The sequence below is a fragment of the Streptomyces sp. NRRL S-118 genome, assembly GCF_000716335.1.
In the GTDB taxonomy this organism is placed as follows: domain Bacteria; phylum Actinomycetota; class Actinomycetes; order Streptomycetales; family Streptomycetaceae; genus Streptomyces.
In genome coordinates, this window is record NZ_KL591002.1 from 355,020 (window position 1) to 470,362 (window position 115,343).

Here is a 115,343-nt window from a genome sequence, read left to right on the forward strand (position 1 = left end):
CGGACGTCGTGAGCATGGCGGCGGGCATCCGCCCGGCACGGTCCGCGGAAGCCTCCTCAAACACACCACCAGAGGAACCAGTCGCAGGTCTCGGTGGGCGTGGGCGTGGGCTCCGACGGGGGGCCCGGGTCCGGATCGGGGTCCGAAGGAGGCTGCTGACCGCCGCCCGGCTCGCCGCCGTTACCCGGGTCCGGGTCACCCGGCGCGGGCTTCCCGGGGGCGGGGTCGCCCGGTTCGCCGGGGCTGTCGGGGCCGCCGGAGGCACCGGGTTCGCCCGGGACGCCCGGCTCGCCGTCCGCTCCCGGCGCGGAGGCGCCCGGGGACGGGGTGCCCGGGGAACCGGACGCGCTCGGCCCGCCCGACGGCCGGCCGGTGCCGGCCGACGCGTCGTCGGAGGGGTCCGGGGAGGCGGAGGTCGCCGCGACCGGTTCGTTCACCGGACTCGGGCCGTCCGGCAGCTCGTCGTCACCCGAAGGCCGGTCCGGGGCCGGCTGAGCGGTCTCCACCGTGTCGTCCTGCTGCACGGCGGTGGCGGCGCCGTCCTCGCCCGGGTGCTCCATGGCCAGCTCCGCCAGGCTCAGCGCCCCCGCGGCCAGCACCAGGGCGGACAGGCCGATGACCAGCTTGCGGCCGCGGCGCCTGCGGGCACGGCGGCCGGCCGGGCGTCCCCGGCGGCGGGCGCCCGCCCGCGGGCCGTCACCGTCCTCGGACCGGCTGGTCCCGGAGCGGGCGGCTGCCTGGGAGCGGGCACGGCGAGGCGCCGCGGGCGGCATCTCCTCGTCCCGGCGCAGCTCGATGACGAGGTCGTCCGCCGCGGACAGGTGCGGGTCTACGTGCCGGAGCTCCTCGGCGGGCGTTCCGCAGCCGGCACAGGCCAGGGCGCCGTTGAGATGCCGCTGACACTGGTGGCAGAAATCCATGGCGCCCGCAGAGTATGCAGGTGTTCGACACCTGAGATAGCCGGTGCTGTGAGGATCCTGTGTGGAAACGGCTGCTGCCCGGCGTGTCCGCTCCGTTCATCCGATACAGCCGGAACAGGCAGGATGTCCGCATGATGGACAAGGAACCCCCCGACTCCGTACCCTCCGCGCCCATCCCATCGGGCCCCTCTCCCTTCGGGCCGCGCGCCTTCCAGCTCGTCCTGCTGCGCCGGATGGCCGACTTCCAGCCGAGCCTGGTCGAGGACGCCCGCCGCGAGCTCGGGGCGTCGATCGCCGACATGCGGGAGGCGAACCGCCGCTGGCAGGCCATGGTGCGCGCGCCCCGCGGCCGGGGGGCGGCGGCCCGCTACCGGTCCGTGCTCGGCGAGCCCGAATCGCGGACCCGGCGCAGGATCGGCGACCTGGAGTGCGACGCCCTGCTGTGGCCCGTACCGCTCTGGCCCGACCTGCGGTTCGAGGTGCTCACGGCGCCCGGTCGCGGAGGCGCCGTGTGGAACGAGTGGCTCGTCCGGGCACCCGGCGCGCCGGGCCCTGAGCTGCGGACGGCCGCAGACCTGCGTCCCTGGAGCTGCACGGTCGACGAGGTGGCACGCGCCTTCCCCCCGGCCCGGCCGCTGGAGGGCAGCGCGCCCACGCGGTGGCGCCTGGCCTTCACGCTGCCGGACGGACAGCCGTGCGTCGCCGAGTTCACGTGGGGGCTGCTCCAGCGGCTCGTGTGAGGAGCGCGGCCTCGGCGGGGAGCCAGCCTCGTGGACAGCGGCCTTCGTGACGAGCGGCGGCTCGCCGGGAGCGGCCGCCTCCGTGGCGAGCGGCTTCTACGAGGAGTGCGCACCGCCCGCCTGTCACCCCGTCAGCTCCCCCAGCGCGCGCCGCGCGCCCCGTGACCGGACGATGCGAAGACGTACCGCTCTCGGGAGGATCCTCACCGTGACCGTCAGTCTTGAGCAGTTGCGCCGCTGCCATGTGGGAGTCGACCTGGGTGCAGCCAGGACCCGGGTCTTCGTCAAGGGCGTCGGACTCGTCGTGGACGAGCCGAGCGTGGCCGCCGTCAACACCCGTACGGGTGCGCTGATCGCCGTCGGTGAGTTCGCGGAGAAGATGACCGGGCGCACCCCCGACTACATCCGCGTCGCACGCCCTGTCTCCGGCGGCACCGTCGTGGACATCGAGATGGCCCAGCGCATGCTGCGCCACCTCCTGGGCGAGAAGCTCCGCCGCCAGTTGCGCCGCAAGCCGCTGCTGCGCGCCGCCGCGTGCACCCCGCACGGCAGCGATCCGCTCGCCCAGCGCGCCACCGTCGAGACGCTCGTCGGCCTCGGCGCCCGGCGTGTCGAGCTGGTGGACACACTCATCGCGGCGGCCGTCGGCTGCGGCCTGCCGGTGGAGCAGCCGACCGCCACCATGATCCTGGTGTGCGGCGCGGCCACCACCCAGGTGGCGGTCCTCTCGCTCGGCGCGATCGTCACCGCGGAGCGCATCCCGATCGGCGGCAACGCCATCGACCACGCGGTCATCCAGTACCTGCGCCACCAGCACGAGCTGATGCTGCCCAGCCAGTCGGTACGCCCCCTCCAGCTGGCCCTGCACGGCAACGGTCTCACCCCGGCCGGCCCCGCCTCCACCGAGATCCACGGGCGGGACGTGGCCACGGGCCTGGCGCGTTCGGTGCTCGTCGACACCGCCGCGGTACGCCAGGCGCTGCACACCCCGCTGACGGCCGTCCTCGACGGCATCGGCAAGATCCTGCGCGACTGCCCGCCGGACCTGGTGGCGGACCTGGTCGACCGCGGCGTCATGATGGTCGGCGGCAGCGCGCTGCTGCCGGGCCTGGACCAGATGCTGCGCGACGCGACCGGGATGCCGGTGCACATCGCCGAGCGGCCGGACATCTGCGCCGTCCTCGGGCTGGGGGCGATGCTGGAAGGCCGTATCCAGCCGCTGACGCTGAATCCGCTCGCCGAAGCGGAGTGACCGAGCCCGCACGCGGGCTGCCGCTTCTCCTCGAAGCGGTCCTGAGCGTCGGCACCGCCATCGAACTGCGCGGTACGCTCCAGCACCTCGTGGATCGGCCGCGGAGCTGACCGGCGCGCGGTACGGCGCGCCCGGCGTGGTCGACCCCGGGCACGGCCGGCTCGCCGAGCTGTACACGGCCGGCATGACCGCTGCCGAGCGGCAGCGCATCGGCCGGCTGCCCGACGGCGCAGCGGAGTGCTGGGCGCACTCGTCCGGGATCCGCGACCGCTGTGCCGGGACGACCTGACGGCCGGTCCGCGACCGCTGTCCCTGGACGACCTGACGGCCGATCCGCGGTCGTGCGGCGTACCGCCCGCCCACCCCCGATGCGCTCCGGGCGGACCTCGCAGGACGGCAGCCGCAGCACCGTGTTCATCTGGCGGTCGCACCTCTGAGACGGCCTTGCGGTGCGGGGCCCGGCCCTCGGCCGGGCATGGCGAAATTCGCTCGCGCGGGCCGCACCCGCCCCGCCATCGTGACCCGGTGAGCGACATGTGGACGACCGCCCTCGCCGGTGCGGCCGCCGGGCTCGGGGTGGCCATGCCCCTGGGCGCCGTCGGCGTGCTGCTGGTGCAGGAGGGCATGCGCGACCGGCGCGGAGCCGTGGCCGCCGCGTCGGCCGTGGCCGTCGTGGACCTCGGGTACGCGGCGCTGGCCACCGCGCTGGGACCGCTGGTCTCGGCCGCCCTCTCCGGCGTCGAAGCCTGGGTACGGCTGGTGTCCGCCGCCGTCCTGCTCGCCATCGCGATGCACGGGCTGTGGACGTCGCGCCGCGCCGGTGAACCCGGCGCGGCGGAGCGGCCGCGCCCCGGACCGGCCACCGCGCCGGCCCCCGCACCGAGCGGCACCGCGGGCCATGCGGGCGGTGCGGCGGTGAGCCGGAGGGCCCCCCGGAAAGCCGGCACCACGGCAGGCCCCGCAGGTCCGGCGGACACCACAGGTCCGGCGGCCGGGCGGCACACCCCCACCGCCGCCCGCACCTTCGCGCGGTTCGCGGGACTGACGCTCGTCAACCCCACCACCGCGCTCTACTTCGCCGCGCTCACCACCGCGCAGGGCGCCGCCCTCACCGGCGGGGCGGCCGGAGCGGTGTTCGTGGCGGGCGTCTTCGTCGCCTCCCTCGCCTGGCAGCAGCTCCTCGTCGCGGCGAGTTCCTTCGCCGGGGCGCGGATCTCCGGCACCGTACGGAAGTGGACCTTCCGGGCCGGGTACGGGCTGGTGGCCGTGTACGCGGTGAAGGTGGCGCTGCCCCTCCCGTGAGCCGCGTGGACGCTCGTACACCGTCCGGCGCAGCACCGCGCGGCGGTCGGGCGGCCCCCAACCGCGGCCTCCCTGCCCCCGGTCTCCCTGAGCACGCGCCCGCGCGGGGCGGGCCGGCTGCGGGTGACCGGGGAGCTGTCGCGCCTGGCGCCGGCGGGCTGCGTGTACACGTACCGGTGCATGCGCACCATCCGGCCCACGTCCTGGTGCGGGTGCGGGCACCGGAGCGGACGGGACCGGCCGGGCCGCCGGGGCCGCTCCTGACCGCCGGCGCGGGCCCTGGACAGCGGCGAAGAGCACACCCGGCATCGCTTTCCCCCTCGGCCCGGGTGGGGAGAATGGTGGGACCCGCGCCCCGGGATGACCAGCCTGTGCAGCAACGCGAGGAGGACCACCTGTGAGCTCCCTGTTCCCGGCCCTGTCCGAGCGGCCGGACCGGCCCGCGCTGCGCTTCGGTGAGCCGGGCCGGTCCGGTGCGCCGGACCCTTCCGCCGAGCGGGACCGCGCGCTCACGTACGGCGAACTCGGCGCCGCGGCGGGTGCCGTGGCCACGCGGCTCGCCGGAGCGGACCGCGTCGCCGTGTGGGCCACGCCCACGCTGGAGACCGCCGTCGCGGTGGTCGCCGCGCTGCTCGCCGGCGTCCCCGCCGTACCGCTCAACCCCAAGACCGGCGAGCGCGAGTTGACGCACATCGTCACCGACAGCCGACCCTCCCTGGTGCTCGCCGCACCGGGCGACGAACTGCCCGCCCCGCTCGCCGGCGTACCGCGCCTGGACCTCGCCCCCGACGGCCCGGCAGGACGGCTCCCGGGCCACGGGCAGGAGGCCACGGACAGGCAGGACGCGCCGCAGCGGGCCGAGGACGCCCAGGACCCCGAAGCGCCCGCGCTCATCGTCTACACCTCCGGCACGACAGGCCCGCCCAAGGGCGTGGTCCTCTCCCGCCGCGCCATCGCCGCGAGCCTCGACGCGCTGGAGGACGCCTGGGCCTGGACGTCCGACGACGTCCTGGTGCACGCCCTGCCCCTGTTCCACGTCCACGGGCTGATCCTGGGCGTCCTCGGCCCGCTGCGGCGCGGCGGATCGGTGCGCCACCTGGGCAGGTTCGGCGCGGAAGGCGTGACGCGGGAGCTGGCGTCCGGCGGGACCATGCTGTTCGGCGTACCGACGATGTACCACCGCCTGGCCGAGGCCCTGCCCGAGGACGCCGAGCTGGCCAAGGCGCTCTCCGGCGCACGGCTGCTGGTCTCCGGCTCGGCGGCGCTGCCGCTCCACGACCACGAGCGGATCTCCGCCGCGACCGGGCGGCGTGTGATCGAGCGGTACGGCATGACCGAGACCCTCATGAACACCTCCGTCCGTGTGGACGCGGAGCCGCGCCCCGGCTCCGTCGGCGTGCCCCTGCGCGGCGTCGACCTGCGCCTGGTGGAGGAGGACGGCACGGAGATCACCGCGTACGACGGGGAGACGGTCGGCGAGATCCAGGTGCGCGGCCCGAACCTGTTCACGGAGTACCTGAACCGGCCCGACGCCACGGCCGCGGCGTTCGACGGCACCTGGTTCCGCACGGGCGACATGGCGGTGCGGGACGCGGACGGTTCGGTACGGATCGTGGGGCGCAAGGCGACCGACCTGATCAAGAGCGGCGGCTACAAGATCGGGGCCGGGGAGATCGAGAACGCGCTCCTGGACCACCCGGGCGTGCGCGAGGCCGCCGTCACCGGCGAGCCGGACCCGGACCTGGGGGAACGGATCGTCGCCTGGGTCGTCCCCGCGGACCCCGGCAACCCGCCCGGCGCGGAGGAACTGGCCGACCACGTGGCGGCCCAGCTCGCCCCGCACAAGCGCCCGCGCGTGGTACGCCACCTCGACGCGCTGCCCCGCAACGACATGGGCAAGATCATGAAGCGGGCCCTCGATGCCTGAGGTCCCCCGGCCCGAGGGCTCCCGGCCGGAAGCCTCCCGCCACGGAAGTTCCCGGCCCGCGGCCTCCGGGCCCGAGGGCTCACGGCCCGCGGACTCCCGGCTGTCCGCCCGGGAGGCCGTCGCGCTCCTCACCGACGACTTCACCGAACACCTGCTCCCCGCCCGGGCCACCGCGCCCGACGGGCCCTTGTCCTGGGAGGGTTACGGCGCTTCACGCGCGCGTGCCGCGGCCCGTACGGGCGAGGAGGAGTCCGTCCTCCACGGCACGGCCACCGTCGGCGGCCGGCCCTGCGTCGTCCTCGCCTTCGAGTTCGGGTTCCTCGGCGGCTCGCTGGGCGAACGGGCCGGCGACCGCCTGGAGGACGCCTACTGCCTGGCGCGCGAGCGGCGCGTCCCGCTGGTCTCGCTCGTCGCCACGGGCGGCAGCCGCATGCAGGAGGGCATGGTCGCGCTGACCCAGCTCCAGCGGGTGGCCCGGGCGACGGTGCTGCTGCGGGAGGCGGGCGTGCCGTACATCGCCGTGCTGCGCGATCCCGCGACCGGCGGTGGCTGGGCGACGGTCGGCGCGGGCGCCGATGTCGTGCTGGCGCTGCCCGGCGCGCAGATCGGGTTCGCCGGCTCGCGGGTGCGGCCGCCGGACGCGGACCCGGCGGCGTACACGGCCGAGGGCCAGCTGGCGGCGGGACACATCGACGCCGTCGTACACCCCGAGGAGCTGCGGAGGACGGTCACGGACTGGCTGGCCGCGCTGACGAGCCCCGCGCCGGGTCCCGTGGAGCCGCCCTCCGCCCTCGGCGCACGGCCGCTCCCCGCCACCGGCTGGGCCGCGGTGGGCCTGGCCCGCGACGCCGCACGCCCCCGCGCCGAGGCATACCTGGACCGGTACTTCTCGCACCGTCTGCCGCTCGCCGGCGACCGCTGCGGCGGTACGGACCCGGGGGTGCTGTGCGGGGTGGGAGTGCGCGCCGACGGGCGTGCGGTCGCGTACGTCGCGCAGTGCGGCACCGCGACCCGCCCGGCCGGTTACCGGACGGCTGCGCGGGTGATCCGGCTCGCGGACCGGCTGGGCGTGCCGGTGCTCACGCTCGTCGACACTCCGGGCGCGGCCAACGATGACGAGGCCGAGCGGGCGGGCGCGGGCGCGGCGATCGCGGACGCCTTCGCGGCCGTCGCCGGCGCCCGCGTACCGGTGACCACGCTGCTGATCGGCGAGGGCGGATCGGGCGGGGCACTGGCGCTGGCCGCGCCGGACAACACCTGGGCCACGCCCGACAGCTACTTCTCGGTGATCGCCCCGGAGCTGGCGGCGGCGATACTCAAACGCCCGCCCGAGGACGCCCCGCACACGGCCGAGCAACTGCGTCTGCGCCCGCAGGACCTGGTGGAGCTGGGGGTGGTCCGGGGCATCGTGTGACGATCCCCCGCGCGCGGCGGTACGCGGCGGGCGGGGCCGGACAGGCGGACCCCGGCCAGCGCGGGCCGCCTCCGCCACCAGAGCGGCTTCCCCCGCCTCCGGCACGTCCACGTCCGAGGCTTCCCCCGCCTCCAGGCCCGCCTCCGGCACGCCCGCGTCCGCGCCTTTCCCTGCCTCCAGGTCCGCGTCTTCCGCCGTCGCGGCGGTCGCCGCCTCGGCCACCCCTGTCTCGACCACCGCCACCTCGGCCACTTACGCCTCCGGTGACAGGACCGCGCCGCGTGCGAACAGCGCCCCGTACCCCTCCCCCAGTGCCGTCCGCGCCCGGACCGCCGTTCGTTCCACGTCGCCGCGTTCCGCCGGAGGCAGCGGGCGCCCACCGCCCTGCGGGACGCGGACGCCGCGCCCAGCGGCAGGCGGCCGCGCCGTGGGCGTCCGCTGAGGCGGCCCTGGACGCGCACCTGGACTGACGCTCCGGCCTGCCCGCACCCCGGCCGAGCGTTACGGAGCCTCCTCCATGCACGCCCCCTCGCGCAGGTCGCCTTCGGTGAGGTCGCTGTCGGCCAGGTCGCTGTCGGCCAGGTCCAGCGCGGCGGTCAGCTCGTCGAGGCGGGCGCGCAGCTCGCGGACCTCGTCGAGCGACATCCCGGTCGCGGCGGCGATCCGCCGCGGGACGCCGACGGCCCGCTCGCGCAGCCCGGCCCCTGCCGGAGTGGTGCGGACGGTGACGGACCGCTCGTCCTCGGGACTGCGCCGGCGCTCCACGTAGCCGGCGCCCTCCAGGCGCTTGAGCAGCGGGGAGAGGGTGCCGGAGTCGAGGCGCAGGTGTGCGCCGATGCGCTTGACGGGCAGCTCGCCGTGCTCCCAGAGGACCAGCATGACCAGGTACTGGGGGTACGTGAGGCCGAGGTCCTTGAGGACGGTGCGGTAGACGCCGTTGAAGGCGCGCGTGGCGGCGTGCAGCGAGAAGCAGATCTGGTGGTCGAGGCGGAGGAAGTCCTCGTCCCGCGCGCCCCCGGGGCCGGTCGTGTGCATGCGTCCAGGATACGTGGGTCACACAGCGCGCGATTTAGTTGCGCACAACTTAATCGACCGCTATTAATTACCTCAAGCACTCATCACGCGAGAGGACAGACCCCATGGACGCCCTGTACACCGCTGTCGCGACCGCCAACGGCCGGGAGGGCCGCGCCGTCAGCTCCGACGGCCAGATCGATCTTCCGCTCGGCTTCCCCAAGGCCCTGGGCGGCAACGACCAGGGCACCAACCCCGAGCAGCTCTTCGCCGCCGGTTACGCGGCCTGCTTCGCCAGCGCGATGGGGGCGATAGGCCGGCAGGAGAAGATCGACGTCAAGGACGCCTCGGTCACGGCCGAGGTCAGCATCGGCAAGGACACCGACGGCGGGTTCGGCCTGGCGGTCGTGATGCGCGTCGAGCTCCCGGACCACCTCCAGGGCGAGGCGGGCCGCGAGCTGCTGGAGAAGACCCACGCGTACTGCCCGTACTCCAAGGCCACGCGCGGCAACATCCCGGTCGAGATCGTCATCGAGTAGGGCGCACCGCACGGCGTGAGGGGCCCGGACGGTCGTCCGGGCCCCTCACGCCGTCTCGTCCGCCGGGTCAGTAGCCCGGCTTTCCCCAGCCCGCGACGGCCGTCCCGTCCAGCCTGCGCGAGCGGTAGCTCTCGCCCTCGAGGGTGAGCACCTCCGCGTGGTGGACGAGACGGTCGACGGTCGCCGAGGCGATGCCGCCGTCACCGAAGACCTCGTCCCAGCGGGCGAACGGCCGGTCGCTGGTCACGATCACCGACGCGCGCTCGTACCGGTGGGAGACGAGCCGGAAGAAGAGCTGGGCGGTGTCGTCGTCGAAGGGAACGTACCCGACCTCGTCGACGATCAGCAGCGGGTACGCGTCCAGCTCGGCGAGCAGCTTGCCGAAGCGCCCGGCGGCCTTGGCCTCCCGGAGCCGGTCGGCCCATTCGGCCGCGGTGGCGAACAGCACGCGGTGGCCCGCCTGGCAGGCCCGTACGCCGAGCGCGATGGCCAGGTGCGTCTTGCCGGTGCCGGGCGCGCCGAGGAACACCACGTTCAGCTTGCGCGGGACGAAGTCGACCTTCCCCAGCCGGGCGATCGCCTGCGGCTCGGGCGCCCGCAGGTGCCCGTCGTCGAACATCTCCAGCAGCTTGCGCGCCGGGAAGCCGGCCGCCTGGATCCGCTCCTCCGCGGCGGACCCACGGCCGTCCGGCTCCTCGGCCCCGCCCGCTTCCTGCACGGGCTCGGCCTTCCGCCTGTCGCGCTGCCTCGGCAGCATCAGGTGATGCGGCTCCCGATCGCCGTGGCCCTTGTGCTCCTGCGCGGCCATCGGCCCGGACATGTACGCGAGGATCGCCGCGGAGGCGATGAACGCCATGTGGATGACCGTCCCCCAGAGCAGGTCGTGCCGGGGCGTGTGGTGCACGTCCACGAACATCTGCAGCAGGTGCACCGAGGAGATCCCGACGATGGCGGTGGCCAGCTTCACCTTCAGCACGTTGGAGTTCACGTGCGACAGCCACTCGGGCTGGTCCCGGTGCCCCTGCAGCCCGATGCGCGAGACGAACGTCTCGTAGCCGCCCACGATCACCATGATCAGCAGATTGGCGATCATCACGACGTCGACGAGCTTGAGGACCGCGAGCATGACGTAGGTCTCGTCCGCCTGCCCGCTGACGACGTGGTCGACGAGGTGCCAGAGCTCGTTGAAGAACTTGTAGACGTACACCCCCTGCGCGGCCACGAGCCCGAAGTACAGGGGAGCTTGGAGCCAGCGGGTGGCGAACAGGGCGAGTCCGATGGTCGTGATGGTCGACGGCGACGAGGCTGAGCGGGACAACGGGACCTCCAGCGGCGGGGGGTTCCGCCATTCTGGTGGGCCACCGCCGTAAATCTGAATTCGGGCCACCCGTAGGGATTAATAGAATTCCAGTAGCACCGGGTCGCCTTCACGACCGCCGGCACCTGTCGGCTAACGCCTTCGGCAGACATGTCGATATACCGAGGAACTGGGGGCCGCCGACACGCCCTCCCCACTCACCGCACGAGCGGCACCTGGGCCGCAGCGCTGCTCAGCGGTGCCCGGTGAAGTACGACATCGCGGCTTCACAGCCGCGGCAATTCTCGAATCCACTCGGTGGTGTCCACCAGCTCCGGGAACTTCGCGACATCTTCGAGCGTCGGGCCGCGATTTTCCCTGGACGAATCGGTTCTCCGGGCCCGGAGGGGGCATGGCGCGCATCGGCGGGGAATGACTGAGAGGCCTTTCCGGTCCGGTGGCTTTCTCCTCCGGCCTCCGGAGGGGCACCACGCCCTTCGGGCGGCGAGGCCACTCCACCCCGGACCTCCGGATGCGGCGCGCCTGCCCGAGCGGAACACTGCCGCCGGTTCGGACTCGTCCGCTGTGTGGCGGCTCCTCCCTCCTCAGGACCGGGTTGCGGCAGGCCCGTCACCCGCCCCACCGGCGCCGGGCGAGCCCGACGGCCGGCACGGCACCGGCACCGGCACCGGCACCGGCCCATAGTGAGGAGCCCCCGTCGGCCCGGGCCGGCGAGGGTGAAGCGCTTCGGCGGTCCGGCCGGCGGTGCCCGCCCCGCGTGCGCCGGCTGAACGCGGTCGGACCGTCCGGTGGTCCGGACGGAGCCGGACGGGGCCGCCTAGCTCAGCGTCTTGAGCGCCGCCACGTCGTAGGGCTTCAGCTCGTCGAGCCGGTTCGCCAGGATCTTGGCCGCCCACTCCGGGTCCTGGAGCAGGGCGCGGCCGACGGCGACCAGGTCGAACTCGTCACGCTCCAGGCGGTCGAGCAGGTTGTCGATGCCCTGGACCGGGGCGCCCTCGCCCATGAAGGCCCGGATGAAGTCGCCGTCGAGGCCGACGGAGCCGACGGTGATGGTGGGCCGGCCGGTGAGCTTCTTCGTCCAGCCCGCGAGGTTCAGGTCCGACCCGTCGAACTCCGGGACCCAGTAGCGGCGGGTGGAGGCGTGGAAGACGTCGACGCCGGCCGCGGCGAGCGGGGCCAGGATCGCCTCCAGCTCCTCGGGGGTCTCGGCCAGCTTGGCGTCGTAGGCCTCCTGCTTCCACTGCGAGTAACGGAAGAGCACCGGGAAACCGGGCGAGACGGCCTCGCGGACGGCGGCCACGATCTCGGCCGCGAACTTCGTACGGGCCACGGGGTCGCCGCCGTAGGCGTCGGTACGGCGGTTCGTCCCCGACCACAGGAACTGGTCCAGGAGGTAGCCGTGGGCGCCGTGCAGTTCGACGCCGTCGAAGCCGATGCGCTCGGCGGCCGCGGCGGCCGCGGCGAAGGCTCCGATGACGTCGTCCAGGTCGCGCCGGGTCATCGCCTTGCCGGCACCCTCGGTGCCGTCGAGGCGAATGCCGGAGGGACCGACCGCGGGGGCGTCGGCGTAGGGCGGGTCGCCCTGCTTGCGCACCATGCCGATGTGCCACAGCTGCGGCACGATCGTGCCGCCCGCCGCGTGCACGGCTTCGGCGACACCCGCCCACCCCGCGAGCTGCTCCTCACCGTGGAAGCGCGGCACCCGGTCGCTCTGCCCGGCCGACTCGTGGCCGACGTAGGTCCCCTCCGTGACGATCAGGCCCACGCCCGCTGCGGCGCGACGGGCGTAGTACGAGCGCACGTCCTCACCGGGGACACCACCAGGGGAGAACTGGCGCGTCATCGGCGCCATCACGATGCGGTTCGGAACGGTCAGGCCGTTCAGCGAGACGGGGCGGGAGAGGATCTCGGACGCGCGGGAGGCAGCGGACTCGGTGACGGTCACAGGGGTGCTCCTCGGGGGGTACCGGGCGGTATGTGCGCATGCATTGAATGCGGGTGCAGGCGTCAACCGCTCCGACGACGGCCCGATTCCCGCACACGGGCCGAACCACCCTGTGATCCCGGCCACTTCGACTCCGCACGACGCGCGATGACGGCGCGTGCTCCGGCGACGGACGGGAGGCGCCGCGCGACAGAGGCGGGGCGGGGCTCGGGCCGCCGGGAGCCATCACGGCGGAGGTCGAACCTCTGATGACCTCCCCTGCTTGACGTTCGACATCTCAAGCCGAAACAGCGGCCGGAGAGCGGTGCCCGGCAGGCTGGGGCGGGGTGGACCGTGACGGCGACGACGGTCGGGCTGCCCGGCTTCCTGCGGGTCCTCTCCATTTCCTCGCGTCCCTTGCGCGTCCCCTGGATCTTGCTTTCGGCTTCACTGCGTAGCCCCCAGCAGCCGAGCTTGCTTCCAAATCACCACAGGTCAGGGCCTTGACAATGGCGCCCGGCACCCGCCGCGACACCTCAGGCAGTACGCGTGAGCAGCGGATTCTCTCCAGTGGGGCCCGAGTAGGTGACTCAGAGGCACTGAAGAGACGTTTCCGCAGGTCAGGGCACGTTACTGGTGGGGCGGGTGGGACTCGAACCCACGGCCGACGGATTATGAGTCCTTTTCTGATCTTCCGATCCGTCCCGGCTCTTACCCCGTCTTTCCTATAACCGCAGGTCAGATGCCCATCGCCGTTCTGGCTCCGCGCCGGCCTTCCTGATCCTTCCGGGTCCTTCCGTCCACTGCGCGTCCACTGGGAGTCTCCCGAGAGCCTTCCCGGAGGAGTCGCTTGGGGACGTCTGCTGGATCGATGCAGGTTGAGCGCGGGGGAAGTCGAGGTCTCGAACTCTCACGCAGCGGAGTGTCTTACAGACGGAAAGGACACCGCCCCCTTCGCCCGGGGTGGAGCCATACGGCGTTTCTACTGGTCAGTCGTCTGCGGACAAGAGTACCGAAGTCGGACCCGAGCGGGGCCAGCATGTTCGCCCCGCTGCGTCCTGACAACCCTGGTCGCGGGCATTACGACGGCCACTCTTGTGACCCACGTTGATTCCTTGTGCACTTGTCGCATGTACCGCTGGAAAGCGTTAAACGATCGACAACTCACGCTCCTCAGGAACATCGCTGCCAGCGAGGATCCCGGCGCCCAGGACCCGGGCATGCGGCGGTCGACCTATGCGCTGCGCGATCGTGGTCTCGTGACGGTGAGCCGCCGGGGTGGCGGCTGGCAGGCGGAAGTTACTGAGGCAGGGCGGTTCTACCTGGAGCACGGTCATCACCCGGAGCATCCGGCGCGCGGGCGCGCTGCTGTTGGAGAGTCGAAGGCACCGGTGGCCGCAGCGAAGGGCAAGGTCCGCGGCTCCACGATGACGAAGACAACTCATACGAGCAAGCAGACGACCCCCCACAAGAAGCCGCCAGCGCCATACAGCGAAAGGCCTATCCCGGTAGCACGCCGTGCTAAGGCGACCAAGCTCGTCGAGCGGTTGGTCGCCGAGCACCACGTGGTCATCTCAGAGCCTGACGAGGATGAGATCACCGAGTGGCGACGTGTCATCGACTTCGCGAAGCGGCACGGACTCGCGCCTGAGGGCAAGCGCATCGAGAAGCAGCGGTTGTGGAACGCGGGCCGTGACCTGCAAATTTCGTTGGTAGACGGCCCACACGCCAACTCGGGGCGGAGGTCCCTGGAGGACAATCCGCGGGTTCCAGTCCCTGCGCAGTTGCGCTCGCCGCACCGCGTCGTGGCGGCGTTGCGAGACAGCGAGCGCCGGCTCCTTATGCCGCCCTCCCTACGTCGCCGTGCTTTGCTGCTGCTACAAGGACTCGCAGCAGAGGCGGAACGCCGGGGATACAAGGTACGCGAGCAGTCGGTCCCTGAGCGTGACCATCGTTCAGCGCACTTTTACAACGGCCGTTACTTCCCGGCGAGTTGTCGGGAAGGGGTGCTGGAGATCGTCATCGAAGGCTTCTCCGGCTGCGTCACTATCAAGAAGGAGTTTCCCCAGTCTGCTGATCCAGACCGCTCGCAGCAGCTCGCCCTGGACATCGGGTACAGCCGATCTAAGAGGCAGCACCACTGGGGTGACCGCAAGCGGTCAAAACTCGAGGACGTGCTCGGGATCGTGCTCAGGGAACTGGAGACTCGCGCGGTCGAGGAGAAGCAGAGGAAGCTGGATGAGAAACGCGCGAAGGAAGAGCGCCGCATCCGCTGGGAAGCGGCCATGGCTGCCGCCAAAGAGAAGGCTGCTCAGGCTCACTTCGCAACGATTCTCCGTGAGCAGGCAGGGCAGTGGCAGGGTGCGCACGCGCTCCGCCAGTACTGCGACGCTCTGGAGCGCAGGATCGATGTAGCGGCGGAAGGGGACATCGACGTCGAATCCGCTCGTGCCTGGTTGCGGTGGGCACGCGACTACGCGGAGACCCTCGACCCGCTTACACAACTACCGACTATGCCGTTCGGGCTGGCTTTCGAGCCGGAAGACCTCAAGCCGCACCTCAACGGGTGGAGTCCCTATGGTCCGGAGGCGCACACATCGGCTTGGAGCACTTTCTGAGGGGAGACGTGCCTCGCCTCTGCGTAGGGCGAGGCATCGTCAGCCGAACTCCTGACCGATGCGACAGGGCCCGCCGTCTTGACCGGAGAACCGCGGCCCTTCCTGCGGTGAGCAGCCGTCTTGCGAGGTCGTTCCGGGATGCTTCCGTTTCGTCATGGCTCTGGTTCCTGGGTGGCGCGGCCGCGGCGTGGGGCCGGGGCCGCGGTGGTGGTCAGTGGTTGCGGAGGGCGGCTTCGTCGTCGGCTTCTTGTTCGCGTCCGGAGGTGCGGCAGACGTCGAGGAAACCTTCTGCAGGGATGCCCTGGTTGATCGCCATGTAAAGGTGCTGGGCGAGCCTGTAGGTGCTGTCGGTGTCCAGGGCCTCGCGCAGGGCGTGGCGCGCGGTGACCGTGTCGCCCTGCCGCCAGGCCACCCATGCGCCGCAGCCCGCGACCTGCTCGACGCCCGCGTCGCCCAGATCGACGCCACCGGCCGCCGAGCGCCTCGCGAGGAAGACCCTCACCAACACCGCGAGCGGGCCGACGACTGCACCGACCAGGCGGCTGTCACCGTCTGCACAATCTCCGATGAGCTGCGATACGCCTAGTCGAGCAGCTTTTCGCTGTGCGCTGGGGCGAGCCGCTCTACAGCTCGCCGCAGCGCCCCTCGGTCCCGCAAGCGCGAAATGGTCCGAGTGCTCGACCTGCTCTGTCAGCCAGTTACCTGGATACCGAACCACTGCCGCGACGCAGGCCCCTGACGCCCTCGTCCGCCCAGCACTGTGCCCAACCACCTACAAAGGAGGCTTACAAGCCACCGCCACGCGAGCGGATAGCAGTCCAGGCCCGAAACCCACACTGCCATATCAAGTGATGGTGAATGAATATCGGATAATGGCCAAAAGTAAAGAGTTCGCTGTCGCGTATGATGCGGAATCCGGTAGACGCCTCACGCGCTATCGACACTCTGGCCAGCGGGATGCTACTACAGAATTAGGAATACCCAGGTTGATTAAGATCCTCTCTTATGATTCTCCAGACCTGGAGCAGTACGCGCGCTCACCCGGGTATCAATCCGATCTCGCGGCAGTCCGCGCGGTCTACTCTGGTCAGGGTCTGCTGGAGACCGCTGGCGCTTTCGTATTCCTTACCTATTTGACGTTGCCTGCCTTGACGGCCGTCCGGCCACCGTACGCACGCGATTCTCTGGCCCGTTCCACACTCGATGGGGCGGCGGAGCGTGTGTTCTTGCTTCGCCTGCTCGGGCTGACCGCTGAACCCGCATGGTCAAAGGGCATCGGGAACGCCAAGGTCCGGAAACAAGCAGAGATGCTCGCGCGGCGCCACGCCGAGTTCCCGGGGATGAGGCAGGACTACATCGACTTCCTTGCGGCACTCATCGCACTCGCGCCGCTGCTTGTCCGATTGGAGGCTGGACAACCGCCGAGTTCCACCCACTTTCGGGGGTACTGGCGCTACATGAGTGCCGCCATGTCGCTGATAACAGCCAAGTTGAGCGGCGAATGGGAGGAGGAGCAAAAGTGCCGTGTGTTCTCCGAAAGGAACGCCGGGCTCTCGTCGGACGGGGAAGCGATGCTCACTGCGTTCGCCGCGCGACATCCCGAGCACGTCGCAGCGGCCCTGCCAGTGCTCTTTCCGAGACCACGATCTGTCGTCCGTACCCTCCTGGGAGGATTCGATGCTTGAGGCCCTGAGTGACTATTACGCCAAGCATCTCGCTGAGATCGATCAGCTCGTCAATGAAGAGCTGGCGCGGTGGCCCTGGCAAGACGTGCCCGAGATGGAGAAGCTGATCCGAGCACAGTTGCGCCGGAAAGGTAAACGTCTCCGGCCGCTACTCATGTTCACATTGGCTGACCTCGTGGGTGGCGATCCCTGGCGGGTGGTTCCTGGGGCCACTGGAGTAGAGCTCTATCACTTGGCCTCTCTTGTCCTTGACGACATCCAGGACAACTCCGCCTATCGGCGGGGAGTGCCGGCCGTACACACCACGTCAGGGGTCAGCACGGCACTCAATCTCGCCGGGGTGATTCGGGCCCTTTCTTTCCAGCCGCTGCATCGCTCGCCAGGCTTGGATCCCGCAGAAAAACGTCGCGTCGATGGGCGTGTAGGGACGGCAACGATGCACCTGTACCTGGGGCAGAGCATCGACATCGGCTGGCACGACGGGTGGTATCCCGGTATTGGCGATTACCCCTACAAACAGATGGCTGAATGGAAGACGGGTGCCATGTTCGGCTGCGCCGCCTGGATCGCGACCTTCGTTTCCGGTGCACCTGAGGCTGTCGTGGAGTCGGCGGACCGTTTCGGGACCAAGGCGGGAGTGCTCTACCAGCTTGTGGACGACTATCTGGACATCTTCGGCTCTGACGGCGTGCTGCGCCGCCCAGCCCTGGAGGACTTGCGCGGGGGGAAGCCAAGCTGGCCGCTGATCGCCTTGTGCCGTGTGCTAAGGACTCAGGGCGAGCAGGGAATGGCCGACTTGGTCGTGCAGCGGCTGCGCCAGCCGGATGCTCGGGATGCGGATTGGGGCTGGCTTCTGGCATTGACCGAGAAGCTCGATGTCGCGGAGATTCTTCGGCAGGATCTAGAGAGGCAGGCTCGCGAGCTGACTTTCCAAGCCAGGGAGCTTGCTTCGAGCGGTGGTTCCACTGCGAGGGTCGAGTTGTTTATCCAAGTTCTTCTGCGGTCGGCTGCGGTGATGTCGCCGGCGTTGCGGGGGTGATGAGGAGTGCTCGTTGCCTCACCTCTGCGACTCGCCGCAAGGTCATTCCCTTTCCTGGTGCACTTTGTTTGCCATCTTGCGGCGGGGCCATACCGCCGGGACCTCGCTAGTGGTAGGCGGCCCCAGACGCGTCTGCGCGTGGCGTTGTATGACTCTGTAATGAACCTGCTATTGGATGGCTACGCCGAGCTGGCTGGCTATCCGGTACGGGCGGAGACAGGACAGCTGATCATCCGCCTTAACCGGCTCATCGGCGCGTTCGACGATGAATATGAGGAGCGACTTGGCGACGGACGATCGCTTGACCTAGGGGATGTCTTCGCAGGGGAACTCGTGCAAGAGCGGCTCTTCGCCCTGGGTGACTTCTTGCAGGCTTATCCGGAGCGCCGCGCAATCCAGGAGTTCCTGACGGATCGGCTTTCAGGCTCCTACGGCCGCTATGTGGCACTGACACAGAGTAAGCCGGATTTTGACCGACTCTACGAAAGCGTGGTCCTGGACTCTGGCGGTCTCGGCGAATGCCTTGCCCACGTAATCGGCCTCTTCAATGGGGCTGCGCCTGATCCTGAGACGGTAGAGCAGTTCTCCAGCTTCGGCATCGTAGGAAAGCTTGCCGACGACGTGATCGACTTCTGGACCGATCTGGCGCAGGGGCGAACCAATGTGTTGATCGGGCTCGTTCAGGGACACCCGGAGGAGCATGAAAGGGTCCTGCAGACGGCCAGCCGGACGGCCCGCGGGCGACTAAAGTGGTGGCGGCTGAACTGCCCTGACTCCTTTGTGCAGTTGATGGATCTCATCGAAGAGCATCGTGCCCGGCTGAAGGCCCCGAGCCTCCGTCTGGCCGGCGATTTGACGCTCCTTCCCGCTTGCCGAGGTGGCCTCGAACTGCGCTCAGCCCCCGTCGGCCTGAGGATTTGACATGCTCCTGTACTGGACACTGCGCTACGTCTTTCCCGGACCGTTTCTGTGGCTTCTATTCAGGTTGCGTGTTGAGGGTGCCGAACACGTTCCGGCACAGGGGCCCCTGGTTCTCGCGTGTGATCACCTGTCGTTCCTGGACCCGATTTTGGTGCAGCTAGGGGTACGGCGGCGCGTCGTGTTCGCAGCCAAGCAGGAGTACTTCACCGGACGCGGCTTGCTTGGACTCGCCGTACGGCTGTTCTTCAAGGCGACAGGCATGATCCCGATGGATCGCTCAGGAGGACCTGCTGCTGAGGAGGCGATTGCTGTAGCCGTGGCTGCGCTGGAGGATGGCAAAGTCGTCGGGATCTTCCCCGAGGGCACGCGCTCGCCAGACGGGCGCCTCTACCGGGGGCGGACAGGGGTGGGCAGGCTCGTTGTGGCAAGCCGAGCCCCGGTGGTGCCGGTAGCGGTGATCGGCACAGACCGGATCCTGCCTCCGGGGAAGTGGCTGCCAAGGGTTGGGCAGGCGACGATCCGATTTGGAAGGCCGATGGAGTTCACCGAGTCCTCCAGCCGGGCCATCACCGACGAGGTCATGGGCGCTGTACAGCAGTTGTCTGGCCGACCCTACGTGGATGCGTATGCCCCGATTCCCGCCCGGGGCCGCTGGGGTAGACGCTTGGAGGGTGGATCATGCTAAGGGCCCTGCTGCGAAGCGGTCTCCTGAGACCGGGCCGACCGTGGCGGTTGGCCCGACAGTTGCTCGCGCTTTGGAAGTGGGGGCTGGGGCCGGCAGGGCAGGTGTACACGGCAGCCGCCCGCTCACCTGACATGGTGGCGATTGTGGACGAGGATGGACAAGTCACCTACGGGGAGCTGCTGCGCCGGGTGAAGGAGCTATCGCAGACACTGCAGGAGTTTCCCGCACGGCGGGTTGGGGTGCTGTCTCGCAACCACCGAGGGGCCGTGGAGGGAATGGCTGCGGCACTGGTGGCTGGGGCCGATGCGGTGCTGCTGAACACCCAGCTCAAGAGTCCCCAGCTGGTGCAGGTGGTGCAAGAGCAGGGCCTCGACCTCCTATACCACGAGGCTGAGTTCGCCAGCTCGGCGAGCGCCATCCCGGGGGTCGAAGTGCCGTGGAAGAGACTGGCCCGGATTCATGTGCCTGAACTCTGGGCTCCACGTATGTCCCCTGCCGAGCAGCCAACTCCGCGTCGGCGGGTATCCCCACGGACGTCACGGCGTTCCGCGCGAGTCATCATGCTTACGGCGGGTACGACCGGCGTGCCGAAGGGTGCGGCGCTGTCTCGACCTCCTGGTCTTGCGCCGCTTCTGTCGATCCTCTCGCGTATTCCCCTGCGGGTCGGCGATCGGATTTTCATTGCTGTGCCGCTTTTCGGAATGTGGGGGCATGGTGCGCTTCAGGCGGCGTTGTCGCTGCGAGCTACGGTCGTGTTGCGGCGACGGTTCAACCCTGTCGAGACGCTGCGCATGGTAGAGAAAGAGGGCTGCACCGTCCTGATTGCGGCACCGGTCATGCTGGAAAGGATTTTGGAACTGCCGCATCAACCACCAGCCTCCCTGCGGCTGGTGGTTGTGGGGGGCTCAGCGTTGAGCGGTCAGCTCGCCACCCGCTTCATGGACGCCTACGGGGATGTGCTCTACAACGTGTACGGCTCGACGGAGGCCTCCTGTGTCAGCCTCGCGGTCCCGTCGGACCTGCGTCGGTGCCCCGACACTGTCGGTCGGCCGCCACAGGGCATTGAGGTGGCCATTCTCGGACCAGACGGCGAGCCGGTGCCCACCGGCTCGGTTGGGCGAATCTTCGTCAGAAGCGCGATGCTCTTTGGCGGCTACATCTCGAGCACGTCGCGCATCGCCGGCCCAGAACAGCGCCGGGGAATGACTGCCACGGGCGACCTTGGGCACCTGAGCGACGACGGTCTGCTCTTCGTGGATGGCCGGGAGGACGACATGATCATCTCGGGAGGTGAGAACGTCTTCCCCGGACCAGTGGAGGCCCTCATTGCGGCGCTACCGCAGGTGCGCGAAGTCGCGGTCATTGGCGTGCCCGATGCGACCTACGGGCAAAGCCTTGCCGCTTTTGTCGTAGTTCGTGAAGGCATGTCCCTGGACGCAGAACAAGTTCGCGCACACGTCCGTGCAAACCTAACGCGACCCTCCGTCCCCCGCGACGTCACGTTCCTCCCCGAACTGCCCCGAAACCCGGCAGGGAAAGTCATCCCCCGGAACCTGCCAGGCATGTCATGAACATTCCAAGACGCGGCGGCGTCGCGCTCGCACCGCTTGCCGGTGAAGGGCCCGTATTCCTTCAGGACTCCAGCCCGTTGACCGTCACCGACCCGGTGGTGGTCGGCGGCATGGGCCCGGGGCGGACGGAGGCAAGAGGCGGCGGGTCAGCCGGTGAAGGGGGTGGGTGTACCGGACGCGTTCGGCGTCCATGAAGAAGCCGTGGCCGGCGGTCATTACGCCGGGGCCAGCCACGTTCAGGATGAAGCTGCGGGAGCGGGCCAGGGCGAGCCACTCGGGCGTGTCGTCCAGGGGAAGAGGTCCGGTGTACCAGGTGCCGTTGGGCATGGTGACCGTCAGCCGGCCTGCCACGTGGTGGGCGGCCCATCCGGGGAGTGGCCGGGCGGTGGAGCCGAGTTCAGCGGCGGTGAGCCAGCCCAGGTCGGCCAGCGTGGTGTCCAGGCCGTCCGGGCTACCGGCCGCGCGGAAGGCGGTCGCCGCAGTGCGGACTTCGTAGGCGACTGCGGCGGCCTTGGGCGGTCCGCCCGCAGGGAAGGTACACGCGTGGGCGTGGGTCTCGAACGCGACCTGTGGGCCGGGGGTGTTGGTGGTCATGTGGTTAATGATTCCAGCCCGTTGAGCCCGTGCCGGTCGAGGTCCAGGCGGTGGTCGACCGGCGCTGCCCCGGGCCCGGGGCTACTCCAGCAAGGTGTCGAGCAGGCCGACAACGGTCAGCCGCTCGATCCGGTCCTCCCCGAAGGCCGAACCGGCCTATCGGGCGGTCATGGGTGGGTCGCCGGAGCGTGTGGCCCCGGCGGTTGCCCGGGCCACCGTGTTGGTCAGAGGGTGTCGAGGTCGGGGCGGCTTGCGGCGAACTCCGCCGCCGCGGCGCGGTACGTCGCCAGGAGCCGGGCCGGGTCGCACTCCTTGCGGATGCCGTCGAGCAGCAGCTTGGCCATTGTGTAGCCGGGGTAGATGTCGACGGCTTCGGTGAAGGCGTGAGTGGCGGTGACGCTGTCCCCTTGTCGCCAGGCGACCCATCCAAGGAGGGTGAGGAGCGGCGGTGCCTTTCCGGTGTGCGGCGGCACGCAGCGCCGGGCGAGGTAGCCCCACAGTTGCCGCTCGTAGGGAAGGTCGCTCTCCTCGCCGGCGGACAGCGCGGCGTCCCTCGCGTGCAGATCTTGCAGGCCGAGGATGATGCGGGCGGCGATATCGTCCATGAGCTGGGGACGGCCAGTGCGAAAGTCGGCCAAGGCTCCGTTGACGATGTCGATGGTGGTGTAGCGGGCGCGTCGACGCTCGTCTTCGGAGGGGACCTGGTCGTAGTAGTGGCTGGTAGCTGCGTCGAGTGCCTCGCGGTAGCGCACTGCGGTGGTGTCGGTGGTGGGGCGGTATTCGCTGGCGACCTCGACGGCGTGCTGGAGGTGTGCCGCGCGGTGGGTATGGCCCTCGCGGGCGGAGGCGAGCCAGTCTCGGGGGTCTTCGCCGTCGATGGTGCCGAGGTGTATGCCGGTGGCCAGCTCGTATTCGGGGTCGGTCGTGATGGCGTTGCGCAGGGCGAGCCGGGCGGCGATGAGGTCGCCCTGCCGCCAGGCGACGAAGGCGAACAGCGTCAGGATGGGCACGGCCTCCTGCGCAAACGGTTCGGCGCAGTGCCGGGCGAGGTACGCCCACAGACGTCGGGCGTGGGGAAGGTCGTCGTCCTCCGCGTGGGCCACGCCGGCCTCCACGGCGGCGTCGTCCTGAAGGCCGACGATGAGCTGCATGGTCAGAGCGCGGCTCAGGGCGGTCGCCCCGTCACGGAACTGGCGCATGGCTGCGGCAATCTGGTCCAACGTCAGGGCGAGCGTGGCGTCGCGTTCGGCGTTGGTCGCGCACCGCGTGTTGAAGTGGTCGGCGGCGGTGTGCAGGTCCTCGAGGAACCCTGGGTCAGCCGTAGCCCGGAACTCCTTGATGATGTCGCGGGTGCGCGGTCCGGGGGTGCGTCCGAGGCGGGTCATCTGCGCGACGACGCTGGTGGGGTCGTCGGGGGAAGGGAGCGGCTCGCCCTCGCAGCACCCGTCGATGTCGCACTCGTAGGCCCACCACCGGTTCGCGACGAGCCCGATCGTCTGGAGGACGTTGGCGCGGTGCTCCACGAACTCGTTGGTGAGCCAGGTGCTGATGGGGGCGAGGAGCGCGGCGGCGTCCTCGGGGCTCTGGCCGGGGCGCGGTTCGCGGCAGAGGTAGATGATGATGCCCTGGGCGGGGTCGTGCCCCCGGTCGTGGGCGTAGGCGACGAACTGGCGGGCGGCGTTCTCGGCGGTGGCCTGCCACTCGGCCGAGACCTCGGGCAGGGGGCATGTCATGGTCGGCCCGTCGTGGAAGTTCGGGCCGGGGGCGTGGAGCGCGATGCTGTCGTCTGGGTAGTGGCCGAGGAGGTACGGCAGGATCTGGGCGAGGTTGGGCAGGCTGGTGACCTGGACGGTGTTGTCGGGCGTGCTCACTTCTGGGTTCCTTCCGTGTGCGGGGTGGTGTCGGGCTGCCCGATGCGGGCGGGCGGTGCCGGGGCGGGTATGCCGCGCGGTTTGTTCGTAAGAGCGGGGAGCAGCCGGTCGCGGACGAGCGCGGCGAGGTCGGCGGCCAGGGCCTTGCTGGTGCGGGTGGTCAGGACGGCGTGCCAGGTGCGGCCGGGCTGGAGCCGGGCGTCGTTGGCGGCTTGTGCTTCGGCCTGCTCGATGTCGGTGCCGTCGGGTATCGGCGGCAGGTCGGGGCCTGCTGTGATCCAGGTCTGGATGGCGAGGCCGCGGGGCTGGACGCGGATGCCGATGCGGTGGCCTTCTGGGTGCTGGTAGGTGGCGGTGCGGTCGGGGGTGTCGGTGGCCTCCTTGCTCCACGGCGGGTCGAGGGTGGGGGCGAGCTGGTCGAGGGGCGGCAGGTCGATCTCGTCGCGGGGTCCGGCGAAGGCCGGGCGTCGGCGGCGCGGCGTGGGGGTGGTGCCGGGTCGGTCGAAGGGAACTGGTTGGGTCACGCGGCGTTCTCTTTGCTGGGCATGAGCTGGTCGACCAGGTCGAAGGCGCGGCGCCAGGCGACGATCGTGCTGGCGGTCTCCATGTACCGGTCGCGCTGCTCGAAGGCTTCTTTGGCTTCGGCGCGGGTCTTGGCGTAGTCGTCGTCCGGTGCGAGGGAGTCGGCGCAGCCGATGAGGCAGCGCGGGCCGAGGTCCCAGATGATCGCGTTGACGGCGGCGCACCCGGCGGACAGCGAGTCGATGTCGTTGCCGTACCAGTGGAAGTCGTGCGGGTTGAGGCCGAGGTCGCGCAGGCGTTGGGCGACGGAGCGGAACATCGTGCCGGAGCCGACGGCGGGTTCGCGGAAGGACATGCCGGGCTTGGCGAAGTCCTTTTCCACGGTCATGTTGGCGAGCAGGTCGGTGATGCACGCCGGCGTGTGGTACTCGCCGCGCCACTTCTTGTCGCTCTTGTGGCGGAGGCCGGTGAGCAGGGGGCTGAGGACGTCGGCTTCGGAGCGTTGCCAGGGGTCGTCGTGGCCGGTGAGGTCCATCAGGCCGGTGTTGATGGCGGCGCGGGTGACGGCGTGGACGGCGCGGAGCTGCTGCTTGTCGGGGTCGGGGTTCCAGGCCCAGTCGTGGAGGCGTATGGCGCGGTTGATCAGGTCGGGGCGCTTGATCCAGTGGCCGAGGTAGATCTCCTTGAGGAGCTGCGGGAGTTGTTCGGGCTGGAGGTTGAGCACCCAGTCCGCCAGGCCGGGGACGTTGCGCAGCAGGGAGAGCCCGGCGACGGTGCCGAGGGGGACGTCGATGCTGCTGCCGCCGAAGGACTGGTACCAGGCTTCGAGGACGTTCTCCGCGATCTTGCGGGCGTGCTCGTGCGGGTCGCGCGGGGCGGCGTAGCGGCGGGCGGTGATCTTGCCGGTGGGGCGGGCTTTGGACTGGGGCGGGGGCTTCTTCGCCCACGACGGCGCGGGCCGCGCGGCGGTGGCCGGGGCTGCCGCGCGGGGCAAGAAGTCGTCGGACATGACGGCGGGTTCCTTTCTGCGGGCGCGCATGGGGCCGCCCCGGTGTGCGGTGCGCGGCCGGGGCGGCGGGTGGATGGGGTGGTGAGCGGGGTCAGCTGGTCTGCTGGAGGTCCCGGAGGGTGGCGAAGATGCCGCGGATCTCGACGTCGTAGGCAGCGGCGGGGTACCCGGCCTGCCGCAGGCCGTTGATGAGGAACATCAGGGCCGCCTCGTCGGTGTCCATGTCGCTGATGAGCTGGTCGAAGCTGTCGTCGCGCAGCTCGTCGGGGCGGTGCTCGTAGCCGATGCGCAGGGTGTTCTCGATCTCGGCGAGGGTCGCGGCGGTCTGCTTGTCGGTGAGGCCGAGCAGGGCGGACCAGGCCGCCAGGGTGGCGTCGTCGACGGGGAGCTTCACGGGCTGATGCCTTTCTGGTGGGCCGTGCCCGGCCGCGCGGGGCGGCCGGGCACGGGAGGGTCAGGAGGTGGGGGCGGTGGGGAAGGGGTTGTCCCGGTGGTCGGGGTGGCAGGCGGCGTACAGGCCGCCGGGGAGGCGTTCGGTGATGACGCCCCATCCGGCCCAGCGCATGACGGCGAGGTAGCCGAGGTCTCCGCCCGCGAAGCCGGTGCGGGCTTTGGCGTCGGGGTCGGGCTTGATGAACACCCAGCCGGGCAGGTCCCCGGTGTCGTCGGGCATGACCTGGAAGCCGGGGCGCAGTTCGTGGACGCCGTCGGTGTGGATGGGCGGCATTCCGGCGGCGGTCAGGATGCGTACGGCCTCCTGGACCTGCTTGTGGCCGTGGTACTCGGGCAGGGTGCCGACGCCGGTGTGCAGGGGCCGCTCGTACGGGAGGCGGCCGACGGCGGCCTTGTAGATGGTCATGAGGAGTTGGGCGTCGTCGCGGCGGCCGGCGTGGCGCATGGCGATGTTTGCGACGATCACGATGGAGTGCCGGTCCTGGGTGAACAGGCGGCGGAATTGGTCGAGGGTCATGCCGGTGGTCACCTGCACGCGGGCGAAGGTGCGTGAGGCGAAGCGGACGGCGTATGCGACGTGTTCGGGGTCGAGCCCTATCTGGTGGGCGAGTTCGCGGACTCCGGGCGAGTAGTCGGTCATTGGGTCTCCAAGAGGCGCTTGCGCGTATGGGTGCGCCCCCGGCGGTGGGCCGGGGGCGCGGGGTGCTGGTGGGGTTCGGGGATGGTTAGCGGCGTCCGCCGCATCCGGCGTGGCCGCAGCCGCCGCAGAAGCCGCCGCTGTTGCACTCGCAGCCGCATCCGTGGTTCTGGGTTTTCATTCCAATTCCCCTTCCCATTCGGGCATTTCCCGAATTCCTTACTTATATTTTAATTGCAAATACCCCAGAAGCAAGTTATGACCGACTGAATGCGCATTTAATCTCCGCAATTCAATTTCCTAATTCTCGGCAGCCGGAATGAGATCGGGCCAGCGGACGGCCTCCAGCGCACGGCGGTGCGAGTCGGGCACGGGCACGGTCGGGTAGCCGAGCCAGTCGAGCCCCATCGCGGCGAGGATCGTGGCGTCCGCCTGGTCGTAGCGGCCCGGCCCTTCGCACGGGACGCCGTACCGCTCGACGGCCACCGAGCGCACCATGCCCTTCGCGATCCGGGCCCGGTCCTTGCGCGGGAAGTCCTGGGCCGGGTTGGCCCGGCCGGTCGCATAGATCGTGCGCCCGTGCGGGGTCACCACGGCGTAGGGGATGCGGTGGCGCCACAGGTACTGCGTGACCAGCCACCACAGCCCGGCCAGCTCGTGGTGCCCGGCTTGCCCGCCCTGGGCGTACGCGGCGCCCTCGACCACCACCAGGTCCGCGCCGTCCTTCACGCTCAGCGCGACGGCCGCGAGCAGCCAGTCCAGCCGCTCGTGGCTGCGGCGGCGGCCAGGCCGGTAGGCGCGTGCCCAGTCCGTCCCCGCGATACCGGTCGAGGTCAGCGACAGGTCGAGACCGACGACGCGCGGCTGCCACTCTCCCTTCTCCTGCACGCTGGGCAGGGTCACCGGGGCGCTCTGGGGCTCGGCGGTCACGCGGCACCTCCCGCTCGCCTGATGACCTCGGCCATCGACAGCTCCCGCCGGAACGGGACGCCCAGCTCCTCTTCCAGGTCGGCGTACTCGCGCGCCAGCTCGGGCCGGAGCCCGGCCGCGCACGTCAGGTCCGGGACGGAGGCCAGGACGCACAGGCTGCACGAGAGCCGGGACATGCTGGCGTCGTACGCCCAGTGGTAGGGCAGACCGCGGTCCCGGATGCGCTGCCACACCTCGGCGGTGCTCCAGCGCAGCACCGGGTACCACTGGGTCACGGTGCGGCGCCCGTTGCTCGCCCGGTGGTCGATCTCGACGGCGGACCGCCGGGCGCGGGCACGGGACTCCTCCGCCCGGAATCCCATGACGTGCACGATCCGCGCCGAACGGCCGAAGACGCCGAGGGCGTTGACCTGCTCGGTCATGAACCGGTGCGCCACGCCCCTCTTCTCCGAGGTGCAGAACCGGGTCATGAGGTGCGGGAACTGGCCGCGCGCACGTATCCGGTGGAATAGGGACGGCCACTTCGCCATACGGCGGACCTCGAAGAGAAGGCCGTAGTGGGCTGCCTGACGGCGTGCCAGGTCCACAGTCTCGGGCCACTCCACAGTGTGGTCACGCGGGGTGCGGCCGAGGTCGATGTGCAGGACCACGATGCGGTCACGGACTCCGACTTCGTCGGCCAGGCGTACGGCCTCATCCATGGCCACGATGCTGTCCTTGCCGCCGCTGTTGCTGATGACGATGCGGTCGGCGGCGGACAGGTCGGGCACCGGCTCGGGGCCGTGCACGGCGCGGGCGCTGACCAGTTCTATCTGGCCGCTCACCGCTGGCCTTCCCCGGTCGCGGAAAGGTGCTTGCTGATCAGGCGCTCTGCCTTGGCCATGGCCGGGCCCTTGTGGCGGTCGACCCACTCGCCGTCGTAGCTGCCGACCGGCCCCCACAGGTACCAGCCGGTGTCGTGGTAGCCGTCCTTCGGGTTCCTGCGGCGGTGGCCCAGCTCCCACCAGCCGTCGCGCCAGCGCAACAGGCGCTTCGCGGCCGGGTCGGGCACCCAGCCGGCCCGCTCGGCCAGGGTCTGGAGGCGTGCCACGTCGGTGCGCAGCATCGCCGCTTCGGCGGCGGCGTCCAGGTCGCGCGGGGCGGGGCGCTCGCCGCCCGTCTGGTGCGCGGGCGAGGCGGGGTGCAGGCCGAGCTGTCGTACGGCGTCGTCCCTCTGGCGCGCGACGCGCCGCAGCAGACCGGCCGCGCCGACTATGCCCCGCTCCTCCAGCCACTTCGCCGTGGCGTCGATCTCGACGCCCACGGAACGGTCGTTCATCTCGAACTCCTTCGGCGGGGCCGTCCCGGCGAGTGCCGGGACGGCCCCTGGTGTGCAGCGGGTTACGGGCGGGCGACCTTGGGGGTCTTGGGGTCCTTCTGGATGCAGTTGCCGGACTCGGGCATGGCCCGGCGGCCCGCGACGAGGTCCTGGAACCGGGCTCCGGGGCGGAACTTCACGACCCGGCGCTCGGCGATCTCCACCGGCTCACCGGTCTGCGGGTTGCGGGCGGTGCGGGCCGGGCGCACCTGGGGGGGCGAGGCTGCCGAAGCCGGTGACGGAGACGACGTCACCGGCGGCGACGGCGCGGACTATCGCGTCGAGCGCGGCCTCCACGGCGTCGGCCGCCTGCGCGCGGTTGCCGGTCGTCTTCGCCACGGCCTGGATGAGCTGGGCCTTGTTCACAGAGGGATTCCTTTCGATTCGGCTGGGCCGCAGGAGTCGAGGGCGGGCGCGCCACGCGGCGGGCCACGGGTTCAGTCCGTAGCCGGGGTCCGCGAGCTGCCCGCACACTGAAGCGCGGGAGCGCACAACATGATTCATAAATGTCACCTATCTTGGCTCAGTCGGGCAGACGGACGAGGCACTTGCCGACCGCGAGCACCTGGCAGATGGGCAGGGTGACAGCCGCGTAGTCGGCCGAGATCAACCACGGCTCCTCGCCGGAGCGGGGCCGGGCGGGCACGACCCATGCCGTACCCGTCCAGACCGCGTAGCGCGCCCCGACCTCGAGGAACTGCCCGGCGAAGAGGAACAGGCGGGTGCGCAGCGACGAGGACCATCCCCGACCGGGCTCCGGGCCGTCCCAGCCGTGCGGGGTCTGGAGGCCGAGGAAGTCGGGTCCGGCGGTCACCAGGGTGCCCACCGGTCCCAGGGAGCGGAACTCGATCGCCTCGCCGTTGCCGCCGGCGTTCAGCCACCGGGACAGGTCGTCGGCGCTGAGCTGCACGGGACGCCCCTGCGCCAGCGGGTGGTCGCGGGCGTCGAGCACCCTGCGCAGCAGGGAGCGCCACGGCAGGCGGCCGACGTGGGGTGCGGCGGGGACGGTGAGCTGCGCGACGCCCTCGGTGAAGCGGAGCAGCTGATGGCCGCCGCTGGTGACGTGCTCGACGGTGACGGTGTCGGACGACTCCAGCCAGCCGCGCAGCGCGGTGGCGTCGTCGTAGCCGACGGGAGCCGTCCACACGTCGCCCGCGACGGGGGTGCGGGCGACGGCGAGCGTCCGGTCGCTGCACGCGACGACGTGGAGGTGGCTGGGGGCGCAGTCGAGGACCAGGGCGTCGAGGTCGTTGGCGTCCTCGCCCGCCTGGAAGCGGTGCGGGGCGGCCTGGTCGAGGATGGCCGCCAGGTGGCGGGCCTTGACGGTGAACATGGTGTGTCTCCGCAGGAGTTGTAGAGGTGGTGATCAGGAGCCGGAGGCGCGCTTGCGGGCACGGCGGGCCTGCTGGGCAAGCCGTCCGGCCTCCAGGCACAGGGAGCACGCGCGCTCCCCACGCCGGTTGTGGGCACGGGCACCGGCTTCGGTGCCGTGGGTGATCGGGCGTCGGCCGCGCTCGCGTAGTTCGGCGGGCTGAGCGCCCTCGCAGGTCGCGAGGACCTGCCCGTTGTGCCAGAGCCGCCCGCCGCACACGCCGTCGAACAGGCTCGTGCTCGGCATGACCAGGTCGATGCACTGCGACCGGAACGGGCAGCCCTGGCAGGCCGCGAGGAGGGAGAGGACCAGCGGCTCCGTCGGGGCTTCGGCCGCCGTCTCCTCGGACGTGAAGCGGGTGTCCCCGGCGCAGGGGGCCTGACCGACCCACCCGTTGCCGCTCATCTGCTCCTCCTCCCGTGCGCTAGGCGGTCGGCGGCAGGGGCATCAGGCGGACCTGATCGCTGGTGCTGAGGCCGAACGGGTGGGCGTAGCCACCGGGCAGCGGCATCAGGTGCCGGTCGGCCAGGGCAGGGAGGGCGAGCATCTGGGCGATGAGCCCGGCGAGGGCGGTTTCACAGGCGGGCGACCAACCCGGACGGGGTATCCGCACCGGAGTGCCGTCGTCGGCGACGCCTTCGAAGATCTCGATGACCCGCCCGGCCGCGCGTCCGTCCACGACGATCGCGGTCGCCTCCGGGTAGTGCTCATGGACCAGCTCGGCAACGCGGGCGGCCCGGTCGGCCGGGGGCAACTCCAGCAACCAGGAGTTGCCGTCGGAGGCAGAGTTGCGGTGGACGGACGCCCACGCCGGAGAGGAGCAGGGAGCGAGCGCAGCCTGCACGTCGGACTCGATCTGGTCCGCGATGTCGTCGAGCGGGTGCTCGTCCTCCCCGTCGCGGTTGTCCCACAGCTCGGGGCAGGTTCCCAGGGGGCTGGGCTGCGCGCCCAGCACGCCGTGCAGGTCGAGGGTGCGGGAGCTGTAGAAGGCGAAGGTCACGTAGACCGCCTCGGGGCAAGCGGCGCGGATCTTTGCGGTGATGTGGTCGAGCACCGCGAGGCAATACGCCTTCTCGATGCGCAGGCGCTCGGCCTCCAGTTCCTCGCGCTGCTCGCAGAGAATGGTCAGCTGGTCGTGCGCTGCCGGTGTCATGGCAGTGATGTCCTTTCTTCTTGGGGGTTAGGCGAGGACGGGCTTGAGGCGTTCACCGATCCAGCGCGCGACGTTGACCGACACGGCGTTGCCGGCCTGCTGGGTCTGGGCGGCCTTGGTGCCGACGACCTCGTACGTCTCGGGGAACCGCTGGGCCGATAGCTGCTCGCGGGGCTGCAACATGCGGAAGTAGCAGTCCTCGGTGGCGGGCGCGGTCCGCACGATGGCCGCCGAGTCGCGGGTCGACAGGGTGTGCAGCGGCTCGCCCGCAGTCTTCGGCGCAGCCTTGCGGTACGGGATCACCAACGTGTTGCGGGCCCGGGTGCGGACGTTGCCGTCGGGTACGACCAGGCCGTGGTGCCGGGCCGTGGCGATGGTGCTCAGCGGGGCGTCGATCGGCGCGGCGTCGCAGTTGTTGCGGAACTCCACGATGAACGGGTCCACCGTGACGAGGGCTTCGCTCTCGCGGGTGGTGCGGGTGCGCATGGGCTCCTCGATGGGCGAGGCCGTGTCGTTCCACGAGCCGCCCACCGGCACCAGCAGGGCCTCACCGAGCTTGGCCGTGCGGGTGGGCAGCGGCCGGGTGTGCGGGGCGAAGGCCCGGTCGGTGCCGTCCTTGCCGTGCGTGAGGGTGACCACGGACGGTTCGTAGGGGAACTTCACCAGTCCGGCCGCGATGCGGCGCATGGTGTTCGGCACCAGAGGGCGGGCGCGGTCTCCGATGCGCTGGCCGATGTCGTCCCACATGATCACATCGGAGGCCGGCCGGACGTACGGCTCCACCAGCGCGTGGCGGCAGCGGCTGTTCGGGCAGCGGTAGTCGTACTGCTGCTGGTACTTGCCGACCTTCACCCGCGCATCGCGCCAGCTCTGGCGCGCCTTGACGTCCCGCCCGCACTCGAAGCAGTACGCCAGCGGGCGCGGCGCGAGGTCGGGGCGGCGGACCCCGGCCAGGGTGAAGACCACGTACACGCGGTCGCGCCACTGCGGGGCGTACGGATTGGTCTCCGACCCGATGTGCGCGGAGGACACGGAGACGATCTGGACGCGGTAGCCGAGCTTCTTCATGGCGCGGATCCACTCGGGGAACAGCAGCCAGTCGGTGATGAACTCGACGACGTTCTCCACGACGACGCACGGGAACCGCTTCGCCTCGGCGGCGCGCAGCACGCACCAGGCGGTCACCCGGGTCATCTCGAAGGCTTCCGGGGGCAGTTCGCGCCACTGCTCTTCTTCTTCGAACAGCGCGTCCTGCACGGGGTCGGGGCGCTTCTTGCCGCCGGCGGGGCTGATCTCGGTGCAGATGACGCTGGCCCACAGCACGAGGGCCTTCGGGAGCCAGCGCATGGGGTAGTTCTGGATGTCGGCGCAGCGCGCCGCCGCATTCGGGTGGTTGAGCCCGAACGTGTCGACGGCGGTCTGCCAGTGGTTGATGCCGAGGATGGGGTCGAATCCGGCTTCCAACAGGCCGGTGGCATCTCCGCCCGCTCCGCAGAGCAGGTGGACGGATCGGGGCACGGTCTTCGGTCTCCAAGAGGCGGGGCCGCCCGGCCCGGCTGGTGGGCCGGGCGGCCATGGTCAGGACTCGTCGCAGGCGCGTAACGCGCGGTGGTGGCGGCTGTCCTCGATGCCGAGGGCGGTGAACCCCAGCAGGCCGAGGGCGCACACGATCAGCAGCCAGATCACCGGTCCGCGCCCCCGATGGGGCGCGGTGCGCGGCGCGACCGGTCAGTCATCGCTGCGGGTGACGCGGACGGTGGTGATGTGTCCGGCGCTCTCGAACAGCGCCAGCGGGTAGCCGTCCGCCTGGGGCCGCTGCCAGACGCGGCGGTAGCCCTCGTGGTCAATGAGCCGCTGGGACCACTCCGAGAACCGAGCGATGGCGGTGGCCGCGCCCTCGATCCCGGCGGTCTGGTTGTGGTTCGCGCCGTACGGCGCGGTGTGCGTGGCCGAGACGATCAGCCGGGGTGCGCGGCGAGGAACGTCGAGGCTGTCGATGCGGGCCAGCAGGGGGATGAGGCTGTTGCCGTGGTGGCGCTGGGGTCCGTTGGGGGTGGAGTCGTACAGGACGGTGTGCCGGTCGGCGTTCTCCACGTCCTGGCGGACGGCGGTCCAGCCGGTCACCTCGGCGGGGTCGGCGGGCAGGCTGTGCTCGGAGGCGATGATCAGTTCCGTGCCGTCCCGCAGGTCGGCGCGGACGTGGAACTCGCCGCCGGAGGTCTCGATGTCGGTGACCCAGCCCGCGTAGCGCAGCGGGGTGACGACGTGGCCGTAGCCGTGGAACAGCCGCTGCCACAGCGGGTCGGTGGTGCGGTTGTGGTCGGGCAGAGCCGCGATGGTGGTGGTCATGTTCTGGTCTCCAAGAGGGTGTGCACGACGGGCGCACAAAAGGTGCGCCCGTCGTTGAAAAATGTCACCTATATCAGGTGAAGCGTGATTCAGACGGTGGGCAGTTCGCTGCGGGCGAGGATCTGTACGGACCACATCCGGCCGCCGCGGGTGACGACGCAGCCGATCATGCGCCCCTCGTGGGGCAGGACGAAGCCGCTGCCACCCTCCTCCTTGCTCAGGTCGCTGACGAGCTCGCGGACGCCGTGCTCGGCACACTCGGCCGAGCAGTACAGGTGGCCGCCCAGGCGCGGAGCGAGGTGCGGGCCGTGGATGACTTCGCCGACTACGACGTAGGCGTCGGGGGCCGGGGTGAGCGTGTCGTTCAAGGTGGTCTCCAAGAGGTCGGTGAGTTCGGCAGTTCCGAACTCATGCTTATATCTTAATGGCGTACACCGAGGCGTCAATGTTGCCGATCTTGTGAACGCCACGGCTTCCGGCGGCAGTTGGCTCCCTTCTCGCGCCCCATTCGGGCCAGGTCTCGCACTCGCTGGCGGGCCATCTCCAGGGCTTGCGGGTCCGTCTCGGCAACGCGCCGCTCCTGCTCGGCGAAGAACTGCCGTAGCCAGTCCTGCTGCTCGCGGTGCTCGCGGTTGGCCGCTTCGCGCCGTGCCTGCTCCCTCCCAGCACGCGGGTTCGTCCCGCACCCCCGGCAGTTCGACACCGGCTCGGCGTGCTTCGGACAGCCCGCCCGCTGCTGCTCTCCGTGCCCTGCCTCCGGCTCCCCTGCGGCGTCAGCCGTGGGGGTAGGGGGGTGAGGAAGAGAAGAGGAAGAAGGAGGAAGAGAAGGGGTTTCCCCAGGGCAACCCGCCCGGTTGCCCTGCGGCAACCCACTGGGTTCCCCCAGGGCAACCCTGCCCGGAGCGTCATCAGGGTTCCCCTGGGGCAACCCTGGCTCCGAACCGGCCTCGATGGCGGCCCGCGCCTCCTCCCGTGCGGCGACATCCTGCTGAGTGCGGGCCGCCGACGAGGGCTTGCGGCGCGCGCCCTTGCGGGCCAGTCGGGGATTGGTCGGGGCACGCTGCGCCGCCCGGCGCCGCTCGATCAGCTCCTCCGTCGACGGGATGGGCGGCACGCCGTGCGGAAACACCCGGTACTCGGCTCGGCGGCCGACACGGCCGATCGTCACCCGCTCGACCAGGCCGAGGCCGACGAGCTGCGTCACCACCGTGATGACCTGCTTCTCCCCTACGCCGGCCCAGGCCATCATCCGCTCCAGCCCTGGTCGGGCCAGCCTGGTCTGGTCGTCGGCCGAGTCAGCGATCTTCATGAGGACCAGCTTCTGCGTCGTGTTAATCACCTCCTTCGGCAGGTAGGCGGCCACCACCATCAGTTGGATGCTCACCGGCACCTCTCCGTTTTCCCGTCCGGTTCCCGCCGCACCAGGACGGGGCGGAGCACGCCGGCTCCGGCCCCGCCGGGTCGCGCGATCAGGGCTTCTTGCGCGCGGTGACGTTGATGCTCACCGCGGTCCGCCGGTCGTGGTCAAGGCGCGTGGGCAGGGGGATGCCCACATCCTTCAGCGTCGCCTTCATCGCCGCCGCGTCGGGCACCATCGGCACCTCCAGCCCTGCGCGGCGGTACAGCGCGACCATCGCCTCGACGTCATCGACCTTGGTCGGGTTGCCGCCGCTCCACTTCAGGACGTTGTCGCCGTACACGCCCGGCTCGGAGCCTTCGAGCTGGGCGCGCAGGAACTTCTGCCGGTCCTTCAGCGGCTTCATCTGCTCGGAGACCTCGGCGTACTCGGCCAGCGCCTTCGCGCGTTCCTCGTCGTCGTGGATCAGCTGGCTCTGCGGGGAGCGCCCGGCGACGAGCGGCCCCCAGCACGCGGTACGGAAGGGGCAGTGGTCGCAGATCGCGGAGATGCCCGGCCCCTGGAAGGTGCGCGGCAGCTCCTCCGGGGAGGCGGCGGCCCGCACCTGCTGAACCCACCAGCGCGCACGACGGGCGCGCTCGGCCTCGTAGGCGATCTCCTGAACGTAGTCATCGCCAGAGTCGCGGTTGATGAACCGGAAGCGGATGCGAGCGACCGGCACCGGCCCGAGGCGGGCGAGCTGCCGCTGACCCGGGACGCTGGCGAAGCCTTCCGTGCCGAGCAGGTCGGCATACAGGTAAACCTGCCGCAGCTCGGCCTCGCTCGCGCCGTACCGCAGGATGCTGTCCCACTGGTACGTGCTCTTGGTCTTCACGTCCTCGACCGTTGTCTCCTCGGCCGGGAGCGTGGGGCGCAGCCGCTTCGGCAGCCGGGCGGCGGCGGTGGAGTCGAGTTGGACGGCGTCGATGTGGCCCCGGACGGTGTCGTCCTCGACGCGGCGCTCGATGAGCCAGCCGTACTCCTCGCGGGCGGCGTCGAGTATCCCGGTGTGCAGCCAGGCCCCGAGGATCGCCTTGCGCTTCTCGCCGACGTCGGTCGGGGTGCGGCCGTGCAGGAGGTATCCGGCCCGGCGTGCGCACACGGTGTCGCTGGCGCCGAGCTTGGTCTGTTGGGAGCGGGGACGGCGTGCGTCCGCCGCGTGCGCGGCGGGCCACAGGCTGACGGGCCGCTCCGGCACGATGGTCATCGTGGTCACGGTGTTCTCCAAGAGGGTGGGTGCCGCCCGCCGACAGCGGGCGGCACCCGGTGTCGTCAGGGTCAGGAGGCCCGGCGGGGCGCGGCGGCCCGCTTGCGCGGAGCCCGCTTCGCCGGGGCCGGGGCCTCGTCGGCCTGGGCGGACTCGGAGGAGGCGTCCGGCTCGGCCTTCGCGGCGGCCTTCTTCGCAGCACGCGCCCGCTTCCTCGGCGCGGGCTTCTCCGTGGTCTCGCCCTGGTCCTCGGCGGACTCCTCCTTCGCGTCGGCGCCCTTGTCGGCCCCCGCTTCGAGCCCGGCTGCCTCGCGCAGGCGTCGGGTCGCCTCTTCCGCCTCACGGACGACGGCTTCAGCGTCGGCCCGCGCCATCTCCTCATCCGAATACACGCCGGACAGGTCCTGCGGCGCGGCCATGCGCAGCGCGCCGGCCTCGGCGCACTTACGGAGCATGTGGGCGGGCATCTGCTGCCACATCTTCGCCACGACGTACGCGCCCTGCTTGCGGTCGTAGTACGTCGGGGCGAACTCATCCCAGCGGGCGATCATGGGGAACCGGCTGGTGCCGCGCAGGACGGTGACCTTGACCGCGGCCGGGTACGCCTTGGACAGCCAGACCTCGTGGGCGTTGCCCTCGGAGTCGTAGTAGACGGTGTCCTCGTACGAGATGGACTCCCCGGCCTTGGCCGCCGCCCGGTGCGCGACGGTGCGGAAGCCGTCGATTCCGGTCTGGATGGTCCAGGTCTTCTCCGGCTCGTCGGGGTTGTCGGCGGCCTTCCAGTTGGTGCGGCCGATCATGTAGATCTGCCGGGCGAACGGGTCGAGGCCGCTGCGCACGCAGTAGTGGAAGAAGACGGCCAGTTGCGCACGCGGTGCCTGCTCCAGCCCGGGACTGATCAGAGCCAGGGCGGCCACCTGACGTGCGTCGAACTCCAGTTGGTCGGCGCGCAGAACGACGGCGCTTTGGGACACGCTGCGTTCGGGCAGTACCTCTGTGGTAGTCAGGGGCGGCGCGCTGGACGCAGCGTCGTCACCCTGCTGTTCGGTCGGTTGGTTCATGGGGCGTTCGTCTCCAAGGGAACTGGTTCAGTCGGTCCGCAAGGCGCGGACCTCGAAGGCGCTCACCCACTCGGGGTGGCGCTCGATGAGCAGCCGGACGTATCGGCTGCGGAAGTTGTTGTTGAGGCGGAACTCGTCGCCCTCGGTCGCCGTGAGGTAGCGCCAGCGCAGGACCTCGAAGAGCATCCCGATGCCGACTCGGCTCGCGCCGCGCTTCAGGTAGTCGGCGGTCAGGGCTTCCAACGCGCGGAGCACCCAGGGGTTGAGCTGGTGGAACGTCTCGAACTGGGCCTGGATCGACGCCGGCTGGTTCTCCGGCTGCTTCACGGTGTGGATGACCAGGCCCGGTATCTCGTCCTGGACGGCTGCCATACCCACCCCCTGGTGTGACCTCTTTCAAGAATGTCACCTATCTTGCGGGGTCGCCGTCCAGATGATCAACCCCACCGGCTACAGGTGCGACTTCACACCCTCAGCCCGAGGTCCGCTCGGCCGCCTCCTCCATGCGGCCCAGGCGAGCCTCATTGGCCGCCGACGTCGCCCGCGGGGCGCGGATGGCGACGTTGGAGTCGGGGTGCTTGAGGACGTAGAGCGAAAGGGCGCCCTCCACGACCAGGGCTTCGCGGGCGTCCATGATGGCGACCTCCCCGCCGTCCTGCGTGGCGATGAACTTCACTGATGCCTCCTTGGCGAATGAGCGACCCCAAAAGGGGATTGCTTATATCTTATCCGCATTTCGGAGCTACGTACAGCGTTTGCGCAGGTCAGAGGCCCTTTCGGGCGTGACGGCCTCGGGTCAGTACGAGGCTGCCGGGCCCGTCGTAAGTGCCGTCGCGCAGGGCGGCGACGACTGCCTCATCCACCTCCCAGGGCAGGCTCCGCGCGCTCTCGCGCAGCGTCGGGACGGCGTCGAGGACGGTCTCCAGCATCCAGAGCCTCGACCCGGACAGCAGCCAGTCGTGCTCCGGGAACCGCCCTGTGGCGATGGTCGTCGCCAAGTTGCCCTGTGCGGGCAGGTGGAACAGCTCGATGATCTCCTGCTGGCCGACGATCGGCGGCAGCTCGTCCCCCAAGTGAGGCTCCCAGCCCTCACCCTGTTCCGCGATGATCTGCGCCTTGACGTCGAGATCGACCTGGCGGAACCGCGCCGTCGTCGCTCCCCACCCGGCGGCGAAGCCGAGCGGCCAGTACCGCACACCGCTGACGATGATCGCGGTCTCCGGATCGAGCACGCTGCCGCGGCTCGGCGACAGCCACTGCGCGACCTGCTTCGGATCGACGCGGTACAGCGCGGCGAACTCCTGGTGCCCGACCAGATACGGCTTGCGCCGACTCATCCCCGTCCTCCGGTGTCTGCCCTGAATGCAGAGGGCAGCGTAGCCGTACGCGCACGCCAGCGTACGCGGTGGTCGCTGCTATGGTGACGACGGTCTTTTCTCCAAGAGGCCAAACGGCCCCCGCTTCGGCGGGGGCCGTGTGCGTTGCCGCGCGCTTATGGTGCGCCCGCCGGTCACCTCGCCGAAGGCGGTCGCACCTCTGCCTTGGTCAGCCCTTTGATGACAGGGTTGCTAGGCGCTGCCGTTCGCGGCATCGCCCGGCGCCCAGCCGGTACGGTTGCGTCCCCAGCGCACTCGATCCCGCACGGCGGGATCGGCATGTCCTTGGAAGCGTTCCAGGAAAGCCGCCGCGTCGGGCCCGCCGATCTTGCAGGCCGTCAGGACCACGGCCCGCGCTTCCTCGACGGTGAGACCGTCCGGACCTGGCAGCAGGTCGAGCACCGCCACCCCTCCTTCCGCCAGTACGTCGGCGGCCGCGTCGTCACAGGGCGGCACGAGCGCCTCGGCCCGGCGGAGCACTTCCATGCGGATCTCCGGGTCGACCCGCGCTGTGTACTCAAGGGACGCCGTGGCCAGCAGGTGGACCCGCGTGCGGTATTCCGGCTCGCGATCGCCCCGCTCTACGAGTGCCAGTAGCAGTTGATCCGATTCACCTGGGCCGCAGTGGCCGATGGCCATGCGCACGACGTCTTCGTACTGTGCGTCGTGCGCGTGATTGACCAGGAAGCCGAAATGGCCCCCGTCCACGAGCGCGTGGGAGGCAAAGAAGTCCCGCAAGGTGCTGTGCTCGAAGGCGATAGTGCCGGAAGCCGTCTCACGCAGGACGCCGCTGCGGATCAGCAGATGGCTCAGCACCTGCTCTGCATGCTCCGCCCCAAGCCCTTGGAGCGGGGGCAGGGAAACCCCTTCGAGGATGTGGGACGCATAGCTTCGGGCGATCTCGGTCTCCCCGTTCAAGGTCATCCACAGCGCGAGGTTATCGAGAAGGTGTCCCTGTGGTTCCTGGCCCATGGAGATCCCCTCCAGGTGGGCGATTCCCCGCTGAAAGTCGCGCTGGCCCAGCAGGAGGCCGAGGGCCTCGCGGTGCAGCGACATGGGGTCCTCGGGCAGGTACCCGCGCCGTTCCAACCACAGGGCGCAGATCAGGGTACAGAGGCGGGGATTCGCTGCCATCTCCGTTAGGGACGCCTTGGTGTCCAGTGCGGCCCGCAGCGTTCTGCGGTACCTTTCCGCACGGTCCCTGTACCTACCCCAGTCCCTGCTCTCCCGCAGGGCGGTGAACCAGCGGTCGATAAACGTGCCCACGTCTGCGGGGCTCATCGGCAGCACGCTGAAGGCGGTGAAGTTGTAGCCGGCGAGCCAATCGTCCGGTACGGCGGACGGGCGGGATGTCGCGACCACAGCGGTGTCGGGGTAGAGGGAGAGGAGCCCTTCCAGCCAGGAACGCACCCGTGGGCGCTGGTCGTGCTGGACTTCATCGATGCCGTCGACGAGGAGCAGGCCCCGCCCCTGGTCCAGCAGCCGCGTCAGCCAACCGACGGGCTGGACGTCCGCCGCCGGATACTGCAGCTCGCCCAGCAGTTGCTCCACTTGAGGAATTGCCCGCGAACAGGCGAGGGCGCGCAGGGGGACCACGATCGGCACTCTGCCCTGCAACTGGCTCAGCTCGGAAGGCAGATCCCCTTGGGCGGTCCGCACCGCAAGCCAGTGCATGAGCGTGGTCTTGCCGGAACCGGCCGCGCCCTGGAGCAGGACCCGGCTCCGGCCGTGCAGCGCGGCCTGCACGCGTTTGCCGGTCGCCACGTCGACGGCGGAGCGGCCGGGCCCGCGGCGGGGTGCCGTCTCGGCGAGTTCGAGGGCAAGGAAGGCCGTGTCGAGGGGCCACACGATCCTGCCGAGTCCGGAGCCGTGGCCCAACGTCTCGACCTGCCCATAGCGGTGCGCGACATAGCGCCGGTACCGCAGCTCGAACTCGTGGTCCTCGCGCTCCCGGTCGGACAGTTCGTCCAGGGCCTTAACAGCGACGTCCGCGCCGCAGTGCCTGCCGAGCACCTCCCGGAATCCCGGATCGTCGGCGATCACCCGCACCGGTACCGCCTCAACCCGCCCGTTGTGCCAGCCGGTCGGTGCCGTGACGACCACGCCGATCAGTGCACCCCTGCAGAACAGACCGGCTCCCGATAGCCCCGACCAGGGCGACCGGTCCGCGGTCGGCTGCGGTGGGGTGCCGCTGCTTTCCAGCACGTACCGGCCGCCCAGGATCGACGACCCCGGCTTGACCCTGCCTGTGAGCTGCTCGCTGTCGAGGTTGCCCCGCTCGTCGCGCTGGACCAAGGGGAAGCCGATGGCCTGGCAGTTCTCCTGGGTGTCGAGGCGAATCAGCTCGCCCCAGCGCAGCGGGGCAAATCTGTCCGACACGTCATCCGGCACGACAGGGGCACGGGCCACTAGCAGTGCCGCGTCGCATGCGTCGTCCTTGCGTCTCCACACGACATCACAGAGCACCTCACCGACGCCGCCGAACACCACTGCTTCTGCAGTGTCCTTCTCCCCCACGACGTGCGCGGCCGTAAGTACCAGCCGTGGCCCAAGGAGGTAGCCGCTGCCCTGCCGCGTGCCGAAGACGGCCGCGACACGCGAGCGGTGCGGATTCACGACCCGTCACCGGATGGCTGCGTGGTCCGTGTGAAGCCGGCTGTGCCGCCACGGTCGGTGTTGCCGATCTCCAGGGCACGTCCCGTCGCCGCGTCCTTGGGGCTCAGCATGAGCTTCACCCTGTGCGTGTCGACCCGGCCGCGCGACAGATCGGCTCCGGCGGTGACCACCCACGCCTTGACGCCGGCCCTGCCCGTGACGTCCTTGCGTAGCTCGACCGTGAACTCCAACTCGATGGAGTCCACCGCGAAGCGGACCGCTTGATCGGCGCCCCGCGCCGCTGCTTCCAGCAGTTCGTCGCGCAACGACTGGACGGCCTTCGCCAGTTCGACGCCTTCAAGATCCTGGCTCATCGTTCCCCCCGTGCACAGGGTCGTGCGTTAACGCGGGCGGAGAGTGACCACCCGGGGGCCGAGCGTAGCGCCTCGATCTGGGGCCCGTCAGGTAGTCGGCCGCCGCTGCGAGAAGGCGGCCACCATTTGCCCAGCCGGACTCCCGATCGCGAGGATCTTCCTCGGGTCCGCCCGCTGAGCCAAACGAAACGTGGAACGTTAAGACAGGCGACAAACTGGCCGGCATGCACTCTGGCGGCGGTGCGGTCGGCGGCGTCATGTGCAGGCAGGGCTCAGCCGTCAGCCCTCCAGACGAGCATCAGGCCACGGCCACACACACGCTGAAGAGGCACAGTCCGTACAGGGCGATGGCAAGGTGCAGAATCACCCACAGGCGATGAAGGCGAATGCGATGCAGCCGAGGAAAACGACGGTAATGATCGGCTCTCGCACGTACCAGTCCTTCGTCGGAGCCCAGCACACCCAGCTCCGCCAGGTCCTTGGTCAAGGCCCGCGCCTGAGAGAGGTGGTAGGAAGCCCGTTCGAAGTACTTGGAGACTGCCACCGCCCCATACCCTCCGGTCATCGCCACGAAAAGACACAGAGGAATGACGTACGTCGAGAACTTCTGCTGGACAATGAGAGCACTCAAGGCAGCCGTGATGACGAGCAGGAGGTTGGTCAGTGCCGAGCGTTGGGTCTCACACTGTCGTAGCTGCTCACGGTGCTCCTTCCAGTAGGCGCGTATCGCCTCTTCCGAGACTTCAGCCATGAAGCACCCCCGCATCCCAGGCACTCGCCGGTCATCCGGTTCGCTTCGACGAACCCCTCAGTAGTGGAGACACCGTAGCGTGAGAATCTTCATCAGCAGCGTCCGCAAAGGACTGGAAGAGGAGCGCGACGCGCTGCCTGGCCTCATTCGCGCGCTGGGGCACACCCCGGTCCTGTTCGAAGACTTCTCCGCGCAGACCACGCCCAGCCGGCAGGCGTGTCTGGCAGCTCTCGACTCTGCGGATGTCTGCGTCTTCCTGCTCGGACCGTCCTACGGTCACGTGTTCCGCGAGACAGGGCAGTCGGCAACACACGATGAGTGGGTCGCGGCCAAAACAGCGGGCAAGCCGCGCTGGGTCTATCGCAAGCTGGGCGTCACGTTCGAGGACACCCAGCAGGATTTCGCCCGAACCGTGGAGGCCTACGCCACCGGCGTGTTCCGTGACTCGTTCCACGACACCGCCGAGCTGATGACCAAAGTGGTGCGCAAGGTCAAGGAACTGGAGTCAGGCCCGTCCCCGCTGTCCTTCGCGCCCCTAGCGCAGCCCGTTCCACTGCGTTGGAGCCTCGACGAGGCTGGCGTCGAAGGCGGCGTCAGCCTCCCTCTGCTAGAACTGCATGTTTTTCCGTTGGGGTTCGCCGGCTACTCGGCAAGGGAACTGGAGGAGGTCGGCACCTCGCTGGCGGACCGGATCCGTCGGACCGGGGCAGTCCAGAACGACGTTGCCCTGATGTCGTCCAGTTCCCACGAGCATGCAATCGTCAGCATCCCCGTCAGCCGGCCCCGTACGTGGGATGCGCCTCAGCCTGGGGAACTGGTGGAAGTTCGCTTGCACAAGTCGGGCCAGGTTTCCCAGCGGGCCACACTCCCCCGAGACAGCATGGGCTCCATCCTCGATCACGACGCGCTGCCTCAGCAAGTCACCTCCCTGCTGAGGTTCAACGGCGCATTGGATTTGATCCAGCACGAACGGATCGTCGTGGCGATCGGTGTGTCAGACGCCAAGCTGACCCAAGTCGACAAGTTCAACCCGCATCAGTCACGTACACGTGCTGAACTCAGCGCCTACATGCGCCCGTTCACGCTGCGAACCGAGCCGGATGAGTCCACCAGCCAGGCCGCGCTGGACGCGGGTGCCGAGGAAGTCGCTGGCATCCTGTCGCGAGCCCTGATCAAACAGCACCCCTCAGCCTCCTAAGAGGCGGTCTGCGAGCTCCACGTCCGGTACGTCCAGAGCGACGGCTTCATCCAGCCACACGTCGGACTCGGACAGCAGTTGCCGCACGGTGCGGACCGCCAGCGGTACCGTGAGGTCCGCCAGCACGGTGTCCACCTCCAAGTCGGTGACGAGCAGGCTTGTCGTATCCATCATGACCCCCAGCCGCAGGAACAAGTGCGCCCTCACGCTATGCGCGCTGTCGGACAACACTGTTTGACGGCAGGGAGGTTCGTCTCAACCGCGGGCCAGGCTGAAGACGGTGAGCACCACCGCGGTGATGCTGGCCAGAACGGCGACGGTCGGCAGCGGCCACCTGGTCTTCTCCAGCGCGCTCACCCTTTCCTCCAGGTCCTCCAGGGCCTTGTCCGTTTGGTCGCTGCGCTGGACGAGCAGCGCCAACTGCCCATCGATGCGCGCGAATCCAACCTCCAGCGCCTGGCGCAGCTCCGCCAGGGCCAGCGCGACCTGTCCTTCGGGCACGGTCCTTCCTCCTCTTCTCTCGCTGCCCGGCGATCAGTGCTTGGGCGTGGCCGGGTCGCGCTTGAGCGGGAGCCACGAGGCCGTTCCGGGCCTGCCCAGGACGGTGCCGAGGGTGGACTTCAACGCGCTGAGCGCCGCCGGTATCGCGGAGAACGCGGCAGCCTGCCACGCCGACAGGGACACCATGTCCGTCGTGCTGGAGGCCGCCATCAGGCCCAGCAGCGACTGGATGTACGTCGCAACGGTGCGCTCGGCAACATCGGCAAGGGCCTGCGGCATCGGGTCGTGCTCCTGGTTCGGGGTGGTGGGGGCCGGGTCGGCGGTACCGGCCTGGTGCGGGACGCGGAGGTCCGCCCAGGTCTGCGGGCCGGGAATGCCGTCGGCGTCGGCGCCGTGGTGGCCGCGCTTGATCTGGTAGGCCGCATACGAGCGGCGGTGCGCGTCGTTCCACACCGGGCCGGGCGGCGTGTCGTAGGAGTCGCAGCCCTCGGCGATCAGCCGCTTCGCCATCGCGGCGATCACCGGGGAGGAGCGGCCCTCGCGGAAGAACTGCTTGCCCGGGTACGCCGCGTACTTCGGTGTCGGCTTCGGCGTGGGCTTCGGGTCCGGCTTGGGCTTGGGCTTGGGGTCCGGCTTCGGGTCGGGCTTCGGCTTACCGGCGTCCTTGAGGTGCCGGGCGACCCGGGCGCGGAAGTCGTCCATGTCGATGCCGCCCGGGTCCGGCTTCCCCGGCTGCCACTCCTTGTGGCCGATGACGGAATGCTCGTTCCAGCCGTGCGCACGGCAGATGGCCGCCGCCGCCCGCGCCATCGCGTCGAGCTGGGCCGCCGGCCACGGCTGACTCCCGGAGTTGATGCACTCGAAGCCGTAGAAGTGGCGGTTGCCGTCGGTATCCGCTTCGTTGTCGCGCGGGAGGTCCGTCTTCTCCGCGATGACCGCGAGCAGGACGTCCGTGTCGCCCATGCCGGCGTGATTGGTCCGGCCGTAGCCGACCAGGTGGATCGTCCCGGACCGGTCGATGACGCCATGGCACAGGGGGCCTGGGAGGTCCTGGTAGCCGACGCGGCACAGCTCCACCATGTCCTTCTCGGAGCTGTACGGCCCGGTGTGGTGGATCATGACCCCGTTCGCGGGACCCCAGTTGCCGTGGGTGTTGCGGTTGTGGGTGCGCCATTTGCCGTGCTCGACCACGCCGAGCCCGGCGCCCTTCAGCACGGACAGGAACCTGTCCGCGCTCAGCGGTGTAGCCACGCGCTTCGTCCTTCTCCCCTGCGCCGGATGGCAGTCGGCCGTGGCCGCCGCGGCGGTCCGGTCCCTCGGGAGTGCAAAGCGGGTGGAGGGTCACCCAGGCGTCATGCTACCGGCGGCACACCGGCCGTTGGCCGGGGTGCGCAGCCGGTCAGGTGTCGGCGCGGTCGGTCCGGAACGATGTGCTGTCGAGGCTGATCCAGGACGCGCGGACGCTGCCGCCGCCCTGGACTCGCAGCCACACCAGGCCCTTCGGGTCGATGTCGAGCTGGAGGCTGCGGCGTGCCGCGTCGGAGGCGACATCGACCGTGCGCGGTGCTTCCGGCCAGTACCCCTCGGGCAGCAGCGCAACCAGTTGCTCGTCGGAGGCCCGGCCGCTCGCCAGTCCGATACGGCCGCAGAATTCGGTCGTGTCCCAGGGGTTGGCGCGGAACTGCGGCGGCTGCTCCTCGTCGGGGACGGTGGTGTCGCCGGTCAGCGGAAGGTCGCGCCACTCCGGGTACGGCGCGCGGCGGGCGCGCTCCAGGGTAACGACCCGCTTCTCCAGCTTGGCCAATCGGCGGCCGAGGTCGGCGATCGTGTCCGGCACCTACTGCTCCTCTTCCTCGCCCGTCTCGTCCTCGGGCTTGTTCGTGCGCTCCAGCTTCAACGTCACGCGCTCGGCCGTCTCGCCCTCGCCGGGCCTCACCGTCCAGCCGACGATCCGGCACCAGCCGTCGTACTCGGTGTGCGGCTCGAACAGGCGGATCCGGACGTCGTCCCCGATGCGCAACGCGTGGATCGGGGCCGCCGGGTGGTCGATGATCTCCAGCTCGGTCAGGGAGGGCAGGACCTGGCGGGCCAGCCGCTCGCGGCGGGCCCGCTGCCTCAGCTTCGCCTCGTCCTTCTCGCTCGTCTCCAGCCGGTGTTCCAGGCGCAGGCGGCCGTTGCGCACACTGTCCACGACGACCTTGCGCTTTTTGCCCTCGCCCGCGCCCAGGCCGATGACCCACTGGGCGTAGGAGTCGGCGTCCTTGATGACGTGCGGGGTGCCGACCACGTTGGCGCCGGTGGTGAACGTCAGGTCCTCGCGGCGTCGGCCAAGGCGCGGCGCACCGAGGATGATGCGGCGCTCGGCGCGGCGCCCGCGCCATGCCACAGTCTCCGACCACTCCAGGCCGTCATCGATCTCGGCCATCTCGTCCACGATCTCGCCGAGGTTGCGCGGATCGGTCATGGAGGTGCTGTACGGGTCCTTCGCGGTGCCGGTCTTCGCCTTGGACTTCGTGTCGTCCATGACCACGCTGAGGTCGCCGTCCGGCTGCGCCTGGGCGTACGCCCACACATCTCGGATCACGTCGCACGGGTCCGCTTCGATGTACGGGCCGCGTCTGCCGAGGTTGCCGTGCAGGTCGAAGCGGCGGTGGAGGTAGCTCGTGAACCCGGAAGCTTCGACGGGCAGCGTGTTGCCCTCCGGTTCGGCGCGCCACAGCAGCCCGCCCCAGTCGAGGCGGGCGTTGCGCTCGACGAGGAGCACCGTGTCGCCGGCGTCGAGCGCGTCACCAAGGGAGCGGCGGAACGCGGTCGGCAGGGTCGCCTTCAACGAGCCAGGCCCGGATATCTCCGGGCCGTACTCGACCTCGCTCAGCGGCAGGTTCCAGTGCAGAACGTTGCCGGTCGCGGCCCGAGCGACGATGTAGCGGTAGTCGGCCATCGTCACGCAGGCCCTTCCGTGAACGCGACGTCGAGCGTGGCCGTCGTCCCCTTGGCCACGGACAGGTCGCCGTCGCCGTACTTGTCGTTCTGGTTGATCTCGACGGCCAGGTGCTGGCGGGTGCCCCGGTAGGTGGGCGGCACGGCGAGCGTGTCGGCCAGGGTCACGGAGGAGCGGCGGGTGGTGGTGCCGTCGTCGTCCACCACGGTCGGCTTCGCGGCGCGCTCTCCCAGCCGCGTGCGCAGCTCGGCGTAGACCGGTCCCGCTTCGGCACGCAGGCCGGACAGAGTGACGACGATGGCGGCCTCCGTCGCCCATGCGGGGATGTCGAGATCCCAGGCGGCCTCCTTGGGCCAGGCCGCCCACTGGCCGTGCTTGCCGGGCACCTTCTCCGTGGTGGTCGGGTGCACGGTGCGCAGCGTGCGCTCGGTGCGCGGGTTGGCCAGCCGCCGCAGATCCGTGATCATCTCGGCGGTGATCGTCGCGGTGTTCCGGGGGATGGTGAGGCGGGCCAGCGGGATCGCGGTCATCTCCCGCAGCGCGGCGGTGTCCTGCGCGCCGATGTTCTGGATGAGGTGGAAGTAGCCGATCTCCTGGCGGCGCGGGTCGCGGTCGCCTTCGAACTCCGGGTCCTCGATGCGCAGCACGAGCAGGTCGGTGCGGGCGACGGCCCCGGTCGGCGGCACGTCGACCACAGTGTCGCCGATGTTGGACTGGGTGTAGGCCCCTTGCCACGGCCGGGCACCGTGGATCAGAGCAGAGCCATCGCCGACGCGGACACCGGGGCCTGGGGTCTCCAGGGGTCGGACCTTCAGGTCCTCACCGCCGGCGACACCCTGCCGGCCTCGGGCCAGGTCGCGGATCATCAGGCGCATCGCGCGGGCGGAGTGGTCGGCCCCGCGCACCATCATCGGGGGTTGCAGCGTCACGAGTGCTCTCCGTTCACAGGGTGGTGTAGGCCGACCGCCACGCCACCTCGAGGCGCGCGGTGCCGGACGGGTCGTTCGCGCTCCACGCAATCTCGGACCGTCCGGGCGGCAGGGTGAACAGGTCGAGACGGGATGCGGGGCTGAGGTCGCCTGCGACGTTGACGGTGCCGTTGCGTAGGGCCCAGCAGGTGCCGGGCCGGGTCTCCATCTCCACCCACTCGCCGTCGCGCAGCGACAGGTCGAGTTCGAGGACGCGGCGGGTGACGGTGTTCCAGATGCGTGGGCCGGTGACCGGGCCGTGCACGCGCAGGCTCGGGTAGGTCGGCACGTCGCCGAGGTTGGCGACCCAGCCGGGGCGGTCGTCGGCCGGGTGGTGGTCCGGGTCGGCCGGGCGGCGGCAGGCGGCGGGTCGGCCCATTGCCTCATCGACGGTGCGGTCCCCGCTGCCGGGGCGGGCGGCCTGGTCCAAGCCGATCGTCAGCTTCGACAGCTCGTCGTCGTACCAGCGAGGGTTGTCTAGGCCGACGAATTCGATGTCGAGGGGTATCCACCCGTGCACCGCGCTGGCTGTGCTGGTCGCCTCCATACGCCGAAGTCGCCCGTACATGCGGCGCGTTGCATGCCCGGGCCACCTGCCTCGCAGGACGTGACGGCCGTCGGGACTGGTACGGGCGTCGGGGGTGTCCAGGGCGCGCTCCAGCCGGGCGAGGATCTCGGCGGCCTTCACCGGGTCTCCGGGGGTCTTGATGCCCGCCTCGAAGCGCAGGGGGCGCGGGCCGTAGAAATCCCGGCCCGGTGAGGTGCCGTCGCTGTTGGAGTTGTCGGCGTCCTGCGGGCGGGTGCCGGGTGATCCGAGCCCTTCGACGTTCCCTATCGGGACGTAGCTGCCGGTGCCGAGGACGACACCGCCGATCTCGTACTGCCACGGGGCCAGTTCGGGGCGGCTGTGCCTGTTCGGTGCTGTGGTCATCACACTCTCCCGCCCCGCTGCGCGTTGCGCAGGGTGCGCATCATCTCGTTGCCGATCTGCTCGGGGGTGGCGGAGCTGTCGGTGACGGTGACCGGCATCGAGCCGATCAGCGGCTGCTGCTCGCGCACGACGACGACCTGGACCCGGCCGCCGGCGCGGCCGTCCACCACACGGGTGCGGGCGCGGTCGCTGCCGGTGCGGATGTCGAAGGAGCGCACGACACCCGCCATGGCCGCGACACTGCGGGCCTGCTTGAAGCTGCTGGCGAGCATCGGGTTGTAGTCGCGGCTGCTCCGGCCTCGTACGCCGCCGTTGGCGTACCACTCGACCTGGCCACCGAACCGGTCGACCACGGTCTCCACGATCGCCTTGCTGCGGTCGCGCTTCGAGGCGGCCATGGGCACGTACGCCTCCCCGCCGGTCTCGGGCTCACCCCAGATGCGCCAGCTCCCGGCCGGGGCGATCTGCGCGACGTGCCGCTCGCGGCGTCGAGGGCCGGTGATCCCGCCGTCGGCGAAGTAGTCGACGACACCGCCGTCGGCCTGCTTCTTGGCGGCGCGGGCCTGGGCGTCAGCCTGCTTCTGGATGGCGTCGGCGATGGAGGCGTTCGACTCCTGAAGCTGATCGAAGATCGTCACGTGGCGCGTGGTGACGGTCACCTCTTTGCCCCGCAGCGCGTTGATACGGCCCTGAATCGTGTCGGCCGCCTTCTTCGGGCCCCCGGTGGGGACCGTGACCTTCACGTCCTTGGAGCCGGGGATCTTCTCGATACGGAAGCCAAGCGACTCCAGCTCCTCGCGGGCGCCCGCGGTCGGCGCGCTGACCCGGACGCTCTTCGCGCCGGGCGTCGCCCGGATCTTCGCCTGCACGGCCTCCAGGCTCTTGATCGCCGCGACGGTCGGCGCCGACACCTTCACGTTCTTCGCGTTCGGCGTCTGCCCGAGCTTGTCGATCAGCACGTCCAGGTTCTTGCGGGCGCCCGCGGTCGGCGCCGTGATCTTGATCTGCCGCGTGCCCGGCACCGTCTTGACCGTGAAGCCGAGGCTGCGCAGCTTCTTCTGCGCGCCGTCGCTCAGCGAGTCGACCTTGATCGTCTTCTGCTTGGGCAGCCTGTGGAACTCGGCCTGCACCGCGATCAGGTTCGCCAGCGTGCTGTCCATGCCCTTGGTCTGGAGCAGCAGCGACACCTTCGACGGCAGCAGGCCGAGGCTGTCGGCGACGCCCTCGGCTTGGGTCTTGGTCAGCCCGTAGCCGCGGGCGGCTCGGATCGCCTCCGCGCGGGCGCGGCTCATCTCCCCGCGGGCCTTCGCCAGCGCCGCGGGCAGCGACTCGCCGTTGCGGATGGCCTGGTCGTAGGTGGCCACTGAGGCGTCGGCCGCCGCGTCGGACAGGGCGGTGAGCTGAGTGTAGAGCTGTTGCCCGTTCCTGGTCGTGGTGTTGAGGGTCTTGTCCTCGTTGACGAGCTGCTTGCCGCCGTAGCCCTGGCCGCGGTTGACGCTCTTGCTTCCCTCCTGCAAGTCGAGGACGGCGGAGTTCACCTTGGCCTTGGCTGCCTGGAGAGAGATCTGGCCGCCCGACAGCAGGTCGAGCGCCGACTTCAGCGAGCGCGTGCGCGTGTCGGCGTCGGCGGTCTCGTCTGCCAGTCCGCCGACGGCCGCCTTCAACCGGTCGTATGCGGACGTGCCGTCCCCGGCCCCCTTGGTGGCCTTGGCGAGTTCCTTCGCGTTCTTCACCGACTCGGCCATCTCGCCCTTGACGCTGCCGAGCGCGTCGGCGGCGTCCTTGTACTGCTGGCCGACCTCGGAGTAGTCCTGGACGGTCGCCTTGCCTCCGGCTACGTCCTTCCACACCTTGTGCTTGTCGGCGGTGGCCTGGAGCTGCTTCTGCAGCGCGTCCAGCGAGGTGCCCTGACCCAGGTACGCGTCCGTGAGCGACGCGAGCGGCACGCCGGCCTGCTCCATAACTTTGGTGAGCTGGCCTTGTTCGGTCTTCGTGTCCAACAGGGCCTGGGCCGCCTGCTGGCGGACGTTGCTGTCGATCTGTCCCCCGGACTCACGCAGCGCGGACGTCAGGGTGGATACGCGCTGCTGGTGTTCGGCAGCGGCCTGCGCGGCCTTCTGCTGACGCGCCGCGAGCAGCCCCAATCCCACCGAGACGCCCGCCATGACGACACCGAACGGTCCGCCGAGCGCGTTGGTCACGCCGCCGAGCGCCGAGCGCAGTCCCGATCCAGCCGCCCGGCCGACCCCGTTGAGCGTGCCGACGAACGTCTGCCCAGCGCCGTTCGCGCTGCGGAACGCAGCCGTCATGTTCCCGAGGAATCCGACACGAGCCTGGACCGCTGCCCACGCCGCTCCGTACCGGGACAGCGCGACGCCGGACGCGGCGGCCAAGGATTGCTGCACTCGCATCTGCTGGTTGAAGGACTGGATGCCGGACCGGACGGGGCCGGTCATGGTGTTCGCCATGTTGGTCAGGGCGGGCTGCGCGCGGCGGAACAGGAGCATCGCCAGCGCGGCCGACTGGATCGGCGCGGGCAGCGCGCCGAACGCGCTGACCAGCCCGCCGACGAGGTGGCCGACGGGAACGAGGACCAGGGACAGCCCGGAGACCGCGTCCATGGCCACGTTGCCGACGGTGGCGATGATGTCGAGCGTGCCGGCCGCCGCGCCGCCCTCCTCACCGAGCCCGGCGACGGCCTCAAGGAGCGGTTGCGCGCCGTCGGCGGCGTTGTCCAGGACGTCGCCCAGGGTGCTTGCGGCGTTGATCAGCAGGTTCAGGCCGGTGGCCAGCGAGTGCTCACCGATCTCCGTGAGCGGCCCGATCAGCGCCTTGGCCTCATCGATGAGCCCGCTGAGCCCGTTCTTCGTCGCCTCCTTCAGGTCGGGGCCGTACAGGGTGGCGATGTCGCGGCCGTAGTCGAGGGCCGTGGTCAGGTACGGGGTGGCCCCGGCCATTCCGCGGGTGAGCAGACGGGTCACCCACTCCAGGCCGGGCGCCATCCCCTCGTACAGGGCGATCCCAGTCTGTTTGGCCTGGGTGCGCAGCTGCGTCATCGCACCGGCGAGACCCTCGCCGCGCGAGGCGGTGATGGACGCTGCTGAGCCGGTCTGGCGTACCGCCATCGACAGGGCGTCGAAGGACTCGGTGCCCTGGTGGGCGAGCGCCACCGCGCCGGACAGGGCGGGCTTGCCGAAGGCGCGGGTTACTCCGGCCGCGAAGTCCTTCTGGCTCATGGAGTGTTCGGCCTTCGACAGACCGTCGATCACCGTGCGCAGGCCCTTGAAGCGCCCCTGCGCGTCCCAGGCTTCGATGCCGAGGTCCCGCAGGGCGTTCTTCATGATCGGCGTCGGCGCCGCCAGGTTGGCGAAGATCCCGCGCAGGCTCGTGCCTGCCGTCTGGCCGAGGATGCCGCTCTTGCCGAGCATGCCGACCGCAGCGGCGGTGTCTTGGAGGCTGACGCCGAGCGCGTTCGCGACCGGGCCCGCGTACCGCATCGAGTAGTAGATGTCGGTGATGGAGCCGGAGGCGTTGTTCGCGGTGGCCGCGAGGGTGTCCGACGCCCGGGACGCCTGATCAGCACCGAGGCCGAACTGATCCATGATGTCGCCCAAGTACTTGGCCGACGTGGCGGCGTTGACGTCGGCCGCCGCCGCGAGCTGAAGCGAGGCGCGTACGGCGTCGATCGACTGATCCGCACGGAAACCGGCCTTGCTCAGCTCGACCATGCCCTCGGCGGCGTCCGCCGACGTGGAGGTGGGCAGCGTCAGGTCGTTGCCGAGTTCCTGAGCGACGACGGCGGCGCGCTTCATCTGCGCCGCGGTCGCGCCGGTCACCGCCCGGAACAGGTTCATCTGCCGCTGGTAGCGGTTGCCCTCCTCGATCATCTCGCCGGTACCGAGGACGAGGGCGCCGCCGGCGAGCATGTTCGTGGCGGACAGGCCCCGGCGACCGGCCCCGGCGGTCGCCCGCTGGAACCGGGACATCGACCGGGCGCCGTCGTCCCCGGCCGCGCGCAGCGCCGCACGGGCCTCCCCGGCGCGGGCGGTGATCCGATTCAGCTCCCCGACGGCCGCGCGGGAGGAACGATGCAGCGCGGCGAACTGTGCAGCGAGCCGCGCCCCGTTGGCGTCAAGTCGGGCCAGGGACCGGTTCGCGGCGTCGGTACGTTCCCCCAGGGTCCGCATCTGCGCGGAGGCAGCACGGGTTCCCGCGATCAGGTCGCGGACCTCGGCGCGCATCGCGACCGTGAGGGTGAACCCGGCCACCGCGGCGGCCTCCTTACTTACGTGGTGCGGGGGTGTATCAGGGGCGCGGCTCGTACTGCTCGCGCGGCAGGAGCTGGATCTTCACGCCGTAGCCGGAGCGGTCCTGGGGGACGTGATCGCGTTCCTGCTCGATCAGCTCGCAGCCGGGGCAGCGCAGGGTGTCGGTGACGTAGGCGTGGGGGTCGCCGCCGCGTTCGCGGTCCCACTCCTCCAGCCGGGTGTGGCACTCCGGGCACACCGACCGCTGCCAATCCGCCCAGGCCAACGCCTTGGCCCGGTCGAGGTCGGACCAGCGGCCGTCGCCGCCGAGGAACTGCGAGTGCGGAATGCCGTACCGCTCGCACAGCTCCAGTTCGGCGCGCAGGCCGGCGTCACGGCTCAGCCTTTTCCCAGCTCGACCCGGCTCTCCTGCTGGATCTGCCAGGCCGCGTCCCACAGCGCGTTGGCGTCCGGCGCCGACCAGCCGTTCAGCAGCTCCTCGGCCTCGTCGCGGTTCATGCCGTCCACGGAGGCCGCCGCCACCAGCGCGGCGGGGAAGGTGTCGGCGTTGAAGATCGCCCCCTCCTCCGCCTGCTGTTCGGTGGGCGGGTGCTCGCTGATCAGCTCCTCCAGAACCGGGCGCGGCAGCGCGCGGAAGGTCAGGAACTCCGAGGCGGCGTCGAGTGCCAGGAGGGCCTGGTCCCGCGCCTCATCGGCGTCGGCGGCCTGGCGTGCGGCCAGCTCGTCACCCGGGTTGGCCTCGGCGACGAACCGTGCCCGGCGGGCAGCCTGCTCAGCCTCGTCGTACCGCTGGCGCAGCTCGGCGTCATCGCAGATGCGGAGCCGGTTCTGCGCCTTGCGCCTACGGCGGAGGCGCTCCATCTTGGCCGACCACGCCCCCTCCGCCGACGTGGCGGAGGGGGACGGGCGCTTGGCCTGTGCGGGGCGCGACACGATCAGCCCTCGTCAGCGTCGTGCTCGCGGACCGTCGCCTCGGTCTTGGTCTCCGTGGTGCTGACCACGGTAACGTCGACGTGGTCACCGTCGGGGTGACCGTGCCCGTGGTCGTCGTCGCAGTCCTCGTCCGGCAGCGGACGGGGATGGGCCTGCGGCACCGGGCGGTCGAGCGACGGCTCGTCGGTGATGGTGAAGTCGACCTTGAACTTCGCGGCCTCGTTGCCGGTGCTGTACGTCGCGGCGCGGGTAGCGACCTGCACGGGGAACACGTCCACCGAGCGAGAGCCGGGCAGGTCGCCCTTGCGGAGCAGGATGACGTAGCCCTTCGCGCCCTTCGGGAGCTGCTGCTCGATCGCGTCGGAGAACCGGTCCTCGTAGAAGGTCAGGCTGGAGTTCTCGGCCTTGTCGTTGCCCGGGATCGAGGAGTTGAAGGTCGAGCCCATGTCGGGGGTCTCGATGGGGTCGTTCTCCAGCGCCCAGCCCTCGATGTCCGAGACAGCGTCGGTCAGGGCGAAGGCGTTGGTGATCTCTCGACGGCTGGGGTACTTCGGGTCGTTGAGGTCCTTGGACCACAGGATCTTGGAGATGCCGCGCCGCAGAAATCGGCTCTGGGTCTTCTTCGTGCTCGTGGACACAGGTCCGCTCCCACTTCTGGGGCAGCGTCCCGTGCGAGGCCCTGCCCCTTGACGTTCAAAGGGGGTTCGCCTGGCCTGGGGCCTAGCGTCCGCGCGGGCCTCCGCGGTGAGGATCAGAAGAATCGATTCTTCATGCTGGGGTCACGGTGATCGTGACCCGCTGCACGTAGGACACGATAGCGCCTGCCGCCGACACCGAGGGCTCTCCTCCGGCGTCGTAGGTCAACTCCCTGTCAATGACACGCGCTTCGGGAACGTGCAGGTCGTGGGTCCAGCGTCCGTCGGTCCGGCCGACGACGCCGGCGCGCACGCGATCGGCCAGCCACTCGACCTGATCGGCTCGTTCCCCGACCGAGGTGACCTGGTAGGACCAGGCGGCATCGGCGTGCCAGTCCCACAGGGGCGGGCCCGCGAACTCGGCGGGCAGCGAGTCGAGGATCGTGTACGGCACGGGCGCCGGCTCCCAACCGGACTTCGCCTGCACGCGCGGGAGTTTACCGACACCGCAAGGGCGGCCCGTGGCGTGCTCCAGGAGTGCGGCGAGCGCGCGGGTCACCGGAAGACGAGCAGTCACGGCAGCACTCCGTCCGCCAGGGCCTGGATGAACGCCGGTTCGGTCTGCCGGAACGCGGGCTCGACGTGCGGGAACGGCGGCTGCCGGTAGTGCCGCCCGAGGCTGTCCACGCCGACGAAGCCGTATTCCAGCCGTCGCGCCTGCGGGGCGTCGGAGAACACCTCGGCGGTGACCTCGCCACCGCCGGTACGCATCCGCACGTCCCAGGAGGCGCGGTACTGTCCGGTGATCACGTTCGGGCCGGGCCTGCCGCTCGCGTTCCGCTGGATGCGGACCCGCAGCAACATGGCGTGGTGACGCGTGATCGTCCGCGTACGGGCACGGGTGGCCGGACCCATCCGGGCCAGCGCGGCGGCCAGCGCGATCGGATCACGGAACGCGGTCGCGTCCGGGTGGGCGTTGGGATGCGGGTTCGCCGGGGCCATCAGTCGATCACCTGCACCCTGACGATGCGAACCACGCTGTAGGTGCCCACCGCTTCGTTGGAGACGCGGAACCGACGGCCCACCAACTGCGGGTCGCGGGGACCGCCGGGGCGCACGGAACCGGCCACACGGATCACGTCGTCGCGCCGCAGCACCGGGGCTTCCACCGGCAGCACGGCCTGGTAGTCGGTGGTCGGCGGCTCGACGGCGACCGACCCGCCCACGGCCTGGGTGATGGCCGGGCGGCCGAGCGGCATCACCGCGCCGAGCCCGCCCCAGACCAACTCCTCGTCCGGCGCGGGCGGCACGAGCCGGCCCGTGGACTCGTCCAGCACGTCATCCGTACGGCCTGCGCTGTCCCGCCACGCTTCCAGCTTGTCGTCCAAGATGCGGCCGACGACTCGGCGCGCACCCTCCACGTCAAAGGCCACGAGCCCACTCCACAAGCTGGGTCAGCATCGCCTTTGTCAGCGAGTACGGCTCGGAGCCGAGGTCAGGGCGGGCCAGCGCGGCGCGCTCCAGAGCCTCCGGGTCGATCGCGTCCAGGAAGATGGCTGCCACTGGCCCCGGGTCGGGCGGGTCGGCAATCGCGACACGGGCCATCCCCGACCACTGACTATCGCCGCGGTCCGCGACGTGCAGCAGGACCTCCGGCCGTTCCCCGGCGAAGTGGCTGACCGAGTACGCCTTGACGGCGCTCGGGTCGATTCGCGAGCCGTCGATCTCGATGTCGGCCCGACCGCCCCGCGCGCTGATCTCCACGCGACGGGCGGTGGCCGTGTCGTTCGTCTGATCCATTCAGCCGACGCTAGGAGCAGTGTCGGACACCTCGAGGCGGCGGTAACGGAGCCCCGGCGGGCGCCGTCCCGTGCCTGGCCAGCCGTACGGGCGTCCTGGCGTGGATCTACGGGTTTGCTCCGTCGGTCCGTTAACACTTGGCGACGGGCCTTCTGGGCACCATTCGCAATACGTACTCTGGCCACAATGCTCCGATCAGCGAGGGGAAGCCGACGTGAATGAGAGCGTTATGCTGGGGGATCGACTCCGGGTGGCACGCAAGACGCGGGGACTGTCCGCCGCGCAACTTGCCCAGCGGGTCGCGGTCTCCCCCAGCCTGGTGCAGAAGCTGGAGTCCGGCGCGCGGAAGGCGACGCCGAGCCTGATACTCGCCCTGTCGAGGGCCCTGCACTTCGGCCCCGAGGTGCTGACCGGTCAGCCGTACTACGGGGACCCCGAGGCGGAGGACGGCGTGCACGCCGTCATTCCGGAGCTGAGGCGCATCCTGCTGTGCTTCGACACCCCAGATGAGCTGGAGACGCGTCCACGCGCTCTGCCGGTCCTGGCCTCCGAGGTGGACCAGATCGCAGCTCTCCGGCGTGATGCCCGATACGTGCCGATGGGGCCGCTGCTCCCTCCGGTGATCACAGAACTGACCCACGTTGCTCTCAGCGCGCGTGGCGATGAACAGCAGAAGGCGTTCTGGCATCTGGCCCGCGCGTACCGTGCGGTCAACAGTCTGGCCCACAAGATGGGGCACCACGACCTCGGCAATACGGCCCTGGAGAGGGTGAGGTGGGCAGCTGACCGCAGTGGCGATCCCCTCATGCAGTTCACGGCCGGGTTCCTGGTGGCGGGGTCGATGCTGCGGCAGGGAGCTACCGAGTCGGCTCGTCGCAAGCTCAAGGGCCTGCGGCACGAGTTGGAGCGGGCCCAGCCGGAGCATTCGTACACCGACGACGCGCTTGCGGTCGACGGGGCATTGCTGCTGAAGCTGGCGGTCGTTGAATCGCGGGACAACAACCCCGATGCGGCGGAAGAGTTCCTGCGCGAAGCAGAGCAAGTGGCGCTGATGGCCAGCAACCGGGACAGCCTGGCCTACGAGATGAGCTTCGGCCCCACAAACATCAAGATCCACTCGGTGCATACGTTGATCGACACCGGCGACAGCGAGCAGGCCCTCGCCCGGCTCGCTGAATGGGGACAGGGCGGAGCGGCATGGGCGCCGCCTGCCTCCACGGTGGGTGAGCGATCCAGCCACCATCACATCGACGTCGCCTCCGCACGCCTGGCGGAAGGTGACCGCGGCGGAGCGTTCGCAGAGCTGAAGCGAGCCCGGAAGATCGCGCCGAACCACACGCGATTCCACCCATCCGTGCGCGAAACGCTCGGCTCGCTGCTGCGCATGGACACGCACCCGTCCGCCGAGTTGTCCGCGTTCGGCACATGGGCCGGAGTCGCGTAGCACAACTCCCTTTACGCTCGCGGGACTTGGCCTGAATTGGGTGCGGACAGTTTGTCCGCGCACACCCGCCTCCAGAGTGGAATGGTCCTCTCACACTCAGTTGTGAGGGGGCCTTTCCTATGTCGGACGCGATCCCGACCACTCGACTGCCAAGGTGGATGCCTCTCGGCAGCGAGCCGGAGTTGTGTCCCGCCGGCACGTGGTGGGACGCCATCCGTGCACCCGAACATCTGGGCCGCAGGGCCGTAGAACTCATCGAGGAGCAGGGGCTCCCTGTGGGCTCCGTCGTCCTCGACGAGGGCGGCCGTGAGCCGCGCATGTACTTCCTGACGCCGGTCGGCACCGCTGAACGGTGGGCGGAACAGGGCACTGTCGCGTTGGGACCGTCCTGCCACGTCCTGGTCCCGTCGGCGAAGCGGACGTCCGGCCCCGGTCTCCACTGGTACCGGCTGCCCACCGGCCCCCGTGCCGTGATCTCACCTGACGGGCTTCACCGCGCCCTGATCAAGGCGCGCCGGGAGCGCGAAGACCCCCATTAGGACTCGCTCTGCGGCCTGAACTCCTCCCCGTGGGAGCTGCCGCAGAGCGGCTAGGCGCCGCCCCACCCACTCCCCGTGGGGCGGCACCCGCCGGTCTCCGGCGGATGCAAGTGATTGTTTCCAGCACGTCCGACACACAGAGAGGATCAACCGTGCCTCAAGCCAGGCGAGAGAAGAAGGATCACCTGATCTACGCGGACGTCGTGGACTCCAAGTCCAAGGCGGGCGTGTGGATGGGTGAGCGGGCCTCCTTCCAGGAGAAGCAGGGCCGCATCATCGAGGCGCTCAAGGAGCAGACCGACTGGGTCGAGCTGAAGGACGCGATCATGGTCATCGGCACCGACCCGGCCGGCATCACGGTCATCGCCCCCAACCCGACCCTGCCCGGCGTGATCGTCCTCGCCGACGGTGGCTCGCCGGCCACCTCCGCGAAGCTCCAGGCCACGGCCGAGGACAAGGTCCGCGAGGTCATGGCCGAGCTCGGCATCGCCGAAGAGGAAACGGCGGCCTGACCAACATGGCCGTCCCCCGGATGCTGTGGGGGAAGTACTTCCAGTACGAGCGGGACGGGGAAGCAGTTCTCCTCGACCCGGTCGGGCTGGACAGTGTGTTCATCGACTCCGGCGAGGTCCACGACCTCGCCGGGGTCCCCCCGACCGCGACCCATGAAGCCCTCGCAGGGCTCGGCTTCACCTCCGACGGCCCCATGGCCGACCGGCGAGAAGCACTCCGTAACCGTCTTCGACTCCTTGGGCTCGACGCCACACCTGACCGCATCAGTGGTCTGCGCGTAGTGCTCACCGACCGCTGCAACATGGCCTGCACTTACTGCTTCGTCGATACGAACACCGGCAAGCCGGACGTGACGAAGGAGGAACTGTCGGAGGGCTTGGGGTTCCTGTTCGAGCAGAACGCTGGCCAGGAAGAGGTGTCCATCCAGTGGTTCGGCGGCGAGCCGACGATCCGCTTCGACCTCATGCAGTACGGCGACCGGCTCGCAGACACCCTCGCCGACCGCTACGACGTCGCAAGGGTCCGGCGCACGGTCGTCACCAACGGGGCCCGTCTGACCGACGAAGCCCTCGACCACTTCGTCGCGTACGAGTATGGGGTCGGCATCTCCATCGACGGCCCCCCGGGTATCAATTCCGCCCACCGCCTCCTGCTCGGCGGACAGCCCGCAGACGACCGCATCCGCCGCAACGTCGCCCGATTCGTCGAGGCGGAGGGGCTGCACGTGGGCTGCAACCTCACCCCAACGGCCGCGAACATTGGGCGATTGGCCGAAACTGTCCGGTGGATCATCGATGACCTCGGGCTGAAGTTCATCTACGTCAACACCCCCATCCCGACGGCGGGCCGCTGGCAGGTCAAGGGCGCCGACCTGGCTCAGGAGCTCTACGAGGCCCGCCTGGCCGCCCTGGGTCGCGGCGGAATGCTGTTCTCTGTCCTCGACCGCGCCTTCCAGGCCCTCGACACCCGCCGGCCGATGCTGTTCGACCACATGCAGGGGGACCGCAGTCTGAACGCCGCCCTGCTGCCCGGCAACCGGGTCAGCCTGTGCGACATCAACTTCACCGAGCCGTCATTCCTGCACACCCTGGACGAGTTGCGGGCCGATCCCGGCCGCCTGGCTGGTGTGGCGAAAAACGTCGCACCCATTTCCGAGTGCGGGAACTGCCCGGCGCTCGCCATCTGCGGCGGCCCCTCGCGCAACGAGCAGGCCCTCGTCGGAGGCACCAGCCCTGATCCCGAGATGTGCGCGTTCTACACGAGCACCGTGGAGATCGCCGTGTGGGACAACACGGGGGTGCAATGAGCGTCAAAGTCCGTACGGCGCTGGTCTCCACGGCCGGGCACTGCAAGGTGGCCTGCGGCTTCTGCTTCCGCGCTGACCGTGCTCACGGCTTCCTCGACACCGCGACGTACACACGCACACTGTCGCGGCTGCGGGAGGCCGGCGTAGAGGGCGTATGTCTGACGGGTGGCGAGCCCACCCATCATCCGCAGCTCAGGCAGCTTGTACGGCTGGCGCACCAGTTCGGCATGTCGGTGTCGATGGTGACCTCGGCTCGCTCCGTGGCCGAGGTCATCGCCCTCTCCATGTGACCCACCTACTGAGCAACGTGACCGTGTCCGCCGACTCGCAAGGCGCGATGCTGCTGGGACGCACCACCCGCACGGCGGCCTCGGGCATCGCCACGCTACGTGCCATCAGCACCGAGACGAAGATCCTCCACGTCACCTGCTGGGGCCTGAGCGACGATGAGTGCCAGGAGCTGGCCGACCTCGTGTCCGAGGCAGGCGTGGAGGTCCAGTTCAGCCCCGTCGTCCTCGACGAGCGCGCCTTGCGCCGGGACGCCAAGTCGGTCCAGGACTATCTGGTACAGCAGCATCTGGACGCCGACGTGCTGAGCCGCTACTTCAACCTGTCCGATCGGTACCGGGCCTACCTCGGCGAGCTCCGGGACCTACAACTCCCACCGACGGGGGGCGAGCGGTGGTCGTGCCGCTCGGCGACCGCGTACGTGTCCGCGGACGGTCACATACGGCGCTGTCCCTACGGCCAGGCATCAGTCAGCGTCGATGCACCTCGGGCCAGCATCAGACAGTTCCTGACCGATCCGGCGCAGGACCGCGTGACCCCGGACTGCGCTGCAATCTGCCGATCCTCCGCCGCATCCGACGACCGCACGGCGTCGTGCGCCGCGCCGGCGTGAGCGGCGCTACGCACACGACTCCAGGTCGTGTCCCGCCGAGTGGTGTAGCCGATCAAGCCGGAGATCTTCACGGAGACCCGGTCGGCGAGAGGCCGGGGCCATGTCCGGGCCGCAATCCGCAGGCTGACGCAATGTCAGCCCAGCCGGGGTGCGCGGAGCCTCGATTCCGGTTGTGAGCTGCGCCTTTGTCGGCTTGATCGGCTACACCACGAGAAGGGACGCCATCCGACTCCATGGACCGCTCTATGACGATCACGACACCGGACGACTTCACACATCGGTGGCGGCAACCACCGAACTTCTCCCTGGAGGTCGCCTTCGACTACACGTTCCTGCCCGCCATCGACGTCCTCGACCACATCCGCAAGGACACGGAAGTGCGCTTCACGATCCTCGGGGACGACGATTGGCAGGTGCGCATGGACCGCACCGCCGCCTTCCGCACGGCCCCACTCGAAGAGATCGTCACGTGGCCGTTCCGGCTGGTGCACTTCAACCTCAGCCGCTTCTACGACGACCTTCTGCACGGCTTCCAGGACGAGGTGATGATCCCCTGGCGCACCCATTTGTCCGCCCGGGGTTTCACCTGGCAGCGCCTGGCTCCGATCCTCTTCCTGTCCACCGAAGGGGCGTCCTCGACGTACCACAACGACAACTCGCACGGCCTTGTCTGGCAGGTGCATGGCAGCAAGACGTTCCACAGCTACCTCGCCCCCGACAAGCACCTCTCGGCCGATGCCGCGGTGATCGGCGAGACGACGGGTGAAGAGCCGCCCGAGCATGACGCGGCCGACTGCCAGTCGGTCGTCATGCAGCCCGGCGACCAGTTGTGGAGCCATGCCCTGACCCCCCACTGGGTCACCACCGAGTCGTCGCTCGCCATGAGCATCACCCTCTCCCACGGCGGCCTGTGCCACCAGGGCCGCTTCTCCGAGCGGGACTTGGCACTGCGGGCCTACTGGGACAAGAACCCTGCCGAGGCGTGGACGCATGACCTGCGCAGCGTCCGCTACTGAGACCGCGTCCCACGACACGAGGCATCGGCCCGTGTCGTGGGACGCGCCCATCAGCCGGTTACGGCGTGAGACGGTTCGGTCCGCGGAAGAGGAAGGTGGCCTCGCGGATCGACTCCAGACCGAGGAGCACCATCAGCACCCGACCGAGGCCCATGCCCAGGCCACCGTGCGGCGGGCAGCCGTACCGGAACGCGTTCAGGTAGTCCTGCAACGGCTCTGGGCTCATGCCCTTCTCGGCGGCCTGCTTCAGCAGCACGTCATACCGGTGCTCGCGCTGTGCGCCGGTGGTGACCTCCAGCCCCTTCCACAGCAGGTCGAAGCTCAGAGTCACACTCGGGTCGTCGGCCGGCCGCATGTGGTAGAAGGGCCGGATGCTCACCGGGTAGTGCGTGATGAACACGAACTCGTGCCCGGTGGCCTCCTGGATGTGGGCGCTGATGCTGCGCTCGCCCTCCGGGTCCAGGTCCTCCTTGATCCCTTCCGGGTCCCAGCCTCCCTTGCGCAGGATCTCGTGCGCCTCGGCCATGGTGATGCGAGGGAAGGGCGTCGTCGGGACAGTGATCTCCACACCGAAGTGCTCTCGGATGGCCTCACCGTGGGAGTCGGCGACCTTCGCGATCGCGTGGGCGAGCATCTGCTCCTCGAACGCCATCACGTCCTCGACGCCGTCGATCCAGGCGAGCTCGACGTCGACGCCGGTGAACTCGGTGGCGTGCCTGGAGGTGAACGATGGCTCGGCGCGGAAGACGGGGCCGATCTCGAAGACCTTCTCGATGCCAGCCGAGATTGCCATCTGCTTGTAGAACTGCGGCGACTGCGCCAGGTAGGCGCTGCGGCCGAAGTAGCCGAGCTTGAAGACCTCCGCTCCGGATTCCGAGGCCGTTCCCATGAGCTTGGGGGTGTGCATCTCCGTGGCGCCCTGCGCGTAGGCGTACTCGCGCATCCCCTGTTCCAGGGTGGTCTGCACGGCGAACATCAGCTGTGTGGCGGTCCGACGGCGCACGTCCAGGAAGCGCCAGTCCAGCCGATTCTCAATGCCGGTGTGCTCGTCGATCGGCAGCGGCGTAGCGGCCAGGTTCAGGACCTCGACCGACTCAGGGACGAGTTCCAGGCCGCCGAGCTTGACCTGCTCGGCGTCGACGACACGGCCGGTGATCTTGACTGCGGACTCGGGGGTGAGAGCTTCGAGCTGGGCCTCAAGCGGCCCGTCGTCACGCTTGTGGGTCACCTGCACCATGCCTGTGCTGTCCCGCACGATGACGAACTGCATCTTGCGCTGCAGGCGCAGGGTGTTTACCCACCCGCAGACAGTGACGGTACTGCCGACGTGTTCTCGCAGGTCAGAGACGTGTACGCGGCTTTGGATCATTGCGGTCCTCCGAAGGACGTCGTCATGATCCCTTGGGAGTGCGGGCGAGAAGGGCAACTCGCGGTGCCACCGCACTTTCGCCGCCACAGCGTGGCGGCCTCATTCGGGCCCGCTGACGGGGGCCAACCGGCGGGGCATTGGACCACCGAACGGGGTCGTTCCTCCCCGCGCTCAGGAGGGTCTTCGCCTCGGGGCGCGAGGCCGCCTTTCCAGCTTCCGGCGGCTCTCTCGACTCGCGTGATCCCGGGCTACTCGTCTCCATCAACGCGTTGCCCAGCAGGATACGGATCTCACGGGCACCGCCGCAATCAAGAACACACTTCTGAACGGGAGGAACGGCTGTGAGCGTGCCCGTGCGACGGGCGGTGGCCGCCGACGCCGGGGAATTGGCCCGCCTGCGCCAGCTATCGCTGACCTGCCCGACGGTGCCTTGGAGCAGGCCCCGGGATGTACCGGACGGGCCGTGGGTCAAGGAGTGCCAGCAGGTGTTCGCTGCCATGCTCGATGGCCCGGACACGGCCGCCGCGTTCGTGGTGGATGCGGCTCCCGGCCGCGTGGCGTCCTGTGCGGTGGGGTTTCTTCTACCTCGACTTCCTGGCCCAGGGAGCAGCAAGCCGTTCAACGGTGACATCAGCACCGTCGCCACCGATCCAGAGTTCCGCAGGCGGGGCTACGCCCGGGCAGTGGTGACGGCCCTCATGGACTGGATGGCTGTGCGCGGCTGCAAGCGCATCAGCCTCACGGCCAGCCCAGAGGGAGAGCCGCTGTATACGTCGCTCGGGTTCGTGTATGACGAACCTCGGATGACCTGGCGGGTCCAGTGATTGCCCGGCAGCGGAGCGACCAGGGCGTCCCGCTCGACCAGCACCCGGCGCGCGACGACGTCGCGCTGCGGCCGGCGGTGGAGGACGCCGCGATGGGCCGTTGGGAGGGGGCACGCGACCTGCTGGCGGCGACCGGCCCGGACTGGGACCGCCGGATCTTCCGTCTTCAGGTACTCGCCGAGGCCGGAGCCCGACTGCGGTTCGCCGACACCTGGGCAAGGGCCGAACCGCGCTCGCCGCACGCACTCGCCCTCCTGGCCAACGTTCAGGCCCTCCGGGCCATGATCGCCGGCCCAGGCAGCAGCGGCCGGGGCCTGATGGAGGAAGCCTGGGCCACCTGCCGTACGGCCCTGGAAACGTGGCCCCAGGACGTGGCGCCGCTGGTGGTGATGCTCGCGCTGCTACGTAGCCACGCCCCAAACCGTAAGACCTTGAACGCGGTGTGGGACGAGATCATCAAGCGCGACCGGTGGAATCGCGAGGCACACCACGAGGTCGTGACCTTCTTGCTCCCCCGGTACCACGGCCAGCAGGGCGAGGCGATGTGGTGGGCCGAGGAGCAGGCGGCCATCGCCCCTCAAGGGCTGCCGATCGCGGTTCTGCCGCTCGTGGTGATCGCCGAGGCCCACCGGACCCGCCAGGAGCAGGACCGCGACGCTTACGGGCTCACCATCCATCCATGGGTCGACTGCCCGCAGATCGACCACGTGCTGGAGGGCTGGTGGCGCTACCGCGCCCCGCGACCGCACGCCTGCTTCGCGGATGACGCCAACTACCTGGCTCACGCCCTGTCGTTCGCGAATCGTCACAGCGAGGCCCTTGAGGTCTTCGACGCGATCGGCCCGTACGCCACGCAGGTCCCCTGGTCGTACTGCGGACAGGCCCGCGACCTGTTCCTACGGCACCGCGCCTGGGCCTACAGCCCACCGCGGCGCCGACGCCGCTAAACCCTCGAACTACCCCTCAAACGAACGAAGGACGGAATTCCTGTGCCCCTCGATGTCTCTCGCGTCTCTGACGAGGAACGCCTGAAGCAACTCGGCTACCAGCAGACACTCTCCCGCTCCATGTCGGGCCGCGCCAACTTCGGCGTCAGCTTCACGATCATCTCCATCCTGTCCGGCTGCATGACGCTCTACGGCTACGGGATGAACACCGGCGGGCCAGCGGTGATCATGTGGGGCTGGCTGTTCGTCGGCTTCATGACGCTCTTCGTCGGGCTGTCCATGGCGGAGGTCTGCTCCTCCTACCCCACCAGCGCGGGCTTGTACTTCTGGGCGCACCGCATGGCGCCCGCGAGAACGGCGGCGGCGTGGGCGTGGTTCACCGGCTGGTTCAACACCTTGGGCCAGATAGCTGTCACCGCGGGCATCGACTTCGGCGCCGCCACCTTCCTCAACGCCCTACTGGACCTGCAGTTCGGCTACGCCGCCACGCCCGGCCACACCATCACGCTCTTCGGGATCATCCTCGTCCTGCACGGCGTACTGAACACCTTCGGCGTACGCATCGTCGCCTTCCTCAATGAGGTGTCCATCTGGTGGCACATCCTCGGCGTCGTCGTCATCTGCGGCGCCTTGGTGCTCATCCCTGACCACCATCAGTCGACCAGCTTCGTCTTCGGCGAGTTCGTCAACAACACCGGCTTCTCGTCGAGCGTCTACGTGGTGCTCATCGGACTGCTCATGGCTCAGTACACGTTCACCGGCTACGACGCCTCAGCCCACATGACCGAGGAGACCATCGACGCCTCCACCGCGGGCCCCAAGGGCATCGTCCGCTCGATCCTCGTCTCCCTCGCCGCCGGATTCGTCCTGCTGTTCGGCTTCACCTACGCCATTCATTCCTACTCGGGCGCGCTCGAGTCGACCACCGGGGTGCCACCGGCGCAGATCCTGATGGACGCCCTCGGCGCGTCGGCCGGCAAGTGGCTGCTGTTGGTCATCATCGTCGCCCAGCTCTTCTGCGGCATGGCCTCAGTGACCGCCAACTCCCGGATGATCTACGCCTTCTCCCGCGACGGCGCGCTCCCCTTCTCCAGGACGTGGCACAAGCTCAACCCGGCCACTCGCACCCCCACGAACGCCGTCTGGCTCGCCACCGGTGGGGCCTTCGCTCTCGGCCTGCCCTACCTGTGGAACAGCACCGCCTACGCGGCCATCACCTCCATCGCGACCATCGGTCTGTACATCGCCTACGTAATCCCCACCTTCCTCCGACTGCGCCAAGGCGACAGGTTCGAGCGCGGTCCCTGGCACCTCGGTTCCTGGTCCACCGTCGTCGGCACGATCGCCATCGCATGGGTCTTGGTGATCACAGTGCTGTTCATGCTGCCGCAGACCTCACCGATCACCGCGCACACCTTCAACTACGCGCCCCTCGCGGTCGGAGTCGTCGTTGGTTTCTGCGGCGCCTGGTGGCTCATCTCGGCGCGCCGTTGGTTCCTCAACCCGGCGCACTCGCGCAGCTCTGGTGTCAGCCGGGAAGCTCGCGGACAGGAGGCCCACCGCCGATAGACTCCGTCCGCCAACCCGGGCCCCCAGCGTCGCGGTCAACTCGTACGAGTAGTTTGTGCGCAGCGTGCGGACACGAGAGACGGCCTTCAAGCAGACGCACACCGCGACGCTCAGCCAGCTGGTCACAAACGACTAACCCGTAAATGATCTACGAATGTGAGCAGGCTGCGTTTCACAGGCGCGGCAAGCCTTCGAAGTCATGCCACCCTCGGCTCACCACCGTGCCACCCCTCGTCTGTGGATCTGCGGAGGCACCGGGCCCTGTTGTTAACGCGGACCAATGGCTGGGTCCATCCCCGCGTGCCGATGGACCCCTAAGGGCAGCGATCGGCACGCAGGCAACAGCGTTCCCGCCAGTCACGGAGTGCCGCCACGCCGATACCCGACCTACAAGCGTCCGCCGGTCGAGCCAGGACATCGTCAGCCACGCCGACAAGGTCTTCGATCTGCCCCACCCTGCCCCACGGACCGCGTGGTGCAGGCGGACATTGTCCAGGTGCTGCGGTGTCGAGGCGGCGCGCCAGCCACGTGTTCGCTGCGTTGCCCTGCCCGCAGCCCTCCGGAGTTCTTCGACGGCTCTCCGGCGCGGCACACTAAAAGTCGTACACCGCGAAGTCGGCGATCGGGCGGTACCCGATCCGCTGGTAGAGGCCGTTGCTGGTGGGGTTGGCCAGGTCCGCGAACAGCAGGACCTCCGACGCGCCCGCGGATAGCGCGGCCCGGCTCACCTCGGCTGTCACGGCGCCCGCATAACCGCGGCCACGCAAGTGGGCCGGGGTATAGACGGGAGCCACCCGGATCTGGCCCGCGACCATGGGGGTCCTGCCCGCCATGGAGACGGGGGTACCGTCCGGGGTTTCCCACAGCGTGACGCGTTCGTCGGCGATGCGCGAGTCCGCCCATGAGCTGTTGTCCTCAGAGGGGGTTCCTCCGATGGCGGTGACAAACTCCCGGTGCCAGAGCATGAGTTGCTCGCGGTGCTCCTCGCCCGCGACTCGCCCCCGGCCCTCAGGGAACGGCTCCGGCGGCGTGAGCGTGCCCAGGCGGTACAGACGCTCCTGCTCGTGCAGCGTCGGTCTCGCGCCCGTGTGCCGCTGCCAAGCCTCGGCGAAGGAGGCGGCGGTGTCGTGGTCCGCGTTGACGCCGGGGAGGGTGTGGCCGAGGTCGGCTAGGTGGGCAGCGAGGCTGTCGGCCTCTTCGGGGGTGAGGGGGGTGACGGTCAGGCGGCGGGGCGGGGTACGGAAGAAGGTCGCGCGAACCTCGCCCGCCCGCTCCAGCAAGCCGAAGATGGGTGCTTCGGAGCCGTACGCGTCCGTCCCCCGCGTACGCAGTGCCTCGGTCACCGTCAGTGGGACGGTGTGCAGGGCGGGACGCGAGTGCAGGAAGTCCCCGGCTCGAGCGAGAAAGTCGTCGAGGTCTTCGGTGAGGTGCCAGTCATCCGGGCGCATGCCTCATGTTCCCTCGTGCTGTAGGCAGTGCGCCTGCAGTTTTCCGTTGAGGAGAGAGCGGTGTTGGTGCCGGCTGCACCGCTCGGCGGTGTCGCTGGACCACGACGACTGAGCGGGCTGGATTGTCGCCCTCAACGGTGCAATATGAAAAGGTTGTTTGCCCACATTTGGTGCGCGGAGACCACTACGGTATGGGCATGGTTAGCGCGGTCGACCCGGTGATGGCGGGTGATCACGGCGGTCTTGCGGGAGCGGTGACTCGTGGCGTCCTCAAACGAGGTACGGGCGGGCGAGCCCTACCCTTTTCACCAACGGGGTTGGACGTAGAGCTTCTCAGAGCGGTTGAGGCTGCGGCCGCCAGCCTCGTCCCGATCGCTATAGTCCTTCCGCTTCCGGGCACGGCGGCTCCTTTGCTGCTCGGCGCCGCCGCGCTCATTGGGGCGGTGATGCGCGAGCGATCACTCACGTCCCAGGCGGCTGTGGTGTCCCCGCATCTGGCTTCCCGCATTCTCTACGACCAGCTGTTCTTCAAGGATCAGCGCCTGGCTGACTACATACCCCGCACAGCGGTCAGTGTCGACGGTCGACCCCGAGTCGTCGGCAAGCCACGTCGCGATGCTGGTGGGCGTCTTCACCTTGTCAGTGATCTATCTCGCCTATCCGGCTGGGCGACGTGTCTTTCGGGAATCGCTGTCGATGGCGCGGCTGTCGCTCCCGGCGAGCTCCGGAAGTTCCTCGTGACCTACGCAACTGTGCCGCTCGTCTATCTCACCGCCGACCCTGGCGACCCGGGGCTGGAACACGTACGGGAAGCGGACGGGGTCGTTTGGGGCTGGGACGCCGGGAGCCTCGTGGCCGCGCTCGACCGTGATGTTCCATCCCAGTACGCGAACGCTGGTCCACTTGTCACCAGCGCGGCGGTGCTGCGGCATGCCTCGCGGTCGGAGGTTGTCGTCGTGGCTCCGGCGGAAGGCGAGACGTCTACTTTGGACACCGCGCTGAGTGCCCTGTGGGAACGCATCGCGCGCCTGAGCGCCGTCAGCGGTGTGGAGTCCTCAATAACACAGGGCCATGGACTGCGCTGGGCACGAGGACTGTTCAACACGTTGTCGATGCTCCCTATATCGCCAGCCAGATACGACAAACACACTGGACACGGCCCCTATGCCGTCCGTCTCGGCGAGGCCGTATCAACGGCCAGGGCACTCGCTCGACATACCGGTCGAGAGGCCGCCGGCCACTGGTTCGGGGTCGCCGACGCCCTTTCCAACGCATTGGTGGCGGCGGCACGTGAGGAACGGCTGACACATCTCATTCGCTGGGCTGCCACGTGTGTGTCTGAAGGACGACGATCGCTCCTGCTCGTCCGCAACTCGGCCGCGCGAGCGGCCTTGGTCGACGCCATGAACGAGGCGCTGGAGACGCCGCTCGGCTGGGACGACTGGGTCAAAGTAGCCACCATGGCCGAACTCGTGGCTGGACGGCTCGACACGTCCGATGTACGCGAGATCCGGGTACCGGGGCCATTGCCGCGTGCCCGAGCGGGACTGCTGGCGCTACCGCCCGCCCCTCTGCTGTCCGTGCTGACGACCGGCCCCTTCGAATGCCAGCGGGCACTGAGACAGGCTAGGTGGGCACGTTCGACGTTGCGGAGTATCCGTGAGGAGACGACGACGTGTTCGGCGCCACGCCTGTCCTTGGTGACCGCCTCCAGTAGACGCCTTCCTGAGACGGACGTGCGGCTCCTCGCTGGGGAAGTCGAGGTTCTGCCGATGTCCTGGCCGCGGTTGCCCGGCGACACTGGCCAGTGGGACCCGTTCGACGCGCGCATCCCAGAGTTGTTACGGCGGGTCGTCGATGAACGTGGCCCTGGGCGCGACGAGGATGACGCGCCAGCCCCCACTCGCGTCGTCGGCGGCTTGGCCCAGGCGGAAGTGCCGGTCCTGGCCATCGAGTTGTACGGCGGGGATCGCGACGGGCTGCTCTTTGCCGCCCCCAACGACGTGCTGACACGGCGGAGAGGGATGGAGCTGCAAAGAGTCGCCGCCAAGTCGCTTCTCGCAGGGGATGTCATCTTCCTGGTCGATCACGACGCACGACGCGACCTACTCGGTGCGGTCATTGGAAAGCTGTCGGAGACAGCCACGTATGCCCCGTTGGCGGTACTGGTCGACTTTTGGCACCGCAGAGCGCGGCTCGTCGCGCGGACCGGAATGACATACCGCGACATCCTCCGCCGAATGCACGGCACGTCGATCACCTCGGAGCAGGCGATTGGCTCATGGGTGAGAGGAGAGGTCAACGGCCCGCAGGATCCGGCCGATGTACGGCGGTTCGCCATCGCCGTGCAGGACCGGGTACTGCTCGCACAGGCGGAGAGAGTCGGCTGGGCGTTGAAGACGCTGCAGATCGTGCACCGTAAGGCGGGACGCTGGTTGTCCTCCCAAATCAGCGGCGCCGACCCGCGCCCCAACGAGACGCTGATCGACGTGAACCTGGGGCTCCGTGTCTCGGATCTGCTGGATAGCGTGACGGCGCATACCGTCGGGGCGGTCGATCGAAGCCCGCGCACCGTCGCGGCGCACGAGGTGGGGCGCCTGCTCCCTCGAACAGACGAGTGAGCGCGTCACTCAACTGGCTTAAAAGAAGCACTAGTTAGGCCCGTTTGGCCTACAGCGGTCAGTGCGTCGCGCTAGGGTGTCGCCCATCTAAAGCCGCGCAGTCACGCACTTAGCTCTTCCTCGACTTAAACCACATGAGGGTCACGCGAGGGGGTCTCCCCCCGGACGGGCCAACCGGCTATACGCCTACCGTTCACAACACAGGAGCTTCGCCATGTCAGCATTCCCTCATGGCCGTGCGTCCGCACCGGCCAATACGCCTGCCCAGCGATACGACGCCCTGCTCGCGAGCCTCTCGCGCCGCGTCGTCAGTCAGGCTGTAGGCACTTCAATCCCTAGCGGCACCCGCCTCTTCGACCAGCCTCAGAAGCGCCTGTGGCTCGGCATGCTCGCGAGCGAGGCGAAGATGATCCAGGAGACGAACGCCGGTTTTCGCGGCCTCCAGATCACCCCTCCCGCGCAAGGTTTCACCTTCCGTGTACGGAGGTTGCCAAGCGAGCTGACCGTCGAGGTCAGCGCGTCCGCCTTCCTCGCGTTGCACCCAACGGTCGACGAGCAACGCGCGTCTATGGCAACAGAGGCGAGTACGCACGGGTCCGACGTCGCTGATGAGCTTGGCTCCGCGGCGGCGGACCACGCTCGCGATGTCCCCGCCACCGCTCGTTCGCCGCGAACACGAGTGTCCACCTTCGGGAACGGCCAGACTCCGGGATACCCGCTGGCTCAGGTGTGGACGAAGATCTCGATGACCCCGGTCAAGGTCACGATTCCCCTGGTCTCAGGCGAGGCGCGTTCGGTTCGGGCGGGGGAGAGCGAGATCGCTACGGCGATGCGCTCGGCGACGGCGCGACATCAGCGGGAGCTCTACAGGCAGCGCCTGGCCGGCCCGCCCGTTGGCTCCCTGCCACGCGATCACGACCTTATCGACGAACGAACGTGGGCCTCCTACGAAGCTCAGAACTTGTTGGCTCCCGGTGACCTCACTCCACCTGAGCATCGGGCCGCTGTCGAGGTCGAGGTGAGGCCCGTAGACGGCTTCTACGAGATTTTCGTCGCCGTCGTGAACACCACGCCCGCTCCGCGAGATCAGTTGGTCGACGGCAATCGGCCCTACGACGAGGCATACCTGGACACTCGCCTCTACGAGGTCGTCCTCTCGGCGACCGTGGACGCGCCCGTCGTACCGTACGAGCTGGAGCAGGTAGCCCAGTCGCATCGTTACGAGCGAACGGTCTCGGCCTTCGGACACGCCTCTCCGGTCACGTGCGAGACACGCGGGGAACGTACGATCCTGAGTACGGAGTTCGCGGCTGAACAACCGACCTGGCGCGCGCATCCCAGGACGAAGTCCAAGGACGCCGACGGACGAGAGACCCTGATTGACACTACCTTCGACTCGCTCATCGCGGATCCGATCGGGACAGTCGCGAGACTCGTGAATCTCCTTGACGTGTGGGTTGAGGACAATTGGGGCGCGTCCGCTCTAGATGCCCTCCACAAGGCGCGCGGTTGGAATGACGAGGCGCGCGCTGAGGCCGAGGAGGGTGCTCTGGCCGCCCGCGCGGAGGCCAGCTGGGTACGCGCTGGGCTTGAGACCCTACGCGCCAACCCGGATGTGTTGGCCGCCTTCGTGGCGGCGAACAAGGTGGTCAAAGCTGCCGCGGAGAACGAGTACACGGCCTGGCGACCTTTCCAGATCGCCTGGATCGTGGGCTGCCTCCCCGGCATGGTCGATCCCAGGAAGCACCGCGAGGTCAACATCGTCTGGTTCCAGACAGGTGGTGGCAAGTCGGAGGCCTACCTCGGATTGATGCTGGTCACCCTGTTCTACGGCAGGTACACCGGCGTCACGCGCGGGACGCAGGTGTGGGCTCGCTTCCCCCTGCGCCTGCTGGCCCTCCAGCAAACAGAGCGATTCGCGAAAATGGTGCTGCACGCGGAGGTCCTGCGGCAGAAAGACCCACGCATTCGCCACACGGGGGCGTTCGGTATCGGGTACTTCGTTGGTGGCGGCAACACACCGAACAAGCTCTACAAACCTGGCAACAACAGCTATCACGGGCCTGACCCCACGTCGCCTGAGACAGCGGAGGCCTGTCGGGTGCTGGACGATTGCCCGTTGTGCGGCTGCCCGCTCGCGGTGCGGTGGGACGATCCCAGCCACACCATGCGTCACATTTGTGAGAACGACGATTGTCGGCTCTCGGGGGTGTTGCCGGTGTGGGGCGTGGACGACGATATCTATCGCCGGGCACCCGCCGTCCTTGTGGGCACTGTAGACAAACTTGCGCAACTCGGCCAAAATCAGGCGTTCCAGATCTTGCTCGGGCGGCCTCACTCCGTCTGCCCTAAGCACGGATACTCCTCCAATCCCAACTGGTGTGCGGTGTACGGGTGCCGTGAGAACCGGCTCCCCGTGCCAAAGGGATTCGGGCATGTGCGCCTGGAGATCGCGGACGAGCTCCACTTGCTCGATGAGAGCCTTGGCGCTCTCGACGGCATGTACGAGTCACTACTTCAGAAGATCAGCGAGCACCTGAACAACGATCCGTTCCAGATCGTTGGGGCTACCGCGACGATCGAGGGATACGAGAACCAGGTCCGCCACCTCTACGACCGGGACGCGAGGCGCTTCCCCGTCAACGGCCCGGAGGCGGGCGAGACTTTCTGGTCCACCACTGAGATTGGCGATCCACTGCGCCGCTACCTTGGCGTGCGCTCACGGGCGAGCACGATGGTCACCGCCACCCGAGAGGTCGCCGTCGTGCACGACCAGTGGGTACGTGACCTGTGCGCCAATCCCAAGAGCGTCGTTGCGGAAGCCGGCCTGGACGCCAACGACCCCGACATCGTCGAAGAGGCTCGAAAGGCCGGCGAAGACCTCTACGAGGTGCTGGTCACCTACTGTCTGCGCAATGAGGACCTGACGAGCTTCACCCGGGACCCCGCGGTGAGTGACCTCCTAGTCAGCCGTGACAACCTCGTGATCATCAACGGCGACGCCAGTCCCTCGGCCATTCGCGGGGCGGTTACCCGGCTGGTTGAACGTTCTGAGGACGAATCCGAGCGTGTCAAGATCATCGCTGCCACGAAGGCGATCGGGCATGGATTCGACGTCTCACGACTCGGCGTCATGGCCGTCATGGGAACCCCGACTCAGGCCTCCGAGATCATCCAAGCGTCCGCGCGTGTCGGGCGACGACACCCGGGCCTGGTCGTGAACGTGATCAACCCGAGTCGCGACCGGGACGCCAGCGTCTTTCGCTACTACCCCGAGTGGATCAGGTACCTGGACCGGCTCGTCCACAAGGTTCCCGTCAACCGCGAGTCGGTACCCGTACTCAAGCGAGTCTTGCCAGGCGGATTGATGGCGTGGCTGCTCCAGGTGCTCGACCGTGCCTGGATTACGGGAGCGCCGAGGCGACGCTCGTTGGCGGATTCCACGGCCTTCCGTGACGCCGTGAACGCCGGCTTCATCGACAAGGAGCTGCTCGTCTCGCTTCTGCGTCACGGTTTCGGCATCAACGACACCAGCGTCTACCACCGCATGCACCGGCAGGCCATCGATTCTTGGGTGGACGAACACCTGACCACGGTCCCACTGCGGGCGGAGGCTGGTGACAGGCTGCCCACCTTGTTGAACCCGTCCGTGCCCCGGTCTCTCCGGGATATCGAGGAACCTCTGATCATCTACGGCGAGTTGTAGTCAGCCGCGCAAGCCAGCGTGCCGCACCAGCCGTTCTCAATCACGTCTCTCCAGAGAGTCCGTCATGGCCTTCGAACAGCTCAGTCGCAGTAATATTCAAGCCCTCTGGCGCTACATGCCCGGCCAGCCATACAACTGGTCCTCCAAGGGATCGGTCGTCGGCCAGCCACCCCGACAGGTGACCGCCCTCGATGTGCCGGAGGGTTGGGTCGCTCCGCAACTCACTCGTCTCCTCCTACCGTTCGCCTCCGCAGCGAAGGGTGGCTCCAGGTCGGGATCTGAACTGCACGCGATCGATCGCGGACAGTTCAGGCTCGTGAAGGCGGAGGACCTGCGTGCCACGCGTTTCCCCAACACCTTTATCTGCCGTGCGTGTGGCCTCCTCAAGACCGTCCGAGCGAGTGACCCGGCGCCGGCCTGCTCGGTACCCAGCCACGGGGTTATGGCCCAATTCTCCTGGGGTGAGGTGCATGAGTGTGGCCACCTGAAGGAGCTCTCGGTGCCGCGGTGTGCCTCCGGTTGCCAGGGCGCGATGCGGCTCTGCAACACCCGCGACTTGAACACGTATCGCTGGTACTGGATGTGCGGTCGTTGCCAAAGGCGCTCCGACCAGCCGATCGTCAAGTGGTGTTCTACCTGTCGCGAGGGTCGCCCCCAGGTGATGCGTGTGCCACAGACGTCGGCCTACTACCCACAGCAGATCACGGTCATCAACCCGCCGACTCGGGGCAACTATGGTGCCCTGGCCCACAAGCGCGTGTACGCGGCCGCTGTGGCTCAGAGTCTTGGCCTCCTGCCCAAGGGCGCGGAAGGACTACGACGGGGAGGGGGCTCCACCGCCACGGGAGGCGCCGTGGAACAAGCACGCGAGATGGCCGCGACGCTCGGCCTGAAGACCGGCGACGATCTCTATAACCAACTCATCGCTGAGGCCAAGAAGAAGGAGGGAGACGCGCCGGCGTGGGACGCACAGGTCGACTCCCTCGGACGGGACCCAGACACGATTGAGGAGTTCGGTGAGGAGTGCCGTCAACTTGGGCTGGCCTGGGACGCCAAGCCCCTGACGTCGCAGGAGCTGCTGGACGGCGACGAGGGAACTGAGCTTGAGCCCATCTACCGGCGGTACCGCAAGCTCTTCACCCACTACGGGTTCGCCGACGTGACCCTGCTGCGAGAGCTCCCGATCGCCTACATCGTCGCCGGATACACCAGGATCAGCAGCAAGGCGGTCGCGACGACCCGTCGCGGAACCCAGACTACGCAGCAGTTCCGATTCTTCCCCGCCGGCCGGGACAGCAAGTTCCCGATGTATGGCGTCCGTACGGAGACCGAGGGCTTGCTGTTCGAGCTGGACAAACTCGCCGTGGTGAAGTGGCTCGTCGACTCCGGTCTCGTCGCGGATCCAGGCGTGCGTACGCAGGAAGAGGCTCAGCGTTGGATCTTCTCGGTGGCCGACCCAGTAGTAGATGTCTTCAACGCCCCCGAGAACCCGATCAGCCGGGCGCTACTCGGCCTCGTCCACTCGATGGCGCATCGCACCATGAAAGCCATGGCCAGCAGGTGCGGCCTCAATGTCGATTCGCTGGCGGAGTACCTCTTTTCGGCGAATTGCGCCTATCTGATCTACGCGAACACTCGAAGCGAATTCACCCTTGGCGGGCTCGAGCATGTCTATCGCTTCGATCTCGAGGACGCGTTGCGTGAGTTGGACGCGGAGACCCGTTGCGTCTTCGACCCCCCGTGTCGACGGGACTTCGGTGGAGCGTGCGCCGCCTGCCTTCACATCTCCGAGGTCGCTTGCGCGAGATTCAACACCGTATTGGACCGCAACCTGCTCTTCGGCACGCTCCCGCTGTCCGCCTCCCCCGCGAGCACACCAGCCAAGTCTGGACGAAAGGAAGAGCTGCGGTGGCGCGGGTACTGGAGCCACTGAGACCTCTCGTCTCCCTTCTCCAGCAAGCGGCGGACCCTGTCCGCGTCGCGGCGGCCGCGGCCAGCCTCGCGGCCGCCGGCGCCACTGCGGCGAAAGTGATCGAGCAGGTCGCCAACGCGGTGACGGATCAACGCCTCGTGCCCCACGCCCTCGTCTACGCCGGCGTGCTCCGGGAAGACGGCCGCCTTACCGAGGCGGCACCGTTGCTTCTCGCGCAAGCCCACGCCATGGTCGCGATGTCAGTCGAGGACAACTGGGACTTGGTCTTGACCGTTCCGACCTTCTTGCGTGATCCACTGAACTCGATGTCCCGGGACAACGGCGGCCCGGGGCTTCCTCTCGATACGGAGCGTACGCTCCGCATGGTCGCTGAGAGTGCCAAGGACCGACTGGTGATGGCCGCGCCCTATCTGCACCCATCCTTCGTCTCCGCGCTGGCGCCCTCTCTGGCCGACCTGTTGGCGAATGGCGGAGGTGCCGTCGTGATCACGAGGGCGTTGGGCGTCTCGGCGCCACAGCGTTCCAACGCCAACGTCGACTCTGTGTCCATTCTGCGTGAGGCTGCGGGCGCGAACGATAGTCGCCTCAAGATCTGCTCGTGGGACGAAGCCGGCCTCGGTGTCCACTTCAAGGTCTTACTCGCGGACGAACATCTGGCGTACGTCGGCTCCGCCAACCTCACGCCCGGGGGTACTTCATCGCACGCCGAAGCGGGCGTGTTGCTACGAGGAAGACGGGTTAGGTCGGTCTCGCGCTGGCTCCATGCGGTGGCTGATGAGCTCATACGAAGGTCACTCGCGTAAGCCTCTTCAATGCCCTTCCGCAGGTCGCCCCTCTCGGGCAGGACCAGGCCACCCAGGCGTCGGCGATGCCTGGGGCCCCATCTGGCCCCGGGCGCACGCGCTGTCGTGCGTCAAAGACGCAGGAGCGGGGGTGGAGCCGACCCCGCTACCCGAGAGGGCACTCATACGGTTCAAGGTCCACGACTCAAGTCAGGAAGGCGGGAGGCGAAGCGGTCGCGAGTGGCTGAGGACCTCGTGGCACACTCAGCCGCATGATCCGCGAACCAGCAGAGCTGACCGTCCAAGCGGACGGAACCGTTGAGTTGCCCATGGGCCTGTTGGCCGAGGCCGGCCTGAACCCGGGCTCCAAGGTGCTCGCCTTTAGCGACGCGGACGGCCGGATCGTGCTGCGCCGTTTTGAGGACTCGGTCGAGGACCTACTGGGTGGGCATGGTTTGTAGCCCTGCGCGTTCAGCCGTCGCGCGCTCCGGGCGAAGGACCGCGATGACTCGGTTGGCCGCGTCGACTGGGTCATCGTGCTCCCAGACGCGGATGACCGTCCAGCCAGCTTGACGCAGGAGGCTGTCAGTCTCGGCGTCTCGCTTGCGGTTTCCCTCGATCTTCTCGCGCCAGAAATCGATGTTCTTCGTAGCGGGTCGGTGGTGCTCCGGGCAGCCGTGCCAGAAGCAGCCATCGACGAAGACCGCGACACGCGCTTTGGGAAAGACGACGTCGGCCGTCCTGCGCAGTTGAGGCAGGGGCCTAATCCCCACGCGATAGCGCAGACCCGCCCGGTGCAGGAGGGAGCGCAGCCGGATCTCTGGTTTGGTGTCCCTGCCGCGGTTACCTCGCATCACAGACCGGACGGCCGACGAAGTGGCCCATGACCGCTCGGGCGGCGGCTCCTCGGCGAGGAGCCCGGCGTCCCTCGCCATCTCCCATGCCTGAGCCAGGTTGGCACCACGTGTTTCGTGCGCGACCTCGCCCACATACTCGGCGGGCGAGCGGCCCTTGTCGGACCACCGGAGGTAAGCCCGGATGCGCCGTGTCTTGGGGAGGACCTTCAGCTCGATGGAAGCGCGCGCGAAGCGGCCGTCGCCCAGGTCGACCATGCGCCGGTGTCGTCCACCAGCGGCACGGTCCTGCTCGGCCGCCAGCGCCTCACGGCTTCGTCCCTCTCGGCCCTTCCACGCGCGGGCGGGCGGCGGCTTGTCCTTCCATCGGCTTGGCTCGTTTGGTGCCATACCGGTCACCTACGGCTCTCCGCCTCGTCCAGGGCGGCGGCCACGGCCTTGGCGAAGACCTCGCCGAGCAGAACGGGGACGGCGTTGCCGAGTTGCCGCATCTTCTCTCCGCGAGGACCTTCCAGCTTGTGGTCATCCGGGAATGTCATGACGCGAGCGGTCTCTCGAACGGTCATGTAGCGGTGCTTGTACTTCCAGCCGTTAGGGGCTTCGGGGTCCGGCTCTCTGTCGTCCAGGAGCATGACCGATTCCCCACCGGGTACACCGTGCACGCCGGCCTTGACGGTCTTCGCTGGCCTGTCCAGCTCGTTGGGTGTGTGGCCGTCGTAGATACGGGCACCGGGCCAACCGATGTGGTAGGTGAAGCCCCCCAAGTAGTGCTCCTTGCGGTCGAAGAGCTCCTCGGGGACGGGGGGTAGGGGCTTGTTGCCATCGATCCCGGCGATCGCGTCGCGAAGCGTCCGCCAGGGCTTCATCTCGCCGTCCTCGTCCTGCGGCAGCTCCTGCGGCAGCTCCTTCGGCAGCCGCGCGTGGACGCGTTCCACAACGTGGTCCGGCACCTCCCGGATGGCTCGATGGCGCTTCCAGTAGGACCCGTCCAGCATGGATCGGATCAGTGCCGCTTCTGAGTACTGGGGACGCACGGCCCTCTTGAAAGCCTCGATATCGACGTTCAAGTCCGCCCGGAACGCGACGAGGATCACCCGATGCCTGATCTGGGGCACGCCATAGTCAGCGGCGTTCACCGGGGTCATGATGACCTCGTACCTCTCGGAAGGGTCGCGAGGCTCTTCCTCCCGGCGTCGCCTCAGGATCTCGTCGTGCTCCTCCCACGACGCGCCCTTCGCGCGTTCCTCGAAAGGCATTTCCAGCTCCCGCTGGATGTAGTCGAAGTACCGCTTGAACGAGGGGCGAAGCAACCCACGGACGTTCTCGCAGATCACGGCCTTGGGCCTGATCTGCCGAACCGCCCTGAACATCTGGGGGAACATGTTGCGCGCGTCCTCGGTACCCTTGTGGGCGCCCCCGAGGCTGAAGGGCTGACAGGGCGGACCGCCCGCGAGGACGTCGACCTCGGCGTCGCGCAGGTACTTCATGGACAGCTCTCGGACGTCGCCCACGACCAAGGGGCAGGGCTCGCCGGGCGCGGGGATCCGTTCCTCGTCGCCACGGGGCTTGGCCCCGTTGGCCTCGAGGGTCTCGCCCGCTCGCTTGTCGAACTCGTTATAGAGGAGCGGACGGAAGCCCGCACGCTGAACGCCCAGGGCCAAGCCGCCAGCGCCCGCGAACAGCTCAACGCTGGTGCGGTCCTTAGTTTGCTCTCCAAGCTGATCAGGCATGGCGAAAGCATACCGCGGAGTTGTCGATCTTGCTGCGGGTATGGCTAGAAGTTTCCCTTCACTTTCGTGATCGCGGATAGGGTGCCGGTGATCACTGGAGCGAAAGGACGCTTGGATGACGCCGGCAGTCGAGTCCGACGATGGGGCCAAGTACCACAGAGACTTCACTCTGAGCATCACCAAGGCCCTGGGCGATCAGCTCGCGGACGCGCTTGAGGGGCTGGACCGGGCTCCGTTGACCGAGGACAGCATCGACGACCTCAAGGAGAAGCCCGGGGTCTACCAGCTCTACCTCAATGGCGAGTTCGTCTACGTGGGCAAGGCGGACAAATCGATACCCGTCAGGCTGCGTCAGCACTTCCGCAAGATCGGCGGACGTCGCGGCATCTCCCTGCGAGACGTGGAGTTCTCTTGCCTCTACGTCGCGGAGGACTTCTCCGCCCTCGCACCGGAACAGCTGCTCATCACGCACCACAAAGAAGCTGGCCAGATTCCATGGAACAATAACGGCTTCGGCAACAAGGACCCTGGTCGGAATCGTGACAGCACAGTCCTCAAGGCCAACCACTTCGACATGCTCTTCCCCATCGACCTGGAACGCACGGTCGATGGGCTCACACCAGGTGTCGTAACCCTTCAGAGGTTGCTGGATGAGGTGAAGGCTGACCTTCCGTACAACTTCCGGTATCAGAAGTCGCCTCTCTTCAAGCAACGATTGGTGACGATCCCTGAAGCGAATATGACGGCGGACTCCGTCTTTAGATTGATCGCGACGGAGATACCAGACTCCTGGCAGATTGTCGCCCTGATGGGGTACGTGATCATGTACGACGACAGCCCCCGCGAGTACCCGAGTGCCTGGCACTACTACCGCGGCGCGGAGTCGTTCGAGACGGCGCCAGAGGCTGAGCCCCCCGGCCCTATCGATGAGGCCGAGGAAGCCGACGAGGACGCGTAGCCAACCAGTTCGAGCCCACAGCCGCCCCCGGTAGCATGGGGCGTACGGGCGAGTAGCCACGCGAGCACTCGACGGCCACACGCGTCGACGGACGCTGCTCGCATCCGGAGCCCTCATGACCACGCCAAACACCCTGTCCTCTTGGGCTGAGGCCGAACCGCCTCCCGCTCCCCCACGGAGGAAGCCGAAGCCCGCCAGTTGGATGGATGGCGCCCAGCGGCACGAAGAGTACAACCCTCTCGACCTGGAAAACCTCGGCCGCAGCGTAGAGGCGCAATTGCTGCGCCGCCCGATCGAACCGCTGGCTTCCATCGCGCCCACCCTCGGCGCCGGTGTCTACGCCATCTATTACTCGGGCCCTCATCCGCTCTACAAGCCGATCGTCGAGCCGTTTGGGGGCACCCCTATTTACGTAGGCCAAGCTCGCCGTGAGGGGGAACGCAAAGGCACAACAGATCCGAACGCGCCGACGCGCGCCCTCTTTGATCGACTAGAGGAGCATAAGGACTCCATAGAGCAAGTCGCTCGACTCGACAGTGATCTTAATATCCAGTTCTTTCACGCGCGTTACCTCGTAGCGATCGAAGCCTTCGTCAGCCTCGCGGAGCGCGTCATGATCCGGCACTATCGCCCCGTTTGGAACACGGTCGTCGACGGCTTCGGCAACCACAATCCGGGGGCCGGTCGCTTTGACAAACAGGCACGGCCCGCATGGGATGATCTGCATCCGGGGCGCTGGTGGTCACATCCGAAACGTATGAAGAAGCCAAGCACCCGGTCGCCCGAGCAATCGCGCCTATTGATCAAGGCGCACTTCATGGGCATTCCCGCACAGGACGCGAGCGAAGACGCCGCTCCCTGAAGACGGCTCACGCTGCGTCCGGGCGGGCGATGCGTTCAGAGCTGAGGGCTATCGGTAGCGGCGGGCGGCGGTCAGCCATGTCACCGCTATTGGCTCGTCCCCGTCCTCGTCGTCGTCAGTGCCGTCGGGGGCGGGGGCCTGGTGGACCTGCTCGATCTGCCGCTCGATGCCGCGCAGGTTCTCCTGGAGGTCCATGGTCACCACGCCGTCCACGGTGACCTTCAGCGGGTCGGCCAACAGCTTGGCGCGCCGCTCGCCCAGGACCTCGAGTGCTACCGCGCGCACCGACCGCAGGCGGAAGAAGCGGCGTTCCAGGTCGGCCGGGTCGGTGGCCGGGCCGAGCTGCGCGAGCAGCCACGACCGCTGGAACTCGTCCACCAGGATCACATCCCTCAGTACGAGGCACGGCCCGGAGCCGCTCGGGGAATTGGCTCCAGGCCGTGCGCGTGAGCGCATTACGCAGAGGTCGAGCGTCCCCGTCGCGACGCTGGCTTCTTCGCTCCGCCCGCGCCGGCCGTCTCCTCCTGGCCGTCGCCCTTACTCTCGGGCGGCTCGGACTCCTCCACCGCGACTGCCTCGTCCGGCTCGTCGCAGTCGTCCGGCGGCACCTCCCACGCGTCCGGGTTGGTGATCAGCACGGCGACCTCCGGGGCCGGGCAGTCGCCCGGCAGCAGGACCAGTTCCTCCCTCGTGGTCGGGTCCTGCACGTAGACCGCGGCCTTCAGCCGCCTGCGGCCCGCCATCACAGGACCTTCGCCACGATGTGCGCGTCCGGGGTGTGCATGACGGGCATCCCGACCGCAGCGCCCTTGGTCCAGATCTGCACGGGGTCGTCCTGGACACCTCGGGTGATGATCAGGCCGGGAGCGTCCTCCCGGATGATCTCCGGGTTCGTCCCGCGCGACAGCACCAGGGCCTCCGCGGTCACCCCGTACATGGTCTGCGCCCACTTCTCCCGCTCCGGCGGCACCAGAATCCACAGGTCTTCGGGCAGCACCTTGCGGGGCTTGCCGTCCACCCGCACCTGGGCCTTGTAGAACTGGATCGGCGGCAGGCTGTAGTTGCCGCGCACCACGTTGATCTGCTGCGGCGTGAGCGTGGCCGTCGGCGTGGTCGACGGATTCACGCTGCCGTAGTACGCCGCCCTGTAGGCGTTGTTCGCCGCCAGGTAGCTGAACGCCTTCCGGCTGGTGATCACCAGCTCCGGCTCCGGCGCGCCGATGTCGTCCAGGTGCTGGAGCCACCGCAGCTCGTCCGCGATCGGATCGGAGGCTGGGTCCGACCACGGGATCCGGGCAACTGGCATGTTCTCGGCGGGGACGTTCCAGTCCACCTCCAGCGTCAGGCCGTTCTCCTGCTCCAGCGTGAACCGGCCGTCCACGAGCACGTCGCCGGCGGCCAGCTCCAGCCGGGATCGGATCGCTTCGACGTGCCGTTCCACGTCGTCGTACAGCAGCTCGATCAGGCGGTCCTGGTCCGAGCCGTGCGACGCCTCCAGCAGGATCTGCTCCTGCTCGGAGACGACGAGCTTCTGGCCCAGCGCGGGCAGCGCACCCTCGCGGGACGTCTGCCACGCCTCACGGGTCGCGAACGGCACCGAGGCGTTGAACGCCCGGTACTTGGCGACGTTGACGTACCGGCCGGAGTCCTTCGTACGCCACTTCACCTCCCGCATCTCCACGGTCGGGAAGATCGTCTGCGTGAGCAGGAAGTCCTTCGGAGATGGGATCGCCCTGGCGAACGCCGTCAGGTCCATGACCGAGACGTCCTTGAGCAGGTCCTGAATCGTCACAGCTCAGCCCCCGCTCACACGAAGCGGATCTGCGCGGCACGCGGGTGCCACACGAGCTGGGACACGTCGATGCCGCCCGGCACCTTCGACGCCTTCACTGCGCCGTGCCACAGCAGCGCCGCCGGAACACGGGTCTGGCCCGGCGCGAACGGGGCCTCGGCGATCACGAAACCCCGAAGGATCTGACGGCCGCAGTGCGCCTCCGGGTCGTACGGACCGTACAGGCCGGACTCCGCGACCCTGCCGACCGGCACACCGGACAGCACCCGGCCGTACGGATCGCAGCCGTCGCCGCACACGTAGTGCGTGCCCTCGCAGAACAGGTTCAGGTCGAGGGTGATTGTGTCGACGGAGTCGGTGCCGTGCAGGGACGCCAGCCACTCGCGGTTGGCGGTCGTGTACTCGGACGTCGAGACGGGCTGAATGGTCATGTGCGTGTCTCCATGGACGCTGCGGTCAGAATCCGCACACCGCCCACGGAGGCGATGCCGTCCACGAAGTTCAGGGGGCGTGGTCCCCCAAGGTCTGCCTGGGACTACCGGGCGGCGGAGTCGCTGAACTCCGGGATCAGGCCACGGCGCTTGGCCATCTCCAGCCCGGCCGAACCGGGCTTGGACACCGAGGCCGTACGGGTCGGGCCGCGACCGGCCGGCGCGCCCGCGGGAGCGGCCGGCACAGGCGGGCGGACCCCGCCGAACAGCTCAGGGCGACGTGCCCGCAGGGCCTCGGCCGCCGACTGGATCTGCCCCTCGTCCGCGTCCTCGTCGTCCACGGCCAGCAGACGCTCCGCGTCCACCAGATCGTCACCCTCCGCGCCGAGAGCCACCAGCGCGGCCCGGCGAAGCGCCGCCCTCTCCCGCTCGGCGGCCAGCTCCTCCCGGCGCACGGCCTGCAACTCCCTCTCGGCAGCCGCCTGTTCCCGGCGCTCCACCTCCGACAGCGCGGCCTGCTCAGCCTCCCGCTGCGCGGTCACGAACTCTGTGAGCGCCTTCGGGGAGTCGAACCCGAGCGTGGACAACAGCCGCTTGATCGCAGCCCGTTCGCCCTGCGCCTTCTCGCGGGTGAGCATCTTGCCCAACCGGTCCTGGGTGACCGTGACCTGCTGCTCCTGGCCGCCGCCGTCCGGGGCGTCATCGAGCTGGTCGTTCGTCTCGTCCTCCGACGAGGCACCAAGAATCGGGTAGATCGGCCGCCCGTCACGGCGGTGGCCGACAGGACGGCGAGAGGGCAGGGGCCGGACCATACATCTCCTCCAGAGCGCGCCCCCGCGCTGACGGCCAGTGTAGCCACCTGCGCCGACACGGCCATGAGCCCTGTCCGACTGCCCCCACAGGATGGCCTCGAACAAGGAGGCACCAACCCGAGGCCGCGTCACCGGCCCGCCTCCACCGGCTCCCGCTCGATCACCTTCCCCGCCGGCTTCCGCACCCCGGCCGCCCCCGACCCGTCGTCTTCCTCCTGGTCCTCGTCGTCCACGTCGCGCCCGTGCCTAGCAGCGGCCTCTGCCGTCCGCACTGCGGCCTCCTGCTCCGCCTTCGCCCTAATCCGCTTCACCTCCTGCGAGGCGTCCTTGATCGGGTACCCGGCCTCCAGAAGCATCGCCACCGCCGTCTCCAGCGACAGCACCCCCGCCCCGTACGCCTTGACGACCTCCTCCAGCACCGCGCCTCGGTCCGTCGGCGTGTGCGGCGCCCACGCCAGCCGCGCCGGAAGCGTCTCCCCAGCCGCCCAGCCCTCCGCACGCCCGGCCTGGTACAGCCGCTGCACCATCTTGAACAGCAGCCGGTACTTGTGCTCCCGCGCCAACCGCATCATCCCGATCAGCGCATCCAGCGGCCCCAGCGCCAGCTTCAGCGCGTACCCCGACGGCACCTCCGTGGCCTCCAGCGTCCCGAGCCCGGCCGCCGTCACACGGCTGTTCGCCGCGATCCGCTCCAGCAGGTGATCCACCCGTGCCCGCAGCTCGGCCAGCTGCGGCGAGGTGTCCAGGGCATCCATCCGCCCGGTTTCGCCGAGCTGCCACACCGCACCGGCCTTCACCTGAAGCTCCTGCGGCTTGCCCGTCGCCCGGTCTACCGGCAGCCGCGCACCCGCGAGCCCGATGATCGGCGTGCCCGTCGTGGCGGACGCCGCCGAGCTGTCCGAGTCGGTGGCCGCGAGCTCATCGAGCGCCTGCAGAACCCGCGCGAGAATCGAGCGCCCCCAGTGCTCCCCGCCGTCCGGGATCGTGTTCGCGATGTGGATCACCGGGACGAAGTCGATCATGAGATCCAACCGGTTCAGCTCCGTGCCGTCTGGCCTCACCCGGTACGTGGCCTTGTCCATCGGCAGCCGGTCCAGCGCCTCACCGTTCTTCAGGTCCTCCAGCAGCCACTCCGCGTCCGTGAGGTAGCACGTCACGTTGGACGTCCAGCCCTGCTCCCACGGGTACTGCCGCCCTCCAGTCGCCGCAGCGTCGCCGTCGGGCTCATCCTCGGAGATCGGACCCAGCTCGTACGTCACCCGGCGTACCCGGGCCTTCAGCCCGGCATCGTCGTCCGCCGGCAGTTCCCACGCCAGATGCACCCGGCTGGGGAAGTCCTCGTCCTCGTCGTCCCACTGCGGGAAGAAGAACCCCGGATCGTAGACCCGCAGCGTCGGCCGCTGCTTCTCCGGGTTCCACGCCAGAACCATCACGCTGTCCCCAAGCAGCACCGCCGCCCGCTCGGCCTGCTGCACCCGGAACGTCAGCAGCTCCTTGTCCGCCCACTTCCGCAACCGGTCCTGCACTGCGGCGGCCTCCGCCGCACCGGGTGTCGGCGTCTCCTCGTTGGCGTGCTCCGCCCCCTCGACGGCGACCTTCTGTTCTGAGCCAAGGAGGTAGCCGAGCGCAGTGTCCACGAGGTTCGCGGCGTCGCCCAGCTCCCGTCGCTCCAGCGCGCTCGCATCGCCACCGGCCGCCGCGAGCTGCCCGGCCTGGTTGTTGTCGTACGAGGCCAGCACCTTGTACGCGGCCAGCCGCCGCAACTCGTGCGGCGGCACCCAGGTCTTGGCCAGCTCCGGAAACGCGCGGCTGCCCGGACGCCCGGCCTCTGCCATCACGGGTTTGTAGTTGAGCCACGACCACGCATCGACAAGGAATTGACGCAGACCCACTGCACTTCCTTCGGTTGGGTCCCGCGCCTTCGTCTACCTTAACTTAACGCCCTGGAAGGGCGGCAGCACTCACCCTACCTCGCCTTGTAATCATTGCGGGGAGCGAAGAATTCTGCGCTTCATCCTGATATCAACACTCGGCTCTGTCGTTAAATAATTCGCCAGATAGAACGGCGATTCCTCGTCGAGTGAAACTCCGTCAAGAGAGCAACGTTTACACCTAGCCAGTCTCAGGTTGAAGTCGCCGAAGGCATGCGATCCGCGCATATCAAGCTCACCAACAACAGAGGCTCCCTGCATATCCAAGCCACCGAGAAAATGGCCTTGGACAAGTCGAGCGACCCCCTCGAAGTGAGCATCACCGAAGAAGCATTCGCCACACACCTTCACCCCGCTCAGTTCAACAGACTCGCCGATAACCGCCCCTTGAAAGCTTGCAGCTTGCTTGAACTCTGCTACCTCCCCCGCACAAGCACGGAACACATACGGATGATCGTCCGATCGCCCGCCGAACGAGGAAGCTCCGTCTAGGACACATCCGGCAAATCCGCAGTCATCCCTGACGCAAGTCTGCGAGAAGTCCAGCATCGAGAAATACGAGTCGGCACAGGACAGCAGTCCGCAAAACTCTGCGCCCTGAAAATCGGCAATTCCGTCCACGCTGCAGTGACGCATCATGACATCACCCAGCACCCGGGCGTTCCTAATCTTCAAGGGCCCGTGGATGTTAGCCTTATCGAGCCGCAGGGAACCGACGTCCACGCCGGAAAGGTCGAGTTCAATAAGCTCCGCCCCTGCCAAATCTATTGCCCACGACCTATCGACGGTGTGGGCAGGAGGAAGGAAGGACCGCAGCATGTCACCCAACTTCAATTCGACCTCAACAGCCTCATAGTTTCCGACATCCTTTAGGTCGTCAAGGGCAATCCGGCCGACGTGCTTGAGAAGTCCGCATGTAACCGCGACGACCAACGCTGCATCGTCTTCCGAACTACCATAAATGGCCCTCATCGTGGCGAAACCAAGTGGAACTCGCGCAGGGTTCAACGATTCCACGTGCCCTACAGCCTCATAGAGCAGTTCATTTGCCGATCTCGGCTGTGCGTCACCGCCTTCCTTCATGCCCCGCAAGGTGTCCCGAATATGATTGAGATGTGCGATAACTGTATACCCGAAGAGTGGGCTTTCATGCTTTGACGCCTCCCTGTCTATGCGCTTAGGGAACTCGACAACGAAGCGATCGAGGACATCCTCGGCAGGCAGAGACGTAGTTGACAGGTCCACCCAGCCATGATCTTTCAGTCTATCGACGACTTCCTCCACAAATTTCGCGGATGTCAACTGGCCAAACTCAGCGAGTCTCTGCTGGTAGACGAAGTCCATAAGCAATCCGGAATCAAATGCTTCGTCTATCAGGCTAGCAAGATGCCGAACTTCCTCATCGCTTATCGACCGCCCTTCGGTTGCCTCCAATACTGATGCGCTCAGCGCCTCGCACGCAATCTTCGCAACCGAATTGAGCACCGGCCTCTCGCCTCGGACTCTCTTCCAGGCAGCCTTACCAGCAGCCCCTGCGAGAGAGCCAAGAATCCTTCCCGCCAGCCCCAGAATAGCTGCAGATTCCACAGGCAATTTGCCTCCCGCAGGCTGCCGTCCGCGTTGCGAGCGCATTCGAAACAGGCATGCGCAATCCCAGTCTGCTACTCCTACCTTCGCCCTGCATGTGGATCACGCTGAGTCCCACTTTCCAAACTCTTGGAAGAGTCGAAGCGTGCTTCACCGGCGCCCAGCAAACCTTTGGTCATCCCCTCTTCGTGGAGGTGGCATCGTCGGGTCAAGGAATAGGTCCCACAGCGCCCACACCGCCGAGTCCAGGAGGTCCGGCGAGTCCTCCGTTTCCCCCTGCCCGACGAACGTCGTCATCTGCTCCTCCAGCTCCGCGAACACCCGCGCCGAGCCCACGTGATGCACACGCGCCTGCTCGTACAGCTGCGCTGTAGGCGCCGCCCGCGCTCGCTTCCCGCGCGTGGCGTGAACGATTCGCCAGTTCACCGTTGGGTCCACCTGCTCCAGGAGCGCGGGCAGGTAGTCGCCGCCGTTGTTCGCCTCGATGACCACGCAGTCCGCCCGGTGCTCGTGGTACAGCGTGGCGGCCCGCTTCATCGCCTGCGTCGGCGTGTACCGGTCCTGCTCGCAGTGCAGCAGATACGCGCGAGGCCGGTCGTCCCCGAACATCGTCTCCACCGGGAACCCGCGTCCCGCCACCGTGAACGCGGTCATGTCCGCGTTCTCGTGGCTCTTGGTCGCCGGGTCCACGGACACCACCACGCGCTGGAGGTCCGGCAGATGCTCGGGCCGGGGCCGGAAGCCCTCGACCTCCAGCATCCAGCCCTTCCACAGCGCACCCTCCACGTCCTCGAGTAGCTCGCCGGACAGCTCCTGACGGCCCAGTCGGGTGCCGGCGTATTCCTCCTCCAACTCCTCGCGGGCGGCCGCCGACAGGTTCGCGTCGTTCTCCCGCATGTGCCCGCGGGTCAGCACGACCCGAGGCTGTGGTCCGCCCTCCTGATACGCCTTCTCCTGCTCCCGGCCGCGCTCGACCAGGCGCTTGACGTGCGGGAGCGGCTTGGGCGTCGTGGAGATGACGACTTGCGGGGTGTCCGCCTCACGCAGGCAGAACCACAGCATGTCGTAGACCTCTTGCGCGGTGTGCCGTGACCAGGCCGCGTATTCGTCGCACCATGCCTTGTCGAACGCCCAGCCGCGCAGGTTGTCCGGCGTCTCCGCCCCGAATCCGCGGATCAGCGTGCCGTTCACCAGGCGCAGCGTGGTCTCGCCGAGCGACGAGTTGTACTTCGCTACCTCCTCCGGCGGGAACACCGACAGCAAGCCGCTCTTGGGGGACTCGAAGCAGATGTCCCGTACGAGCGTCGCGTTCTTCGCCACCACCGCGATCTGCAAGCCCGGTGTCTGCGCCCACTTCCGGACCGTCTCCGCAGCCGTCCGTGACTTGCCCCAGCCACGGCCGGTGAGCAGCATCCACACCGTCCACAGCCACAGCGGCTGACGCTGCGCCGCACGGGCATGGTGGTGCAGCCACCCCGCGTGGGGCAGCCCGTCACAGTTCGGAACCTCGCACGCCCACCTGCGCGCCGACAGCTCATCGGCCCGTACCAGCGCCGCGACCTCGGCCTTCAGCTGCTCGTCGCTCATCACCGACGGGTCCGCGAACCCCTCGACCATCCGCCGCTTGGCCCGGCCGCGGCTCACTGCGCGCCCTCCGACAACCGGCGCTCCAGCTCCCGGCGGAGCTGATCCATCCGAGCCCGGCGCTCCTCGTCCGACAAGGAGGCCACGTCCACGCCCTGGTCCCGGTCCTCGACCGCCCCGGCCGTCGGGGCCTCACCCACGGCCCGGCGCTCGATCTCCGCCGCGACCTGGATGTAGCGCAGCAGCTCCGACGGCGACAGCTCCCGCGGGTCGAGCGTCTGGAGCCGCGCAACCGCCTTGCTCTGGACGGCCTGCGCCAACTTCGCGTGCCTGCGGGCGATGTCCCGCCGCGTCTGCGCCTGCTCTGCAAGGAACAGCCGGTCCTGCTCCCGGTCGTAAGCCGCAGCCCGCATCACCCACGCGAACTGCCGCGACCACCGGCCCAGCAGAGACCGAGACTTATCCAACTCCCGTGCTGCCCTCGTGACACTCCGCGCCGGGCCGAGATCGCGGTACACGGCGAACGCCTCGAACGCCTGGACCGACTCCCCGCTCTGCCGCTCCCAGGACTCCACGGTGCCCTCGGCCACCGCTCACCTCCTGGCCGACGGCCGACTAGTTGCTCTGTGCGGCCAGGACTTCCAGCGCCCGCCACGGCTCGTCGGCCGGCACGGTGCCGTCCTGCACCATCCGGTCGATGGCCGCCCGCACGACGGCAGCCGTCTCCACCGGCACGTCCCGAACGCCGAATACCGTCTCCAGCGGCGCCGTCCCCGACCGGGTTGCCTCCCCGGAGTCCGTGTCGAACCAGCCCTCGGCCAGCTCGCCCAGGTGCCGCTCGAACACAGCGAGGATCACGCCGAGCGCCGTCGCGCTGTTGCCGATCTTGTACGCGGCTCGGGAGGTCTCCAGCGCATCGAGCACCGGCTCATACTGCTCCAGCCCGGCCACCCAACGCCGGTCCGCCGTCGCCGTCGACCGGGCCGCGTCGAACGCGGCCTCGGCCCGCTCCAGCTCATCGGGCAGGAACATGAACTGCACGGACGCGAAGTCGAGGTTCGCCTCGCCCAGGGAGGCGACGTCCACCTTCTCCAGCAGGTCCAGGACCTTGTCGTCCAGGCCCGTGTACTGCCGCCACTCCACCGACTCCAGCTCGTCGTACAGCTCCTTGAGGATCGCCGGATCGTCCTGGCCTGCGATGGCGTTGTGCGAGAGCTGGAGGGCGATCTGCCGCTGGCGGGGCAGCGGCTCGTCTATCTGCATCCACCAGATCTGCGACAGGCCGGCCTCGATCGCGGCCAAGGTGCGGTGGTTGCCAGACAGGACGACCAGCCGCCCCGTCTCGCGGTCGTTCCACACCAGCGGCGTCGAGGTCAGACAGCCATCCCGCTCGATGTTCGCCACGAGCTGCCGGAACTGCTCGTGCGGCAGGAACCGCGCATTGACGTCGAGCAGCGTCAGCGTGCGCGGATCGCCCTGCACCATCTGCGGCGGGGCGAGGCGAGTGGTCTCTTCCACGGTCAGACTCCCGTCTTCGTCGTCGGGGCGCCCCACCGCTTCGCCCACATCTGAAGGGCCTCGGCCAGCGTGTGCTGGCCCATCGCCCCCTGGTACTGGAGCTGGAACTTCCAGCCGTCCTCGTTCGACGGGCCGCGCTTGTGCAGCCGCAGCAGCCCGCGGTACTTCATCGACACCGGGTTGTTGCTGAACGCTGTCGTCGCCACCCTGCGGATCCGCCGCGAGAACGCCCGCTGGCACAGCAGCTGCGCTTCGCTGGACATGGCCGCGAGCACGATCAGCTTCGACAACCGCGGGTAGTCGGTCGGTGCGACCGCGAAGTCCGAGAGCACGTACGCCTCGTCGGGAGAGAACGTGCTCGGAGCCATCGCGAACACGCCCAGGAGCCGCCCCCGGCCGTCCTTCACCGCAACGGCCAGGTTCGCCGCACCCGGCGCGATCCGCGGGTTGAGGTAGCGGGAGCGCAGCGCGTTGAACTGGCCAGGCTTCAGCAGCGACAGCGTGAGCGGGCCGACCAGTTCGTCACCCTCGCGCAGGCGGGGGACCTTCACCGGCTCGATCGGCTGGCGCGGGGCGACGATCCTCGTCCGGGCCTGGCTGGCGTACACGTAGAAGGGAGCGGCGCGCGGCGTCACCTTGATCACGCCACGCAGGTACGGGTGCAGCTCGGGAACGTCGTGATTGGAGGCCGTCAGCCAGTACGGCCGGTCCGTGATCGCGCCGAGCACGCTGACCACGTCGTCGTCGGACAGCGGCTCGTACTCGGGCGCGTCCCAGGTGAAGTGCGCCTCCAGCGGCTCATACAGCTTCTCGTAGCCACCGCCGTAGAAGGGAGGGAAGGAGCACACCGGGGCGTCACGGGGAACCTTGTGGAGCCAGGAGCGCACGTCCTCCACCTCGTACGAGGCGAGTTCGATGTCCGAGCCGGACAGCCGCTCGACCGTCTCCGCGTGCTTGACCTTCCACTGCTCCCGGTAGGAGCGGACGACCCGCTCGTGCCACAGCCCCTCGCGGCCGACGCTGGCGAGGAACCGCGTGCCGAGCATGAGCGTGGCGACGGTGCCGACCCCGTCGTCCAAGAAGTCCGCGAGCCAGCCGAGTTCGTCTCGGCTCTCCTCGCGGAGCTGGATGCCGACCGGTTGCCGGGTGAGCCACCGGCCGACCGCGCTGGTGTAGATGGAAACGTCTGAGGAGTGCAGGGCGAAGCCCATGCCGGCCACGCTGCGCTCGATGGTGAAGTTGCCGCAGCACGGGATGTACACCGGGCCGCTCGGCCAGCCGCTGGCGGTCTCGCGCACCATGGAGCGCATGGGGCCCGGGATGGTGCCCTGGAACATCTCTCGCCTCCCGACGAACGACAGCGCCCGGCCTCGGCAGGGTGCCGCGGCCGGGCGCTGCGCTGGAACCTTACACAGGGAGCAGGCAGCCCCTTGAAATAATGTCACCTATTTCTGAGGCGCGGCTCCGACGCTCAGATCAAGGTGCCCTGCTGATCCATCGGGGACAGCTCCCGCACCTCGTCTCCCGTGACGTCCTTCCACCAGGCGGCGAACACGCGGCGGTGGCACCACAGGCCCGGCTTGGCCAGGTCCTCGAAGCAGAGCAGCACCAGTCGGTGATCACCCTCGGCCTGCGTGATCTGCCGCAGCCGCGCGGCGATCCGCTCGGGCCCGAGCTGGTCGAGGTCGGCCCGGTAGGCCGTCGTGAACTCGGGCTCAGACTGGGAGAGGTAGTCCCGACGCGGCGCGAGCTCCCGCACCGAGTGGGTGAGGGAGTAGGGGAGTTTGAAGCGGGGAGCGCCCAGGGTGATGCGTACCGGCACCCCTTGCGGGCGCTGGAACGCCTGGAACCGGTTGGTGAACAGAGTGAGCACGTAGCCATTCCTTTCATGGTGCTCAGATGCCGGGGTGCGTCGGCGTCGCCGCCGGCGGCCCCCAGTGACCGATGATGCCGCCCGCTCGGATCTTGGGGGTCTGAGCGGCACCGGGCGCGTAGGGAAAGCCCCCCTGCGCGCCCGGCTCGGGCCGAAACGGGTTGGAATTCGGAGAGGAATTCAAGCGGAAAGAGGCGCGGTCGGAATTCCGGCCGCGCCCACTCACCCAAACCCACAGGAGAAGAGGGGCACGACCGCCGCCGCGCCCCTCCGGCCTACTTCACTGCCGCTTCCGCCTTCTTGGCAGGCGTCCGGCGCGCCGGGGCCTTCGCACCCGCGGCCGTGCGCGCCGCGGGCTTCGGGCCGGGCTTGGCCGCCGCCTTCTTCGCCGTGGACTGTGGCTCGTCCGCCGCCTTCGCCTCCGGCTTCTCGGCCTTCACCTCCGGCTTGGCCGCCGCCTCGGACTTCTTCGCAGCCGCCGCCTCCTGCTGGACCTCAACGGCCGCCTTGTTGAACTCCTCGGCCATGGCCCGCTGGATGCCCTGCGCCTTGCTCAGCAGGTTCCGCACCATCTGCACCTTGGCGTACAGGCGGCCGACGACCCGCAGGTGACGGGCGAGGTCGTCACCGAGGATGACGGCCAGGTCCTCCGGCTTCTTCTCCGCCAGCTCCTCCAGCAGCGGGATCAGCACCTCCTCCGCCTTGCCGAGCCCGTCCTTCGTCTTGGCCTTGGCCTTCTTCTGCTTCTCCTGCTCCTCGGCCGTCGGCGCCTTCTCGTTGGTGAGGGAGGTCTGCTGCTCCATCATCTTGAGGCCGTTGGCGAAGTGCTGCGCCTCGGCCTCGCTGTCGAAGTCACCGCGCACGTACCGCATGGCCGCCACCATCTGGTTCGCCGGGTTGAGCTGGGCGATGTGCCAGGCGAGGTTGTTCTTGATCTGCCCCTGGTCGACCATCTCGGCCACCTCGGGGCGCAGGGTGAGCAGGCCCAGCCGCCAGGTGATGTGCGTCTCCGTCTTGCCGAACTGCTTGGCGATCTTCGCCGGAGTCCATCCGGCGGCCTTGAGGTCGGCGTACGCACCGGCCTCCTCCATGATCGTCATGTCCGCGCGGTTGACGTTCTCAGCGATGCTAAGGACGTACGCCTCTTCCTCGGTGGCGCCCTCGACGACCTTCGCCGGGATGACCTCCAGGCCGGCTGCCTGGCAGGACCGCCAGCGCCGCTCGCCCGCGATCAGCATGTAGGGGACCTTGGCGCCCTCGACCGGCCGGACGACGACCGGCTGGAGGAGGCCGTTCTCCTTGATGCTGTTGGTCAGTTCCTCCTGCGCCTCCCCCGAGAAGAACTTCCTCGGCTGCTCCGGGTTGGGGGCGATCTCGCTGACCTTGATATTGATGAACTCGCCCTTGATGTCAGCCATTGTCCCGCGCCTTTCGTGAATTCCGTTAGGGTGTTTCCCTTTGTTCTTACACTTATATCTTAATGGCGGATACCGCCAAAGCAAGTTCAGAACTTTTTTAATTCAAGGGAATTCAGAAAGGGGAATTCACTGCATTCCCGAATACCCCTCCCTGGGTGCGGACATGAGAGAGCCCGCCACGACCAAGCGGTCACGGCGGGCTGGCTCCCGTCACGCACCCCGACGGCCGCACCGGACGGCCAACTCCTCGCCGGGCGGGGCGCGGGGGGTCGGCCGCCCGGCGAGGAGTAGGGAAGGACGCCGCTGACGCGACGCTGCCGTGCGGGACTCCTGCGGCTGCTGCACCCGCCCGACATGTCAAAACGTACAGCAGCAGCTCAAAAATGTCACCTATCTTGCCTCCGCCTGGGCGCTGGTCACCCTGTGACTCAACAGCACCCATCCTTTTGCAGGTCGTCGCCTGGCTCCCTGCCGCGCATACCGGCCTGCCACTCCAGCAGCTTTCGGGCCTCCTGGCGGGTCGAGACGCCTGCCCCACCCCGAAGCAAACACGGGGGCTGCTTGGCCAGTTCAGCGATCCGCCGCTCGTCGATTTCGGACATGCGATTCCTCCCGTGAACGGCAAGCGCGCCGCCTTCGCCCGCCCAGATGCGACTTCCTCGACAGCCCACCAAGAGGCAGGCAACGGAGCGCGTGACGCCCGCAGTTCACCCGCCGGCTCCCCCGAGGAAACTGTCCAACAAACCCTATAACCCCTCCGAGCTGCGAGGTATCGTAGAGGCAGGGACGATTGTTACCGGCCAGTCACCTGCGGCGAGCATACGACACGGCCAGAGAAGGCGGACATGACAGACACCACTGACCGGCGTCAACTCATGAGCCTTGCCTCGAAGTTGCTCGTCCTGCTGCGACTGCGCCGTGATCCGGACGGGTTCACTCCCAGCGCCCGGGACGTCGCAGATGCGACGACCCCAGCGGGACAGTGGAAGCCCCTGCTGTCGCACGGCACCGTCAATAGCCTGATGAACGGCACCAGTAGCAACCCCAGATCGTCTACACTCACCGCGCTTGCTCAGGCACTCGACGCCCCGGCCGCGTTCCTGCTCCCAGGACGGGAGTGGGACGACCTCGCAGCCCTGTCCGTGTATCAGGAGCGCCCAGAGGCCCGCGAAGTCCTGCGTTTAATGCAGGGCCTTGAAGTGCAGGACATTCTTGAAATCAGTTCAAAGCTCCGGGAGATCCGTGGTCGCAGGGGACTACCCGAAGAGGTCCCCACGATCCCCCCACCTCCCCCCGGCGTCGACCAGCCCCGCGAGGGCAGACCACGCCGCCGGCTGAGCCTGCACGAAGCCGCTGAGAGGGCAGCGGATGATCTGGAAGGACGTTGAACCTCTTGGACGGCCTCATCTACGGCGTCTGTGCCCTTGTCACAGCCGTTAGCGCGGCGATACGCCTGCACTACACCCGTAAGCGCCGCAGTCAAGCGATCTACCGCATCGCCCATAGGGCGAGGGTGTCGGCGTTCGCAGCCTGCTTCGTCGGCTCGCTCCTGGCGATCCCCACAATCGCCGAAGCCGTCGATCGACTCATGGACTTCAACGAGGTCTCATCCCTCGTCTCGGACCTCGCCGCCGTTGTCTTCTGGGCAAGCCTCCAGGTCATGATCGTGGACTGGACGCACTCACGAAGCCACGTACAGACGGGAGTCGCGGTGCGCATCTTCGCCGTGTGCTGTGTTGTCGCGGCGATGATCTGGGAGTTCCACATGGCGGACACCGCACACACTGAGCTGTCCACGGCCTACGCGCGTAGCGCCGACGTCAGGCTGTACCTGCTCACCTACCTCGGCTTCACAGCCGTTGCTGGGCTGGAAATCGGCGCCTTCTCTACTGGGCTGGCCGTTGCGGCCTGGCAGCAACGACGCGCAGCAGCAACCGGACTGTCCATAGCTGCCGCCGGGGGCATCTTCGGCGTCGCCCATGCACTCAGCCGGAGCGCGTACATCATCGCGGACCGGACCGGGCACGCCTGGCCGCTGTCCGTCGAAAACGCCGTCAGCCCCGCTTTGGCGGGGCTCTCCATCATCTGTGTGGCCACCGGTCTCGCACTGGCCACCATCGGCTACAACATCAGCCCCAAAGGCGCGCGCCGTGCGGCTTAAGCGGACTTCTCCTCAGCCTCCGCGCCCCACCGGCGCCAATGCAGTGCCACCCGGTCCGCGTCCACGGTGCGAGAGCCCCTGGACGCGGCCGGGTACACGGCCACCCTCTCCAGCATGAGGACCAGGACGCCCTTCTTCGCCTTCATCGGCGCGTGCTTCCACCAACGCACGAGATCCGGGATGTCGCCCACCGGCACGTGCTTGGCCTGCTCCAAGAAGCGAGCCTTCGTCTCACCCTCACGGATCAGATGCTTGAGCTCCTTGTCGGCCGCCCTGAACGCCTTGAGCGACATATCTGACGACCGCGCGTAGTCCTCTCCCAGCTTCTTCTGCCGACGGCGCGCGGCAGCCGCCTCCCTGCGCAACACGGCGGCCTGGGCCAGCAGTTCATCTCGCGCCTGACCAATCAGCGCGCTGACCTCCGGCTTGGCCAACTCCGCCAGCACGTGCTCAGCGACGTACGTCTCCAGCAGATCAGCATTGATACGGACCTTGCCGCACCCGCCCGGATGCTGCGCGGTGCTGGGCGCACACCGGTAGCCGCGGCTGCCTCGGTTCGAGGGAGAGGAGCCCAGCGAAGTCGCGCACAGCCCGCAGGTACCCATCAGACCCGAAATCAGATACTCGCGCTGTGGTGCCCGCTGCTTGTCGGGGTCATGGACAGGGCGCATGGCACGGATGGCCTCGAAGTCCTCCCGAGGGATGATCGCGGGGCCGCCCGTTTCGACGAGGTTGCCGTTCTCGTCTTCCTCCAGGCCGGCGATGGCCGGGTGATCGAGCACGTTTGCCAGGACGTCTGGCTTCCACAGGCCACCGCGCGTCGTGCGGTACCCCTCGGCGTTCATCCACTCCGTGATGGCGGGATAGGGCTGCTTGAGCAACCGTCGCGAGGCGGCAGCACGAATGCCCTCCGCCTCGCTCTCGCGCACCCGCCGGTACGCCATGTCCTCAAAGCCGTACAGCCTCGGCATCTCCTCGCCCCTCCTACCGACCCCCTTTAGTGAACTAGTTTACCGAAGATAGGTCACATTGTTGGAAACTCAACAAACACCCCAGGATCACGCGCCGCCTCCGTCGATCACGTACTCACCCCCGCGTCCCGGCGCTGCTCGATGCCGAGGACCTTCCACAGCTCCACCGTTGGCACCCGGACTGTGCCGCCTAGCGGGAGCGTCCGAACAGGGAACTTCCCATTGCGGATCAGCTCGTACGCCTTGTCTCGGCCAATTCCCAGAGCACGCCCGGCAGTTGTCACGTTGACCGTGGCCGGAAGAGCCAGCAGCTCCTCCAGACCCATCGCTCCGGCCGAAGCCTGTCCGCCCGCTTCCTGAGCAGTCATCGCGTTGGTCGCAATCTCCCCCGCGCCAACTTGTCAGCAACTTTACAACGCTGTCCGACACCCCCAGCAAGATCAAGAGAGATCACGCCAGACACGTACGGACACGTACGCACGGCGACGACTGGCTGTGATCCAAGCAACAGTCAACAGGGAGCAGGGGTCGGATGTTCGAGCCGAGCTACTACAGGCGGTGCCAGTGCAAGGGACCACTCAAGGACAAGAAGGGCAACCCCGTCCTCGACGCCGACGGCAACCCCAAGATCGGATCCATCGGCACGACGTGCCCCAAGCTAGGCAAGGGGCACGGTACCTGGAACTTCTACTTCGAGCTCGAACCAGCCGAGGGCGGCGCCCGCCAGCGGGTACGCCGCGGCGGCTTCGCCAAGTTGGAAGACGCCAAGAAGAAGGCCAGGGAGATCTACGACGCCGCCATGGCCGGCGGCGACGTGCTGTCCGATGAGAAGTGCGGCGACTTCTTCCTGCGATGGATCAAGGCGAAGAAGTCCCTGGCCCGTACGACCCGCCACGGCTACGAGGAGCACATCAACAACTACCTCCTCCCGTATCTCGGGCACATCAAGTGCCGCGACCTCAAGGTTCGGCACCTCGACAAGATGTACGACGCGATCGAGCAGGAGAACGCCCAGCGGATCCTCCGTCGGCTCCGTGTCGACGAGCTCCAGAAGAAGCGCGACGCCGCGCACCGGGCCTGGGTGAAGACGGCGGGCTATGCCAAGAAGGAGGAGCGCCGCGCCGCGCGCCGGGCATTTCTCGACGCGAACGCAGAGCTGCGCGAGGGCAAGAAGGGGCTGCGGAAGGTCACCTCCGCAGCCACGATGCACCGCATCAACGACACCCTCAGCTCGGCACTGTCCTGGGGCATCAAGCGCGAACAGCTCTTCCAGAGGAACTGGGCCCAGCTCGTGGAGCTGCCGCCAGTCACTCGGCCCAAGCCGCTCGTCTGGACTCCCGAGCGCATCGAGCACTGGAAGCGCACCGGCGACAAGCCCGGCCCGGTCATGGTCTGGACACCGGAACTGACCGGCCAATTCCTCGACTTCGTCAAGGACGACTGGCTCTACGAGCTGTGGCACAGCTTCATCTTCCTGGGCCCCCGCCGCGGCGAGATGGCCGCTCTGCCCTGGACGGAGGTCAGCCTCGATGCCCTGTGGCTACGGATCTCCCAGCAGATCGTCGAGGTGGCGTACGAGCTGTACGGAGAAGCGCCGAAGGCCGACAGCGTTCGCACCCTGTCCCTGAGTCTGGAGTCCGGGGACCACCTCGCCGCCTTTCGCGCGAAGCAGGAGAAGCAGCGCCAGGAGTGGGGGGACGCCTACGTCGAGAGCGGCCGGGTGTGGACGCATGAGAACGGCGAGGCGCTGCACCCCGACTGGATATCCCGACGCTTCACCCGCCTGGTCGAGCAGTCCGGCCTGCCGCCGGTCCGCCTCCACGACCTGCGCCACCTCGCCGCCACCCTGTCCCTGCTCGCCGGGCACGACATCAAGGTCGTCCAAGAGAAGCTGGGGCACTCCTCGCGCCAGATCACCTCCGACACGTACACCAGCGTGCTGCCCGAGATGCTGCGGGCCGAGGCCGAGTCGGTCATGGCCGTCGTACCCCGCGACGTGCCCTTCCAGGTGCGCACGCCGCTGGCGATCCCCGAGACGGCGTGGCGAAACGACATCGCGGTCTTCTTCGCCCACGGTGCACGCCAGTCAGGTGACACCTGGGTCGTGGGAGCGCAGGCCCAACCCGACTCCGATCTCCTCGGCGTGATCACCCTCGCCGGCCGGGGCCAAGACGACGCCGCCAACGCGGCCGTGAAATGGATACGCGACCACTGCACCGCACACGACCTGGAGATGGTCCGGGCCGAGAACTTCAACGACCGGTACCCGGAGGAGCAGCGAGCCGACTACTCGCTCACGCGCTTCACGATCGCCCGCTCCGAGTCTCCAGGCCTGGACGGCTGGACGCTTCCGACAGGCTTGCCGCCCGCAGCATCCCGGACCGCCCGCCGGGCCTCGAAAGGGCGCCGGAAGGCGGCGTGAGGGCGCTTCTGTCCACTGGATCGCCCCCGCGTCCACTGTGTGTCCACTGGATCTTGGTCTGAACGTATGAACGGGGGGCACCACCTTGGAGTGGTGCCCCCCGTTCATACGTTTCCGCAGGTAGAAACGGTTCTCCCCGCGTAGTGAGTGGTGGGGCGGGTGGGACTCGAACCCACGGCCGACGGATTATGAGTCCGCTGCTCTAACCGGCTGAGCTACCGCCCCTTACGGCGCGTCGCGCACATTTGTGCGCGCCGTCTGCCGCAGCATAGCCGCTCATACGATCTCCTGCTCCGGATGGTCGGCATCGCACGCCCATGAGGACTGTGCCGAGCCCCGTATGGTTCCCTGTCCTGCGAGAACGTCCCGAAATGATCGTGGAGCATCCTGCCGAAGGAGCCGGGAAACCGAGGGAGCCGGGAACGCGAAAGAGGACCCCCTCCCGGAGGTCCTCTTCCGACACCGCTCCCCCGGCTGGACTCGAACCAGCAACCCTCCGGTTAACAGCCGAATGCTCTGCCAATTGAGCTACAGGGGATCGCGCTCCCCCGACTGGACTCGAACCAGTAACCTGCCGGTTAACAGCCGGCTGCTCTGCCAATTGAGCTACAGGGGATTGCTGCGTTGCACCGAACGTACCTCCCAGGGACCTCCCCGGGCGGCGCGCGCTCGCTGCGACACATACATTAGCGCAAGCAGGGGGGTGCTCCGCCAATCGGTATCCCGGGATGATCCCCGGCCCTCAGGGTAGGCGGCCAGCACCGACGCCTTCGGAAGGGTGGCAGCCATGCGGTACAAGCTGACGTTCATCGTGGGACTGGCCCTCGGGTACGTGATCGGCACCCGGGCCGGACGGGAGCGGTACGAGCAGTTGCGCAAGACCGCGCGCGACTTCTCGCAGAACCCGTCGGTGCGCAACGCCGCCGAGTCCGCCGCGCACACCGGGCGGGAGGTGGCCGAAAAGGCGATGCACGCCGTGAGCGACAAGGTCGGCGACCGGATGCCCGACTCGGTCGCCGAGCGGGTGCGTTCGCTCCGGGAGCGCGGCCACGGCGGCCAGGACGAGTGGGGAACCAGCAATACCTAGGATGTGGACCCGTCGGACGCGCCGGGACATGCCCCGAGTGCGGCAGAATCTATGCCCATGGGGATAGTCGCCGGGTTGGACAGTTCGTCGGGTTTCACGCGCATCGTCGTCTGCGACACGGACACGGGTGCGGTGCTGCGGCAGGGCTACGCACCGCACCCCGTCGACCCGAAGGCCACCGAGGTGGACCCGCAGGCGTGGCTGCTCTCCCTCGGGGAGGCCGCTTCCGGCGGCCTGCTGGAGGGTGTGCAGGCCATCGGTGTCTCCGCGCAGCAGCACGGGCTGCTGCCGCTGGACCGGCAGGGTGCCCTCGTGCGCCCCGCGCTGGTCGGCAACGACAAACGCGCGCAGGTCGCCGCCGCGGACCTCATCGAGGCCTTCGGCGGCCGTCAGGCGTGGGCCGAGGCCGTCGGCTGCGTACCGCAGGCGGCGCAGCCGGTGGCGAAGCTGCGCTGGCTGGCGCGTACGGAACCGGAGGCCGCCGCACGCGTCGCGATGCTGATGCAGCCGCACGACTGGCTGGTGTGGCAGTTGCTGGGCCGCCCGGTGCGCCGGACCACCGACCGGGGCGCCGCCTCCGGGACCGGGTACTGGTCGGCCGGAGCCGGTGCCTACCGGCCCGATGTGGTGGAGCTGGCGCTGGGGCACCAGGCCGCGCTGCCCGAGGTGCTCGGGCCGGCCGAGGCGGCGGGGATGACCCCCGAGGGGCTGCTGATCTCCGCGGGTACCGGCGAGACGATGGCCGCGGCGCTCGGCCTGGGGCTCGGTCTCGGTGACGCGGTGGTGTCGCTCGGCGCCTCCGGTTCGGTGATGGCCGTCCACCACGAGGCGCTCGCCGACCCGCACGGGATGATCACGGCGTTCGCGGACGCGGCGGGCATGCACCTGCCGGTCGTGTACGTGTCGAACGCGGTCCGGGCGCTGCGCGGGACCGCGGAGATGCTGGGCGCGGAGAGCCTGGAGGAGCTGTCGGCGCTGGCGCTCAAGTCGACGCCCGGAGCCTCCGGGCTCGTGCTGCTGCCGTACCTGGAGGGCGAGCGGACGCCGCAGCTGCCGCACACGGCCGGCACCCTGAGCGGTCTGCGCCGTGAGTCGATGAAGCCCGAGCACCTGGCACGGGCGGCGTTCGAGGGCATGCTGTGCTCGCTGGCCGAGGCGATGGACGTGCTGCGCGGACGGGGCGTGGAGGTACGGCGGGTGTTCCTGCTGGGCGCGGCCGCCGAGCTGCCCGCCGTGCAGGCCGCCGCCCCCGCGATCTTCGGCGCCCAGGTCGTCGTACCGCAGCCCGCGGACTACGCGGCGCTGGGCGCGGCGCGGCAGGCGGCCTGGGCGCTGGGGGTGTCGCACGGCATGCTGTCGCCGCAGGCGCCGCCGGCCTGGCAGTCCGCCGCGATGCAGGTCTTCGAGCCGGGCGAGGAGCTGGCGATGGGACAGGCGGTGCGGCAGCAGTACCGGGCGACCCGGGACCAGCTGCACCCCGGCGCGTTCGCCGCGTCGCAGGCCTGACGGCCGCCGCCGGTGGCCTCCCGGACGCACGCGTACCGCGGGTGATGCGGGCGTGCACGTACGACGGGTGCACGGGGGTGCGCACGTACGGTGCCTGCTCGGGGTGCGCGGGTCGGCGCGTGCCGCACGCCTGCCCCACGGGCGCGTACCCGCGCGCGGGCAACGCCTCCGCGCGCGGGGCCGGGTGCTCGTGAGCGTCGGGGAAAACGGCTCGTAACGCGCCCGGCCGGGGGGAGATAGTTGATGGTGTGCTCAGACAACTTCTTCGACGCCACCTGGGGCCGTACAAACGGCCCATCGTCGTGCTGGTGGTCCTCCAGTTCCTCCAGACCTGTGCCTCCCTCTACCTGCCCAGCCTGAACGCCGACATCATCGACAACGGTGTCGTCACCGGTGACACCGGCTACATCCTGCAATTCGGCGCCATCATGGTCGCGGTGTCGGTGGTGCAGGTCGTCTGCAACATAGGCGCCGTGTACTACGGGGCCCGGACCGCCGCGGCGCTCGGGAAGGACGTGCGGGCCGCGGTCTTCGACCGGGTGCAGTCGTTCTCCGCCCGCGAGCTCGGGCAATTCGGGGCTCCGTCCCTGATCACCCGTACCACCAATGACGTCCAGCAGGTGCAGATGCTGGTGCTGATGGCGTTCACGCTCATGGTGTCGGCGCCGATCATGTGCGTGGGCGGCATCGTCATGGCGCTCGGGCAGGACGTGCCGCTGTCGGCGGTGCTGCTGGCCGTGGTGCCGGTGCTCGGCATCTCCGTGTCGCTCATCGTCAGGCGGATGCGGCCGCTGTTCCGCACGATGCAGGAACGGCTGGACACGGTGAACCGGGTGCTGCGCGAGCAGATCACCGGAAACCGCGTCATCAGGGCGTTCGTCCGGGACGCGTACGAGCGCGGACGGTTCGCCGGGGCGAACCGCGAGCTGACGGACGTCTCGGTGGCGACGGGGCGTCTGATGGCGCTGATGTTCCCGACGGTGATGACCGTGGTGAACGTCTCCAGCGTCGCGGTGGTGTGGTTCGGTGCGCACCGGATCGACAGCGGCGCGATGCAGATCGGGGCGCTGACCGCCTTCCTCGCGTACCTGATGCAGATCGTGATGGCCGTGATGATGGCCACCTTCATGTTCATGATGGTGCCGCGCGCCGAGGTGTGCGCCGAGCGCATCGAGGAGGTGCTGGCGACCCGGTCGAGCGTCGTGCCGCCGGTGTCGCCCGTGCGGGAGCTGGCCCGCCACGGCCACCTGGAGATACGGGGCGCCGACTTCCGCTACCCGGGGGCCGAGGAACCGGTGCTGCGCGGGGTGGACCTGGTCGCCCGGCCCGGCGAGGTGACCGCCGTGATCGGCTCGACGGGCAGCGGCAAGTCGACGCTGCTGGGGCTGGTGCCGCGGCTGTTCGACGCGACGGGCGGCGAGGTGCTGGTCGACGGTGTGGACGTGCGCGAGCTCGACCCGGCGCTCATGGCGCGGACCGTCGGGCTGGTGCCGCAGAAGCCGTACCTCTTCTCGGGGACGGTGGCGACGAACCTGCGGTACGGGAAGCCCGGGGCGAGCGACGAGGAGTTGTGGCACGCGTTGGAGGTCGCGCAGGCCGCCGACTTCGTACGCGGCCTGGAGCAGGGCCTGAACGCGCCGATCGCGCAGGGCGGGACGAACGTGTCGGGCGGGCAGCGGCAGCGGCTGGCGATCGCGCGGACGCTGGTGCAGCGGCCGGAGATCTATCTCTTCGACGACTCGTTCTCGGCGCTGGACTACGCCACGGACGCGCGGCTGCGGGCGGCTCTGGCGGCGGAGACGGCGGACGCCACCGTGGTGATCGTCGCCCAGCGGGTCGCGACCATCCGGGACGCCGACCGGATCGTGGTCCTCGACGAGGGACGGGTCGTGGGGGCGGGCCGCCATCACGAGCTGATGGCGGGCAATGAGACGTACCGGGAGATCGTGCTCTCCCAGCTGACGGAAGCGGAGGCAGCCTGATGGCGGGGCCGGCGGGACGGATGATGGCCGGCGGCGGCCCCGACCAGAGGTCGATGGACTTCAAGGGGTCGGGCAGACGGCTGCTGCGGCAGCTGGCGCCGGAGAGGGCCACGCTGTGGCTGATGGTGGCGGCGGGCGTGCTGAGCGTGGCGCTGTCGGTGGTGGGGCCGATGATCCTCGGCCGGGCGACCGACCTGGTGTTCGCGGGCGTGGTGGGCCGCGGGATGCAGGAGGGGGCCACCAAGGAGCAGACGCTGGAGGCGCTGCGCGCCAAGGGTGACGACGGACTCGCCGACATGCTCGCCGGCGTGGACTTCACGCCGGGGCAGGGCATCGACTTCGGCGCCGTCGGGAGCGTCCTGCTGACGGTGCTGGTGGTGTACGTGATCGCGGGACTGGCGATGCTGGTGTCGACACGGCTGTCGATCAAGGTGATCAACCGGACCGTGTACCGGATGCGCGAGGACGTGCAGGCGAAGCTGTCGCGGCTGCCGCTGTCGTACTTCGACCGGGCCAAGCGCGGCGAGGTGCTGAGCCGGGTGACCAACGACATCGACAACATCTCGCAGACCATGCAGCAGACCATGGGCCAGCTGATCAACTCGGCGCTGACCATCGTCGGCGTGCTGGTGATGATGTTCTGGATCTCGCCGCTGCTGGCGCTGGTCGCGCTGGTCACCGTGCCGCTGTCGGTGGTCGTGGCGACGAAGGTCGGCAAGCGGTCCCAGCCGCACTTCGTGCTGCAGTGGAAGTCGACGGGCCGGCTCAACGCCCACATCGAGGAGATGTACAGCGGGCACGCGCTGGTGAAGGTCTTCGGGCGTCAGGAGGAGGCGGCCGAGGAGTTCCGGGAGCAGAACGAGGCGCTGTACGAGGCCGGGTTCAAGGCGCAGTTCAACAGCGGGATCATGCAGCCGCTGATGTTCTTCGTGTCCAACCTGAACTACGTGCTGGTGGCCGTGGTGGGCGGGCTGCGGGTCGCGTCGGGCTCGCTGTCCATCGGTGACGTGCAGGCCTTCATCCAGTACTCGCGGCAGTTCTCGATGCCGCTGACGCAGGTCGCCTCGATGGCGAACCTCGTGCAGTCGGGGGTCGCGTCCGCCGAGCGGATCTTCGAGCTGCTGGACGCCGAGGAGCAGGAGCCGGACGCCGAGGCCGCCTCGGGCACCTCCCCGGTGCGCGCGGGGCGGGTCTCGCTGGAGAAGGTCTCCTTCCGGTACGAGCCCGACACACCGCTCATCGAGAACCTGTCGCTGACGGTCGAGCCGGGCCAGACGGTGGCGATCGTCGGCCCGACCGGCGCCGGGAAGACGACGCTCGTGAACCTGCTGATGCGGTTCTACGAAGTGACGGGCGGCCGCATCCTCTTCGACGGGGTCGACGCCGCCGAGATGTCCCGCGAGCAGCTGCGGTCCGGCATCGGCATGGTGCTCCAGGACACCTGGCTGTTCGGCGGCACCATCGCCGACAACATCGCGTACGGCGCGGCACGCTCGCGCCGGGTGACGCGGGAGGAGGTCGAGGAGGCGGCGCGGGCGGCGCACGCGGACCGGTTCATCCGCACGCTCCCGGACGGGTACGACACCGTCATCGACGACGACGGCACGGGCGTGAGCGCGGGCGAGAAGCAGCTGATCACCATTGCGCGGGCGTTCCTGTCGGATCCGGTGATCCTGATCCTGGACGAGGCGACGAGCTCCGTCGACACCCGTACCGAGGTGCTGATCCAGCAGGCGATGGCGCGCCTGGCGCACGGGCGCACGAGCTTCGTGATCGCGCACCGGCTGTCGACGATCCGAGACGCCGATGTGATCTTGGTGATGGAGAATGGCGCCATCGTCGAGCAGGGCACGCACGACGAACTGCTGGCGGCCGAGGGCGCGTACGCGCGCCTGTACGCGGCCCAGTTCGCCCAGGCGGTCGCCGAGGTCGACTGACCCTGACCATGCGAACGGAAGAGAACGGGGGGACCGCACCATGACCGACGGAAGCGGGAAGGCCGGGGCGAGCGGCGGCGGGGCGGCGAGGAACGCCAAGGGCTTGGCGCTGTGGATGCCGGCGGGACTGGCCATCGGCATCAGCGTCGGGCAGCTGACCGACCGTCCGGCCCTGGGCATCGCGCTGGGGCTCTGCTTCGGCGTCACGGTCGGCTGCGGTGTGGAAGCCGCGCTGAAGAGGCGGCAGGAAGGGGCCGGCAGCCCGGACGCGTGACCGCCGCGGCTCGTGGGCGCCCGGCCGGGACGCATCCCGGCGTCCGGGGCCGTGGCGGGTCGCGGCGGGCGGGCCGTGGCGAGACCGGACGGGCGTCGCGGTCAGTCCAGATAGCCGCGCAGCTGGTCCGCGAAGGCGTGGTCCCGCAGCTTGCTGAGGGTCTTGGACTCGATCTGGCGGATGCGTTCGCGCGTCACGCCGAAGATCCGTCCGATCTCCTCCAGGGTGCGGGGCCTGCCGTCGGCCAGGCCGTAACGGAGCTGGACGACCTTGCGCTCGCGTTCCCCGAGGGTGGAGAGGACCGCCTCCAGGTGCTCGCGCAGCAGCAGGAACGCCGCGGACTCCACGGGGGACGCGGCGTCCGCGTCCTCGATCAGGTCACCGAGGGCGACGTCGTCCTCCTCCCCGACCGGCGCGTGCAGGGAGACCGGCTCCTGGGCGAGGCGCAGCACCTCGCCGACCCTCTCGGGCGGCAGGTCGAGGTGGGCGGCCACCTCGTCGTGGGTCGGTTCGTAACCACGCTCCTGGAGCATGCGGCGCTGCACCCGTATGACCCGGTTGATCAGCTCGACCACGTGGACGGGCACCCGGATCGTGCGGGCCTGGTCGGCCAGCGCGCGGGACATGGCCTGGCGGATCCACCAGGTCGCGTACGTCGAGAACTTGTAGCCGCGCGCGTAGTCGAACTTCTCGACCGCCCTGATCAGGCCGAGGTTCCCCTCCTGGACCAGGTCGAGCATGGTCAGGCCGCGGCCGACGTAGCGCTTGGCGACGGAGACGACGAGGCGCAGGTTGGCCTCGATGAGGCGGCGCTTGGCCATGCGGCCCATGACGACGAGCCGGTCCAGGTCGTGCGCCAGCTGGGAGTCCAGGTCCGGGGTGCCCGCGAGCTTCTCCTCGGCGAACAGGCCGGCCTCGACACGGCGGGCGAGCTCGACCTCCTCGGCGGCGGTGAGCAGCGGGACGCGGCCTATTTCGCGCAGGTACTGGCGGAAGAGGTCGGCGGAGGGTCCGCTGCCGGCACCCGCGGCGGCGGCACGGCCGGCGGCGGCTGCGCGAGGCGGCTCGGCGAGGTCCGGTACGACACCGGGGCCGGGCAGCTGGGCGACATCCGGCGGCTCGGCGAGGTCCGGCACGACGCCGAGGTCCGGCACGCCGGCAAGGGACGGCTCCTCGGCGAGGTCCTCCGGCGGCTCGGCGAGGTCCGCGGGGTCCTCCGGCTCCGGCACGTCCGGTACCGCGACCGCCGGTGCCGCGACGCCGACCGCTTCACGGTGCGCCGCGAGGGGCTGCAGGGGTACGGCGATGGCCGAAGCCGTGGCGGGGTCGATGTCGGCAAGGGTCCGGGTCTGCACGGGGGCGACCTCCAGGGTGATCGCTGCCGGTTCGGGGGCGTGCGGCGGGGGGACGGCTTCGGCGGCCGTGCCGCTGTGTTCCGTCCCGTACGCGATGAGCGGATCCGCGGGGATGAACGGCCCACCGTCTGGGGACCGGCCGCGCTCCGTGGACTCAGGCACCGCCCTTAGTGTGGGGTACGACACATCACCGCCACGAGGGGCGTGCGACCACTTTTTGCGACGGCCGCGCTACAGGGCGTCGGCGCCCCGGTTGCGCAGGGACTGGGCGTACTGCTGGAGCACCCAGAGCTCGTTCTGGACCGCCGCGAGCTGCTCGGGGTCGCCGTGCCCGCCCAGCCGCGTGAGGGTGCCCTGGACGTCGCGGACCCGGCGGTCGACCGCGCGGAGGCGCACGGCGACGAGGTGGTTCCCCGCGTACGCCTCGTCCACGGTGCGCCCGTGCAGCGGCTCCACCGCGAGTTCGGTGACCAGGGCGCGGACCCGGTCGTCGGGCGCCGCGTCCCGTACCCGGGCCAGGTAGTCGCCGGCGTTGTCGATGCCCTGCTCGGCGCCGCCCGCCTCGGCGATGGTCTGCCGCACGGCGGCGTACGGCGGGGCGGTGAACTCGTCGACGCCGTACGCGTCGAAGGCGGGCGAGACCAGCGCCGGGCGCTGCAGGGCGAGCTTCAGCAGCTCCCGCTCGGTACGGTGGGCGGGGTTGCGCAGGTTGAGTGCCGGGCCGGCGGGGGAGGGCGCGGCGGGTGACGCGGAGGGCGCGGGGCGTGCGGCGGCGGGCGCCGGTCCGCGGCCGCCGCGGTCCCTGGCCCAGCGGGCGAGCTGGGCCACGCGCCGGACGACGAACTGGGTGTCGAGGATGCCGACCATGCCCGCGAGCTGCACGGCGACCTCGTGCTGGGAGGCCACGTTCTTGATGCGGGCGACGATCGGCGCTGCCTCGTCGAGCGCGGCGGCGCGCCCGGCCGGGGTCTCCAGGTCGTAGCGGGCGACGATCTGGCGCAGTGCGAACTCGAAGAGCGGGGTGCGCGGCTCGACGAGTTCCTGGACGGCTTCGTCGCCCTTGGCGAGGCGCAGCTCGCAGGGGTCCATGCCGTCCGGGGCGATGGCGATGTACGTCTCGGCGGCGAACTTCTGGTCGTCCTCGAAGGCGCGCAGGGCGGCCTTCTGGCCGGCGGCGTCGCCGTCGAAGGTGAAGATCACGCGGGCCGAGCCGTTGTCCATCAGCAGCCGGCGCAGGATCTTGATGTGCTCGCCGCCGAAGGCGGTGCCGCAGGTGGCGATGGCGGTGGTGACCCCGGCGAGGTGGCAGGCCATCACGTCGGTGTACCCCTCGACGACCACGGCCCGGCTGGATTTGGCGATGTCCTTCTTGGCCAGGTCGATGCCGTACAGGACCTGGGACTTCTTGTAGATGGGCGTCTCGGGGGTGTTGAGGTACTTGGGCCCGTTGTCGTCGTCGCGCAGCTTGCGCGCGCCGAACCCGACGACCTCGCCGCCGACGTCCCGGATGGGCCACATGAGGCGGCCGCGGAAGCGGTCGATGGGGCCGCGGCGGCCGTCCTGGGAGAGGCCGGAGAGGATCAGTTCCTTGTCGGAGAAGCCCTTCCCGCGCAGGTAGCGGGTGAGGTGGTCCCAGCCGGCCGGGCTGTAGCCGACGGCGAAGTGCTGGGCGGCGGCCTGGTCGAAGCCGCGTTCGGCGAGGAACTTGCGGCCGATCTCGGCCTCGGCGCTGTCGAGTTGTTCGACGTAGAACTGGGCGGCGGCCTTGTGGGCCTCGATCAGGCGGATGCGCTCGCCGCGCTGGTGGCCGGGGTTGTACCCGCCCTCCTCGTAGCGCAGGGTGATGCCCGCCTTGGCGGCGAGGCGCTCGACCGTCTCCGAGAAGGAGAGGTGGTCGATCTTCATCACGAAGGCGATGGTGTCCCCGCCCTCCTGGCAGCCGAAGCAGTGGAAGAGACCCTTGCTGGGGCTGACCTGGAAGGAGGGGGACTTCTCGTCGTGGAAGGGGCACAGGCCCTTGAGGTTGCCGCCGCCGGCGTTGCGCAGCTGGAGGTACTCGGACACGACGGCGTCGATCGGGACCGCGTCCCGGACCGCCTTCACGTCGTCATCGTTGATCCTGCCTGCCACGGAGGAAGTCTACGGGTGGGGCAGGACAGCGGTGAGCGGTGTCGAGGGGTCGGCGAGCGCCTCGGGGTCCACGGGGGCGCCGGAGCGGATGAGCTTCTGGACGTCGTCTGTGACGTCCCACACATTGGCGTTCATCCCGGCCAGGACCCGGCGCTCCTTCAGCCAGAACGCGAGGAATTGCCGCCTGCCCGCGTCGCCGCGCAGCACGACCTGGTCGTAGGAGCCGGGCGGTGCCCATCCGGAGTACTCCATGCCCAGGTCGTACTGGTCGGAGTAGAAGTACGGCACCCGGTCGTAGGAGACGTCCTGGCCGAGCATGGCGCGGGCGGCGGCCGGACCGCCGTTCAGGGCGTTGGCCCAGTGCTCGACGCGCAGCCGCGTCCCGAGGAGGGGGTGCTGGGCGCTCGCGACGTCGCCGGCCGCGTGGATGTCGGGGTCGGAGGTGCGCAGCGAGGTGTCGACGGCGATGCCCCGGCCCTCGGCGGGGCCCGCGATCTCCAGGCCGGCGGCCTCGGCCAGGGCGGTCCGGGGGGCGGCGCCGACGGCGGCGAGGACCGCGTGCGCCGGGTGCTCGTCGCCGTCGTCGGTGCGGGCGGCCAGCACCGTGCCGTCCTGGCCGGTGATCTCGGTCAGCCGGGTGCCGAAGCGGAAGCGGACGCCGCGCTCGGCGTGGAGCTCCCTGAAGAACTGGCCGAGCTCGGGGCCGATGACCCGGTGGAGCGGTGTGGGTTCGGGCTCGACGACGGTGACCTCCGCGCCGTAGCCGCGGGCGGCCGCGGCGACCTCGAGGCCGATCCAGCCGGCTCCGGCGATGACCAGGTGCCCGTTGTCCCGGCCGAGCGAGGCGAGGGTGCCGCGCAGGCGGTCGGCGTCGGGGAGGCGGCGCAGCTGGTGCACGCCGGCGAGGCCGGTGCCGGGGATGTCGAGCGGGCGCGGTTCGGCGCCGGTGGCGAGGAGGAGCTTGTCGTAGCGGAAGGAGGTGCCGTCGGCGGTGCGGACGGTCTTCCGTTCGCGGTCGATCGCGGTGGCGGGCACGCCGAGGTGGAGCTCGATCCCGGCCCGGGCGTAGAAGTCCGGCTCGTGCAGGAAGGCGCTGCCGCGCTCGTCCTTGCCGGTCAGGTAGCCCTTGGAGAGGGGCGGGCGCTCGTAGGGGTGCTCGCGTTCGTCCCCGATGAGGACGACACGGCCGGTGAACCCTTCGCCGCGGAGGGTCTCCGCGGCCTTGGCCCCGGCCAGTCCCCCGCCGATGATGACGAAGGTCTCGGATGCGTCGGCCACTGGTGCCTCCTTGCGGTTCAGGGGCTCTCTCGGCGTGCGGCTCGGGCGTCCCGTCCGCGCGGGCCGCGGCCCGTGGATGCGCGCGGGCCCCCGGACCGGGCGGTTTCCACGCTACGCCGCCGCCCGGGGGGTGCCCGCGGGCGGCGGATCAGCGGCGCGCCGCCAGGCGGGCGTGCAGCGTGCGGGCCGAGGCGTCGGTGAGCGAGGCGATCTGGTCGACGATGACGCGCTTGCGGGCGCGGTCGTCGGGCGCCGCGTCGAACAGGGCGCGGAACTGCGGGTCCAGGCCCTCGGGGGCCCGTGCGGTCAGCGCCTCGGCGAGCTCGGCGAGCACGATGCGCTGGTCGGCGCGCAGGGCCTCCTGCTCGGCGCGCTGCATGACGTACCGGTCGGCGACCGCCTTGAGCACCGCGCACTCGTTGCGGGCTTCCCGGGGGACGACGAGCTCGGCGGCGTACCGGGTGAGGCGGCCCGATCCGTACGCCTGGCGGGTGGCGCCCTCCGCGGCCAGGCAGAAGCGGCCGATCAGCTGGCTGGTGGCGTCCTTCAGCCGGGCCTGGGCGACGGCCGTCCCGTCGTACCCGTGCGGCCACCACTCCTGCTCGACGAGCCGGTCCAGGGCCTCGGCGAGCTCCTGCGGATCGGTGTCCTCCGGTACGTACCGCCCGACGGCCACGCGCCAGATGTCGGCACGCTCCGGCTCCGCCATCAGCAGGTTGGGGTCGATGTGCCCGGCGTGCAGGCCGTCCTCGAAGTCGTGCACCGAGTACGCGACGTCGTCGGACCAGTCCATGACCTGGGCCTCGAAGCACTTGCGGTGGCGGGGCGCGCCCTGGCGCGCCCACGCGAAGACGGGCAGGTCGTCCTCGTACACACCGAACTTGGGCGAGCCCGGTTCGGTGGGGTGGGCGCCGCGCGGCCAGGGGTACTTGGTGGCGGCGTCCAGGGTGGCGCGGGTGAGGTTCAGGCCGACGCTGACCAGCTCGCCGGTGCGCGGATCGGGTACGAAGCGCTTGGGTTCGATCCTGGTGAGCAGCCGCAGGGACTGGGCGTTGCCCTCGAAGCCGCCGCAGTCCTTGGCGACGTCGTTGAGGGCCTGCTCGCCGTTGTGCCCGAACGGCGGGTGGCCCATGTCGTGCGCCAGGCAGGCGGCCTCGACGAGGTCGGGGTCGCAGCCGAGGGCGGCTCCGAGCTCGCGGCCGACCTGGGCGCACTCCAGGGAGTGGGTGAGCCGGGTGCGGGGGCTGGCGTCCCAGGCGAGGCTGCGGGAGCCGGGGGTGACGACCTGGGTCTTTCCGGCCAGGCGGCGCAGGGCGGCGGAGTGCAGCACGCGGGCGCGGTCGCGCTGGAAGGCGGTGCGGCCGGGCCGCTTGTCGGGCTCGGCGGCCCAGCGCTCGGTCGCCGTCTCGTCGTAGTGGTACGCCGTCTCGTCGGGTCCTTCCAGGATGCCGTTCATGCACTGAAGGTAACCGCAGGGACTGACAGCGAACCCGTCAAGCGGAGGCGAGTTCCAGCGGCTGCGGGTGGGCGGGCGGGGCGGCCGCGGCGACGGCCTGGTCGTACCGGTGCAGTACGAGCCGGGCCATGGCCGGGTGGGCGCCGAGCGGTTCCGCCGCGATCCACGGCGCGGCGGCGGCGCTGCGGGTGGCGAACAGGCCGGGCGCGGTGAAGCAGGAGGCGACGGCGGTGCGGTGGCGGCCGCGGGCGGCGAGGGCGCGGACGGCCTGCGCCACGGTGGGTGCGGCGGCGGAGGCGTAGGCGGGGAGGACCGGCACGCCGCCGAGACGCTGCGAGAGGAGCCGGGCCGTGCGGCGGGTGTCGGCGGCCGACTCGGGGTCGCGGGAGCCCGCGGCGGCGAGGACGACGCCCGCGCTGCCGTCGGCGTGGTCACGGGCGGTCCAGCCGGCCTCGGTGAGCCGGTCGGCGAGCGCCTCCACGAGCAGCGGGTGCGGGCCGAGCGGGTCGGCGACACGGACGCGGAGCCGGTCCCGCACCGCGGCGGAGGCGGCGGGCAGGTCGTGCTTGACGTGGTAGCCGCGGGTGAGCAGCAGCGGTACGAGGACGGCCTCGTCCTCGCCCTCCCGGCCGCCGTCCTGCCCGGAGGCGCGGTCCGCGAGCTCGTCCAGCGTGTCGGTGAGCAAGGGGGCGTTCAGTTCGATGTGCCCGAGGCGTACGCGCAGGCCGGGCCGCAGTTCACGCACCCGCTCGAGCAGCGCGGTCACGGTCTGCAGGGCGCGCGGATCGCGGCTGCCGTGCGCGACGGCGACGAGGGTGGGGCGGTGGGGTGTGCTCATGTGCCTGCGCGTTCCGTTGCGGTGGAGGTGGTGCAGTTGCGTGCCGAGCTGGGTGGTGATGCGGGTGAGCAGCTGGGCGGTGGAGTCGAAGGTGCACTCGCGTCGGTCTGCCTGCTCCGTCATGCACCGATGGTCGCGGCCGCAGGTTGCCGGGCCGTTGCGGGGGCGTGACGGGTGTTTTCCACCGGCTCACGGGCCTGGCGGCGGCGTTGTCAGACCCCTCCCCTACCGTGATCGACATCGGAACCGGAAGGTCGGGGAGGCGGTCTCGCCATGGGCTGGATCGATACGGAGAGTGACGGGTACGCCGTCACGCTGGACGGCACGCGGGTGGTGTGCCGCAACGGGGCGGGGCGCACGCTGAAGCAGGTGCCGGCGAAGCTGCGGGACGACGCCCAGGTGGTGCGGCTGCGGCAGCTGGCGGAGTGGCTGGAACGGCACGAACGCGAGTGCCGCGAACAGGTGGACGCGTGGCTGGTGCGATCGCTGCCGGTTCCGGTGGAGCTGCTGGCGCGGGTGTGGCCGGACGCGGCGTGGCAGGGGGCGCTGCGGGACCTGGTCGTGGCGCCGGTGGGCGCGGACGGCTCGGCGGACGTGGCACGGGCGGGGTTCCTGCGGGACGCGGATCCGGATCCGGCGCGCGGGCTGGGCATCGTCGACCTGGACGGCGACTCGGTGCGGCTGGGCGCGCAGCAGGGCGTCGAGGCGGTGCTCATACCCCACCCGGTGCTGCTGCTGGAGGACTTGGACGACCTGCGGGAGTTCGCGGTCGAGCTGGGGGTCGAGCAGGGCGCGCAGCAGTTGTTCCGCGAGGTGTGGCGGCGGCCGGAGCGCCTGGCCGACGGGGCGTCGGGCTGGGACGCGTACGCGCGGGGGCGGTTCGCGGAGCTGCGGCACGCGACGTCGCGGGCGGCCTCACTGGGGTTTCGGGTGCGCGGCGGGTACGCGGTGTGCCCGCTGGTGGAGGACGGGCTGCCGCTGGAGGCGGCGTACTGGCTGGGTGACGAGTACCCGGAGGCGGAGACGGAGACCGGCGCGCTGGAGTGGCGCGACCGGGCCGGGCGGCGGCTGCCGCTCGCGGAGGTGGGGCCGGTCGCCTGGTCGGAGGGCGAGCGGATGGCCGCGCTGGTGTACGCGGGGCGTGTGGTGGACGAGGAGGGGGACAAGCGATGAGCGGAGCGGGGAACGGGGCGCCGGGGGGACGGGCGGACCTGCTGCTGGACGCGGGCGCGGTGCTGCCGCCGGCGCGGACGGCCGGGGTGCCGGACGGCACGGGGGACGGGAACGTCGATGTGCTGACCGCCCGGGCGTACGCGCATCCGGCGCTGGACGGGCGCACGGTGGTGCGGCTGGTGCCCGAGGCGATCGGGCCGGCCGAGGACCTGTCGCTGGAGTACCTGGGCTTCACCGGCGGTCCGGGGCCCGAGCGGGTGGGGCGGGTGAGGCGGCAGGCGCTCGGCTTCCCGGCCTGGGCGCTGGTGCACGACCCGGACAACGGCCACCACGCGCTGGCGGTGGTCAAGGAGATGGAGCGGCTGTCGCGGCTCGTCGCCACCAGGCCGGGGCTCGCCAAGGAGGGCTTCGAGGACATCGGCGAACGGCTCGACCGTTCCGTGCCGCACTTCCT

At 69.3% G+C, this 115,343-nt stretch carries 110 protein-coding genes, 3 tRNA genes and 1 pseudogene (1 of these 114 only partly in view); 41 read left to right on the forward strand and 73 right to left on the reverse strand.

Annotated elements, in window-relative coordinates:
• Positions 1-56 precede the first annotated feature (56 nt).
• Positions 57-920: an SCO2400 family protein gene (locus IH00_RS0105055; protein ID WP_031070015.1), complete on the reverse strand. Its 864-nt coding sequence runs from the start codon at positions 918-920 to the stop codon at positions 57-59.
• A 134-nt stretch (positions 921-1,054) separates the two neighbouring features.
• On the opposite strand from IH00_RS0105055, the gene IH00_RS0105060 reads away from it, so the two are divergent.
• The 6 genes from IH00_RS0105060 to IH00_RS0105095 all read left to right on the forward strand — a co-directional run bounded on the left by IH00_RS0105060 (position 1,055) and on the right by IH00_RS0105095 (position 7,555).
• Positions 1,055-1,660 (forward strand): hypothetical protein, encoded by a 606-nt coding sequence (locus tag IH00_RS0105060; RefSeq protein WP_052411206.1) that lies wholly within the window; start codon positions 1,055-1,057, stop codon positions 1,658-1,660.
• 208 nt (positions 1,661-1,868) lie between these two features.
• On the forward strand, positions 1,869-2,912 hold the full coding sequence (locus IH00_RS0105065; protein WP_031070020.1) for a rod shape-determining protein: 1,044 nt from the start codon (positions 1,869-1,871) through the stop codon (positions 2,910-2,912).
• A gap of 136 nt (positions 2,913-3,048) precedes the next feature.
• Positions 3,049-3,201, forward strand: a complete 153-nt coding sequence (locus IH00_RS45215) for a hypothetical protein (protein ID WP_324615772.1) — start codon at positions 3,049-3,051, stop codon at positions 3,199-3,201.
• 245 nt (positions 3,202-3,446) lie between these two features.
• Positions 3,447-4,214, forward strand: coding sequence for a LysE family transporter (locus IH00_RS37015; protein WP_039946247.1), 768 nt, complete (start codon positions 3,447-3,449; stop codon positions 4,212-4,214).
• Positions 4,215-4,611: 397 nt separating this feature from the next.
• Positions 4,612-6,141: an acyl-CoA synthetase gene (locus tag IH00_RS0105090; protein WP_031070023.1), complete on the forward strand. Its 1,530-nt coding sequence runs from the start codon at positions 4,612-4,614 to the stop codon at positions 6,139-6,141.
• A gap of 100 nt (positions 6,142-6,241) precedes the next feature.
• Positions 6,242-7,555: a carboxyl transferase domain-containing protein gene (locus tag IH00_RS0105095; protein WP_031070024.1), complete on the forward strand. Its 1,314-nt coding sequence runs from the start codon at positions 6,242-6,244 to the stop codon at positions 7,553-7,555.
• A gap of 501 nt (positions 7,556-8,056) precedes the next feature.
• On the opposite strand, the gene IH00_RS0105100 is transcribed toward IH00_RS0105095, so the two are convergent.
• Positions 8,057-8,590 carry a MarR family winged helix-turn-helix transcriptional regulator gene (locus IH00_RS0105100; protein WP_052411171.1) on the reverse strand — a complete coding sequence of 178 codons (534 nt, stop codon included), beginning with the start codon at positions 8,588-8,590 and terminating at the stop codon, positions 8,057-8,059.
• 104 nt (positions 8,591-8,694) lie between these two features.
• Between IH00_RS0105100 and IH00_RS0105105 the strand changes: the two genes are divergently transcribed.
• Positions 8,695-9,108: an organic hydroperoxide resistance protein gene (locus tag IH00_RS0105105; RefSeq protein WP_031070027.1), complete on the forward strand. Its 414-nt coding sequence runs from the start codon at positions 8,695-8,697 to the stop codon at positions 9,106-9,108.
• 67 nt (positions 9,109-9,175) lie between these two features.
• Here the strand turns inward: IH00_RS0105105 and istB are convergent, their stop codons facing one another.
• Both istB and IH00_RS0105115 read right to left on the reverse strand, forming a co-directional pair.
• The gene (gene istB, locus IH00_RS45220; RefSeq protein WP_234334766.1) at positions 9,176-10,426 is read right to left on the reverse strand and encodes an IS21-like element helper ATPase IstB; all 1,251 of its coding nucleotides are present in this window, start codon (positions 10,424-10,426) and stop codon (positions 9,176-9,178) included.
• A gap of 817 nt (positions 10,427-11,243) precedes the next feature.
• A complete protein-coding gene (locus IH00_RS0105115) occupies positions 11,244-12,371 on the reverse strand; it encodes an NADH:flavin oxidoreductase (protein ID WP_031070031.1) in 1,128 nt (375 codons plus the stop codon).
• Between the two features lie 1,109 nt (positions 12,372-13,480).
• Here IH00_RS0105115 and IH00_RS0105125 point away from each other — a divergent pair.
• Positions 13,481-14,968 (forward strand): hypothetical protein, encoded by a 1,488-nt coding sequence (locus IH00_RS0105125; RefSeq protein ID WP_031070032.1) that lies wholly within the window; start codon positions 13,481-13,483, stop codon positions 14,966-14,968.
• Between the two features lie 211 nt (positions 14,969-15,179).
• On the opposite strand, the gene IH00_RS42605 is transcribed toward IH00_RS0105125, so the two are convergent.
• Entirely contained in the window at positions 15,180-15,470 is a 291-nt protein-coding gene (locus IH00_RS42605; RefSeq protein ID WP_031070034.1) for a DUF4192 family protein, read from the reverse strand.
• A gap of 484 nt (positions 15,471-15,954) precedes the next feature.
• On the opposite strand from IH00_RS42605, the gene IH00_RS42610 reads away from it, so the two are divergent.
• The 5 genes from IH00_RS42610 (at position 15,955) to IH00_RS0105155 (ending at position 20,869) form a co-directional block, all read left to right on the forward strand.
• Entirely contained in the window at positions 15,955-16,653 is a 699-nt protein-coding gene (locus IH00_RS42610) for a hypothetical protein (protein WP_158827668.1), read from the forward strand.
• Positions 16,646-17,692, forward strand: a complete 1,047-nt coding sequence (locus IH00_RS38765; protein ID WP_052411172.1) for a polyprenyl synthetase family protein — start codon at positions 16,646-16,648, stop codon at positions 17,690-17,692. Before IH00_RS42610 ends, IH00_RS38765 begins: the two co-directional genes overlap by 8 nt.
• A gap of 159 nt (positions 17,693-17,851) precedes the next feature.
• On the forward strand, positions 17,852-18,613 hold the full coding sequence (locus IH00_RS0105145; protein ID WP_031070038.1) for a hypothetical protein: 762 nt from the start codon (positions 17,852-17,854) through the stop codon (positions 18,611-18,613).
• Between the two features lies 1 nt (position 18,614).
• Positions 18,615-19,298, forward strand: a complete 684-nt coding sequence (locus IH00_RS0105150; RefSeq protein WP_052411173.1) for a lysophospholipid acyltransferase family protein — start codon at positions 18,615-18,617, stop codon at positions 19,296-19,298.
• Positions 19,292-20,869, forward strand: coding sequence for an AMP-binding protein (locus IH00_RS0105155; RefSeq protein WP_031070040.1), 1,578 nt, complete (start codon positions 19,292-19,294; stop codon positions 20,867-20,869). Before IH00_RS0105150 ends, IH00_RS0105155 begins: the two co-directional genes overlap by 7 nt.
• A gap of 84 nt (positions 20,870-20,953) precedes the next feature.
• On the opposite strand, the gene IH00_RS0105160 is transcribed toward IH00_RS0105155, so the two are convergent.
• From IH00_RS0105160 to IH00_RS0105285, 26 genes are all read right to left on the reverse strand, one after another.
• A complete protein-coding gene (locus IH00_RS0105160) occupies positions 20,954-21,463 on the reverse strand; it encodes a hypothetical protein (RefSeq protein WP_031070041.1) in 510 nt (169 codons plus the stop codon).
• A gap of 224 nt (positions 21,464-21,687) precedes the next feature.
• Positions 21,688-23,334 carry a DUF4192 family protein gene (locus tag IH00_RS0105165; RefSeq protein ID WP_031070044.1) on the reverse strand — a complete coding sequence of 549 codons (1,647 nt, stop codon included), beginning with the start codon at positions 23,332-23,334 and terminating at the stop codon, positions 21,688-21,690.
• Positions 23,331-23,858: a hypothetical protein gene (locus tag IH00_RS42615; protein WP_031070045.1), complete on the reverse strand. Its 528-nt coding sequence runs from the start codon at positions 23,856-23,858 to the stop codon at positions 23,331-23,333. Before IH00_RS42615 ends, IH00_RS0105165 begins: the two co-directional genes overlap by 4 nt.
• On the reverse strand, positions 23,855-24,865 hold the full coding sequence (locus IH00_RS0105175; protein ID WP_031070047.1) for an N-6 DNA methylase: 1,011 nt from the start codon (positions 24,863-24,865) through the stop codon (positions 23,855-23,857). The genes IH00_RS42615 and IH00_RS0105175 overlap by 4 nt, the downstream gene beginning before the upstream one ends.
• Positions 24,866-24,956: 91 nt before the next feature.
• Entirely contained in the window at positions 24,957-25,259 is a 303-nt protein-coding gene (locus tag IH00_RS0105180; protein ID WP_031070049.1) for a hypothetical protein, read from the reverse strand.
• Positions 25,260-25,319: 60 nt separating this feature from the next.
• Positions 25,320-25,958, reverse strand: a complete 639-nt coding sequence (locus IH00_RS37020; RefSeq protein WP_039946250.1) for a hypothetical protein — start codon at positions 25,956-25,958, stop codon at positions 25,320-25,322.
• Positions 25,959-26,255: 297 nt separating this feature from the next.
• On the reverse strand, positions 26,256-26,885 hold the full coding sequence (locus tag IH00_RS0105190) for a hypothetical protein (RefSeq protein ID WP_039946251.1): 630 nt from the start codon (positions 26,883-26,885) through the stop codon (positions 26,256-26,258).
• A complete protein-coding gene (locus IH00_RS0105195; RefSeq protein WP_078887562.1) occupies positions 26,882-27,709 on the reverse strand; it encodes a phosphoadenosine phosphosulfate reductase domain-containing protein in 828 nt (275 codons plus the stop codon). Before IH00_RS0105195 ends, IH00_RS0105190 begins: the two co-directional genes overlap by 4 nt.
• On the reverse strand, positions 27,706-28,203 hold the full coding sequence (locus tag IH00_RS0105200) for a hypothetical protein (RefSeq protein ID WP_031070062.1): 498 nt from the start codon (positions 28,201-28,203) through the stop codon (positions 27,706-27,708). The genes IH00_RS0105195 and IH00_RS0105200 overlap by 4 nt, the downstream gene beginning before the upstream one ends.
• Before the next feature lie 62 nt (positions 28,204-28,265).
• Positions 28,266-28,406 carry a hypothetical protein gene (locus tag IH00_RS44990; protein ID WP_267882541.1) on the reverse strand — a complete coding sequence of 47 codons (141 nt, stop codon included), beginning with the start codon at positions 28,404-28,406 and terminating at the stop codon, positions 28,266-28,268.
• Between the two features lie 4 nt (positions 28,407-28,410).
• Complete coding sequence (locus tag IH00_RS44995; RefSeq protein ID WP_052411174.1) at positions 28,411-28,608, reverse strand: HU family DNA-binding protein; 198 nt, start codon at positions 28,606-28,608, stop codon at positions 28,411-28,413.
• A 157-nt stretch (positions 28,609-28,765) separates the two neighbouring features.
• Positions 28,766-29,575: a hypothetical protein gene (locus IH00_RS0105210; protein WP_031070065.1), complete on the reverse strand. Its 810-nt coding sequence runs from the start codon at positions 29,573-29,575 to the stop codon at positions 28,766-28,768.
• 33 nt (positions 29,576-29,608) lie between these two features.
• Entirely contained in the window at positions 29,609-30,019 is a 411-nt protein-coding gene (locus IH00_RS37030) for a hypothetical protein (protein ID WP_039946254.1), read from the reverse strand.
• 19 nt (positions 30,020-30,038) lie between these two features.
• Entirely contained in the window at positions 30,039-30,767 is a 729-nt protein-coding gene (locus IH00_RS0105220; RefSeq protein ID WP_031070067.1) for a hypothetical protein, read from the reverse strand.
• A 27-nt stretch (positions 30,768-30,794) separates the two neighbouring features.
• Positions 30,795-32,285, reverse strand: a complete 1,491-nt coding sequence (locus IH00_RS0105225) for a DNA cytosine methyltransferase (RefSeq protein ID WP_031070069.1) — start codon at positions 32,283-32,285, stop codon at positions 30,795-30,797.
• A 210-nt stretch (positions 32,286-32,495) separates the two neighbouring features.
• A complete protein-coding gene (locus IH00_RS38775) occupies positions 32,496-33,116 on the reverse strand; it encodes a hypothetical protein (RefSeq protein ID WP_052411175.1) in 621 nt (206 codons plus the stop codon).
• 89 nt (positions 33,117-33,205) lie between these two features.
• On the reverse strand, positions 33,206-33,484 hold the full coding sequence (locus IH00_RS0105240; RefSeq protein WP_158827672.1) for a hypothetical protein: 279 nt from the start codon (positions 33,482-33,484) through the stop codon (positions 33,206-33,208).
• A 74-nt stretch (positions 33,485-33,558) separates the two neighbouring features.
• Positions 33,559-34,500, reverse strand: coding sequence for a helix-turn-helix domain-containing protein (locus IH00_RS41665; protein ID WP_031070075.1), 942 nt, complete (start codon positions 34,498-34,500; stop codon positions 33,559-33,561).
• 85 nt (positions 34,501-34,585) lie between these two features.
• Positions 34,586-35,719 (reverse strand): PD-(D/E)XK nuclease family protein, encoded by a 1,134-nt coding sequence (locus tag IH00_RS0105250; RefSeq protein WP_031070078.1) that lies wholly within the window; start codon positions 35,717-35,719, stop codon positions 34,586-34,588.
• Positions 35,720-35,790: 71 nt separating this feature from the next.
• A complete protein-coding gene (gene bet, locus IH00_RS38780) occupies positions 35,791-36,780 on the reverse strand; it encodes a phage recombination protein Bet (protein ID WP_078887566.1) in 990 nt (329 codons plus the stop codon).
• Positions 36,781-36,807: 27 nt separating this feature from the next.
• Complete coding sequence (locus tag IH00_RS0105260; RefSeq protein WP_052411177.1) at positions 36,808-37,152, reverse strand: hypothetical protein; 345 nt, start codon at positions 37,150-37,152, stop codon at positions 36,808-36,810.
• A gap of 100 nt (positions 37,153-37,252) precedes the next feature.
• A complete protein-coding gene (locus IH00_RS0105265; protein WP_031070084.1) occupies positions 37,253-37,456 on the reverse strand; it encodes a hypothetical protein in 204 nt (67 codons plus the stop codon).
• A gap of 88 nt (positions 37,457-37,544) precedes the next feature.
• Entirely contained in the window at positions 37,545-38,117 is a 573-nt protein-coding gene (locus IH00_RS0105270) for a hypothetical protein (protein ID WP_031070086.1), read from the reverse strand.
• A gap of 231 nt (positions 38,118-38,348) precedes the next feature.
• Positions 38,349-40,772 (reverse strand): serine protease, encoded by a 2,424-nt coding sequence (locus IH00_RS0105275; RefSeq protein WP_052411178.1) that lies wholly within the window; start codon positions 40,770-40,772, stop codon positions 38,349-38,351.
• Positions 40,769-41,125 carry a trypco2 family protein gene (locus tag IH00_RS0105280; RefSeq protein ID WP_031070090.1) on the reverse strand — a complete coding sequence of 119 codons (357 nt, stop codon included), beginning with the start codon at positions 41,123-41,125 and terminating at the stop codon, positions 40,769-40,771. Before IH00_RS0105280 ends, IH00_RS0105275 begins: the two co-directional genes overlap by 4 nt.
• A 298-nt stretch (positions 41,126-41,423) precedes the next feature.
• On the reverse strand, positions 41,424-41,876 hold the full coding sequence (locus IH00_RS0105285) for a hypothetical protein (protein WP_031070092.1): 453 nt from the start codon (positions 41,874-41,876) through the stop codon (positions 41,424-41,426).
• 79 nt (positions 41,877-41,955) lie between these two features.
• Between IH00_RS0105285 and IH00_RS0105290 the strand changes: the two genes are divergently transcribed.
• Complete coding sequence (locus IH00_RS0105290) at positions 41,956-43,074, forward strand: DUF4062 domain-containing protein (protein ID WP_031070094.1); 1,119 nt, start codon at positions 41,956-41,958, stop codon at positions 43,072-43,074.
• Here the strand turns inward: IH00_RS0105290 and IH00_RS0105295 are convergent.
• The 15 genes and pseudogenes from IH00_RS0105295 to IH00_RS0105365 all read right to left on the reverse strand — a co-directional run bounded on the left by IH00_RS0105295 (position 43,063) and on the right by IH00_RS0105365 (position 56,051).
• Positions 43,063-43,269, reverse strand: coding sequence for a hypothetical protein (locus tag IH00_RS0105295; RefSeq protein ID WP_158827674.1), 207 nt, complete (start codon positions 43,267-43,269; stop codon positions 43,063-43,065). The two genes, IH00_RS0105290 and IH00_RS0105295, sit on opposite strands and share 12 nt — an antisense overlap.
• 60 nt (positions 43,270-43,329) lie before the next feature.
• Positions 43,330-43,575: a hypothetical protein gene (locus tag IH00_RS0105300; protein WP_019753491.1), complete on the reverse strand. Its 246-nt coding sequence runs from the start codon at positions 43,573-43,575 to the stop codon at positions 43,330-43,332.
• A 330-nt stretch (positions 43,576-43,905) separates the two neighbouring features.
• Positions 43,906-44,826, reverse strand: a pseudogene (locus tag IH00_RS0105305) (peptidoglycan-binding protein); the annotation flags it as partial.
• A gap of 148 nt (positions 44,827-44,974) precedes the next feature.
• A complete protein-coding gene (locus IH00_RS0105310; protein ID WP_031070101.1) occupies positions 44,975-45,412 on the reverse strand; it encodes a hypothetical protein in 438 nt (145 codons plus the stop codon).
• A complete protein-coding gene (locus IH00_RS0105315) occupies positions 45,413-46,522 on the reverse strand; it encodes a hypothetical protein (protein ID WP_158827676.1) in 1,110 nt (369 codons plus the stop codon).
• Positions 46,519-47,445, reverse strand: a complete 927-nt coding sequence (locus tag IH00_RS0105320) for a hypothetical protein (protein ID WP_158827678.1) — start codon at positions 47,443-47,445, stop codon at positions 46,519-46,521. The genes IH00_RS0105315 and IH00_RS0105320 overlap by 4 nt, the downstream gene beginning before the upstream one ends.
• Before the next feature lie 13 nt (positions 47,446-47,458).
• Complete coding sequence (locus tag IH00_RS0105325; protein WP_031070107.1) at positions 47,459-48,415, reverse strand: phage tail family protein; 957 nt, start codon at positions 48,413-48,415, stop codon at positions 47,459-47,461.
• Positions 48,415-52,683, reverse strand: coding sequence for a phage tail tape measure protein (locus IH00_RS0105330; protein ID WP_031070109.1), 4,269 nt, complete (start codon positions 52,681-52,683; stop codon positions 48,415-48,417). Before IH00_RS0105330 ends, IH00_RS0105325 begins: the two co-directional genes overlap by 1 nt.
• 37 nt (positions 52,684-52,720) lie before the next feature.
• Entirely contained in the window at positions 52,721-53,119 is a 399-nt protein-coding gene (locus IH00_RS39890) for a TFIIB-type zinc ribbon-containing protein (RefSeq protein WP_039946261.1), read from the reverse strand.
• Positions 53,062-53,616 carry a hypothetical protein gene (locus IH00_RS0105340; RefSeq protein ID WP_031070112.1) on the reverse strand — a complete coding sequence of 185 codons (555 nt, stop codon included), beginning with the start codon at positions 53,614-53,616 and terminating at the stop codon, positions 53,062-53,064. Before IH00_RS0105340 ends, IH00_RS39890 begins: the two co-directional genes overlap by 58 nt.
• 2 nt (positions 53,617-53,618) lie before the next feature.
• Positions 53,619-54,254 (reverse strand): phage tail tube protein, encoded by a 636-nt coding sequence (locus tag IH00_RS0105345; protein WP_031070114.1) that lies wholly within the window; start codon positions 54,252-54,254, stop codon positions 53,619-53,621.
• Between the two features lie 130 nt (positions 54,255-54,384).
• Positions 54,385-54,738: a hypothetical protein gene (locus IH00_RS0105350; RefSeq protein ID WP_158827680.1), complete on the reverse strand. Its 354-nt coding sequence runs from the start codon at positions 54,736-54,738 to the stop codon at positions 54,385-54,387.
• A gap of 86 nt (positions 54,739-54,824) precedes the next feature.
• On the reverse strand, positions 54,825-55,253 hold the full coding sequence (locus IH00_RS0105355) for an HK97 gp10 family phage protein (RefSeq protein ID WP_031070118.1): 429 nt from the start codon (positions 55,251-55,253) through the stop codon (positions 54,825-54,827).
• The gene (locus IH00_RS0105360) at positions 55,253-55,684 is read right to left on the reverse strand and encodes a DUF6093 family protein (protein ID WP_158827682.1); all 432 of its coding nucleotides are present in this window, start codon (positions 55,682-55,684) and stop codon (positions 55,253-55,255) included. Before IH00_RS0105360 ends, IH00_RS0105355 begins: the two co-directional genes overlap by 1 nt.
• Positions 55,674-56,051 (reverse strand): hypothetical protein, encoded by a 378-nt coding sequence (locus tag IH00_RS0105365; RefSeq protein ID WP_031070123.1) that lies wholly within the window; start codon positions 56,049-56,051, stop codon positions 55,674-55,676. The genes IH00_RS0105360 and IH00_RS0105365 overlap by 11 nt, the downstream gene beginning before the upstream one ends.
• A gap of 229 nt (positions 56,052-56,280) precedes the next feature.
• Between IH00_RS0105365 and IH00_RS0105370 the strand changes: the two genes are divergently transcribed.
• The 7 genes from IH00_RS0105370 (at position 56,281) to IH00_RS37040 (ending at position 61,770) form a co-directional block, all read left to right on the forward strand.
• Complete coding sequence (locus IH00_RS0105370) at positions 56,281-57,495, forward strand: helix-turn-helix domain-containing protein (RefSeq protein ID WP_267882547.1); 1,215 nt, start codon at positions 56,281-56,283, stop codon at positions 57,493-57,495.
• 158 nt (positions 57,496-57,653) lie between these two features.
• Complete coding sequence (locus tag IH00_RS0105375; protein WP_234334768.1) at positions 57,654-58,034, forward strand: hypothetical protein; 381 nt, start codon at positions 57,654-57,656, stop codon at positions 58,032-58,034.
• Between the two features lie 152 nt (positions 58,035-58,186).
• Positions 58,187-58,546: a hypothetical protein gene (locus IH00_RS0105380; RefSeq protein WP_031070128.1), complete on the forward strand. Its 360-nt coding sequence runs from the start codon at positions 58,187-58,189 to the stop codon at positions 58,544-58,546.
• 20 nt (positions 58,547-58,566) lie between these two features.
• Positions 58,567-59,853 carry a radical SAM protein gene (locus tag IH00_RS0105385; protein ID WP_234334769.1) on the forward strand — a complete coding sequence of 429 codons (1,287 nt, stop codon included), beginning with the start codon at positions 58,567-58,569 and terminating at the stop codon, positions 59,851-59,853.
• On the forward strand, positions 59,850-60,143 hold the full coding sequence (locus IH00_RS43815) for a radical SAM protein (RefSeq protein ID WP_031070132.1): 294 nt from the start codon (positions 59,850-59,852) through the stop codon (positions 60,141-60,143). The genes IH00_RS0105385 and IH00_RS43815 overlap by 4 nt, the downstream gene beginning before the upstream one ends.
• 17 nt (positions 60,144-60,160) lie before the next feature.
• Positions 60,161-60,754, forward strand: coding sequence for a hypothetical protein (locus tag IH00_RS0105395; protein WP_234334770.1), 594 nt, complete (start codon positions 60,161-60,163; stop codon positions 60,752-60,754).
• A 245-nt stretch (positions 60,755-60,999) separates the two neighbouring features.
• On the forward strand, positions 61,000-61,770 hold the full coding sequence (locus IH00_RS37040; protein ID WP_039946266.1) for a hypothetical protein: 771 nt from the start codon (positions 61,000-61,002) through the stop codon (positions 61,768-61,770).
• 58 nt (positions 61,771-61,828) lie between these two features.
• Here IH00_RS37040 and aspS read toward each other — a convergent pair whose 3' ends face one another.
• Positions 61,829-63,139: an aspartate--tRNA(Asn) ligase gene (gene aspS, locus IH00_RS0105405; protein WP_031070136.1), complete on the reverse strand. Its 1,311-nt coding sequence runs from the start codon at positions 63,137-63,139 to the stop codon at positions 61,829-61,831.
• Positions 63,140-63,480: 341 nt separating this feature from the next.
• Between aspS and IH00_RS0105410 the strand changes: the two genes are divergently transcribed.
• The 3 genes from IH00_RS0105410 to IH00_RS0105420 are packed head-to-tail and all read left to right on the forward strand — an operon-like array spanning position 63,481 to position 66,479.
• Positions 63,481-63,963, forward strand: a complete 483-nt coding sequence (locus tag IH00_RS0105410) for a GNAT family N-acetyltransferase (RefSeq protein ID WP_031070138.1) — start codon at positions 63,481-63,483, stop codon at positions 63,961-63,963.
• Positions 63,960-64,910 (forward strand): hypothetical protein, encoded by a 951-nt coding sequence (locus IH00_RS0105415; protein WP_031070140.1) that lies wholly within the window; start codon positions 63,960-63,962, stop codon positions 64,908-64,910. The genes IH00_RS0105410 and IH00_RS0105415 overlap by 4 nt, the downstream gene beginning before the upstream one ends.
• A gap of 42 nt (positions 64,911-64,952) precedes the next feature.
• The gene (locus IH00_RS0105420) at positions 64,953-66,479 is read left to right on the forward strand and encodes an amino acid permease (RefSeq protein ID WP_234334771.1); all 1,527 of its coding nucleotides are present in this window, start codon (positions 64,953-64,955) and stop codon (positions 66,477-66,479) included.
• Positions 66,480-67,072: 593 nt separating this feature from the next.
• Here the strand turns inward: IH00_RS0105420 and IH00_RS0105425 are convergent.
• Positions 67,073-67,927: a GNAT family N-acetyltransferase gene (locus tag IH00_RS0105425; RefSeq protein WP_031070144.1), complete on the reverse strand. Its 855-nt coding sequence runs from the start codon at positions 67,925-67,927 to the stop codon at positions 67,073-67,075.
• Between the two features lie 410 nt (positions 67,928-68,337).
• Here IH00_RS0105425 and IH00_RS42625 point away from each other — a divergent pair, with 410 nt between their 5' ends.
• The 5 genes from IH00_RS42625 to IH00_RS0105450 all read left to right on the forward strand — a co-directional run bounded on the left by IH00_RS42625 (position 68,338) and on the right by IH00_RS0105450 (position 77,430).
• Positions 68,338-70,548: a DISARM anti-phage system protein DrmE domain-containing protein gene (locus tag IH00_RS42625; protein ID WP_158827684.1), complete on the forward strand. Its 2,211-nt coding sequence runs from the start codon at positions 68,338-68,340 to the stop codon at positions 70,546-70,548.
• Positions 70,549-70,762: 214 nt separating this feature from the next.
• The gene (locus IH00_RS0105435) at positions 70,763-74,254 is read left to right on the forward strand and encodes a P-loop NTPase family protein (protein WP_031070148.1); all 3,492 of its coding nucleotides are present in this window, start codon (positions 70,763-70,765) and stop codon (positions 74,252-74,254) included.
• 64 nt (positions 74,255-74,318) lie between these two features.
• Positions 74,319-76,187: a hypothetical protein gene (locus IH00_RS42630; RefSeq protein ID WP_158827686.1), complete on the forward strand. Its 1,869-nt coding sequence runs from the start codon at positions 74,319-74,321 to the stop codon at positions 76,185-76,187.
• The gene (locus IH00_RS0105445) at positions 76,163-76,990 is read left to right on the forward strand and encodes a phospholipase D-like domain-containing protein (RefSeq protein ID WP_031070151.1); all 828 of its coding nucleotides are present in this window, start codon (positions 76,163-76,165) and stop codon (positions 76,988-76,990) included. The genes IH00_RS42630 and IH00_RS0105445 overlap by 25 nt, the downstream gene beginning before the upstream one ends.
• A 251-nt stretch (positions 76,991-77,241) precedes the next feature.
• Positions 77,242-77,430, forward strand: coding sequence for a hypothetical protein (locus IH00_RS0105450; RefSeq protein WP_031070153.1), 189 nt, complete (start codon positions 77,242-77,244; stop codon positions 77,428-77,430).
• On the opposite strand, the gene IH00_RS43820 is transcribed toward IH00_RS0105450, so the two are convergent.
• Together IH00_RS43820 and IH00_RS0105460 are read right to left on the reverse strand one after the other, a co-directional pair.
• Positions 77,407-78,213 (reverse strand): very short patch repair endonuclease, encoded by an 807-nt coding sequence (locus IH00_RS43820; protein WP_052411207.1) that lies wholly within the window; start codon positions 78,211-78,213, stop codon positions 77,407-77,409. The genes IH00_RS0105450 and IH00_RS43820 overlap by 24 nt on opposite strands.
• Positions 78,214-78,218: 5 nt before the next feature.
• On the reverse strand, positions 78,219-79,553 hold the full coding sequence (locus IH00_RS0105460) for a DNA cytosine methyltransferase (protein WP_031070158.1): 1,335 nt from the start codon (positions 79,551-79,553) through the stop codon (positions 78,219-78,221).
• 115 nt (positions 79,554-79,668) lie between these two features.
• Here IH00_RS0105460 and IH00_RS0105465 point away from each other — a divergent pair, with 115 nt between their 5' ends.
• Positions 79,669-80,511, forward strand: coding sequence for a GIY-YIG nuclease family protein (locus IH00_RS0105465; RefSeq protein ID WP_031070160.1), 843 nt, complete (start codon positions 79,669-79,671; stop codon positions 80,509-80,511).
• 115 nt (positions 80,512-80,626) lie between these two features.
• Positions 80,627-81,373: an Eco29kI family restriction endonuclease gene (locus IH00_RS39895; RefSeq protein ID WP_234334772.1), complete on the forward strand. Its 747-nt coding sequence runs from the start codon at positions 80,627-80,629 to the stop codon at positions 81,371-81,373.
• A gap of 48 nt (positions 81,374-81,421) precedes the next feature.
• On the opposite strand, the gene IH00_RS0105475 is transcribed toward IH00_RS39895, so the two are convergent.
• The 13 genes from IH00_RS0105475 to IH00_RS38795 all read right to left on the reverse strand — a co-directional run bounded on the left by IH00_RS0105475 (position 81,422) and on the right by IH00_RS38795 (position 94,319).
• Positions 81,422-81,760, reverse strand: coding sequence for a hypothetical protein (locus tag IH00_RS0105475; protein WP_234334773.1), 339 nt, complete (start codon positions 81,758-81,760; stop codon positions 81,422-81,424).
• Between the two features lie 68 nt (positions 81,761-81,828).
• Complete coding sequence (locus IH00_RS0105480; RefSeq protein ID WP_031070166.1) at positions 81,829-82,116, reverse strand: hypothetical protein; 288 nt, start codon at positions 82,114-82,116, stop codon at positions 81,829-81,831.
• Positions 82,116-83,165: a major capsid protein gene (locus tag IH00_RS0105485; protein ID WP_031070167.1), complete on the reverse strand. Its 1,050-nt coding sequence runs from the start codon at positions 83,163-83,165 to the stop codon at positions 82,116-82,118. Before IH00_RS0105485 ends, IH00_RS0105480 begins: the two co-directional genes overlap by 1 nt.
• A 14-nt stretch (positions 83,166-83,179) precedes the next feature.
• Positions 83,180-83,596 carry a K structural protein gene (locus IH00_RS0105490; protein ID WP_031070169.1) on the reverse strand — a complete coding sequence of 139 codons (417 nt, stop codon included), beginning with the start codon at positions 83,594-83,596 and terminating at the stop codon, positions 83,180-83,182.
• 104 nt (positions 83,597-83,700) lie between these two features.
• Positions 83,701-84,408: a hypothetical protein gene (locus IH00_RS0105495; RefSeq protein WP_031070171.1), complete on the reverse strand. Its 708-nt coding sequence runs from the start codon at positions 84,406-84,408 to the stop codon at positions 83,701-83,703.
• Between the two features lie 128 nt (positions 84,409-84,536).
• Positions 84,537-86,243, reverse strand: a complete 1,707-nt coding sequence (locus IH00_RS0105500; RefSeq protein ID WP_158827688.1) for a hypothetical protein — start codon at positions 86,241-86,243, stop codon at positions 84,537-84,539.
• A 147-nt stretch (positions 86,244-86,390) separates the two neighbouring features.
• Positions 86,391-87,926: a pentapeptide repeat-containing protein gene (locus IH00_RS42635; RefSeq protein WP_158827690.1), complete on the reverse strand. Its 1,536-nt coding sequence runs from the start codon at positions 87,924-87,926 to the stop codon at positions 86,391-86,393.
• A gap of 150 nt (positions 87,927-88,076) precedes the next feature.
• Positions 88,077-89,570, reverse strand: a complete 1,494-nt coding sequence (locus IH00_RS0105505) for a terminase large subunit domain-containing protein (RefSeq protein WP_052411179.1) — start codon at positions 89,568-89,570, stop codon at positions 88,077-88,079.
• Positions 89,567-90,100: a hypothetical protein gene (locus tag IH00_RS38790; RefSeq protein ID WP_052411180.1), complete on the reverse strand. Its 534-nt coding sequence runs from the start codon at positions 90,098-90,100 to the stop codon at positions 89,567-89,569. Before IH00_RS38790 ends, IH00_RS0105505 begins: the two co-directional genes overlap by 4 nt.
• A 25-nt stretch (positions 90,101-90,125) precedes the next feature.
• Positions 90,126-91,028 (reverse strand): ParB N-terminal domain-containing protein, encoded by a 903-nt coding sequence (locus IH00_RS0105515; protein ID WP_158827692.1) that lies wholly within the window; start codon positions 91,026-91,028, stop codon positions 90,126-90,128.
• 2 nt (positions 91,029-91,030) lie between these two features.
• A complete protein-coding gene (locus tag IH00_RS0105520; RefSeq protein WP_031070182.1) occupies positions 91,031-92,365 on the reverse strand; it encodes a putative antirestriction adenine methyltransferase in 1,335 nt (444 codons plus the stop codon).
• A 134-nt stretch (positions 92,366-92,499) separates the two neighbouring features.
• A complete protein-coding gene (locus tag IH00_RS0105525; RefSeq protein WP_031070184.1) occupies positions 92,500-92,901 on the reverse strand; it encodes a DUF488 family protein in 402 nt (133 codons plus the stop codon).
• A gap of 275 nt (positions 92,902-93,176) precedes the next feature.
• The gene (locus IH00_RS38795; protein ID WP_052411182.1) at positions 93,177-94,319 is read right to left on the reverse strand and encodes a ParB/RepB/Spo0J family partition protein; all 1,143 of its coding nucleotides are present in this window, start codon (positions 94,317-94,319) and stop codon (positions 93,177-93,179) included.
• An 845-nt stretch (positions 94,320-95,164) separates the two neighbouring features.
• Between IH00_RS38795 and IH00_RS42640 the strand changes: the two genes are divergently transcribed.
• Positions 95,165-95,707, forward strand: a complete 543-nt coding sequence (locus tag IH00_RS42640) for a hypothetical protein (protein WP_158827694.1) — start codon at positions 95,165-95,167, stop codon at positions 95,705-95,707.
• Positions 95,708-95,712: 5 nt separating this feature from the next.
• On the forward strand, positions 95,713-96,480 hold the full coding sequence (locus tag IH00_RS0105540) for a hypothetical protein (protein ID WP_031070188.1): 768 nt from the start codon (positions 95,713-95,715) through the stop codon (positions 96,478-96,480).
• Here the strand turns inward: IH00_RS0105540 and IH00_RS0105545 are convergent.
• Both IH00_RS0105545 and IH00_RS0105550 read right to left on the reverse strand, forming a co-directional pair.
• The gene (locus IH00_RS0105545) at positions 96,477-97,451 is read right to left on the reverse strand and encodes a recombinase family protein (RefSeq protein WP_031070190.1); all 975 of its coding nucleotides are present in this window, start codon (positions 97,449-97,451) and stop codon (positions 96,477-96,479) included. The two genes, IH00_RS0105540 and IH00_RS0105545, sit on opposite strands and share 4 nt — an antisense overlap.
• A 107-nt stretch (positions 97,452-97,558) precedes the next feature.
• Positions 97,559-97,819 carry a DNA-binding protein gene (locus IH00_RS0105550; RefSeq protein ID WP_234334774.1) on the reverse strand — a complete coding sequence of 87 codons (261 nt, stop codon included), beginning with the start codon at positions 97,817-97,819 and terminating at the stop codon, positions 97,559-97,561.
• A gap of 164 nt (positions 97,820-97,983) precedes the next feature.
• Here IH00_RS0105550 and IH00_RS37050 point away from each other — a divergent pair, with 164 nt between their 5' ends.
• On the forward strand, positions 97,984-99,873 hold the full coding sequence (locus IH00_RS37050) for a site-specific integrase (RefSeq protein ID WP_039946272.1): 1,890 nt from the start codon (positions 97,984-97,986) through the stop codon (positions 99,871-99,873).
• A gap of 148 nt (positions 99,874-100,021) precedes the next feature.
• Here IH00_RS37050 and IH00_RS0105560 read toward each other — a convergent pair.
• The 3 genes from IH00_RS0105560 to IH00_RS0105570 form a co-directional block, all read right to left on the reverse strand.
• A tRNA-Ile gene (locus tag IH00_RS0105560) sits at positions 100,022-100,098 on the reverse strand.
• Between the two features lie 240 nt (positions 100,099-100,338).
• Positions 100,339-100,411: transfer RNA gene (locus tag IH00_RS0105565), tRNA-Asn, on the reverse strand.
• A gap of 5 nt (positions 100,412-100,416) precedes the next feature.
• Positions 100,417-100,489, reverse strand: a tRNA-Asn gene (locus IH00_RS0105570).
• Positions 100,490-100,660: 171 nt separating this feature from the next.
• On the opposite strand from IH00_RS0105570, the gene IH00_RS0105575 reads away from it, so the two are divergent.
• The 5 genes from IH00_RS0105575 (at position 100,661) to IH00_RS0105595 (ending at position 106,659) form a co-directional block, all read left to right on the forward strand.
• Positions 100,661-100,960: a YtxH domain-containing protein gene (locus IH00_RS0105575; protein ID WP_031070195.1), complete on the forward strand. Its 300-nt coding sequence runs from the start codon at positions 100,661-100,663 to the stop codon at positions 100,958-100,960.
• A 57-nt stretch (positions 100,961-101,017) separates the two neighbouring features.
• The gene (locus tag IH00_RS0105580; protein WP_031070196.1) at positions 101,018-102,466 is read left to right on the forward strand and encodes an FGGY family carbohydrate kinase; all 1,449 of its coding nucleotides are present in this window, start codon (positions 101,018-101,020) and stop codon (positions 102,464-102,466) included.
• Positions 102,467-102,714: 248 nt separating this feature from the next.
• Complete coding sequence (locus tag IH00_RS0105585; protein WP_031070198.1) at positions 102,715-104,448, forward strand: ABC transporter ATP-binding protein; 1,734 nt, start codon at positions 102,715-102,717, stop codon at positions 104,446-104,448.
• The gene (locus tag IH00_RS0105590; protein ID WP_031070200.1) at positions 104,448-106,385 is read left to right on the forward strand and encodes an ABC transporter ATP-binding protein; all 1,938 of its coding nucleotides are present in this window, start codon (positions 104,448-104,450) and stop codon (positions 106,383-106,385) included. Before IH00_RS0105585 ends, IH00_RS0105590 begins: the two co-directional genes overlap by 1 nt.
• A 40-nt stretch (positions 106,386-106,425) precedes the next feature.
• Positions 106,426-106,659, forward strand: coding sequence for a glycine zipper domain-containing protein (locus IH00_RS0105595; RefSeq protein ID WP_031070201.1), 234 nt, complete (start codon positions 106,426-106,428; stop codon positions 106,657-106,659).
• 101 nt (positions 106,660-106,760) lie between these two features.
• On the opposite strand, the gene IH00_RS0105600 is transcribed toward IH00_RS0105595, so the two are convergent.
• The 5 genes from IH00_RS0105600 to IH00_RS0105620 form a co-directional block, all read right to left on the reverse strand.
• Positions 106,761-108,176, reverse strand: a complete 1,416-nt coding sequence (locus IH00_RS0105600; protein WP_031070202.1) for an RNA polymerase sigma factor — start codon at positions 108,174-108,176, stop codon at positions 106,761-106,763.
• Positions 108,177-108,245: 69 nt separating this feature from the next.
• The gene (dnaG, locus tag IH00_RS0105605) at positions 108,246-110,144 is read right to left on the reverse strand and encodes a DNA primase (RefSeq protein ID WP_031070203.1); all 1,899 of its coding nucleotides are present in this window, start codon (positions 110,142-110,144) and stop codon (positions 108,246-108,248) included.
• A gap of 9 nt (positions 110,145-110,153) precedes the next feature.
• Entirely contained in the window at positions 110,154-111,422 is a 1,269-nt protein-coding gene (locus IH00_RS0105610) for an NAD(P)/FAD-dependent oxidoreductase (protein ID WP_031070204.1), read from the reverse strand.
• A 148-nt stretch (positions 111,423-111,570) separates the two neighbouring features.
• Complete coding sequence (locus IH00_RS0105615) at positions 111,571-112,878, reverse strand: deoxyguanosinetriphosphate triphosphohydrolase (RefSeq protein WP_031070205.1); 1,308 nt, start codon at positions 112,876-112,878, stop codon at positions 111,571-111,573.
• 37 nt (positions 112,879-112,915) lie between these two features.
• Positions 112,916-113,839 carry a sirohydrochlorin chelatase gene (locus tag IH00_RS0105620; protein ID WP_031070207.1) on the reverse strand — a complete coding sequence of 308 codons (924 nt, stop codon included), beginning with the start codon at positions 113,837-113,839 and terminating at the stop codon, positions 112,916-112,918.
• 150 nt (positions 113,840-113,989) lie between these two features.
• On the opposite strand from IH00_RS0105620, the gene IH00_RS0105625 reads away from it, so the two are divergent.
• Positions 113,990-114,889 (forward strand): DUF4132 domain-containing protein, encoded by a 900-nt coding sequence (locus tag IH00_RS0105625; protein WP_031070209.1) that lies wholly within the window; start codon positions 113,990-113,992, stop codon positions 114,887-114,889.
• On the forward strand, positions 114,886-115,343 hold the beginning of the coding sequence (locus IH00_RS45000; protein WP_052411183.1) for a hypothetical protein. It continues 4,564 nt past the right edge of the window; only the first 458 of its 5,022 coding nucleotides appear in the window; it begins with the start codon at positions 114,886-114,888; its stop codon lies beyond the right edge, outside the window. The genes IH00_RS0105625 and IH00_RS45000 overlap by 4 nt, the downstream gene beginning before the upstream one ends.

Coding starts and splice junctions, on each gene's coding strand:
- IH00_RS0105055 (WP_031070015.1), bottom strand. CDS start 920: ATGGATTTCTGCCACCAGTGTCAGCGGCATCTCAACGGCGCCCTGGCC.
- IH00_RS0105060 (WP_052411206.1), top strand. CDS start 1,055: ATGGACAAGGAACCCCCCGACTCCGTACCCTCCGCGCCCATCCCATCG.
- IH00_RS37015 (WP_039946247.1), top strand. CDS start 3,447: ATGTGGACGACCGCCCTCGCCGGTGCGGCCGCCGGGCTCGGGGTGGCC.
- IH00_RS0105100 (WP_052411171.1), bottom strand. CDS start 8,590: ATGCACACGACCGGCCCCGGGGGCGCGCGGGACGAGGACTTCCTCCGC.
- IH00_RS0105105 (WP_031070027.1), top strand. CDS start 8,695: ATGGACGCCCTGTACACCGCTGTCGCGACCGCCAACGGCCGGGAGGGC.
- IH00_RS0105125 (WP_031070032.1), top strand. CDS start 13,481: ATGTACCGCTGGAAAGCGTTAAACGATCGACAACTCACGCTCCTCAGG.
- IH00_RS38765 (WP_052411172.1), top strand. CDS start 16,646: ATGCTTGAGGCCCTGAGTGACTATTACGCCAAGCATCTCGCTGAGATC.
- IH00_RS0105145 (WP_031070038.1), top strand. CDS start 17,852: ATGAACCTGCTATTGGATGGCTACGCCGAGCTGGCTGGCTATCCGGTA.
- IH00_RS0105150 (WP_052411173.1), top strand. CDS start 18,615: ATGCTCCTGTACTGGACACTGCGCTACGTCTTTCCCGGACCGTTTCTG.
- IH00_RS0105155 (WP_031070040.1), top strand. CDS start 19,292: ATGCTAAGGGCCCTGCTGCGAAGCGGTCTCCTGAGACCGGGCCGACCG.
- IH00_RS0105160 (WP_031070041.1), bottom strand. CDS start 21,463: ATGACCACCAACACCCCCGGCCCACAGGTCGCGTTCGAGACCCACGCC.
- IH00_RS0105175 (WP_031070047.1), bottom strand. CDS start 24,865: ATGTCCGACGACTTCTTGCCCCGCGCGGCAGCCCCGGCCACCGCCGCG.
- IH00_RS37020 (WP_039946250.1), bottom strand. CDS start 25,958: ATGACCGACTACTCGCCCGGAGTCCGCGAACTCGCCCACCAGATAGGG.
- IH00_RS0105200 (WP_031070062.1), bottom strand. CDS start 28,203: ATGAACGACCGTTCCGTGGGCGTCGAGATCGACGCCACGGCGAAGTGG.
- IH00_RS0105210 (WP_031070065.1), bottom strand. CDS start 29,575: ATGTTCACCGTCAAGGCCCGCCACCTGGCGGCCATCCTCGACCAGGCC.
- IH00_RS37030 (WP_039946254.1), bottom strand. CDS start 30,019: ATGAGCGGCAACGGGTGGGTCGGTCAGGCCCCCTGCGCCGGGGACACC.
- IH00_RS0105220 (WP_031070067.1), bottom strand. CDS start 30,767: ATGACACCGGCAGCGCACGACCAGCTGACCATTCTCTGCGAGCAGCGC.
- IH00_RS38775 (WP_052411175.1), bottom strand. CDS start 33,116: ATGACCACCACCATCGCGGCTCTGCCCGACCACAACCGCACCACCGAC.
- IH00_RS0105250 (WP_031070078.1), bottom strand. CDS start 35,719: ATGACCATCGTGCCGGAGCGGCCCGTCAGCCTGTGGCCCGCCGCGCAC.
- bet (WP_078887566.1), bottom strand. CDS start 36,780: ATGAACCAACCGACCGAACAGCAGGGTGACGACGCTGCGTCCAGCGCG.
- IH00_RS0105260 (WP_052411177.1), bottom strand. CDS start 37,152: ATGGCAGCCGTCCAGGACGAGATACCGGGCCTGGTCATCCACACCGTG.
- IH00_RS0105270 (WP_031070086.1), bottom strand. CDS start 38,117: ATGAGTCGGCGCAAGCCGTATCTGGTCGGGCACCAGGAGTTCGCCGCG.
- IH00_RS0105280 (WP_031070090.1), bottom strand. CDS start 41,125: ATGAGCCAGGATCTTGAAGGCGTCGAACTGGCGAAGGCCGTCCAGTCG.
- IH00_RS0105285 (WP_031070092.1), bottom strand. CDS start 41,876: ATGGCTGAAGTCTCGGAAGAGGCGATACGCGCCTACTGGAAGGAGCAC.
- IH00_RS0105325 (WP_031070107.1), bottom strand. CDS start 48,415: ATGACCACAGCACCGAACAGGCACAGCCGCCCCGAACTGGCCCCGTGG.
- IH00_RS0105355 (WP_031070118.1), bottom strand. CDS start 55,253: ATGGCCCCGGCGAACCCGCATCCCAACGCCCACCCGGACGCGACCGCG.
- IH00_RS0105365 (WP_031070123.1), bottom strand. CDS start 56,051: ATGGATCAGACGAACGACACGGCCACCGCCCGTCGCGTGGAGATCAGC.
- IH00_RS0105370 (WP_267882547.1), top strand. CDS start 56,281: ATGCTGGGGGATCGACTCCGGGTGGCACGCAAGACGCGGGGACTGTCC.
- IH00_RS0105375 (WP_234334768.1), top strand. CDS start 57,654: ATGCCTCTCGGCAGCGAGCCGGAGTTGTGTCCCGCCGGCACGTGGTGG.
- IH00_RS0105385 (WP_234334769.1), top strand. CDS start 58,567: ATGCTGTGGGGGAAGTACTTCCAGTACGAGCGGGACGGGGAAGCAGTT.
- IH00_RS43815 (WP_031070132.1), top strand. CDS start 59,850: ATGAGCGTCAAAGTCCGTACGGCGCTGGTCTCCACGGCCGGGCACTGC.
- IH00_RS37040 (WP_039946266.1), top strand. CDS start 61,000: ATGACGATCACGACACCGGACGACTTCACACATCGGTGGCGGCAACCA.
- aspS (WP_031070136.1), bottom strand. CDS start 63,139: ATGATCCAAAGCCGCGTACACGTCTCTGACCTGCGAGAACACGTCGGC.
- IH00_RS0105425 (WP_031070144.1), bottom strand. CDS start 67,927: ATGCGCCCGGATGACTGGCACCTCACCGAAGACCTCGACGACTTTCTC.
- IH00_RS0105435 (WP_031070148.1), top strand. CDS start 70,763: ATGTCAGCATTCCCTCATGGCCGTGCGTCCGCACCGGCCAATACGCCT.
- IH00_RS42630 (WP_158827686.1), top strand. CDS start 74,319: ATGGCCTTCGAACAGCTCAGTCGCAGTAATATTCAAGCCCTCTGGCGC.
- IH00_RS0105450 (WP_031070153.1), top strand. CDS start 77,242: ATGATCCGCGAACCAGCAGAGCTGACCGTCCAAGCGGACGGAACCGTT.
- IH00_RS43820 (WP_052411207.1), bottom strand. CDS start 78,213: ATGGCACCAAACGAGCCAAGCCGATGGAAGGACAAGCCGCCGCCCGCC.
- IH00_RS0105460 (WP_031070158.1), bottom strand. CDS start 79,553: ATGCCTGATCAGCTTGGAGAGCAAACTAAGGACCGCACCAGCGTTGAG.
- IH00_RS0105465 (WP_031070160.1), top strand. CDS start 79,669: ATGACGCCGGCAGTCGAGTCCGACGATGGGGCCAAGTACCACAGAGAC.
- IH00_RS39895 (WP_234334772.1), top strand. CDS start 80,627: ATGACCACGCCAAACACCCTGTCCTCTTGGGCTGAGGCCGAACCGCCT.
- IH00_RS0105480 (WP_031070166.1), bottom strand. CDS start 82,116: ATGGCGGGCCGCAGGCGGCTGAAGGCCGCGGTCTACGTGCAGGACCCG.
- IH00_RS0105490 (WP_031070169.1), bottom strand. CDS start 83,596: ATGACCATTCAGCCCGTCTCGACGTCCGAGTACACGACCGCCAACCGC.
- IH00_RS0105495 (WP_031070171.1), bottom strand. CDS start 84,408: ATGGTCCGGCCCCTGCCCTCTCGCCGTCCTGTCGGCCACCGCCGTGAC.
- IH00_RS0105500 (WP_158827688.1), bottom strand. CDS start 86,243: ATGGCAGAGGCCGGGCGTCCGGGCAGCCGCGCGTTTCCGGAGCTGGCC.
- IH00_RS0105520 (WP_031070182.1), bottom strand. CDS start 92,365: ATGTTCCAGGGCACCATCCCGGGCCCCATGCGCTCCATGGTGCGCGAG.
- IH00_RS38795 (WP_052411182.1), bottom strand. CDS start 94,319: ATGGCTGACATCAAGGGCGAGTTCATCAATATCAAGGTCAGCGAGATC.
- IH00_RS42640 (WP_158827694.1), top strand. CDS start 95,165: ATGACAGACACCACTGACCGGCGTCAACTCATGAGCCTTGCCTCGAAG.
- IH00_RS0105545 (WP_031070190.1), bottom strand. CDS start 97,451: ATGCCGAGGCTGTACGGCTTTGAGGACATGGCGTACCGGCGGGTGCGC.
- IH00_RS0105550 (WP_234334774.1), bottom strand. CDS start 97,819: ATGACTGCTCAGGAAGCGGGCGGACAGGCTTCGGCCGGAGCGATGGGT.
- IH00_RS37050 (WP_039946272.1), top strand. CDS start 97,984: ATGTTCGAGCCGAGCTACTACAGGCGGTGCCAGTGCAAGGGACCACTC.
- IH00_RS0105575 (WP_031070195.1), top strand. CDS start 100,661: ATGCGGTACAAGCTGACGTTCATCGTGGGACTGGCCCTCGGGTACGTG.
- IH00_RS0105580 (WP_031070196.1), top strand. CDS start 101,018: ATGGGGATAGTCGCCGGGTTGGACAGTTCGTCGGGTTTCACGCGCATC.
- IH00_RS0105590 (WP_031070200.1), top strand. CDS start 104,448: ATGGCGGGGCCGGCGGGACGGATGATGGCCGGCGGCGGCCCCGACCAG.
- IH00_RS0105595 (WP_031070201.1), top strand. CDS start 106,426: ATGACCGACGGAAGCGGGAAGGCCGGGGCGAGCGGCGGCGGGGCGGCG.
- IH00_RS0105615 (WP_031070205.1), bottom strand. CDS start 112,878: ATGAACGGCATCCTGGAAGGACCCGACGAGACGGCGTACCACTACGAC.
- IH00_RS0105620 (WP_031070207.1), bottom strand. CDS start 113,839: ATGACGGAGCAGGCAGACCGACGCGAGTGCACCTTCGACTCCACCGCC.
- IH00_RS0105625 (WP_031070209.1), top strand. CDS start 113,990: ATGGGCTGGATCGATACGGAGAGTGACGGGTACGCCGTCACGCTGGAC.